Origin of the sequence: Legionella massiliensis, assembly GCF_000756815.1 — a bacterium.
In the GTDB taxonomy this organism is placed as follows: domain Bacteria; phylum Pseudomonadota; class Gammaproteobacteria; order Legionellales; family Legionellaceae; genus Tatlockia; species Tatlockia massiliensis.
The window spans coordinates 576,715-692,057 of the sequence record NZ_CCVW01000004.1 but is presented as its reverse complement, the minus strand read 5'-3'; the positions used below and the strand labels follow the sequence as shown (position 1 = coordinate 692,057).

Below are 115,343 nucleotides of genomic sequence, written 5' to 3'. Positions count from 1 at the left end.
CAAGGCAGAAACTTATCCTTGGGTATGGCTAGGCAAGGACGATATCCAAGTGAGTGAGCATGCAAAAGTTGAAGCTGAGTTCCGACTTCATCTTATTGCCAACGCCAAAGAAACCATTGATATTGTGACCTTTGATCAACGATTAGATCAGGATATAGGCTTGCCTCTGCTTCAAGCTTTAGAAGTCGCAGCTAAAAGAGGGATTCAGATCCGTTTTGCAGCTGCTTGGCTTTCTGGGCTGCTAAATGACATGAGTAGAAGTACAGAGCGCTACTTGAGGGGGCTTGCCGCGTGTTACCCCAATTTTAAATATATTGCTGTAGGTGGCCAGCCGATGTGGCGACAGGGATGGGGTGTTATAGACGGAATTCATCAGAAAATATTTTTAGTCGACAATAAAATATCCTTAGTGTCAGGTCGTGGTCATGCGGGAGAATATTTAGGCTGGCTAGATACTGCTTTCTTTTATAAGGGTGCTCTTGTTGATCAAACCCGCGAGGCCTTCGAGCAAATGTGGCAGACCGTTGGGCGAGAAAGTGTATTGCAATTCAAAAGTGGGCGTTCCTTGACTAATTCTGCAGCAGCAGAGTTGCCTAGACAGCGAGCTTTAGCCGCTAGTCCTTCTCTAAAACTATCCAAAGAGGAAAAGGAAGAGTTAGCTGAACTGAAGACCTGGGCTGAAGCTCCAGCCTCTAACAATCATGATTATCAAGCACGATCCATTTATTACAATTTCCTTGAGCAAATGAGAAGACAGGCAGACCACCAGGATCGTACACCGAAAAGTTTTAGCTATGAGGAGAGAGCTGAATTTCTTCAAGATCCTTATATTGAAGCCGTGCTTATGCTCCTTCCGCAAACAAAGCGCTTTCAAATGAATATTCTTGCTACGATTATGGATGAGCGCGTTGTTGAGGCAATTCTTAGAGAGCGGCAACGAGGTATGGAAATGGAGCTTATTACTAACGGACAAGAGGCTCACTCCATTTTCCCGACAGCACCTGGTTGGTTTGCGGGAATTCATATACTGGATGATCTACTACAAGCTGGCGTAGTAGGTCATGAGGTGAAACAAATGGGGCCTGACACTGGCATTTACCTACACCGAAAACTCCTTATTTTGGATGATCATGTGTTTTTCGGATCACATAATTTTACCAAGGCCGGCACGCTAACTACGGAAGAGTACAGCATTGAAATTCTAAGTCAGGACTTTGCTGACAAAATGAGGAAGCTTTCGCGCCATAGCATTGAAGTTAATACAGTGCCCTTTGACGCCAATGCGGTACATCAGGAACGTCTCATTACCCCAGCACGTCAATGGTTTGCGAGCTTTTTTGAAGTCCTTTATTTGAAGAAATCTAAGAAGAACTAGGGCTAAGGAACCCCTCATCCGCCCCATAGGTATCAACACAAATGTCCCTCCTTGTCCTCAACATTACGTCATCCAGAGCGTAGCGAAGGATCTCCTGAATGTGGCACTGTGCTAATCCCGGAGATCCTTCGCTACGCTCTGGATGACGTGCGTCTATTACTGTCACTTGTGTAGATACCTATGCATCCGCCCGAAGGGCGGATGAGGGGTATCGCTTTATGCGCATCATCAAATTTTACGAATAAAACATAAATATTATTAAAATAAAAATAAAATAAATTAAATATTGAATAAATAAAAATTAACAATATAATTAAATTCTCCTAATGAAGCCTTACTTAAGAGGATTAATCTATGAAACTGACAACTTGCCATGAAATCGAGAGGAATCGACGATTTCTCGCACCAGGCTTAGTTATCTTAACAGTCGTTTTTTCTTTAAGTGCAGTGAACTACAGCCATGCTACCCCCCCAAAGCTAAGGCCTAAAAATGAAGTTTCAGAAATTCTTCCTCAAGCTTTAGCCCCTGCCTTAGCTGCGGTTAAGGGGGCTAAGACTATTACAACAGACTGGTTAGTCGATAAGTATTTTGCCAATCTAGATTCTGCTTCAATTAGTTGGTTTGATAATAAAAATATCATTTACTCAGTGCCCTCCACCGATGGACGCTTAGACCGAGTCTTGGAAATACTAAATATTGAAACGAATGCAAAACAACGCTTAGGAACAGGAGCAAATCCTGTTGTTTCGCCTGATAAACAATGGATAGCCTTTGTTAGGGGAGAAAATGAAGCTAGACAATTATGGCTCATGGATCAACATGGCCAGAATCTTAAACAAATCTCGCATGTGAAAGACGGCTTATTTCCTTCTGATTTTTTTACTAAATATCTTTGGTCTTCGGATTCCAGGCAAATCGTCTTGTTGTATAAACAAAATTATAACGATGACGCCCCTGATAGCATTATACCACCAAGCAAAATTGAGTTAATTGATGTTGCAACAGCTCAAATCGCTTCTTTAGGTGATTTTAATAATCGAATTCTAGACTTTTCTTGGCTGCCTAATAGTCATGAAATACTCTTTACCCAAGAACGTTTTGGCTTTGAATACAACGATAGTATTGATTATGAATTGATCTCAGCCTTAAATATTGAAAATAAAAAAATACGAACTCTAGCCAAATTTAATGGATGGCAGCAAAGCCTTTCCCCTCAAGCCTCCCCTGATGGCAAGTTAATTGCTTTTTTATATGATCCAGAAAGCCCTCTCTTTGATGTTATCCAAAATATCGGCCTTATCAAAAATGATGGGGAGTCGAGTAATGACTCACCAAAAATAAAACGATTAACTCGCGACATGAAATTTCTTTCGCCAGCTTGGTCTCCAAATGGCGATAAGATTTATGTCACCAGGGCTTATGGTGCCTATAGACAAATTTATTCTGTAGAGGTAGAAACAGGAGAAATAAACCAGATTACCTCGGGTACAAATTCCATAGAAAGTTTTTCAATTTCACCGGATGGATCTCATCTGGCCTGGGTAGATGCCAACGCGCACGGAGAGCAAGCTATTCGTGTTGCATTAAGCAATGGCAAAAAAGTAAAAAATATACTCACAGTTTCTAAGGCACCGAGCGATTTTTCCCTATCGGAAGTACGTGAAATTCAGTGGAATAGCCTCGATTATCCTGTTCCTATGCGTGGTTTATTAGTAATGCCGCAGAATTACCAAAAAGGGCGGCGTTACCCCTTGATTGTTAATATTCATGGAGGAGGGCGTGGTGCTACTCTGCTTCTAAGATTTGGTGGTGGTTTGCTAAGTGCCACGCCGCTGGAATGGCAAGCAATGGCTGCAAAAGATTATGCCGTATTTATTCCGGAATTTCGTTCATCCGGCTCCTTTGGTTCACTTGCTATAACCCGGGATCATCTTAAAAATCATGAATTATTATTTGCTGATTTGCGGGATATCGATGCTGGGGTTGATTACTTGATTGAGCAAGGTATTGCAGATGAGAATCAATTGGCAGTTATTGGGCATAGTGCAGGGGCAAGGCGGGCAAATTTATTAACAGCAATTTCTCATAAATACCGCGCAATTGTTTCCATTGATGGTTGGGCAGATGATTATATCCCGGCAATTAATAATCCTACAGATACGCTCTTTTACCCAGAAATGGGTGGTTCTCCCTGGGATGTGCCAGAAAACTATTTGAAGGATTCAGCGCTCACTCATGCCAAAGGAGCAACTACACCGACATTATTTTTTATGGGAAACCCAAAACTAGGTGGAGTTGATCCTTATAACACTGTATCTGATTTATTCGGTTTACTAAGGCAAGAAGGGGTGGCAACAGAATATATTTATTATGCAGATGAGGGGCATGCCTTCACAAAACCTGAAAATAGAAAGGATTTTCTTGAGCGTACTATTAAATGGATAGATGGCTTTTTAGCTAAGTAATTTTCAGCCTCAACCCAATCATTGAGTGCGCGGATGAGGGGCTGCTGGTTCGGAGTTCTTTCCTAATGTTTGCCTCTCAGAGGCTAGGTTCCTGGCAATGACGGGAACGGTTTTATTTACTACTATTTTTTATCATGTCCGTCCATTCTGCAGGATTTACAAAGGTTGTTGTACGCGGTCCCATTCCATCCAGTTGTACTACTGTTTCACCACTTGCCCAAACATAGTGATGTACCTTAGCGGGTACAACCTGAAAGCCGCCTGCGGTTAAAGCTGTGGATTGCGACTTATCGACCTTATCTCCAGTACCCACATTAAAGGTCCCAGAAAGAACAGTTACCTCTTCATCGGTAGTGTGCCAATGAGCAGGAATAACAAAGCCATCAGGTAATTTAAATCGAATAGTATAGGGTTCTGCTTTGCTTAGATCGCCTTGAAGTAACACAATCTGAGCGCCTTTAGGGAAACCAGGGGCTGGATGAAATTGAACATCTGCCGCTTTTATTAATATGGGTTGAGTCGCACTTTGATTATCAGAAGCAGCCTGTGATTCTGCTGTAACAATGAAACTAGATATGAGAACCGCTAAATTGGCTAACTGACGCATAAAACCTCCTATTGTTAAAATTCTTCCTAAGCGACCTTAGTTAATTGTTAGCGGATCTTAAGTATCAAATCAATATTTTTTGACAGTGAGGTTTCCGCAAGCCTAGGGAAACTTCACAAGATTATTGACTTATTAGAATTGTGGCGCAGTTGTAAAAGAGTCAGCAGGGGCAAGTTTTTGCATGTCCAGATTTAAAAGCCGAGCTACACGCTCATAAAACGGCAGAGCTTCATTTTGGAACATAGAGAAAGTATTATCTTTAGCATTTTGAAGAACGGCATTAATGCTATTAACTAGATGCATATCATAGGTATCTGATTTTTGGGCTTGGTCAATCAGTTTGAGTATTTTACTAATCGGACCAGGAACTCTTATCTCTTCACCCTTAATTGTAACTACTGAACCCTGAGGAAAAGAAACCCTAAGTGATTTTGCTTCATATTCTATATATTCTTTCAAACCGACAACTATATTTTTTATGATGGGCTTAGATTTCGGCTCACAGATAGACCGTTTAATGCCTGTTAATTCTGTATGTTCGCCGATTGCGTATGTGCTTATAAAATCACATTCATTTGCTATAGCGTATTTTTTGTCTTCACTAAGATCTGTACCAAGACGAGATAGCCAGTCTTTTTTATTTGCAACAATAATAAACTTAGACTTTGGATTCTGTTCTTGTAGTATGGGGAGTATTTGCTTAATGTAATCAAATGAAGAGGGATCTAAAACGCTATAAACTAAAACATAGACATTCTGACCAGAACGACCTTCATTAGTGGTGTTCTTACTTATGCTCGAGACGCCGACTTGTACCTGCAAAGGAATTTGTTTCTGAGTAGCAGGATCTTGGCAAGTGAAATTAATGAGGCGAAAATCTCTTAAGCCAGTTGTTTTAGAAGGCATTTCTGGAGTAATTGGCTTAGCATTAGGATCTTGTTTTTTGCGCTTTAAATAGTCTTCTTCAGTTATCCTAACGTCCTCTGACTATGCAAGGCGTTGTACCAGAGTTCGTACCCCAACACCCTCTTGGCCTAGAAATCTCACACTTATTGCTCGCGTCTCAGTTTTGGTTAACATGATTTAGTCCTTCAAGAGTAATCTCAGGCTCATCATGACAAAACCAGCTTAAATGAAGATTAACTGGTTTGCGCATAATTGGCGTTTCCATATCCACTCTCTGGGGCATAGGTGTCAAGCTAAGGATAATCATCAATTTCTGGATAAAGATTTTCTAGTAATGTTGAACCTTCATATTCAGACTTTGCACAATTAAAGGCGCTTCACCATATGTTGCTTTACTAGTAATAAGTAAGGAAAAAGCAATATTAAGATGTAACTCAGGCACATCGTAATTTTGATCCACCCGCCAACAGGGCGACTCAAAACAACGCTCTTCAACTAAGGTTGGAGTAGTCAAGGGTCTAGGATGGATTGTAAGTTTGTAAGCCTTCATTATGTTGCTTTCATTAAGGAAAAAGTCATACATAGGTACCCAAGCAGCATGAGAGAAATATTTTGCAGCCTCTTTGTCTTCCTTGACTGTGGTCAGGTAACTGACTGATAGGGTATTCATTAATACTTTTTGGGCCCAATCCGCAACCTCATTATTAGTAAAGGCATAGGCTAAGGGGGATGCGGAAAGAGAGAGAATTATCATTAGGCGAAGTACTAATAGTTTAAACATGATTTCTATTCCTTTAGATATTGAAACCCTGAGAATATTAAATCTATTACTTACATAGTAGATTCAACCTCAAGAAATTTCCAAGAACCTCTAGCGACCACTACCATTAAGTTCATCCGCTCGGGCTGAGGAGGCTTTTAGGCCATATCGAACGTCATCCAGAGCGCAGCGAAGGATCTCCGGGATTAGCACGGTGCCACATTCAGGGGATCCTTCGCTGTGCTCTGGATGACGTAATGTTGAGACAAGGAGGGACGTTAATATAAGCTATTTATTTAACCCATTATGTAAACTTTGTGGCGCATGGTCGCTAGTTCTGCTTTTTGGAGCAAATATGCCTAGCACTGAGGAAAATTGCGAGGAAGGCGCTGTTTTGCCAAGATTTTCTTTTAAATCCTCAAAGCGAGTGGTTATTTTTGCTATTTTTTCTTTATCATCCGTTGCGGTTTTTTCCATCAAGGTACTGTAGGTCTGTTTAAGATTGTCATCTACATCCTGGATTTTTAATTGGTTATAACTGTAATGTCCCATTATTTGCCGACAAGAATTTATCACTTGTTGTTCCTGTTCGTCGTTTTCAGCCAAAATCATGGCGATACGCAGGCAGTAAAATGCAGAATGGGCTCCAGCAGGGTTAAACATGACCCTATTACCAGTCAGCGCTACCTTTGCTAGTTCAATGTATTGCTGATAATTCATGGTATCGAGATGACTTCTTATGAATTTTGCAGCACCAGCCTGATCGTATAAAGCACCTGTATAGCGATGAGCTACGTCTTTTAAGGCTTGATTTATGATCTTGGGTGCTTGAGCCTCTTTTATTGCCTTTGTATAGTTAAGGTGATCGCTATTCGCAACCCCATAATTCCTGGATACCTGTTGGGTGCTAAGATGAACAGGATTGCTATGTGTTTTGTTGTAGTTGGCGACAGCTAACTGGCAAGCTTCCAACTGTTCAGGAGAGTCATCAAAATAGAGGATGGATAAATTGGGATCACTAGCTGCGAATTGCTGAAGGAAGGCTTCCATTATCAGCGCCTTATTTGCAGTACCGGCAGGAAAGTCTGAGCCCCTTACAGTTAGCGTTTCGCCACCTTCGGGAGAGAGGCAAATACGATAGGGCTTGGGGATTAGTCCCTGCTTTAGAGCCTCCATTAACATCCCTCTGTTAGCAACGACTTCTTTCTGAGTCAAGGTATCTAGCAGAGTTAGTTGAGGTAAGCTGATATTTCGAGTTTGCCCAGAAGGTGTATCCAAACGGGCTTTCATAATGTTTTCTGCTCTAGTAAACGCTAGCAGGTTTAAGTAATAGTCGCAGATTGTTTCTGGATCGGAATTAAAGGTTTGTAAGTCTAAAGGCTCTTTGAGCACTTTCTGCATTAAAGGGGTATAAAGCTGTTTAAAGAGCGTGCCTACAGGTTGTAATTGTTGCTGGTTATCATAATTTCCCGCATCAGCCTGAGTAATGACGCCCTGAACATTGAAGCCTAGCCGTTGCATCTCTTGGATAATGGCATGACGACTCATGGGGAAAAGCTCTTGGCCACAGGTGTTGATATCCTCTAAACCCATATTAGTAAATAGATAGACATCCTTAACACCCTTTTCCAATAAGGAATTCAGCAAGGCATAATTCAGGTCATTACCGTTAAATAGCAAAGTATTATCAACATCTAATAACGCAATGGTAGTCATCTCAGTCTCCTGCTCGGATATGATTCCATTCTAAATACAATGTACTTAACAAATTATTAGTTGTTTATTCCAATCGGTTATGACCTATTCCGAAAAGGCATGAAGGAATTTAGAGGGGAGGCAAGTTAAATTGCCCAGGATTTTTCTGCACTATTTCTAAATAATTCCTCACAAAGAGCAATATGATCTGGGGTGGAATGTTCTTTCTCATAGCTGGCAAAATTATTTAATCCCTCTCCGCTAATACTATCGACAATTTCTTTTCTGCGGAGATAAGGTAATTGAAAAACATCTAAGGCAGTTAAGTCTTGTGCATTTTTAATAGTAGTGTCTGCACCACACTCCATTAAGACAGTCATCATCTCTAGATCCCTTCTGGCACAAGCAATATGTAATGCAGTTTGTTCTGCTGATGAATTTAAGAGCGATAATTTTAAGCTACCATTGATCTGATGACATAAATGCGTCGCTGTTTTTAGATTAACATCTGCTCCAGCTTGAATTAGGGTTTCCAGCAAGGAAAGAAAACTGGCAACCTGCCTGCCTTCAGAGTCCTTATCTCGATAGCCCTTAGCAACTGCCAGATGTAGAGGTGCCGTACCATAAGCCTTGGATAAAGCATTAATATTCAAATGACAAAGGTTAGTTTTATCTATGGCCAAAATTGTCTTAAGAAAGCGAATACACTCTCTGGAACAAGAATTGGAAATCATAAAATGCAGATAAGTATTTCCCCAGCTATTATTTTGCTCATTCAAATTGACTTCACTGTGTTCTAATAAGTTCTGTAAAAATTGATATTCAATCTCTGGAATAAAGTTGCCCCAAAAGGAAAAATTGCGCATTAGCAACATAAATAAGGATAAATTTTGATAACCTAAATCTGCAAAAATGGGATTGGCAGTATGAAACTCCGGCTCTTTAACAGATCTAAGAAACAGCAATAGCAGGCTGGGATATAATTGATTCTGCTTATCAAACCACAGAAAATTATCTAAGGGATCTTGGGGATTAATCTTATATTCAAAACAAATAAGAAAAAAATAACCAAATTTGTGAAGATCATTAGTTTCTTTTAGGAGAGGATTAGATAATATTTTAAGATGCATTTCTTGCAATTTTTCGATAAAAAAAGATTTCGAATGACTGCAATCTAAAGACAAATAATAGTTGACAAGATAGTCAATCAAGAATGAATCTTGTGACCAAATTGACGCACAAAATTCATTTAATAATCCTCTATTAACACAGGCTTCTTCTTTTTCCTTATTATTCGCAAATAATGTGAACATATTTTCCTCTAAAAGATATAAAGAGCTAGAGGCTAGATTGCTCTTGAGGTTGAAGCATTTAATTAATCCTATAAAAGCAGGACTAATAGAAAAGTTCAATTAATAACTTTCAGTTAAGACTATACTAGTTGGATTATATGGCCAAACAAATCAAAAAAGTGGAAACGCCGAATTTGCAACGCAGTGAAGCAATCTAGGGTTTAGAGCTCTGAACCCTAGATTGCTTAGTCACTACCTTCCTCGCAATGACTGGATGTACCTAAGAGCCTGATCGATTACGGTTAAGCAGGCAAGTTTTGTGAAAGATAAGCGCTTTCCTCAATGTTACTCTCTACACAAGCAACATTTAAACGTCTGAGATTACCAAATAGGGTTAAATCCTTAGATTTACTTAAAGACAAGGTAAAGCTTGTGAGTTGTTTATTGTCATTATTAAAGGTTAAACGAATTGTTGTTTGTTTTGTTTCTTTGTCCGCGGGGACTATTTCGACCTTGGATTCCGCAAGATCTTCCAACGCATATCCTTTAGCATCTAATAATTGACCTAGGCTGTGATAACTATTTAAAACAGTCGTTTCATTACTTAGAAACTGTTTGAGCTTTTCTCTGCTTATGTAAGCACTAGGATATCCAAATAGTTCAAAGGGCTGATAACCTTCCCCAATGCCAAGTTCTTTCCTAAGTCCAACAACATCCTTAAGCGGAATATTTCTAAGATTTCCAGTAATATCTTTATAAATTAATTTATTCTCATTATGTATAAAGAAAAAGGTATTGTTGGCCTTTTTATTAATAGCTGTATTTGCTACGACAATCTTACAATCATCCGTCTCTACTTGATAAGCAAGGATTGCAGCTTTAATTGGCTCTCCAGCGGGACTTGCAAGCGCATGCGCTATAGCAACAAAAGGCAAACAAACTAGCGCCATGGTTGCCCCAAAGGCAATGCGTGGTAGCTCGGTAAGCAAAAATATGCCGGTAAAAAATATTTTGAGAGGGGGGCTTTCTAACCATCGCACCAGAGAAATTAATAATTGATGCAGGATGAAAGGGATACCTAAGGTCAGGTAGTCATAAACACCGAAATGCACATATTTATAAGGTTCAGGGCTATTGGGTTTTCCTGGAAAGGGATAACCAGAAAATACTGTCAAAGCCGACAATAGTTTTTGCCAAAAAGTGGTTCTTTGTGCGTTAGCAAAGGGGTATCGTTTCGATTCAAGGAGGTTTTTGAGGGGATTAAAAATGCTCATGCTTGTTCCAGGAAATAAATAATACTAGGTTTTTTTATTTGACCATATTGATTTAAATTAAATCCACATGGGCAATTAAGATTCTTGGCGGATTTAATCAAATAAACCTATATAAATCCAATTAGTTATACTGATATGTCATATTTAATGTTTGAATAACCGATTTGTGATAGGTTAGGCAGAATCGCAATGAATAGGGCTTATCTAAAATGAACTCTTGGTTTAAGCAATTACTTTGTTCATCCTTATTATTTTCTACTGTTTCCTATGCCGCTCAATCCTTTACAGGGCTCATTGGGGTGAACTATCAACCCAATCATTACCCAACTAACCATGCCTTTAATTCCCACGACGTTTTTTTTGTAGGGAACAATCAAAATGGACCTTATACGAATGTTTATGCGGAATTAGCTCAGTTAAAAGCGGCGGGTTTTAATACAGTTCGCTCTTATCAAACAACAGATTATTCCTGGATTGCCCTAATTAATGATGCGCATGCCTTGGGTATGAACGTTGTCTATGAGGCTGCTATTCCACAAACTGGCAATGCCGCTAACATTAATGCGGCAACGGCTTTATTAACCAGTGTAATTAACAGTGTTGGTGCTGCAACTTTTAACAGCACTGTAACCTTGGTTTTAGCGGGTCATGAGAATTACTGTGGTACTTGTGGGCCTAATGGCAGCTCTAATATTGCCTATTTAACCCAGGCTGTGAGTGCCTTACAAGGCGTTGTTCCCGGGATTCCTGTTAGCTCAGCCTTAGTCAGTGGCAATTTGGTAACACCACCACCCACAATGGATATCACTACCTTAGTTAATCGGTACTCTCCATCGGCTCCCTTGGCCTTTGATCCCTATCCTTTTCAATGGGGAGTTCCTGTTGCGAATTCTGTTGAAACTGTTAGCCCTAGCTCAGCCATAAACTCCATCGGCTGGGATTATTATCAAGTGATGAAACAACCGTTCTATACACCACCACGCACAATTTTAATGGCAGAGTCAGGTTGGGCTTCAGCTGGTACAACCAATCCAGGCTATGTTTGCGGTAATAATTGCCAACCTTCGGTAGCCAATGAGGCATCTTATCTCTCAGCGCTCTACAATTTTGTTAGAAATCCAGCTAATAACAGTGGGTTACTTGTTTTTGAAGCCTATGATGAACCGGCAAAGGGCAATAGTTCAGATCAGGAAGATTACTATGGCGTGTTTGATCAAAACTGTAATTTAAAAGGGCCAAATAATACAAGCCTACTGCCTAACAGAGCCTATAATCCGGCGGCTACCTTAGGCTGCCAGGGTTTTTCATCTGGAGCACTTTTAACTATTGTTGGTTTTGCGCATCCCTACACCCTAATTATCAGCCAGAGAAATCCAGTGACTGGTGCTGATGCGACTATTACCGCCAATAGTAATGGCATGCCAGGTCCTTTGGCTGATGCAAAATGGCCACAGTATCTGGTATTACCCGGAGCAAAAATTACAATCAGGGGAAATCAATCTTGCACCTCTACTGTTGCAATTAATGGAGCCCAAAGAATTAGTTTTACTGGCAGCTGTAATTGTCCAAATGATAATTTGAATAACTGTTACTTCTGAGTAACTTAGCCCCTCATCCGCAGGGCGGATGAGGGTCGGAGCAGTAAATTTTGCTGCTCACTTTTGATAACCATATACACAGAGAGTGATTATGAAACACATTGGATTAGCTGTTTCTGCCTTTGGCCTATCGAGCCTTATTTCTTTAGCTAACGCCGGCGATATGGGCGCAGAGCCTCTTAATAAAACTGGATTATTCCTTGGTGTGGGTGGTGGTTATAACCAGATTGAAATCAAAACAAAAACCTTAGGCGTCCTTAATGCTCAAGACGGTTTTCCACCCTTAGGTTTGTACACTGGTGAGAGCAACTATTCGAAGACCAAAGAGGCTTTCGCACCTGAGGCAAAAATTGGTTATTTTAGCCACTTTGCTAATTCAAATTTATTATGGGGACTCGAATTTTTGTATCAATATTCTGGAGTCAAAATAAAAACAACTAGAGATAAGCTGGGTTCTGGCGCGGCTATCCAATTAGCTGATCCAACGCAGAATGTTACGGATTTTCTGAGCATGAACCCAGTAAAAACCAGAGTACATACTGAATTTATGCTGCCTGTATTTTTAGGGTATTCCCTGGCGAATAGTTTCCTTTATGCTGGTGTTGGACCTGCAGTTTTCCAGCTTAAGCGTACAGTTGGCCGGATTAATGATGAGTCCTCAGGACTTTTTATTGGTAACGCAGCTGGTTTTTCGAATTCAGAATGGATTTGGGGGGGAGCAGCCCGGGCAGGTATAGCTTATTACCTTAATCCTAGTTGGTTCCTCAATTTAAATTACAGTTATAGCTTCACAGGAAACACGCACCTTAATAACAGAAAACTCTTCACCCCAGCGATTAATACTGGTTTGAATTCAGGTTCAATTGCTTTTAATACCAGGCAACGTTTGAATGCGCAAACTATATCGCTTTCAATAAATAAAGTTTTTTCGCTTTAAGGGGGAGATTATCACGAGATGCTGTTTACCTAAATTTCCTTTGTACGGGACAAAACATAGAAATCCACTAACTAGCTCCGAATCCCCGCGGCTTGACCCATAGGTATCTACACAAATGTCCCTCCTTGTCTCAACATTACGTCATCCAGAGCGCAGCGAAGGATCTCCTGAATGTGGCGCCGTGCTAATCCCGGAGATCCTTCGCTGCGCTCTGGATGACGTGCGTCTATTACAGTCACTTGTGTAGATACCTATGGGGCAAGCCGCGGGGATTTGAATTTTCTCTGAGATGACAGATTTTTTGTCTCGTACAAAGCTAAATTTCGTCACCGGGCCATCCATTAATTTTTATATCCAGATGGTTTAACAATCCAATAACCTCAGGGAGGGAAAAGCTTGCTTTGCTTACTATATTAGATTGGGTATCGATACTGTAATTGATGGCGTTCGTGAAATCAGCCTGCTTTAAGTTAGTGTGCATGAATAAGCTATTGAGTAAGTCAGTAGATCAAATATAGGCATGAATCACTTTATTATTTATTTTAGACAACTTAGGATAATGATACTTTTAATCTTTAGAAGAAATCTATGAATAAAAAAATCGCCCTATTGATTCTTGGACTATCTACCTCAACGTGCCACACGCTGTGTATTAAGAAGAAATAATCATGGCAAAAATAATACGAAGTCTTCTGTTAGCCTTGGTTTCATATCAATCTGCACAAGCCGCTGATGCACTTAGGCCAATCAATCAAGAGATACTTCAGACCATTGTCAGCAAGACGGCGAAGGATTTTCTAGTTCCTGGTGCTTTTGTCTTGCTTCGCACACCACAAGGTGACTATGAGGTTGCCTATGGCACCACGGAGGAGGGAAAAACAAGCTCTCCAAATAAAAACACTCATTATCGTCTTGCCTCAAATACTAAAACAATGACGGCTGCTGTGATTCTGAAGCAGGCTCAGGAAGGAAAGCTTAACCTTGATGATCCGGTGTCTAAATTTATTCCTGAGGTGCCGAATGGTGACAAAATTACTATTAGAGATTTATTGAGGATGCGTAGTGGTCTTTACAATTACACGGAGTCACCTGAATTCTTAGCAATTCTCGATACAGAGCCAAACAAAGCGTGGACCCCAGAAGAGGTCTTGTCTTTTGCATTTAAGCAACCGCCTTATTTCAAAGCCAATGCAGCCTTCAATTATTGCAACACGAACTATGTTCTTCTTGGACTGATTGCTGAGAAGGTTGAACATAAGCCCTTAGCCGCAATCATGCAGGAGCGCTTGTTCAAGCCCTTGAACATGAGCAATACCTTGTTGCCAGCAGAAACATCTAATACGCTTCCAGAACCCTTTTCACATGGCTACCAATACGGTAGCGCAACTTTTGCCCTGCGCGATCAACCCTATCCACCGGAGATGCAAGCCGCCGCTAAGGCCGGTACCTTGAAACCCAGCGACTATACCTTTTTAAATCCTTCCTATGCGACAGCAGCAGGGGGCGCAATCTCTACAGCTCACGATCTTGCCATCTGGATTAAAGCTTTGGTCAGCGGCAAGGTGTTCAATGCTGATTTTCAAAAGCAATGGCTTAACAGCTTTATGCTTGAAAGCCCAGATAAACCGCAAGGACAAAGCTATGGCTTTGGCATGAATACGATCCAATTTGGCCCGAACAAACTCTATTATCATGGCGGCGAAATTCCCGGCTACAATACCTTTTTAGGCTATGATCCAGTCAACAAGGTCACCCTTATCATTTGGACAAACCTGAATATGTCAATTGATAATCAATTAACCGCAAACACTATCATGATGAGAATAGTGGAGCAGCTTTATGTGGTGCCGCCGTCACAGGCAAAGGGCGCTAGTGCTTAAGACTGTTCGAATACTCCTCTTGGCAGGCTCTTGTTTGATCGTTATTTGTTTCTATTGTACAATGTCGATGCATTTTATTGACAGTAAAGAGACAAACGCATGGGGCTAATGTTTGATGCAAGCTAAAAACGATAAATCATCTTTTAAAACAACCTTTTTTCAGAAAAAATTCAGCGATGAAGGTTTTGTTAAATTAGCAGAAAAATTTCATGGTAAGGAGTTGTTTGAGTTTATAGTAACCCATAGAGAAAAGCTAAAAACCATGTCCTCTGTAGAGCAAATTCAGAATTTGTTTATGCTTATTATAAGCACGCATTATCGGCTGGCTGTGGAAAATGGACTAAATTCCTGGGATTACGAGAGAAATCCCAAGACCAAAGAATTTGTTAAAGATGTAATGAGCATGTTTGCAGAGCAATTTAAAACTATTTTTAAATTGGAAGATTTAATAAATTTATCTTCAAGAATGAGCAGCTACTGCCCCGAGTGTTTTGTTGATGCGCTCGATATGGTTATTACTACTAGCGAACAACTAGCTGCTATATTGGATACAAAGGGGCTAGGGAAGGATTTTAAACTCCAGTTTGCCATTAAAATGAAGCATGTAATTAGCGATAGCGATCAACTCGTTTTTGTATTGGATAAATTAAATTGTAAAGTAGAAGATCTTTTTCATGAAGTTGAAGACTACTGGGCAAAAACCTGGGCATGGAAGTGTTATTTTGAGTTCATGACAGCTGCAACTGATGAACAAGCCTCTTCTCATTTTTTATTTACACACAATGTAGATGTTGCAACAAAGATTGGGTTGCTTATTTACGAAGTAATGGACCTGGAAGCGAATTCTATCTGGTCAGAAGAAACTGATGAGGAGAGTAGCAATAGTTTGTCATTGTGATAAATATCGGAATATGATTCGAATCCCGAAGCAGTGAATTTTAAATGAAACCTTGATTACGCTGCGCTGCATCAAGGCTACACTTATTTGACAAATCGTAGCCGTAATAGGTCACCCCCGTCCCGAATTCCCGCGGCTTGCCCCATAGGTATCTACACAAGTGTCTGTAATTGAACGCCCTGTCCCCCCAACGCCACGTCATCCTGAGCGCAGCGAAGGATCTCCGGGATTAGCACGGCGCCACATTCAGGAGATCCTTCGCTGCGCTCTGGATGACGTAGTGTTGAGACCAGGAGGGACATAACCTATTACAGTTTTTCTAACAAAATAATATCCGAACCGCGAATATGTGATGTTTTTTTTGCAGTTACGGACGTTTCCTGCAGTATTTTTTGTATATCAGAAAATAAATCAAAACCATGATGTTCTAATGGGCGTAATAAAAAATAAGCCTTACCCTTATTCGCAAGCGAATTCTCTAGCGCCAAAATATAATTCTGAAAAGAGCTATCCAAATAAAACCGGCAACGATTTTTAAAGTTGGACGGTGAAAGCATTCCATGGCCTTGTTGGAAATAGGGTGGATTAGAGATAATCAAATCATATTTGCCTTCCCATTTTTTCTCGTGCAACTCATCATAATTTAAAAGATGCCAGCGAAATTGCAATTCAGGTCGATTGATGTTCGCTAAGTTTTGATAAAAATAGTCCGTATAAATCTCCTGAATCTCAATAAAGTCAATCTGTCGAATTGCTTGAAGATACCAAGATAATTCCATCCCAATGATCCCACAGCCCGCGCAGAGATCTAATATTCGTAAGGAACCAAGATCAGGGTGAGATTTCAATTCGGCTGCAACAAATTCCGCAAGATGGACTGAGTCTAGACTGAAATGATATTCATCAGGTTGTTGGTAGTTATAAGTAAAATGCATCATGTTGAAACAGACTGATAAAATATTATGATAAACATATAAAGGGGATGCGACAAGTATATATACCCAAGTAAAATCATGCATCTTGAAGTTACTTGGGTATAGATAAAACCGTATCAAAGAACGACACGGCTCTACAGGGTGGATGATCCTATAATGAGCTGGTACTTGTCACAGACTGAATCGGCTCATTACGATTTCCAGTTAGTGCTAATAATTCGCAGTATGCATCGAAATTACTAGTGATGACCTCACTTAACCCACCATCATTCTTAATTACATTCATCGCTTGTATACAAACTTTGGTCCCTTATGAGCAACTTGGGCGTTTTATTTTTACTGATAACAGTAGCGGCAAAGAGCCGGAGCTCAGCAATCTGGAACCATTTATTGCTTTAATGCAAGAACAAATAGTGCTTCCCGAGCTTGGCCCACTAATTCTACGTGAATTAATTCCTGCACCTGACCGCGTTATTAATGAAAGCCTAGCTCAGGCTAAACAGAGTTTTTTTGCTAAAAATGAAAAGAAAGCGGTTGAAACAAGTAAGGAACATCTTGAAATCGCTAACAGCCAGTCTTCACCTACAGGCTGATTTTAGCAACAAAATCTATATCTTTGCCTAAACCCTCATCTAAGGAAAACCTTGATTACGCTGCGCTGCATCAAGGCTACGATTTGTCAAATAAGTGTAGCCTTGATGCAGCGCAGCGCTGAGGAATCCTGGCATTTTTTTAAACAGAAAGCATGTGCCATATAAGTTCTTTCTGTTCTTTTGTGTGTCATTCCCGCGTAGGCGGGAAACCATCGTGCAAACAAAGTGAGGAACCACTTTGAGAAATGGTTTCCCGCCTACGCGGGAACGACACACATATAAGTCAAAGTAACCGATTAATGCCCATATAGAGATTTAAACAACCATTTGATTGAAAAAATGTCAGGATCACTCAGCGCTGCGCTGCATCAAGGTTTTCCTTAGATAAGAGGTGGGGGGACGTAACCTATTACAATTGCAGTACCCGCTGAGGAGAAGGGAGTTTCCTCCTTTCCCGGCTCCGCAGTTATTGAACAGTTACAAATTTGCTTATCCACCATTTTTGCGAAGAGTTCGCATTTTTAGGTACAGGCTCTACAACAATTTTTTGTTCTAATGCCGGCTTAAAAGGACCATCAGCTGTTGCCCATTGATAGGTGATATCGAATTGATAGCTACCCTTAGACAAGGACGTTTTCTTGATTGAATAACCTGTAATCCATGGGCTGGAAGTGCCAGATACCCAATAAGGCCAGTCGCTTTTATGCTCATTTTTCAGCTGGTCAGAAAAAAGCATAAATTGCACGGCTCCATTACGCTCTTTATTTGCCTTCGCAAACATTTCCGCTACTCTGTCAGCCGTAGCAGGTGCAAAGGCTTTTTCCAGCATAGAAATTCGAGCAGCATCTGATTCTGTCTGTGAGACAGACTCAGATGCGATCGCAATAGAACTTAGTGAAAAAAACAGAAATAAACCCCGCAAAATTTTATTATTCATTTAGTCTTAATCCAGTTGAGAGAACCTTCATTAAGATAGATTATTAGGTATATGCTGAGCAAGTGTTATTAGCGGGGCAGCCCTTATCTAGCCAGCGGAGAAATCCTTCTAACATCATAGGTCAGCAACTTAAAATAGTCATAAGACATATAAAACTCACCATCATCACCTACGGAATCTCCCCAGGAGTTACGCAAAGTTAATAGGCCTTTGTGTTTGTTTCCATGATTATCAGACGCTTCTGCATTATCATCATAGCCAGTGATGACCAGTTCATGAGCGGAATCAGCGTTTCTTACACCCTGAGATATTTCAGGCGTTAAAACCCAGCTATCCTTGGCAAACCAGGTGTTATGTTTTCCTACAGCTCCAGCAAGACCCAGATCAGTACGTGGTAATAAAACCGCAAAAACCAATCTATCTTTAGCAAGAAGAGCTTGTTTAACTTCATTTAAAGTGCGCTCTGGATCTTTAGAATAATAAGCATTTGACCAGCTAGCAGTCTGGCCGAAAACCCATTCACTCATTCCCTGATAAGTTTCAGGCTCAATGAAGGAATTAAAATTAGGCATATAATAAGCGGGGTATTGTTTTAAGCCACCACACCCGTATTTTTTTTGCTTATCCTGATTAACAATCCCATATTGTTCGATTTGGCTTATTACTGTACGGGCATAACTACCATCCCAACCACTTATGCTATAGCCATGTTTTTCAAGATAAGAACCTAATTGCAGGCTGCAAACCTGGCTGATGTAATCGCCTTTATTAAGTACTGCATCCAAGGCAGCTGTTACAGCAAAGGTAACGCAGGTGCCATGCATTCCCTGATCCAAAACGGGAACCTTATTCATACCTAATTGAGTTTTTGCAGGTAAATTATCGGTGGATGCCTTTGCTAACAGAGCTTGGTTTTTATTAGTTAGAATATCTGCGGCACGTTTGGTTAATCGCTCTTTTGCTTCTTCAGACAATTGTACATGGAGTAATTGAATAGTTTTGTCATTGCTTGTTGCTCTAGCCGATGCATTAGACTCTTTCAAGCGATATTGAGTTGAACCAACAACCTCAACATCTTTAGCAAAACCAGCCTGAGTAGAGAGTAGAGTCAATAGTAAAGCACGCGAGAGTTGTTTGAATTGCACCATGTTTATCCCCTAAAAAGCAATGGCGCATTATTTTTCTATATGGAGAATTTGTCAACATCTAGTTAAAAAAATTATATGAATTTCCTTGCTATTTTCTGAATACAAGGAGTATCCTTGTGTTTTTTTTTATTTCTGGAACCTTTTAATTTTAATTTTTAATCAATTAGTTAAATAAAAAACGCAGTCCGTAATAGGGAAAATCAATGACAATAGTAGACATTTTTACAGATTTTGACGGCACAGTGACTGGAAGGGCGGGTAATGAAACAGTTTTTACTCCATTTTACCAATCTCTGCTACAAAACTATCAACCACTACCAAATTTTGTGCAAGATTACAAAGAAACTCCGATGAAAAATGCTGAGGAGCTGCTGCGCTTATTTGAAGAGAAATTTGGTCCCTATAACCCGTCCTTTAATTACGCCGAACAAACAGATGGCGATTTGCTAATGTCTCCCGCGGCAGTGACTTTCTTTCATGAATTATTGAGTTGTGACAGCCAGGTCAGAATAAACATAATCACCAAAAATCGCGTTGAATATATTGCAGCCTTATTTCGTTATCAGGGCTTTTCCGAAGAGGAAATAGCTAAATTAACTATAATGTGCTCTGGTGCGAAATATTTCGATGTTAGTCATTTATTACGCCAAGCGAGGCCAAGCCACATTTATGTCCTCGATGATAGTGTGACTGACTTTGAAGCTATGAAGCTCGCAGTCTTAGATAGCGGGGTAGCTGCTACGATGCATGGTTATCGACTTTCACCAGGACAATTTGACTGGGAGCAATATCTCAGCGATATACGACTTCTTTTGCCGCAAGAGGAGGAATTAGATGCCAAAACCTCTGCGCAACCAGAAGAAAAAATAGAGCCTAGAGAACCCTTTGATCCCAAGCATGAACCAAGATCTAATTTCAGTGCTATTAAAGTTGGCGGCTATAGCGGAGCTACAGGCTTTGTTTTGGGAGCAGTCCTAGGTATTTCCCTTGCTGCAACAGGCGTATTCGCTCCCTTTGGATTTGGTGTATTCGGTGTATTAGCTTTGGCCGCAGTTTTGGGTGGTGGTTCAGCTGTTTTATCAGCGGTTATTGGTTTTGCTGTTGCAAAAATAATGGAGGAAGAGACTATAGTTGACCAAGAATCAGGAAACCTTAGCTATGGCTCAATGCAACAGAGTCTTTCGTCTATCGTCGACAATTCTGATAATCCTGAAAATATAAAAAGACCAAAAGTTGGGCATTTCCCCGATATGTTAAAGCCTCCCAGGAAAACTGTTCATGACTCTCTCAATCAGCCTAGTGTTGATGGTGAACAACAGTATCAACTGTAGTGATAGAGGAGATTTCTTTGGAGATAAATACAACCCTTGCTAAGAAATTAGTCGCTACGCAATTTCCTCAATGGCAAACACTTACAGTTCAGCCTGTTAAACAAAGTGGTTGGGACAATCGTACCTTTCATTTGGGCGAAGAAATGACCATTCGTCTTCCCAGTGCTGAGGATTATGCGCCGCAAATAGTGAAGGAATTTCATTGGCTGCCAATTTTAGCAAAAGATCTAGCTTGCCAAATCACAACACCGTTGGCTCTGGGAAAACCCTGCGAGGATTATCCCTGGCATTGGTCTATTAACCGTTGGATTAAAGGGGAAACTATTTCTGTTAGTTCTGTGCAAGATCTGAATCAATTAGCTAAGGCGCTAGGTGGTTTTCTAGCAGACTTACAAAAGATAGACTCTACAGGCGGTCCAATCGCCGGTGCTCATAATTTCCATAGAGGAGGGGCGCTTTCTGTTTATGATGATGAAATGCGTCAGGCTCTTGCAAAAATTGAAAATCAAAAAGAACAAAGTCTTGTAAAACAGCTTTGGACTAAGGCAATTTCTTCGAGCTGGGAAACCAAGCCTGTTTGGGTTCACGGTGATATTGCTATAGGTAATCTATTAGTACAGGACGGAAAACTTTGCGCAGTCATTGATTTTGGCCAGCTAGCAATTGGGGATCCGGCCTGTGATTTAGCCATTGCCTGGAATCTGTTTAGTGACGAGAGTCGTCAGGTATTTCAAACTGCGCTTTCCTTAGATCGAGCAACCTGGGTTCGTGCTATGGGCTGGACACTTTGGAAAACACTCTGCTGGCCTGTTAAAGGCACAGATGTCCAAAGAATTACTCAAGATATTTTTGAGGATTATAAGACTAAGTATCTTTGAGAGGGGGGGCTGGTTCGAAGACGATATGTCCTCTCGCCCCTTGGGGAGAGAGTTAGAGAGAGGGGGAGGTGCGGCATAAAAATACTTAAGTTGACGCCATTGATAGGTCACGTCCCCCCACTTCTTATCTAAGGAAAACCTTGATTACGCTCAAGCCGCGGGAATTCGAGACGGGTCAAAAGCGGACTTTCTCCAGGATTTTTACATCCCACGTGAGCTATTACATTAAATCCCGCGGCATCGACCGCGGGATCTCTCAAAAATTAAGGTATGTTCATAGTTCGGGCGCAGCGCGCATTAATCCTACTAACATTGATAACATCCTGGGCGTTTTTAGGTATTTCGATCTGAGGGCTCCTTCCTGGTTCCGTAAAGGTCTCTAACCAAGCATTCATAGGATTTGTCGAGCTTTCTGTAGAACTCCAGTAGTAAGTGGTAGTAGTAGAGGGCGGGATTGGGGGATGTACAAGGTTACCAAAATTTTTATCTTGAACCAGATTGGAGTTAATATTCGCTATTTTCATCAAATTTTCACACTTAGCATTCTGTCTTGCACCACCTAATTGACAAATAGCAGGTAAGTACCATTCACCCACTGACGCACCACCATTTCTACTGGTATAACAACTTACCCCAGCACTATTAGTAACACCAGATGCAGTCTCAACCAGGAAAATTGTTTTTGTATTAGCAAAACCATCTAACTTATTCGTTGTACCTGTGACTATATTAAGAGCCCCCCAGGGTATATTAGTGAAATCGTCCTTATCAATCACTTGAGCCTGCATAACGCCAAGATCGTTTATCGCAACTTGCCAAACTAAATAATCCTGAATAGTAAAAGCCAGGGCTATTTTTGGATTCTGGACTATATTGTCACCAGTTACTATAAGGTCAGAGTCTGTGGCAACAGAGGCATCCGTTGAACTACGTGCAACATAGGGGATCGTTGAACTAAAGGTTACTGTGCAGGTCCCGCCCGGTGGAATCCTGTTGCAATCAAAGGGAACCGTCTCTTGCACTCCAGTCCATGCAGAAGGAAAGTGTATAAAAACGTCAAGGGCATCAGCAGTGCCAATATTTGTTATTGTAATATTTTGACTAGTTAGAGAACGATCACTTGTCACGGGGATGGTAGCTGTTGGCGTTACAGATAGTATAGTAGTGGCGATTGGTTGACAACTAACACCAACCGATACAGGGAATCCTGTCGATACGCCAGAACAATTAGATGTACAACTGCAGACCTCATCGGGACTTGATGATTGTACAGCTACTGTATAAGGATTGTTGTCAGGTACTAAGGATGAAAATACAAAACCAACGTTGCTTTGAGCTGCTTTGTTGGTTTTTGCTACGGCGGTGATAGGGCCATTATTATTCAAGGTAATACTTTCGCTATCATTAAGCGTTAAGGTTAGGGTACCTGTTAGATTGGTCACCGTTCCGCTTACTGGATATCCGTCATGAGCACAGATCACTGATACATTGGGGAAATCGCCATGCCCCATAGTTCCTTTACCATCATAGACATTGCAAGCCAAACCCGGCGGGTTGGATATTTGTACCTGATAGGGCGCACCTTCTGCAATTTTGCCTGGAAAGACGAAATTACCTGCTTCACTGAGGGTTAGTACTTGCCCATCACTATTCCTAACTAGTACGGGCCCTGTATTTACAGGAAGCGTAAGAAAACCACCTAAGCTAAAGGCATTGGTGTTGCAATCCACATCGACAACAATGTCTGCCGGAGTATTAACTACTCCTGAAGGTGTTTTCAAGGTACAGAATTGGTGGTCTGGTTGACTTGCTATAGATACCTGATAGGTGCTCCCCACAGGTAATTTACTAGTAAACGAGTAGCTGCCGTCAGTGTTTGATATAAAAGACTCTTTGCCATTGAGCAATAGAGTTAAATTGCCAGCTAAGCCCGTAATTGTTCCGCCAAGCGAGACCTCTGCAGGGGTTAGGGTAATATTTAAGGGCTGCGAGGGACCATAACACATTTGGGGATTTCCCATTTCACAGAACCTTGGGATTATTGCTAGATTAGAAGCCAATTGGCTGCCATCAATATTCAAAGTAAGCGTACAAGAGGAGTTTCGGGTGGGTAGGCAAAAGCTACCATTACATCTAGGGTCACAATCTGTGACAACCGGGGTGATGCCTGGAATAGTAGACTCCATCACCAAAGTATGAAACCGTGTAGATTGGTTAATAACCTGATATTGAATGACCGCTTTGTTATTAGCCGGAACACTGATTGTGGTACTAGTTAAGGGATTAAAAACCCAAACAGGAATTCCAGCCGCTTGAGATATTGAGATCGAGGTGTATGTGAGAAACCCTATAAGCATCTTCCATATAAATAGTCTTTTCTTCATTTTTTGCTGTCCTTAAGCTTTAAAAACTAAAGAAGCATACCTTGTTTTGATTATGAAAAACAACAATTGAAATCCCGCGGCATCGACCGCGGGATCAAACACGAGCTATGGTATACCCATAGTCCGAGCACAGCGTGCAAGCACTGGAATAATCTTTGACGCACTGATTTGAGGACTTGTTCCTGATACCTTAAAGGACTCGAACCAGGCCATATTTGTTGAGACCTCTGTAGAACTCCAGTAGAAAGTAGGGGGCTGACCAGGGGCAGCTACAAAGTTACCAAAATTTTTACCTTGAACCAGATTGGAGTTAATATTCGCTATTTTCATCAAATTTTCACACTTAGCATTCTGTCTAGCGCCACCTAATTGACAAATAGCAGGTAAATACCATTCACCCACTGACGCACCACCATTTCTACTGGTATAACAACTCACCCCAGCACTACTAGTAACACCAGCTGCAGTCTCAGCCAGGAAAATTGTTTTTGTATTAGCAAAACCATCTAACTTGCTTGTTGCGCCTGTAGCTAAACTAGCTGACCCCCAGGGTGTAAGAATGAAATCATCATTATCAATCACCTGAGCCTGCATAACACCAAGATCATTTATCGCAACTTGCCAAACCAAATAATCCTGAATAGTAAAAGCTAGGGCGATTGTTGGCGGCTGAACTATATTGTGACCCGACACAAGAATGCCGGAGCGGGCAACATAGGGGATCGTTGAACTAAAGGATACTGTACAGCTTCCATTTGGCGGAATTCGATTGCAATCAAAGGGAACCGTCTCTTCCACACCAGACCATTCAGAAGGAAAGTCTACAAAAACATCAAGGGCATCGGCAGTGCCAATATTTGTTATTGTGATACTTTGACTAAGTGAACGATCGCTTGTTACTGGGATGGTCGCTGTTGGAGCTACAGATAGCTGGGTTGTTGTGACCGGTTCACAAGCAATATTAACAGATACTGGAGCTCCTCCTGTCGATGTGCCAGAACAAATAGACGTACATACACATTCTTCATCAGCACTTGATGATTGCACAGTCACTGTATAAGGGTTGTCGTTTGGTATACGTTGAGAAAAGGCAAAGCTAACATCGTTTTGAGCTGAAGTAGTGATAGGGCCGTTACTATCTAAGGTAATACTTTCTTCACCATTAAGCGTTAAGGTTACGGTACCTGTTAGATTGGTCACCGTTCCACCTACTGAGTAACCGCTATGAGCACAAACAACTGATACATTAAGAACATCGCCATGCCCCATAGTTCCTTTGCCATTATACACCTCACAGATCAAACCCGAAGGGTTGGTTACATGCACCTCATAGGGCGCAGCTTCTGCGATTTTGTTTGGAAAGACAAAATTACCTGCGGCACTGAGACTTAGGACTTGGCCATCGTTATTGCTAAGAAGTACAGGGCCTGTGTTCGCAGGAAGCGTAAGAGAACCACCTAAGTCAAAGGAATAAGTGTTGCAGTTCACATCGACAACAATGTCTGCTGCAGTATTAACTACTCCTGAAGGTGTTTTCAAGGTACAGAATTGGTGGCCTGGTTGACTTGCTATAGATACCTGATAGGTGCTCCCCACAGGTAAACGATTCGCAAAGCTGTAGCTGCCATCCGTGTTTGTTATAAAAGGATCTTTGCCATTAAGTAATAAGGTTAAATTACCAGCTAACCCGGTGATCATTCCGCCAACTGAAACTTCTGCTGGGGTTAGGGTAATACTTAAGGGCTGCGAGGGACCATAGCACATTTGGGGATTTCCCATTTCACAGAACCTTGGGATTATTGCTAGATTAGAGGCCAATTGGCTGCCATCAATATTAAAAGTAAGCGTACAAGAGGAGTTTCGGGTGGGTAGGCAAAAGCTACCATTACATCTAGGGTCACAATCTGTGACAACCGGGGTGATGCCTGGAATAGTAGACTCCATCACCAAAGTATGAAACCGTGCAGACTGATTAATAACCTGATATTGAATGACCGCTTTGTCATTAGCTGGAACACTGACAGCGGTATTAGTTAGTGGGTTAAAGGTCCAAACAGGAATTCCAGCCTGGGATATTGAGATTGATGTATAAGCTAGAAGCCCTATAAGCATCTTCCACATAAACAGTCGTTTCTTCACTTTTTGCTGTCCTTAAGCTTTAAAAACTAATGAAGCATATCTTGTTTTAACCCTAATTAACAACCGATCTCATTGGATAAGCGAATGGCAATCATGAAAAAAATACTATTGAACAAAATAAAAGCGCTGCGTGAGATGCAAAAATTTTTTTTTGAGGTTTCTTAATGGCGCGTGAAAGATATATCAAAGATCATCAAGCTGACTTTGACTCTATGATAGAGGCAGCTGAATTAATGGCTCAAGATTGGATTAAACAAGGATTTAACCCTTGGGAAACTTGGGGGCTAGCTGATGTCCGAATGGCGAAAGATCAGCAACTTACTAGCTCTAACTCGTTGAACTAAGCTAAGCGGGGCCCATAATGACTCAGAGGAGTGATCTATTATTAACCCCACTAAGTCTGATTATTTTGATAATCAGACTTAGTGGGGTGGTAGCATTTGGGGTGTGACAATCATTAGAACAAAAAGGTTTTCTGAGCCAAATTGTCCATTACTCCGTAGCTCAATATGATTATTCATATTGAGGCAAGGTAATCGCATTTGAAACTGATTTTATTAAGGCAAGGGTTCTGTTCGAGCGTTCTTCTGCAATTTCCTTGGAAACTTCATCTTCTACCAGAAATGATTTACTCACCCAGACACCAAATTCTTGATTGGCATCCACGAAGGGACGTAGCAATGCATTATATCGAGTAAACGCTTGCATATAATTTCCATCCGCAGCTTTTAATTCTCCCGCCAGAATATATGCTCCAACGAAAGCCAAATTATTACCTTGGCCGGATAAGGGAGAAGGACAATAACCGGCATCGCCGATAAGCGCTATTCGACCTTTGGTCCAACTATTCATTTTTACTTGTGTAATAGCATCAAAATAAAAATCGTCACTTTCTGACATTCGATTTAAAATATTCTGTGTTTCCCAGCCAAAATCACGAAAAGTATCACACAGGAATTGTTTTTGCTCATGCTCATCACGGATGTCTTTTAGGATATGCTGAGAGAGAAACATAAATCCTGCTCTTGCTATTTCAGGATCATTATCGTTATTAATTGATACCAATTTATGATTAGCTTCACATTCCAGATCTATGTGTCTCAAGTTTAGGTAATTTGGGATGGTAAATGTACTAAGATAAGCACCAAGATGAATTAACTGATACTCATTTTTATCAAAAACCATACGCCTTGTAGCAGAGTGAATGCCATCTGCTGCAATTACTAAATCATAATGTTCAACCTGACCATCCTTGAAATTGACAGTGACATGATCAGAATTCTGCTGAATGCTAATAATGGATTGATTGAAATAACAAGGTATATCAGTAATTGTTTTCATCAAAATTTCAACCAAATCACCGCGGACAATTTCAACTTCGTCATCTTGCCTAAACCCGAATTTCTCACCATGTTCTTCATGTAGAACCTTACCTGAAGAATCTACAAAACGACCACATTCTATCCGCGTTCGCATACCACATATTTGATCATAGATGCCCATTTCTTTAGCAATATGAGTTGCTATGCCACGAACATCCAGTGCCTGACCACCTTTTCTAATAGAAGCATATTTTTCAATCAAAACAGGAGAAAAACCAAATCTTCTTAGCCAATAACAAATAGCAGGACCTGCTATACCAGCGCCAATCACGAGAATTTTGATGTTTTTATACATTGAGCATTACCTTATTTCATTTTATAAATGATTGAAAACGTTCCCAAGGAGATAATGTGGAGTTCACTGTATCGCCTATTTTAGAATCCTGTACTATGTTTTGAATCTCAACGAGCACTTCCCCATTTTCTATATAACCTAATCTTTCTAATACGCTTAGTGTACGACCACCACCGTTTTTCGCATGCTTTATAATTGTTGCTAAATTGACGTAATTAATATCAATACGTGAACGCCTAAAAAACGAAAAGCAACCCAATGCATCCGCGTTAACTTGTTTTATATACTCTTGTTTAAAACAGTTAATGTAATATTTTTCACTTTCATCTGAGTTTGTTCCTTCGCTGGGTGGAGTGTTATCTAATTGATACTTTTTATCCGATGAAAGGGTTTCCATTAGTTTGGATATTGGGCGATTTTCACGTAGATATAAGCGAAAGTAATCATTGACTTGCGCACGGGGGTAAAACTTACACAATTGTATTTTTAGCTGGAAAAGCAATTTGATCGCCGCTGTTTCGTTTATTGTTCTTCCATGTTCATCTTTTTTTATAGAATACTGATCTTCCCCAACAAGGGTATTTCTATATAACCAACCTTTTTTCGCGAGAGTAAATGAGTTAAGTTTTGAAACAATATTTACAAGTACTCTGTAATTTTTGAAGTCATTGGGATTTTTAAGCGGTAATTGGGGAGGAGCATTCTTTTTATGTGATTTACTAGTCCATAAAAATGGACATTCTCTTTTATTAGGATCAGTAAAAAATATATCTCCTTTATCTTCTATTTTAAGTCCCAATAACATGCTCACGTCAGTTTTCTTATTCTTTCGCATTCTATCTTCATAGAGCTTTTGATTTTTGGGTCTAAATTGAGCTTCTGAACTCCAATTGTAAAACACTACAAAGTTGCGATTATAAAATTTTTCCACCTTAGGAGTTAAACGATGAATGCGTGCCATATGTTTCGATTCAAAGGGATCGCATAATTCAATCGTACTATCAATGTCTAACTGTTTCTTAAGTTCAGAAAGAAACTGTTTACGCAGGACATTGTATTGCTTACACACATTATTATCATCATCTCGAAACAAACGAGGCTCTGAGATAATAATTGTTCCTGATGGATTTCTTTTTGCAAACTGCTTAAGCATGGGAGTGTAAAATTGTATCCAATCCTTCAAAAGTGATGGGGAGAAAGGTCTTTGCACCAATTGATTAACACAACATCCTTCCAACAAGAAAAGTGATTTTGTTTCTCTTCGTTCCCCAACCATTTTATGCTTAATTTTAAATTAATGTGAGCCATAATAACGCATAGTTTGCGGTATGAGCAATTAGGAGGCTTAGGGCTGATGAGCCTGTTTCCATTTCTTCAACTTGAGTTTTGGGTGGTCAGCTGAAGTTCACTCCGATCTGCCCCCCTCGCCCGCGTTAGTATTATGGTAATAAAAACAGATGGTTAACGCGGGAGCGGAGGCAGATCGGAGTGAATTCGGGCCTCATTGTCCAAAACTGATTTCATTACCCCTGGCCTAACCTATCAACAGAGTTTTTTACGTCCAAATAAGCCGTATCACGCAGAACATCGCCGTGCGCACTAATAAGATGTTTAAATTTAAGCTTTAGAAGAGAGTCAAAATCAGCTTTTTGCACCCCTGTGGCCTTAAGCCAAATTGGTGAAATTCTTGCCTTAGCGATTTCGCCGCTAGCTTGCGCTAGCTTTGCGGTGTCTTCACTAAAATACTCATCAACTGCTACCCAGTTTTTTATACTATCGCAGTTGATAATGATGCCCTCCTCCTCACTAAGATAAACAAAACCTTCAGCAGGTGATGCGTTTTTGAATATGAAAAATTGCCCATTTTTTATTGGTAAATAGGTGGAATTCTGCAATTGCTGTCTATTACCATTTTCTTTTTCCTGAGGATGTACAGCCCATAATTTTGCATGATAGCGATCCAGGTAAAAACTATCGTCCCGGCCATGAAAAGCACCGATGCTAAGAACATGCTTGACCTTCCCTAGTTGCTCTAACTCGCTTAATCCACTCTCATTAAGCCTTAGCGTATTAATCAGTGTTAATTCGCCATCATTTTCAATAATGGTCATGTTGCGGCTATGTTGAATTTCTAGTTGTTCAAAATGGGTAATATTGGTGCCTCGAACGACATAAATTCCTTCAAAAACCTTAGTAATTTGGCCATGCGGCCATACAGGGGAATAATTAGACATTTGTTAATACTCTTTCGATTAAATTTATTTTCCACCAAAACAACTATCAAGAGTCACTGCATCCTTTGCGGGTAGCCAATGGCCGTAATTTTCACCTCGCCACTGGCTTGTTTCCGCAAGCTTTATTTGCACAGTTTCATGGGTTATTTTATTGCGTTGAATCCATTCTGCACAACGTTTCTTAATATTTCGCCGGATAACACTGCGAAGAAAAAAATAATGCGCGGGGTTCAAGGCTTCATTTAAATTGTCATTCACATAGGGTTTGAGCAGGTTGTCCTTGTCGATATAGGGGGCAAATTCCCATTTATCACCCTTCAAAACAAGTATTGGTGGATAGCTCTTCCCGCCAATTTTTACTGTATGTGTTAAGTTCATATAAAATTTCCAGCCGGCATAGTTCGCTGATAAATCTGCATTGGAAAAAATACCGTTGATCATTGTGCCGTAAAGACCACTTTCTTGGTTTTGACCGCGTGAAATAATAGCTGCCCGTGCCTGGGCTGCAGATTTTCCTTGTGCTAAAAGCCACATGTAATTTTTGTAATACCCTCTTCCTTGCTGGAAAAAATGGCCGACTTTGTCAGTACCAAAATAGTGGCCATACATATTAATTGTGGGGGAAAGTAAAAACAGGGTTCCTGGAAATTGGGAAATAACCATCCAATAAACGGTCTTCCAAGGCCAAATGGCAGCATAGCGCATGGGCTGTAAATTTTGCGGAAATGAGCCTCGCTGTAACCAACGTTCAAAGGTTGATACTGGCAGCCCTATTCCGACTTCTTTATAAATTAATTCAATAAGATAAGCATCTCTGCGCCGCTCTGCCAATTGTGTGGCAGCGTGCCTGCTTGTTTGAGCTTTAGGTAGGAGAGCTTGGATTTCTCCATTTGTTTGATCCATAACCTTTTCAAGGATACCTGCTAGCTTATGGCTTGCAGTTGGTCCGATATCAACTAAGGGTGTCGGCGGAAGAGTAAATTGGTCTGTTTCTTCGGCTTTAGTCGTTTGGATTACCCCAAAGCTTAATAAAAGAATTGATGTGCAAATAATCTGTCTGAAAAAGACCATATACCCATGTCCTTTAAAAATTCAATTTAACCTGTGACAGTAAAATATGAAATCTAACTGCTGTCTATAGCAATACCTTAAAAATCTCCTTAAAATCCGTCCACTTGTACCCTTTTGTATAATCGAGCCACTTGCAAGACGGAGATAGCAGTATGAAAGAACAATTAATTGCATTAATCGTTCAACGTTTAAATGAAGCTAAAGAGCAATTAAAGCAAGACTTTAACCGTGAACATCCCATAAAGATCGCTCGTTATTTTGTTCTTGATAATCTCTTACCGACAGAACTTGCGGAAAGAATTCATGCTAGTTTTCCCAAACCGAGAAAAATGCATACAATAACAAATTGGGGAAAAATAAAGATAAAATACAGTCACTTAAGAGATGCTGCCCCCCTGCTCCAGGATATGAACGCGGCGATTCAAGACCCCAGAGTGGTTGCGGCTATTGAAGAAATTACTGCCGTTAAAAACCAAATTCCTGACCCTACCCGCTTTGCTGGCGGTATTAGCACCTTGGTAAAAGGTTATTACATCAATCCTCATTTGGATAATTCACACGATGTTCAATTCAAACGCTATTATCGAACAATGAATGTCCTTTTTTATGCATCACCTAACTGGAAACTAGAAAATGGGGGGAACTATGAACTGTGGGATGAGAGCGTAACTCATCGTATCGTGGAGCCTAGCCTATTCAATCGCTTGTTGGTTATGGAAACAAACAGCTCTTCCTGGCATGCGGTAAATCCTGTTTTATGTGAGTCGCCGAGATGTTGTATTTTCAATTATTATTTTTCAGAACGATGCCCTGAAGAGAAGGATTATTTTTTTGACGCCTCTTCCTTTAGAGCACGTCCAGAGCAGAAGTTTCGCCGCAAATATGAGGAATTGAAACAGAGGCTTTTAGGTAAATAGTTGAGGGGTTGCGCAAGAACCGGCCTCAGGGGAGAGGGGAAAATAAGGTTCCCTTCTCCTCGCTCGCGGGGAGAAGGTGCCCGAAGGGCGGATGAGGGGCTGCTGGTTTGAAGTTCTAGGCTGAACCTTGTCTCAGCGCTACGTCATCGAGAGCGCAGCGAAGGATCTCCGGGATGTGGCACAGTGTTAATCTCGGAGATCCTTCGCTGCGCTCTGGATGACGTTGCATTAGGGTGATAGAGCTGACCTATTACTTACACAATTGATTTCCTACGTAGATAATCAAGCAAATTTCTAGGCCGATAGCTTTTATCCAACAAAAATCGCTCCATTACACTTTCATGCAAGGACTCGCAGGTTAGTCTGTTTGGGCTGTCTATTTTTCGATAATAAGGTGAAATAAGTCGATACAAGCCGGTTCTGGAGTTTTGGCAGGCTTGCAAAAAATTGGGTTCTATTTTAAGGGGCGCTAATCCCAAACCGACATGCTTAGCTTTTTCAGCCATCCATGCCAAAGCTATATCGGATAACCCTGCTGGGATATAACCGCCACCAACATCACAATGAACGCCCGCAAACCAGACTTGTTCCATCTGTTGATGACTATCCTTCTCGGTCTTTTCCCATAAGGCTGGTTGAAAATAAAGTCGTTGCTCATCAATAGCAACAGCATGATAGGCATTTTCAACAATGCCGCTCAATTTATAATCATGAAAAGTGTTTTTTCTCATGGAGATTTTATTGAATAACAAGGGATTACCTAAAGCACCCACGGTGTCCCAAACCCCGATAAATTTAATAGGTGTGAGATTGGCAATCGCATAACTGCGGCGAAATAGCGTTGCTTCTATGGCGCGGGGATGCGAATCTGAGCTGCGTGAGTTATAAAGTGCAAAGGCCTGTTCAACCTTATCAATTGCATTTAAACGGAGAATTCCACAACAACGAATCATTCCTGCGAGTCTTCTTACTGTAAATGCGCCACGGCTAAAGCCAAAGAAGAATAATTCATCGTCAACCTCATAATTATGAATAAGATAACGATAGGCACTAAGCATATTGGCAGTTAAACCGTCGCCAGTTGCACCGTCTCTTATGCGCCTTAGCCAATTGCCCTGAGTCCCAATACCAGGCTCATAAAACATCATTTGTTTTATTCCAGCGCTCGTTTCTTCAACTACACCAGCTATTTTCGCTACGTTAGTTTGAGCGTGAAGGCCGTTAAGCAGCGCATCAGGCGTGTTCCAAGTCCCATCACAGCAGATTACAATACGCTTCATGCCCTGCCCCTTAGTGTTAACTATCTCTAATCTAACAAACAAAAAAGTATTTTTTCAATCTAGCATTTTGGTAACTTTCAACTTACATTAAGCACTATGGTTATTGATTTTTGTTTAGTTAGAGAAACAATAAATTAAAAAATAATCATATTTTTCATTCAGTTAATTAAGGAGTAATTAAATGACAAGCTCAGCTATGCGAGATCAGAAAAGTGATTGGTTATTAACACCAGAAAATTCAGCCCTCATCATCATTGATTATCAACCTGTACAAGTTAATACAATTGCCTCGATGGATCGCCAAACTTTGGTGAATAATATTGCTGGGGTTGCTAAAGCAGGGGTAACTTATGGTTTACCAATTATCCATTCCTCTGCGAATGTTTCAACGGGCCTGAATACGCCTCCAATTCATCAATTACGTGAAGTTTTGCATGAATATCCAACCTATGATCGTACTAGCATTAATGCTTGGGAAGATACAGAGTTTCGCCAGGCAGTTAAAAATACTAACCGCAAGAAACTTATCATGACAGCATTATGGACTGAGGCTTGTTTAGCTTTTCCAGCTCTTGATGCCCTACATGAAGGATTTGAGGTTTACGTTGTTGCAGATGCAGTGGGTGGGACTTCTGTCGAGGCTCATAATTTTGCTTTGCGACGCCTTGAGCAAGCTGGCGCCAAAATGATCTCTGTTGCCCAATTATTCTGTGAACTACAACGTGATTGGAACCGTAGTAAAACTGTCCCAGGTTTCATTAATCTATTTGTTGAAACTGGTGGTACTGCTGGGTTGCAGTTTTCCTATGAGCAAAAATAATTGTTCTTATTCTTATAATTGAGAGGGTTTCTCTCGTCATTAAGAATGCTGCGAAGCAATCCAAAGTTCAGATCTAAGGGATTGCTTCGTCACTGCCTTTCTCGCAATCAAGCGTTTATCTAGTTCCGAACAACAATGACCTATTGTATAGTTAGCACAAATTTAATCAGATATAGCTCATAATTTATGAAACATAAAATAGAATCTCTCTTACAAGAAGCCATCAACAAGCTCGCAATACAAGATCAATTAACCTTTCCTGCAATGTTAACGGTCAATATAGAGCGCCCTCGCGATTCGAGTCATGGTGATTTTTCCAGTAATTTAGCAATGGTGCTGGCAAAAATAGTGGGAATGTCTCCACGAGTTCTAGCAGAGCGTTTGATCGCCTGTATTCCTTCTGATGAGGATATTGCACAGATTAATATCGCCGGTCCTGGGTTTATCAATTTTACTTTAAGCCAGCAATGCCTTAGCTCGCAGCTTGAAGCTATATGGCAATCCCCTGCTTGTGGAGTACTTGCAAACCAACAAAGCCACACCGTTGTCGTTGATTACTCGTCGCCAAATTTGGCTAAAGAGATGCACGTAGGTCATCTGCGTTCGACAATTATTGGCGATGCTATCGTGCGAGCTTTGGAATTAAAGGGTTACAAGGTGATTCGCCAAAATCATGTCGGTGATTGGGGTACACAATTTGGTATGTTGCTCGCACATTTGGAGGATGAGGAAAACATCCATCCCGGCGAAGTTCAGTTAAATAATTTAGAAAGTTTCTATAAGGCAGCGAAAGGTCGCTTCGATACAGAACCTGGGTTTGCCGAGAGAGCGAGGCTTCAGGTTGTACTCTTACAATCTGGCGATCAGCACTGTCTTGAGTTATGGACTAAGTTTATTAAATTATCTTTGGCCCATTGCCAGGATGTTTATCAGCGTTTGGGCGTTTCGCTACAAACCTCAGACGTCAAGGCTGAGAGTGCTTACAATGATTTATTGCCAATGATTGTTGATTCCTTACGCCAACAAGGATTATTAGTAGAGCACGAAGGGGCTCAATGTGTCTTTCTTGATGAGTTTAAAGGAAAAGATAATGAGCTTCTCCCAGTCATCGTGCAAAAGAAAGATGGTGGCTTTTTGTATTCAAGTACAGACCTGGCAGCTATTCATTATCGACAAAGCCAGTTAAAGGCAGATCGCGCGCTTTATGTGGTCGATGCGCGGCAAGCCCTACACTTTCAACAAATATTCGCTTTAGCCTATAAGGCTGGTTTTGCCAAACCAACGATGCAATTGGAACATGTAAGTTTTGGCATGGTGCTGGATAAATCGGGTAAACCCTTTAAAAGCCGAGAAGGTGATGTAACCAAATTAGCTGATTTGCTTGATGAGTCAGAGCGACGCGCAAAAGACCTGATTAGCTCAAAGCAAACAGCTGATTTTTCACCAAAAGAATTGCAGGAAATGGCAAATATCCTGGGGATTTCATCAATAAAATACGCTGATTTATCAAAAAACAGGAGCAGCGATTACGTTTTTGATTGGGATACTATGTTAAGTTTTGATGGTAATACAGCCCCCTATCTTTTATACGCCTATACACGCATAAATAGCTTATTTCAAAAGGCTGGAATCGCTTCAGAAAAGTTAACAAAGCCAATAATATTACGAGATTTTCATGATCTTTCCCTAGCTAAACAATTAACAATATTTCCCGAAATAATTGACAATGTAGTTGCTAAGGCTTCACCGCATTTGCTCTGCACTTATCTCTATGAATTAGCTGGCTCTTTTTCTTCATTTTATGAGGCCTGTCCTATCTTAAATCAGGACGATATTTTACTTAAGGAAAGTAGACTGAAACTGGCGGGATTAACTGCAAAGATTTTAGAACTTGGTCTGTCTTTACTTGGAATAAAGACTTTAAAGCGAATGTAAATGTAATAGGTCACCCCCGTCATCCAAACATCACCCGTCATCTGAGGGATCTCCGGGATTAGCACTGTGCCACACCTCTCTACGTTCGACATGACGTACGTATTTGCAGGGGGGATGACCTATTACATGTAAATAAGGTGCCTGGGTGCCACTTCGCAGCATCCAGGCTACGGACTAATTATCTTTAAGAGCATTTTGCTGATTGTTCACCACTAAGGCATGGTGGTTGTTTATCAGTTGTTTCAGCTTTATCAGCAAAGAAGACATAAAAATTTTCAGCGTTCGCTGCATCTTTAGTATAGCTAATAAAATCCTCTAAAAATTTCACTCCATCACTTCGCGGAACCAAATCTTGGATTACGCAAATAGCGATGAACATCCTGGCTAATTCAGGTGTAATTTCACCTTTATTTTTAAATGAAAAATGCTCTTTTCCATCAATAGACATTTTTGTAGAAGGATAGCCCAACTGATTCAAATTTTTGTTGACAATTGATGCCTCAGGATAAATGAAATACTCTGTTTTAATGTAATATTCACCATTCTCATCCAAGCCACGTGTTTTTAAATAAGTTTGTTTTGGCGCAATAATAAGCTTTTCACCAGAAATATGAAAAGTTGCTTTTTTAGTTTCAAATTTAAATGCTGGCATAGGATTCCTCCAGTAAAATATTTCGTTTCTTGGAGGGATTCTACAATACGAATATTAACGAATTATTAACATATTTATTTAATTTTATATGATTAAAATATCAGAAATTCATTAAGCTAAACATCTTGAGACTAGATGTGCTATCTTTTGTTATTAACTCAATAGCAGCATAAGGATTTGCTTATGATTATTTCCTCTCCTTCTGATTATCGTCTAGCAGCAAAGCGCAGATTACCTCGTTTCTTATTCGACTATATTGACGGCGGTGCCTATGGTGAAAATACCTTGCAGGCGAATACAGCTGAGCTTGAACAAGTCAAATTACGTCAAAGGGTTTTACAATCTGTTGGCGAAGTTAATCTAACAACAGAATTATTTGGTCGTAAGCAAGACTTACCAATTATTTTAAGCCCTGTGGGTATAACAGGGATGTATGCTAGGCGTGGCGAAGTTCAGGCTGCCAAGGCAGCAGAAAAAAAAGGAATCCCATTTACACTCTCAACCCTGTCAATTTGCGCTTTAGAAGAAGTTGCTTCAGAAAGTGAGCAGCCAATTTGGTATCAACTTTATTTCCTCAAAGATCGTGGCTTTGTGCGAAATATGCTTGAAAGAGCCCAGGCCGCCGGAGTAACTACTTTGGTTATTACCGTTGATTTGCCCCTCCCAGGTGCGCGCTATCGTGATGCGCACTCTGGTTTGTCTGGACCTTGGTCACGCCAAAGACGTGCCTTACAAGCGATTTTTAAACCAAACTGGGCTTATGACGTTGCTCTAAAGGGACGGCCTTTAGAACTTGGTAATGTTTCGCGGTATTTAGGAAAGTCGACGGGTTTAGACGATTATATGAATTGGATTCTTAATAATTTCGATCCCTCACTGGGTTGGGCTGACCTCGAATGGGTCCGAGATTTTTGGAAAGGTTCGATAATTATTAAAGGGATCCTCGATCCCGAAGATGCGCGTGATGCCGTGAAATTTGGGGCAGATGGCCTTGTCGTTTCAAACCATGGCGGAAGGCAGCTTGATGGTGTTCTATCAACAGTCAAAGCCCTACCCGCAATTGCAGATGCAGTAGGTAATAATTTAATTGTCCTTGCAGATTCTGGCATACGCTCAGGGCTTGATGTGGTGCGCATGTTAGCCTTAGGAGCTAAGGGCGTTTTGCTTGGTCGAGCCGCGGCTTATGCCTTAGCAGCGGCAGGACAAGCTGGTGTTGAGAATCTACTGACAATTTTTGCGAGCGAAATGAGCATTGCTATGACTTTGACAGGGGTTAATTCCTTGGCACAAATTGATCGTACAATTCTTGCTTGAGAACATGTTCTGCTTGTTCAATTTTGTGTTGGAATACCCCTCATCCGCTCTTCGGGCACCTTCTCCCCTGAGGTGAGAAGAGAAAGATGCGGATGAGGAGCACTGGTTCGAGGTTCTCTAACATTGAGGACTTTCTTCAATCTGAAGAGTGAAAGGTTGCTGAATTTTCTCATAAAAACACCTTGAACTAGACGACATTTCACTATCCAATAATCGTACGAATTGAATGGAATCATCTAAGGCATCAAACGAGCTTGCCTTGCTTGCAATAGGAATTAATTCCAAGTTTCTTCTTGTTCCATTTGCAATCCAGCAAATGAGCATATTATTGGCTTGCATGAAATTATCGAGGTCGCTGTCCCAATCAACTACTTCTTCTAGCAGACTGACTTGATTAAGTGAATGAATTTTTAAACTGCGATTCAATTCCTTGGAAAAAACAGCCCACTCTAAATATGCACCATAAAAACTGCAATATTGTTGACGAACATGGGCAGGAAATTCTCGCTGAAATTGCCCGATTCGATCGAGCCTGTGCTGCTTCAGCTCATCATTTTCAATCTTGAAAATGTTAAATAGCGAATTAAAATCCTCAAGTTCGCGAATATATAATTCCAAACTATAATGCGTTTTCTGGTATTCAACACCTTTATATTCATAGATCAAGCCATTGATCATAACGTCTTTAATTTGGTTAATCATTTCAATACGCTGCTCATCATTCACAATGCAGTTCCACATCATATTCAACATGCTTGTATCTCTTGCCCACCAGGCGTATTGAAGGGCTGAGGCTTTAAAAAATTTGCGATTGGTATTATCAGAAAAATTTCCCTTACTAAACATCAAATCAGCACAGCGCGATAATACTGCTTTTGCTCTGTCCTGACTTCCATGAGCAACTTGATGTTGTAGATTGTGTATTCTACCTTCAGTCGATTGAGTAAATAGCGACGAGGAGCTAGCTGTAGATTTCAGCTTTTTACTTAGCTCTTTGTGTACAATTATTTCGCTGGATGACATTTGTTGTTCCTCAATGGTTTAATATTTGCCTAAAAGGTTACCATATTGGAACGGATGTCTTTGATATTAGTTTTTAATACTCACTATTAGCAAGCTACAAAATTTGTACAATTTGAATGGTTGGTCATCCTGAGTACCTCTCCCAAAGACGTACACGTCATGTCGAACGTAGAGAGACATCTCCTTATGTGTATTCAGGAGACCCGGGATGACGAGGTCTTTATCGATGTTTGCCCCAATGGGGCTGGGGCACTCAGGATGACGAAACGAAAATTAACTTTTATTTCTATGCTGCATTAAAGCAGAGAAAAACTCAGGCTTATTCAAGCCGATTGCAGCAAAAATCTGCGGTACCCTATCCCAGCTATTTTCTTGCTCAATACTTTGTACAACAAGTTCGAAGCCTTTATCTTTATCAGGAGGAAGCCCCCAGCCATTGATGTGACAGAGACCATGTAAACGCCTCGCCTCAATATGACCAAGCTTCTCAGCAGACTCCAAAAACACTATTGCCTCGGTGTACAGCTGGTTCATATTACGTTCATTACTAGCATTTGCAAAAAGCACCTCTTGCTGGACTTTATCGCGAAATTTAGCTTCTTCTAATAGCTGCTTACCTAGCTGGTATTGTGCATTGGAGTCTTCAAGATCCGCGGCTGCTCGCAGACAGGCTTCTTCCATTTCGGCTGCATAGGGATAATGTTTATGACCAATCAATCCTTTATAAATACCGCCAAGTTCATGATAGATTGCTATTTCCTTTGCAAGAACCTCATCACGTGGCTGGTTATGCACGCGGTTACCCTGCATGGCCTTTATTTTTTTTGTTAATCTCTTAATTTTTCGACGTTTAAAAAACATAGATACTCCTTTAAATAGATGGTGGAGCAACCAACCATTCAACCAAGGTAATTCCAACTATAACCAGAATGATTAGAAAGAAAATTTTTAGCCCGAAACTAATTGTTTCCTGGATGTCTCTTTGCATTTCCGCATGTTTTTCTGGGTTTTCTTCGGTGAGACCATACATTTGTTTTTCAATGTATTTGGATGCCCACTGCGAGATGAACCCAGAGATTACAGCTGGAATAATGAAGGTAAGAAAAACCATCCACGATGCACCAGAATCACCGAAATTATAATTTCCCTTATACCATTCCCTAAGGTTCGGAACTAATTCGGGAACATCATAACCCCAATTCCAAATGAGATAAGGAAAAATATAAAAACCAAATCCAGCTAAACTTAAACACAATAACAAAGAAATCAAACCAACAACAAAAAGCTTGCTATTCTGTTGGTAACGGTCCTGTTCCATATCTATCAACCCTGGAATTAAAGTATTGTGAAACAACTATAAACCATGCCAAATTATCATACTTTATAATTTGACTAGTATCGACATTAGTGAACATAGCAGAAGCCAGGTATCTTGCCAAGTAAGGAACCTTGCTTTTAGAATTTCTATTTAAAACAAAGGATGCAAAAATGAAACGATACGTTTTCATGGTTTCAGACGGAACAGGTATTACTGCCGAAAACTTAGGCAACAGCTTGATTACTCAATTCGAAAATATTGAATTTGAAAAACTAACCCTTCCCTACATCGATACTGTTGAGAAAGCAGAGGCAGTAGTTGAACGAATCAATATCTGTCATGACGAAGAAGGCGTAAAGCCTCTGATATTTATGACCCTAATTAATCAGGAGGTCGCTACTACTATCAATCAAGCTAAGGCTCATGTCTTTGATTTATTTAACACTTTTCTTGGCCCTCTTGAGGAAGAGCTACAAGTTAAATCTTCCTATACTGTAGGACGTACTCATGGAGTCGCTAATTTGCAGACCTATTCTCATCGCATCGAGGCAGTTGATTATGCTTTAGCACATGATGATGGCGTGAAAACACGGGGCTATGAGAAAGCAGATATCATTTTAATTGGTGTATCACGCTGTGGGAAAACGCCCAGTTGTTTATATATGGCGCTTCATTTTGGTGTACTTGCAGCCAATTACCCTTTCACTGACGATGATTTAACCTATTTTATCCTTCCAGAAGCTTTAAAACCTTATAAGAAGAAATTGTTTGGCCTGACAATTGATCCAGAGCGTTTACAACAAATAAGAACAGAGAGGCGCCCTAATTCTAAATATGCCTCCCTTGAGCAATGCCGCCTTGAAGTCTCTGAGGTTGAAGCCATGTATAAAAAAGAAAATATTCCCTATCTGAACTCCACTCGATTCTCTATTGAGGAAATTGCTACCAAGGTATTGGCAATTGCAGGGATTAAGCGAAAATTCTAATGGAGACATAATGGATAACGAGCTCAAATATCAAGAAGCACGACGAAATTTTAGTCAATGGAGTCAACAGATTAAAGATTCAATATTGACTGAAAAATCAAATTTGATGCACAGCTATCGATATTATTTTGCCAATGATCCAGCTTTCATCAATAAATTACAGGGTTTTGCTCATGTGGTTAGCTATCAGTTAGAGCCCTTAGTCCAAGAAAACAATCAAGACCCAAACCTCCCCAGGGTTGAACATTACAATGCTATAGGTGAGCGTGATGATCGGGTTATTCATCACCCTTCTTATATCGCTGCGGGGGATCTAATTTATGGTTCTGGGCTTATGCACTATCTGCTAGAACCAGGGCAGATGCTTAAGACGCTGAGCTTATTTTTGCTATCTTCCCATGCTGGAGAAGCAGGTCATAATTGCCCGATTGCCTGTTCTGCTGGCGTTATTCGCGTTTTAAAAAATCATTCAAACTTAGAGCAAACCCACTCTTATCTGGAAAAACTGACCCACCCCTCCTTTAGTGACAATTTTACTGGCGCACAATTTTTAACAGAAATCCAAGGCGGCTCAGATGTGGGGGCCAATGCAACCCTGGCTTATCAGGATAAGGATCAACAATGGCGAATCACTGGGGAAAAGTGGTTTTGTTCTAATGCAAATGCCGATCTGATTTTGGCTACCGCCCGTTATGATAAAAATAGCTCAGGTACCAAGGGGTTAGGCCTGTTTCTCATTACAAAGCGCTTAGCTGACGGTAGACCAAACTACTATAAGCTAAGACGTCTTAAACAGAAAATAGGTACACGCTCAATGGCGACTGCTGAAATCGATTTTGAGGGGGCAGTTGCTCAGCCCGTGGGGGAATTAGATCAGGGGATTCATTTAGCTTTGGGACATGTTTTGCATCTTTCAAGAATTTTTAATGCCTTTTCAGTCTTGGGTATGGCGCGACGGGCCCAGCAAGTTGCTTATTCTTATGCCCTAAACCGCTCTGCATTTCAGCAAAAGATTATTGATTATCCGTTGGTAAAGGAAACATTGGCACAAATAAAAGCAGAAAATACTGCAATGATGGCAAGTATCTTTTTTATGGCTGAGTGCCAGGATAAGCTCGATGTTATCCCCTATAAGGAACAAGCCCAAACACAGCAGCTCTTAATGCGAACCCTGGCAAATTTGAATAAATATTTCACTGCCAAGCGTACTGTAGAAAATATCCACCACTGCCTCGATATTTTGGCTGGAAACGGCACTATAGAAACCTTCTCATCCTTGCCGCGCTTATTACGAGACGCCATCGTTTGCGAGAATTGGGAAGGCACTCATTTCACCCTATGGATGCAAACACTAAGAGATATTGAAAAATTTCAAGTAGATACCTTATTTATTAACCATCTTGAACAAATGATGGCGAGAATTAGCGCAAGTTTTGCTGATAAGACCCTGTTTCAAGAGAATATTAATCAATTGAGCACGCAAATTAAGACTATGAAAGTCCAAAGTCCCGCATTGCAAACCTTAGCGATAAAGGGCGTTGTTGAACAAATGGCTGCTCTCCATGCCGCGCTCGCTTTGGCTATAGAAATGCAAGGGGCTGAACCATCAAAGTCTAAGGAGGCTGCATTAAGATTGTTTGCTAATCGTTATCTGCAAAAAGAGGTAGTTTCAGGTGAAGAGTATTTAGCCCTTCTGGATGCAATCGAATAGGTTGCTTCCGTCATGCAGCAACAAGCGCATCGCTATATAAACACCTTTGCTCTTTTCCCACTGATTGTGAAGCAAAAATAAAAATGAAATCTATACTATAGGATAGAGAAATATAGAAAATTCCCAAAAAGAAAGTATATGAACATTCAATTAGATCAAGTTTTAAAAAATATTGATGCATTCAAAAATATTGATGAGGATTCTCTACTCGAGCTAACAAAAAAGTTTGAATTTGTTTTTCTGGAAGAAGATGTAATCATCTTTAATCGTGGCGATCAGGCAGACTATATCTATATCTTAATAGAGGGAGATCTTCTTACTTATTTATTAGATAAAAATAATAAAATGCATGTTATTGGTCATATTAAACCTATAAAATTATTTGGCGAAATTGGCGTTTTATCAGGAAAATCCAGGACACTCACATGTAAAACCACTTCAAAAGCTACTCTTGCTAAATTACCGGCAAAAGATTTTAATGAGCTATGCAATAGTTATCCTGCTGTTATGCAAGAAATACTGAAAATAATTATCTCTAATTCACAAAATACTATAGATTATATTTCTGCAGAGTTCTCTTTAAATTGGCATGTTATTATCTCTTCAAATAAGCAAACTGATTTGAATGAATTTTCTAAAGTTATGCAAGCTAACATTTCTGCTAATTTAAAGACAAAATTAATTTGCTCAGATGATATTAATTTGATATTGCACGCAAGTGACACTGCAGCTAAAGAATATAATCACTTAATAGTGGTTACAAATTCAATTGATATTTTATTAAATAAAAACTGTTTTCATCATATAAAAAAAATTTATTTACTATCAGATAGTTCAATTCATGACAAAATTGATAAAAGGACCTTAGATGTTATAAAGAATTCTAAGTTTCCCTTGGAATTGATTTTATTACACTCAGATGATGTTAAGGAGCCAATTAATACTTGCCATTGGCTTAATCAAAATGATTTCTTGCTTCATCATCACATAAGGAAAAATAATAGTAGTGATTATAAGAAAACTCTTCGTTTCATATCAGGTAAAACAAATGCTCTTGTTTTAGGTGGCGGCGGTGCCAAAGGATGGTTTCATGTAGGACTTATTAAAGCATTAATTGAGAAAAACATTGAAATTGACATTATTAGCGGAGTAAGTGCAGGTGCAATTATTGGTGCTTGTTATGCGATCGATAAAGACATTGATAGTATTACTGAAAAATTGAGATATCTCTCCAGAATATTTTATCAACTAACTCAGTATAGAAATTTGGCATGGCCACTTATATCTATATTTAAATCTTCAAAAGCAATTGATGGTTTACAAGAGATATTCAAAGAAAAATATATTGAAGATCTTTGGGTTTCTTTTTTTTGTATAAGCGCTAACTTGTCTTTATATAAGGAGTCTATTCATTCCAAAGGAAGTTTAGTTTCTAGCCTAATGGCATCTAATTCACTACCAGGTATTTTGCCTCCTTATATTATTGATAAAAAATTGCATTTTGATGGCGGGATAATCAATAACCTGCCTATTGATATAATGCATAATTTAGTGGGATCTGAGAGCACTATAATTGCCTCAAGCCTTACCAATTTAAGCCCGGACAAGCACGAGTATGACTTTCCAAAAAACGTTAATTTTTTACATTTTATTAGAGAGAAAATAAGAAGAACTAAAACTAAAACCTCCTATCCTGATATGAAAGATATATTTCTACAATCTCTGTTGCTTAGCGCATCTTTGAAAGAAAAAAATAATAGTGAAAATGCAACGATTTTAATCAATCCAAGCCTAAGCGAGTTCAGCATATATCAGGTTAGTGAAAAGGACGAATTAGCATTATTAAACTATGGTTATTTAGAAGCTATAAAAGCATTAGAACCTTGACGATTGAGACTATTATGAACAGTTTGACAATACTAAATTTATATAATCAATTCATATTTTACTTGGGTCGTAAAAAGTTATTTGAAGATACTCCATACCCGGATCTAACTCTCACTTTTCCTGATACCAAATTATTTGAAGATAATTTTAATTTAATTCGTGATGAGTACCTCAACTATTTGCTTCTTAATAATAAGAAGCATTCTATGGTTGAACTCGGAATATTTGGGGGCAATTCAAAAACTAATTTACCTTGGAACAAAGACTGTACGATGAAAGAGGATGAAGTAGATGCTTCTCTAGATTGGTCCAGTGTATTTATCAAGTTAAATAATAATATTGTTCCAAGGAATGCCGAACACTTTCCGGTTCTGGCAGCTTTGGTGAGTCAAATGCCGTTTATCGTTAATGCTTTTTTCTCTCATTTGGGCCCCGGATCTGTAATTGCTCCGCATCGTGGTTATAGCAAAAGCTTTTTACGTTACCATTTAGGGATTCTTATACCTGATGGTCAGCAATGTTACTTAGAAGTTGATGGAATAAAGCATTATTGGGAACTTGGAAAGGGAGTTGTTTTTGACGATATGTTTGTTCATTCTGCGTACAATCATTCAACTCAGGATAGAGTAGTTCTTTACATTGATTTCCATAGACCCCTTCCTTTTCCCTACGGTTGGCTGATACGAAAGATAAGCAATCTCTTAATGAATAACTCATTTGTAAAGAAGCTTGAAAAGAAAGTTAATGAATAATACTTGCATTCGAAGGCTATATGCCCTTCTCCCCTTGGGGACACTGCCATTAAGTTAAGGGCATTTGTCATTCCCGCGAAGGCGGGAAACCATCTCTACATTGGCACTGTGCTTAGCTAGAAATAGTTTCCCGCCTTCGCGGGAATGACAAAACCTTCCTTAACTTAATGGCAGTGTCCCTTGGTGAGAGAGGACATCTAGCCTTCAAACCTGAGGTATTGCTTCTTAAGTTGACGCCATTGGCTGACCGATTACCTTAGTCCCTAACTTGCCAAAGCTCCATAAAATCAACAACTGTCATGGCTGCAAGAGAATTAGTATCATTCATCGCCTCTAATATTTTCTCAACTTGCTCTGGCTCGTAACGAGTAGCTAGATTGCGTTTAAATTTTTCGAGTAACACGGGAATACCCTCCTCGCGACGGCGACGATGACCAATAGGATATTCAACAGTGATTAAGTTGGATTGGCTACCATCCTTGAAGACTAATTTAATGCTATTGGCAATTGAGCGCCTTTCAGGATCGTGATAATCACGTGAAAATTGCAGATTTTCACTGACATACATTTTTTCACGTAGTTGATCGATGCGTGGGTCAGCCGCAATCTCATCCTCATAATGTTCTGCCCGCAGATCGCCATGCAATAGGCCAATAGCGACCATATATTGCAGGCAGTGATCTCTATCTGCAGGATTATGCAAAGCACCCTGCTTACTAATAATGCGAATTGCTGACTCATGGGTGATTAACTCGATACGAGCAATCTGATCAAAGCGTTCAGCTACTAAGGGATGTAAGGCAACTGCGCACTCTACTGCAGTTTGAGCGTGAAATTCGGCAGGATAGGATAATTTAAACAGCACGTTTTCCATGACATAACTACCATAGGGGCGCTGGAATTTGAATGCCTTGCCGCCAAAGAGTACATCATAAAATCCCCATTTTGGTGCAGATAAGGCACTGGGATAGCCCATTTCGCCTGCTGCAGCAATCAAGGCTAGCCGCACTGCTCGGGATGTCGCATCCCCTGCTGCCCAGGATTTACGTGAGCCAGCATTTGGTGCGTGTCGGTAGGTTCTCAGACTTTGTCCATCAACAAAAACCTGCGACAAGGTACGCAACATCTGATCTCTATCAGCGCCGAACAGCAAAGCAGCAACAGCAGCACTAGCAACCTTTACTAAAACAACATGATCTAAACCTACACGATTAAAACTATTTTCAAGCGCTAAACAGCCTTGAATTTCATGGGCTTTTATCATAGCGGTCAATACATCCTGCATGCTTATTGCTTCTTTGCCTTCTTGCAGATTTTGACGGCTGACATAATCGGCTACTGCGAGAATAGCCCCTAGATTATCAGAAGGATGTCCCCATTCAGCAGCTAGCCAAGTATCGTTGAAATCCAGCCATCTAATCATTGTTCCGATATTAAATGCGGCTTGAACAGGATCAAGTTCGTAGCTTGTACCCGGTACTCTCGCACCACCTGCTAAAGTAGCACCCGGAACTACAGGTCCTAGCAGTTTGGTACATTCAGGGAAATTGAGCGCTAACATTCCACAACCCAGGGTATCCATTAAGCAAAGTCTTGCTGTTTCATAAGCTGGTGCGCTAGTGATTTCAGTATTTAATACATAATCAACTATGCCGCTAATTACTGGGTCGTAATCAGGCTTAATATTGTCTTCTACATAGGAATGCATCTTAACCTCTCTCCGCAATAGGAATAAATTTTCTTGGTTCCGGCCCAGTATAGTCTGAAGTCGGCCTGATCAAGCGATTATCAGCACGTTGTTCGAAAACATGGGCAGACCAGCCAGTTACTCTGGACATAACAAAGATGGGGGTAAATAACGGTGTTGGGATACCACAATAGTGATAAGCCGAAGCACTGTAGAAATCGAGATTGGGAAATAATTTCTTCTCTCTTCTCATCACAGCTTCAACCCGCTCTGAAATATTAAACAAAACCAGTTCATTTCTGGACTCACCAAGCTTATGAGACCAAGCCTTGATAATATCTGAGCGAGGATCGCAATCCTTATAAACTCGATGTCCAAAGCCCATAATCTTTGCCTTTGCGGCTAACATATCCATCAGGCGATGTTCTGCTTCATCTGGGCTCTTAAACTGCTCAATTAATTCCATAGCAGCTTCATTAGCACCACCATGTAGTGGTCCGCGCAAAGTGCCTATCGCTGAGGTAATCGCTGAATAAAAATCAGATAAAGTTCCTGCTGTTACACGTGCAGCAAAGGTTGAGGCATTGAACTCATGCTCAGCATAAAGGATTAACGAGACATTCATCATGTCAGTTTCAAGCTTGCTTGGTTTCTTGCCATGCAACAGGGTAAGGAAATGGCCACCAACTGTTTGTTCATCACTTTCGCCACTAATTTCTTTACCTTGGAAATGGTAGGCGTACCAGTAACACAACATTCCGGGAAAGAGTGCGAGTAAGCGATCTGCAATTTTATATTGTTGACTAAACGACTCTTCAGGCTCCAAGGTTCCTAACATAGAACAGCCTGTCCGCAACACATCCATGGGATGCGTATTTTTAGGGATTAACTTCAATACGGTTTTTAAGGTTTCAGGTAAATGGCGCAAACTGACTAGCTTTGCCGTATATGTTGCTAGCTCAGCTTTTGTTGGCAAGCTCCCATAATGTAATAAATAGGCTACCTCTTCAAAGGTTGCATGCGCAGCCAAATCGTCAATAGAGTATCCGCGGTAGGTTAACCCCTTTCCCTCTTGCCCCACAGTTGCAATTGCTGACTCACCAGCAACTACTCCAGCCAAACCGCCTGTTGATTTATTGACCATCCTCTGCCTCCATTAATTGGTCTAGTTTCTTTTCATAATCGTTATAACCAAGTACTTCATATAATTCGTTACGGGTTTGCATCTTATCAAGCATATCCTGCTGTGTGCCTTCATTAATAATTGCCTGATAAACGTTGAATGCAGCCTTAGACATTGCCCGAAATGCGCTAAGTGGATATAAAACAAGCTGAACCCCTGCTCCAGCTAACTCAGCACGAGTAAATAATGGTGTTTTGCCGAATTCAGTAATATTTGCCAAAATTGGCACGTTGAGTTGTTTAGAGAAGGTTTCATATTCAGCGAGAGTCGTCATCGCCTCAGGAAAAATCATATCAGCACCAAGCTCAATGCAGAGCTGGGCGCGCTCAATTGCGGCATTCATGCCTTCAACGGCATAGGCATCTGTGCGTGCCATAATGACAAAATTTTCATCCTGACGAGCATCAACTGCAACCTTGATGCGATCGCCCATCTCTCGCATAGAAACAATTGCTTTATTGGGGCGATGGCCGCAACGCTTAGCTAAAACCTGATCTTCAATATGGATAGCTGCAACGCCTGTACGCTCCATGAGCTGCACGGTTCGCGCTATATTAAAGGCATGTCCCCAACCTGTATCAACATCAACCAAAAGTGGCAGTGAACACGCTTGAGTAATACGTCTGGCATCTTCTAAAACTTCGGCCAAACCAGTCATACCTAAATCAGGTAAGCCATAGGAAGCATTAGCAACTCCGGCGCCAGAAAGATAGATCGCCTGACAACCAACAGATTCAGCAAGCATTGCTGAATAGGCATTGATAGTACCTATAACTTGTAAAGGGGCGTTGTTTTTAACCAATGAGCGGAATTGCTTACCTGCAGAATAAGACATTGAAATTCACTCCTTGACCTGTGGAAAGTCTTTTTAACACGCTACCAGGCTGATAGCAACATGGAAGATAACGCAGAAAATGCTGGATAACTAGACAAGAGCTCTATTTTTCCCCAATCAAATCAATATTCTCGCATCTACGCGGATATATAATGCCATGCAAAGACAGAGCTGGGGAAGAGGTCTGAGGTTAAATTTGCCATGCTAGGGTAATAGAAACGGCATAAATAAGGGCAAGACTCTGTCTTCCTCTCAAAGAACAGCTCTTCAAAACGTGAGAAAAAAGTGTCATGAGGGATCGTGCTCGAATCACCCCTCATCCGCTCTTCGGGCACCCTCTCCCCGCGAACGGGGCGAAGAGATTCTTGTTTCTCCCTTCGTCCTTCTGGGGAGAAGGTGACCAAAGGGCGGATGAGGGGTTTCTGGCTCGAAGTTCTTTCCCGATATTTGCCCCAAAGGGACTGAGTTGCTCAGCGCGACTGGAGCAGCTCTAGGCAAAACAAAACCATCCATAACTGACGTTAACTAAGTGGAACTTCTTTCCACCAATTTGTTTTTGTCTCAGTAGCCCAATGCCCATCACGCATACGAGCAACAAAGGCTTCTGTTTTTTCGGGAGATGACATGTCGGAATCGAGTTTTATACACCAATCCCAATCACCAGTGGTAGACCACATTCTTTCGACGCCTTCCCACTTAGCAATCATGCTTAGGTCATCCCATGATTTATTCGTTTTCATAAAAATTACACTATTCCATGCGTTCATCTTGGCTATCCTTAGTTGGTAAGTTGAACAAAACGCCTAAAATTCAAACCAGGCACTCTCAGGATAGAACATGTTTGCAACTCCTGCCACATCCTTGGGAGCAAGATTTTTTCTAGCAAAACTAAACCTTTGATTTGTTAGGCTAAATAACGTCAATTCGGGATAAGAATCGTTTAAACTCTTATCCCGAATTGACGTTAAATAACAAGATGCCCTTTTAAGTACCATTTGCAATAACCAGAAATTAGCACTCTTTCGTCATGCACCTCACAATTAACCTCGCCCTTTCTAAACGAACCTTGTATTGCTCGAAGTGTTGTCTTAGCTAAGCGTTCAGCCCAAAAAGGCGCTAAGACACAATGTGCTGAGCCTGTCACTGGATCCTCAAAAATATTATGTTTTGGATAAAAACAACGGGAGTAAAAATCAGCCTCTGTAGCTGGCGATGTTAAAATCAGGCCTCGTTTTGGTAACTTCAATAAGCCTTTAAGATCAACCTGCGCTTGTAATACCTGGCTTTCATTGGCAAACAAGGCTAGATAATCAAGCTCACTTTCAAAGATAGCAAGGGTAGGTTTATCTATGAGTGCCGTAATGGCTTCAGGTGTTTTACTCGCGGAATAGGAAAGTCGTGGTAAGTCCAAAATATAGCGCTCTCCCTTTTTTTTTACCGAGAGCGGACCACTCAAGCTTGAAAACGTCAGGGCATCGCCCTTGAATTTTTCTAATTCATAGAGCGCAAAACCAGCAGCAAGGGTTGCATGACCACATAAGCTGATTTCACCATTAGGTGTAAACCAGCGAATATGAAATCCTTGTTGCTCGTCTTCTATGACAAAAGCTGTTTCCGAGAGATTATTCTCAGCAGCTATAGCCTGCATTAACTCATCATTGAGCCATTCAGTTAATAGACATACTGCTGCGGGATTACCGTAAAAGACCTTATCAGTGAAAGCATCTATCTGAAAAATTTCAATGCTATCCACAGTCAACCTCTTTAAGTGAGAATAGTTGGCGAAGATTAGCGATCTCAAAGCAGATATGCAAGCCTTTTAGGAGTACATTAGGCCATCATTGCGTGAAGGTATTCTCTTTGAATCAATCTGTAAGTGTAGTGAAATCCGGGAGCAGTGATCTGACTTCCCGGATTCCGCTTCGCTCTGAGTGATCCTGACATTTTTTTAATCAAAGTATCATTTAGATACCTATGTGAACATTAATTCAGTTACTTTGACTTATATGTGTGTCATTCCCGCGTAGGCGGGAAACCATCGTGCAAACAAAGTGAGGAACCACTTTGAGAAATGGTTTCCCGCCTACGCGGGAATGACACACAAAAGAACAGAAAGAACTTATATGGCACATGCTTTCTGTTTAAAAAAATGCCAGGGTTCCTCAGCGCTTCGCTCCATCCAGGCTACTTTCAATCCATGTAGCAAGGTAAGTTTATTAATGCTTATGTATTTGCCCTGGATGGGATTCCTTAAGAACAAACATAGCAATAACCAAGCTGAGAAAGTAGCAACAAGGCATAACAAATAAAGCCTTATTGTAGCTGGCAACTGAATAGACGGGCACGTCATTCATTATTTTCCAACCAGTACTGTTATGTAAGATCACTCCAACGATAGGCTGAAAAATTGCACCGCCTAAAAGAACAGAGAGGTTATTAAATCCTGATGCAGTACCGACTAATTCTGGAGGATTATTATCTTTAACCACCGCAAAGCTTACTGTCTGGCCGCCAGCGCCAAAACCGAGCAAGAATAGCACGAGATACATCCAAATTAGTGGAACATTGGGTACATATAAGAGAATCAAGGTAGCTACCAGGCCAAAAACCGAGCTAATGCTTAGGGCTAGACGTCGGCTAGAACAACGATCACTTAGCCATCCCAGCAAAGGACTACCAACACCAATTCCAAGCCAAATCATAGAGCACATGCCAGAAGCTAAAATGACGCTAACCTGATACTTTTGCTGTAGATATGGAACACCCCAAAGAGCAGCAAAGACCGCGATAGGAGTCCAAATGGTGAATGCATAGGCGCCAATTACCCAGGTATAGGCACGATGGCAAACACTTAATAGACGGTGCCATTCTTCTTTAAAGTGCCGCTGCGGATTGCTTTGCACCTTTTGATGAGGATAATCACGTATAACAAACCAGATCAATGCAGCGAGCGCTAAGCCTACTGCAGACAGAATAAAACTAGCATTACGCCATCCGACTTGATTAATTAAAGCAGCGAGCGGCACTTCTCCGAACATAGCGCCGACTGAACTCATTAATTGGGCAATACCAGCGAGAAAAGCAAATTGTTGAGGGGGAAACCAGCGTGAGACTAATACTAAAACCCCAATAAACGAAAAGGCTGAAGCAATCCCAATAAGAAAGCGTCCCAAAGCAGCTGTAAATAGGCTATTCGTTGAAGCGAAAAAAAACGAGCCAACTGCACATAAAATCAATGCATAGGTCATTAGTTTACGTGGACCATAACGGTCAAACAATAACCCTGCAGGCAATTGCATAGGCGCATAGGCATAGAAATAAAAGGCAGAAACAATTCCAAATCCTGCAGCTGATACCTGAAAGGTTTTCATCATAGATTCAGCCATAACACTCGGCGCGACCTGGAGGACGAACTCATATAAATAAAAGGTGGCTGACAATAAAAAAACAACATATGCGCTTAATTTACTAGGCTGCTGGTGGTTATTCGATGTGTCCAAGTGAGTATCTTAGTTGGTGAGAAATGCAGAACATTACACCTTAAGCGAATTTCCTTTGTCAATGCTTGGTTTAGGGTGCAAATGAATATTTTTTCTTTGTAGGGGAAGAGACAAAACTTATAAATCTTTTTAACCATTGCGAATTCTCGCGGCTTGACCCATAGGTATCTAGATTACACTGCGCTGCATCAAGGCTACGTTTGATTTTTTTTGGGGCGATGTCGCGGAAAGGAAAAAAGCTCTATACCTTAACCCCAGGATAAATTGCACCCAGCACAGTAGGACGTTTTGAACCAGTGATTCGACTTAGATCCAAAGCAGAGTTTGTTAAGGTCTTCTCTGCAAGCCAGGCAAACATCAACGCTTCGATAAAGTCAGGGTTGATATTGATGCTTTCTGTGCTTGCGACCTTTAATTCAGGTAGTAAACCGGCCAAAGCGTTTAGTAAAGTAGAGTTATGAGCACCACCACCACAAAGCAAAACCTGCTTCGGTGCTTTTTCTTCCACTTTGATGCCATCGGCAATTGCCCTGGCAGTCAACATCAACAAAGTTGTCTGAACATCATTAGTACTATAATCATTGTCTAAATAGCGCCCTAACCATTCCAGCGAGAAATATTCCTTGCCGATACTTTTAGGCTGCTTACGTTGAAAATAAGGGTCTGCTAATAAATTTTCTAACAAGGGTTTAATAATCTTGCCTGAGGCAGCCCAATTTCCATTCTTATCATAGGGTTGGTCAAGGTGTTTCTGAGTCCAGGCATCCATCAGGCAATTACCTGGCCCGAGGTCATAGCCTGTAACCCTTAGCTCATCTGCCAGATAAGTTAAGTTGGAAATCCCTCCAATATTGACAACAGCAAGCGGGAAATCCTGATCCTTGAAAAGAGCCTGATGATAAATCGGAGCAAAGGGTGCGCCCTGCCCGCCTACAACTAAATCGCGAGTTCTAAAATCTGCAACGACAGTGATCCCTGTTAATTCAGCAATGGTATGGGCGCAACCTAATTGCAGCGTGTAAGGAATTTCGGCTGTTGCATCGTGGCAAAGAGTCTGTCCATGGCTGCCAATCGCCTGAATAGTACTGGCTGATATCTGCGCTTTGACTAGTAGCTCCTGGGCTGCTGCCGCGAATTCTCTGCCTAAAATGGTATTAAGTTGGCTATAGGCCTTCAAACTACAAAGCTTGCCTGATAAGACGGCACTAAGATAGTTTTTTGCTGTGGGGCTATAGGGTCGAGTAATTCCGGCTATAAAATAATTAGTCGAAAGATCAATGAGGGCTGCATCAATACCATCCATGCTGGTTCCAGACATTAATCCTATGAATAGTTTCTTTTGGTTATTAGTATCCATCTTGCTCATAAATTTTCTTGTTTTAAAATTAAATTAGCATACACTATCGCACTTCACTGTATAAACATTTTGCAACAAACGTAAGTGTGGGTATTTATGCTGAATAAAGCAACACCTTTTTGGTTTCTGGGTCTTTTGTCGGCATTTTCTTTGTTAACCTTCGACTTATATCAGCCTGCCCTACCCGCAATAACGCAGTATTTTAATACAACACATGCTCTAGGGCAGTTGACCCTTAGTTTATTTTTCCTTGTTTTTGGCATGTCCCAGCTGATATGGGGGCCATGGATAGATCATTTCGGTAGGAGAACAAGTCTCGCCGTAAGTCTAATCATTTATGTTTTTGCTACGCTAGGTTGTATTTTTGCGACCAACATTCAAATGCTAATTGTAGCTAGAGTCACTCAGGGCTTTGCCGTTTGCTGTTCTAACGTTGTAGCCTTTTCATCATCGCGTGATTATGAAGACAGCACAGAGCGGGCGCGAGTTATATCTAATATTTCAATGATTGTCTCTGTTTCGCCAATTTTTGCACCGCTTATTGGTTCATTAATTTTTACCAACTATGACTGGCAGGCAACTTTCCTGCTAATGATAGTAATTGCTATCCTGCTTTTTTTCGCCTCGAAATATAAATTAAGTGAATCACCCTTTTGGCAAAAATCTGATGAAGGTTTTTTACTTCGCACCTCATTAGACAATTATAAAAAAATCTTAGGACATGGTCGTTTGTGGCTCGGGATCCTTATTGTTACTTCTTCATATAGTTGCATCATGTTGGTTATTGTCAATGCGGCTTATTTAGTGATTGAGAAGCTGAAATACTCCCCATTTATGTTTTCTATCATATTTGCCTGTAATGGTTGCATGCTTATTGTGGGTAATTATCTGGGTATTAAATTACGTGATAAACGGTCCTTAGGCTGGAATATCCATTTTGGTAGTTTATTAATGCTTTTTGGCTCTTTGCTTATGCTGATTTTATTTTTTCTTAAGGGCTTAGGTACGCTGAGTTTAGCGCCAATTTTACTGATCAGTCTTGGTGTTAGTATCACAAATCCACCAACTTTTTCTATTGCTCTTGCGGATTATGAGCATCAAGCGGCTACAGCGACAGCAATTATTAATACCGTTAGAATGACGGTGGCTGCAATTATCGCTGGGGGTATTGGTGTTATTATTGTTTATGATCTCAATTTATTAGCGATTAGCCTGCTGACCTGCTCACTAATTTGCTGGTTTGCTTCTATGTTTATTACTGAAGGGGCTAAGGTTGTTGAGGAACATCGCGTGGGCGTTTAACCCACGCTGCTTTCGGCTTACATTATTGAACAGTCTGCTGCATCACCCTGTTCTACATCTTGCAAATTGTCTTGGTCATTATTAACCCTATGTACAGCATTTGCTTGTTGTTGTATTTGATTAAATAGTCCATAGAAATTTTTTGATACATGAGCAAGATTATCCGCTCCTTGATTAACCAAATGTCCCATAACTTGGCCTTGTAGATCGTTAGGTAATTTATCTAACATTGGCGAAATTTCACAGTCAAAGCTTTTCTCATAAAGTGAAGGCATCATTTGCGAAACAACTGAATCAAATAACTCTTGGGGATTTTCACCTTCTGGTTGAATTACACCAACAAAACGATCCGCGAGTTCAGGATATTTAGAAGAAGCCAGCTTTTGACGAACTGCATTCGCATTAATAGGTTCATCACAGACAACATAAAGTAATTTCCCTGCCATTTGCTCATCGAGTGCGTATTTTATAAATCGATTAAGGTCAAAACCATAGTCCATGGAAACCAAGGCTATTTGTGCCCCCCCTTCCTGTCCGTTCGCTGTAAAGGAGCGGGCATAGGTGTTTTGTATCCCCTCATATTTATCTCTTAATCGCTTTACTTGAGAGGTACCTGCGCCAGGTTCTACTCTACTAAAGAGCATAATCGGTGCTGAATTATGCTTCCCTATTTGTACCCCACCTTCGGTAGCATATCCCATGATATCCATAGCAGCCGCTGTGGCTTCTAATCTTTTTCCAGCTGTACCTTCACCAACGAGCAAAAGTTTCATTTTGGAATCTGGACCAGCTAAGTTCATTGCCTGATGAGCCCAAACAACCGCTTCGCCTTTTTCCTTACTAATCCGATTCAGACGATTTGCTTCAACATAGTCTTCATGACTATTGTAGCCACTCTCTTTCCATAAATCGGGGGTTGCTAAAAGCTTCGAAAAGGTTTGAGAAACATAGAGTAGATTCGTCAGATTTTGTGGCTCTGATAAATCTATTTCAGAAATAATTTTTAGGAAAAGCTCTGGTGGAATATTTTCTAATTGGTTCCCCGCAGGTAAATTTGCAATAGAGGTTATGAACCATTTAATTTCATTTACAATTCGCTCTAAACCATCAAGGTCATCTCTTTCACGTTCAACTCTACTTTTCATAACCTTTCCTTTTAAAAATGAGGGCAATATACAAATTACTTAGCAAGTTTCTTAAGTGTTTCGTCTATCGCTTTGTTTGTTGGACCTCAAGAAACATAATATCAATGGGCAATTAAACAACGGTTAGTTTCTGTACGTATTTTGTGCAGGTGTGCTAAATTTTATTTAGAGAACTAGGGTTTTATTAGGGGAAATTATGAATTCAGAACAAATCAAAATTGATTCAAAAAAAGGCATATTCCAGTCGGGTAAAATCGTTTGTCCCATGGTTGGATTTGGTTCTGATAGGCGTTTAGGGCAGGAATGCACTGATCTAATTCTTGAAGCTGCTGATCTTGGCTACCGCATTATTGATTCAGCAACGGCTTATAAAAATCTCGATGCTATTGCTAAGGCCTTAAAACAATTAGATCGTTCTGAATTTTATTTAATTTCAAAAGTTTGGCATGACATGCTAGAGCCTGAAAATCTGTCTAAGGATCTTGATTCGACTTTAAAAATCCTTGGTACGGATTATCTTGATGCTTACTTGATTCATTGGCCAAATCGAAGCATTGCTATCGATAAAACACTTGCAGAGATGGATAAGCTAAGGAAGCAGAATAAAGTCCGTCATATTGGAATCTGCAACGTTACTGTTAATCATTTAACGAAGCTTTTAGAGGTCGGCATAGCAATTTCCTGGGTGCAGGTTCAAATGAATCCCAATTTTTTTGATAAACCACTTTATGAGCTTTGCCAACAACATTCTATAGCCTTTCAAGCATGGTGGCCTTTAGCTTTTGGTAGTATTCAATCGGATCAGCAACTTATCCAGATTGGCCAGAAATATAATAAGTCTGCTAGCCAGGTTGCCCTAAGATGGATTGTCGAAAATGGCTGTATTCCCTTACCAGGAAGTAAAAACAGGACACATATGCAAGAAAATTTATCAATTATGGATTTCTCTCTTAGCCAAGACGATCTGCAGGCGATTAATCACCGAGCAATTCCAGGTAATCGATTTAGACTTCGTCTGGATTATGGTTTAGGTTTTGAGGATGAGTTTGATCTAAGTTATGAGCAATGTTGGGATCTTAAGCGCAGTTAGTTCTTTTTATTGTCTATAATTAGAGGAGTCCATTTAAAAGGAAGTAAATGATGAAAGAGAAAGACGGTGCCGCCCAGCCTCGTACTCGTGATGAATGTTTAGCTGCAATTAATGCCCATACCTTTCTTGCAAACCGTTCATTAATGTTGCGAGATCAGTCTGAATACGTGGAACAAATTCAAAATCTGGCCCAAGCCTGTGCAGAAATCATTAACCAACATCATATGCAACCAGTGCAATTAACAGCGCTTATCGAAGGAAAAATTGCTGCTACTCAAGGGCAACATTTGCAAGCGGTGCTCGCAGAAATTCGCAGTTGCCAAATGCAAAGACGTGCGCTAGATAATAATGCCTTTTTTAATCCAGCTGCACATGATGCCTTGAATAGGAAAATTGACGGCTTAAATGCCTCCAGGAATACCTCCATTGCAGAAATTCAGCGAGGAATAGTCACTGATACCTTTGTTAGAGCGCATCAAGGGCATCAAGCTAATATTCCAGCTAACTTTATATACAATTACGAGCCACCTAATCCTGAGCAACCTGATATTGGTCGGCCTGGTTAAATATTTAGAGAATTTATTTTTGAATATAAATTATTTGCAATGAACTACAGTTGTTCATAATGCCTTAAGTTTGGTTTTGTAAGATCTCTATAACTAGAATAGTAATGGTGAATTCTTATGGTATATATAATTGGGGTAGATGATCTTGGTTCTATCCTGAGGCTAGCTATCTATCCTGCTCTCAAAGCCAATGAAAAAGAAGTCCTGATTCAAATAGAAAACGAAGCAGGTGAATCAATTGCAAGCGCTGAAATAGATCTTTCAAAACCAAATTTATCTCTTGATATATTGACTCTTAGCAATGAATTTAAAGAGGCAAATAAAGAAAATATTAACCTCATCATTACTCAAAAAGAAACCTTACTTAAAGACATCGAATCTGAGTTAGCTCAAATTGATAATCAGCATCAAAATCTTAGGAGTTCTCTAAGATCTTGTATTGAACAGCTAAAAAAATATAAGGACTTGTTTACTCAATATCCCATCCAAGCTAGTGGACTACATGATTTCTTGAGAGAAAATCCGCATTATGATGCTGTATTTGTCTCTATGCTGAGTGTGGTTTCCCAATATCCAGATCTGCAAGAACCTCTATCCCTACTCTTTGCCGCAAAAAGCAATGATAAGAGTATCTTTGCTTACCTAAGCGAAACTAAAAATGCTTTGCTCTTAAAATTTCTTATTGAAGCACTTCCTAATTTCGAACCAATCCATCAAGCTTGGGAATCTTATAAGGTACAACGTGATCATGCTGATGAGGAGTCTCATCTTGCTACTGACAGGCATTTTAACGCTAAACGACATGATGAGTATGCACTGATAATTAATGATAAAGCTCGTTTAAGATCTCTCATTAAAAATACCTTGGCCGCTTATTTTGTACATTCTCCGGAAAAACTGATTGCAAACGAGTCCTTAGATAATGCCCTCAATATCCTTCTTAGAAGTACTAATAATCGCACTGAACTTTTTGATCTAGCACGGCAGGTAAATAATAGTCAGCGCAAAGAAGAAAATATAAATGCGCTTATATCAATAGTTATGTCCATAATTAATAACCCTGATTTATATCTGAAATTAAGGGATAGCAAAATTCAGCCTCATCTCGATCTCAGCGCCAGGAATTTGCAATTTTCTAGATTAGAGCGCGTTAGAATGCGTGAAACTAATTTCAGCCAAGCAGATCTTAGCCAGTCTGCCATAAAAAATTCTACTTTCTTTAACTCGAATTTTAGCGGGGCTAATCTAAATCAAGCTGATTTACAAGATTCTGAGTTTAACTATTGTAATTTTGCAAAAGCTGATTTAACCGGGGCTAATTTAACTGGTGTATCTTTGGAGCAGGTCAACTGGGCAGGTGTAAAGCTTTCGAATGAGACTATCCTCGATTGGAACCTTTATGGTACAGATATTTTATTAGCAAATTTGAAAGCAATTGGTAATAACAATGAACTTTCTTTACCACAGAAAAAAGCTGCTGCCAAAGAATGGGTTGATTTTATTACGCAAAAAATATCTTCAAATAAGTCTATGCTAAAGCTTGTTGATATTATTGATAAAAAGCATAGTGACTACGCTTATCTTCGTGAGGAACAAGCGTTCTGGCGCTTTAATAGCCACGGTAATACCACTACCTGGCATACTGTCCTCGGGTATATAAAAGACAAGATGGATAAGAATGTGTCGACCTGTGGAGAGGAAAACTATTCTGCGGATGAATACCAAACCTTTCTTAGAATAATGAGCGAGCATCGAGGACGAGGTTTAGGCTCAGTGACTCATGCAAGCTTATATGAGCAAAGATCTAGTGCTGAAGAGGCTGAACTAATTCATATTACTAAGAGACCAATGTAGCCTGAATGCCGCGAAGCGAAATCCAAGAAGTCGGAACGCTGCTCTTTGCAGCCCGTCACCCTAAGATAGCACGTCATCCTGAACATAGTGAGGGATCTCCGGGATTAGCACTGTGCTACACATCAGGAGATGTCTCTCTACGTTCGACATGACGGGTTGGGAGACGTGACCTATTACCGCTTCGTTGCATCCAGGCTAGGGGCTCTGCCGCATTCAAGAGTCGGGTTATGCCAACCTTAAATTTTATTCTGCCTAAAACAACGGTAAAAATTCTCCGTGGTTTGTTGTGCAAGCTCTTCATAGCTAACTTGACGTAACTCACTTAAGGCTAGGGCTACATATTTGACTAATGCAGGATGATTCTGTTTCCCACGATAAGGAACTGGCGCCAAATAGGGAGAATCCGTTTCAATCAGTAAACGATCCTTAGGGATTTTCTTGGCAACCTCATGTAAGGCTGTTGCATTTTTAAAGGATACAATCCCAGACAAGGAAATATAAAAATTCATATCTAGCGCACGTTTGGCGATATCCCAGTCTTCAGAAAAACAGTGCATGACCCCACCGATATCCTCAGACCTTTCTTCTTTCATTAACAACAAGGTATCTTCAGCAGCTTGTCTTGTATGAATAATCAGCGGCTTTTTGGAGGCAAGCGATGCATGAATATGTGCACGAAACCGCTCTTTCTGCTGTTCTCGTGCGGTTGTCGTTTCTGTACGATAATAATCAAGCCCGGTCTCACCAATGGCAATACACGCGGGATGCTTGGCTAAATCCACAAGCAGCTCTGCACTTGGCTCTGCAGCGATTTCTGAGTTGGGGTGTAAACCAACAGAGATACTGATATCAGAGTAGGTCTCGGCAATTTGGCAGAGTGTGGCATAGTCGTCTAACTCAACACAGACACAAAGAAAATGCTCCACACCATTGTCCCGCGCTTGGTTAATCACTTGCTTTAAGTCATTATCAAAGTCGGTCAGGTCAATAAAATTAAGATGGCAATGTGAATCTACAAGCATAGGCTGTACCCCAATAAAAGATTTTCTAAGACCAGCTGCTTATTTAAGTTTATATTTTGCTGTAGCTTTTTACTAATTTCATTAATTTGATCAAGCTGTTTGAATAAGTGTACTGGTTGGAAATATTTTGCTAAATCAGAGAGCTGTTCTGTCCATTGTTGCTTACAAACCTGCCCCCTCAGTTTGTAGTCGATAAGCTGGCTATTCAGTAGATAAAGTAACCATATTAAAGCGCTAAACTCGTAGTCTAACCATTTGTTAGCTAAGCTAAAAATAGTGGTTTTATTGCTAACAAGTTCTGTTAAACCGCTAATAATCTGGGGTAACTGAGTAAAAAGCTCTCCTCTTGCTGAATCTGCCGAAGAATTCTCAGCCAGGGCTAAATAATCATTATCGATATTAGCGGATACAAACCGCCATTGTTGGCAACGACTAATAATTGTTGCAGGAATAGTACTCAGCTGTTCAGCAATTAACAGAAAGTGTACCCCTTCTGGAGGCTCTTCAAGGAGCTTTAACAAGGCATTGGCAGCTGCGATATTCATCTTTTCTGCAGGATAAAGAATGATAATGCGCTTATCACCAAGTTGGGGTGAGCGAAAAACCAAGCTTTGTAAATCACGAATTTGATCGATTTTGATTAGATTGGCAGAACCTGTTTTATCAGGCTCTATACAATTAACATCGGGATGTTCTCTGGTATTGGTTAGACGGCAGGATTTACAAGCCCCACAAGGTTTTTGTTGTTCATTACAAAGTATTGTAGAGGCCATAGCATAAGCAAGACTAATAAGTCCTACTGATTCTGGACCAACTAATAATAAGGCATGGTGCAAGCGCTGATTGGCATGAATTGTTTGAAAACGTTGCCATAACTGCTCGTATAACGGACTTGCTTCAGGAGATTTCATAATGATTGAAAAATCTTTTCAGTTGGCTAAGTATGGATTCTTGCACTGTTTCAAGGGTCTGGCTAGCATCGATTAGAGCTACATTGTCCATTTTTTGAATCATTTCATGATATCCACAGTAGACTTGATTAAAAAAAGAAAGAGCTTCCTCCTCGATTCTATCCTTTTCGCCCCGTTTTACCACACGTTCAAAACCTTGTTCAGGACTAATGTCTAAATAGATAATCAGATCAGGTTTTAAGGAGTTAAGGCAAAATTTCGATAGCTCGGAAATCATTTCCGTACCCAACCCCCTACCCCAACCTTGATAGGCAAAGGTCGATAACTCAAAGCGGTCAGCCAGAATCCAGGCTCCTCTTGCCAGTGCTGGTCGTATAACTTGCTCAACTAATTGAACCCTTGCTGCATAAAGTAGTAATAACTCACAACGACTATCAAGGATTTCTCCATTCACCTTAGCCTTGATCAGCTGGCGTACAGTCTCGCCAATACGTGTCCCGCCGGGTTCTCTGGTTAAAATAATTTCAGGAACAAAGGATGATAAATATTCTTTTATTGTTTCGATTGCTGTTGATTTACCCGCGCCTTCAAGCCCTTCAACGACGATAAAACGTCCCTTCTCCCTCATAATGGCCTCTTGTTTTGATATCGTGCAATAGCTGCTTTTTGTTCGTCATAGGTAGTTGAAAATTGATGTGAACCATCACCTTTCGCTACAAAATAGAGATAATTACTAATCTGTGGATGCGCCGCAGCGTCAATAGCCTCCTTGCCAACCATCGCTATTGGGGTTGGTGGTAAGCCACGATTAACATAAGTGTTATAGGGTGAGCTAACGCTCATATCCTGATGGCTTAATTTGCCTGTATAGTTTTGCCCCAGTGCATAAATAACCGTTGGATCCATTTGTAAGGGCATATTTTTCTTTAAGCGATTAATTATAACACCGGATATGATTTTCCTTTCCTCTGGCAAGGCAGCTTCCTTTTCCAAAATAGATGCGGCAACTAGCATTTCATAGGACGATTTATAGGGCAAGCCGGGGCTACGATTTTGCCAGCTTTGCTCCAGATACTCTTGGAGTTTTTGATTAGCCAGTCTCAACAAGGGTTTAGCTTCTGAACCAGCATCATAGTTATAGGTGTCGGCGAGCAACAATCCTTCTGCATTAGAATGGTTAGCGCTAATAGACTGCCAGTCATTATTGTTATATTTCAAATACTGAGCATTTTGTAGATTTGTAATAACCTGGTTAAGGTTGGTGCCCTCTATAATCCGAAAAGAGCGGACCATAACCTTCCCTGCCTCTACTTGGAAGAGTAGCTGCTGGGCGGTCTCACCTGGTTTAATTTCATAGATTCCAGCTTTTAACCGCTGTGTTAGCCCTTGAAAACGAATCAAGGTTAAGAATAGTCGGCTAGATTTGATTAAGTGCTTCGATTGAAGCATCTGTACAAAGGACGCTGCTGTGGTATTTCTATCGACAACAATGGTGATTGGCGTTGTTATCTCAATCACCATTGGTTTGGATATAATTCTGTAAATCTCGTAGCCGATTAAAGCAAGTCCCATCACTCCAAATAATAAACTATAGAGCAAAACTGACTTAAGTCGACGACCTGCCATCTACACTCGCTTAAATAACAAACTTCCATTAGTACCGCCAAAACCAAGCGAATTCGATAATGCATAATCAATTCGTCTCTTTTGTGGTTCATGCGGAACATAATTTAAGTCACATCCTTCGTCAGGATTGTCCAAATTAATTGTTGGAGGAGCAATCTGATCTTTAATTGCAAGTACGCTGAATATAGCTTCAACTGCACCTGCGGCTCCAAGTAAGTGACCTGTCATTGATTTGGTAGAACTCATCGCTAATTCATAAGCATGTTCTTTAAACACTCGTTTAACTGCTTTGGTCTCATTCATATCGTTGAGGTAAGTAGAGGTACCATGTGCATTAATATAGTCAACCTGGCTCGGCTCAATTCCCGCATCGTCAATTGCAGCCTTCATTGACCGTGAAGCACCATCTGCATCCTCATCAGGAGCAGTGATATGATAAGCATCACCAGACATACCAAAGCCAACTAATTCAGCATAAATTTTTGCACCACGAGCCTTGGCATGTTCGTACTCTTCAAGCACTAAGATACCAGCGCCCTCTCCCATCACAAAGCCATCGCGGTCTTTGTCCCAGGGGCGAGATGCTTTTTCAGGTTCATCATTGCGTTTAGATAAGGACCGTACTGCGGAAAATCCTGCAAGACAGAGAGGAGTCGTAGTCATTTCAGAACCACCACAAACCATAACGTCTGCATCACCATAGGCAATCATTCTTCCGGCAAGACCAATATTATGAGTTCCTGTGGTACAAGCTGTTACAACAGAGATATTTGGCCCTTTCAAATTGTGTTTTATGGAAATCTGTCCAGCCACCATATTGATAATGCCGGCGGGGATAAAAAATGGTGATACCTTACGAGGACCACCAGCTACTAATTTATCTTGATTGGCAGTAATTGTTTGAATTCCTCCAATTCCGGCACCTACAGCAACACCTGTGCGGGTAGAAAGTTTCTCATCAATAACCAATCCGGAATCAGCTATTGCTTCTTCAGCAGCAGCCATTCCATATTGTGTGAAGGGATCCATCTTACGAGCTTCTTTAAGCGGCACGTAGTCTTCAATGTTAAAATTTTTAACTTTTGCCCAGATTTTAGTCGAATAATCAGTGGTATCAAAATCTTCAACCATTCCTACACCACTTTTACCAGCTAAAATATTTTGCCAGCTCTGTTCCACATTTAGACCAACTGGGGAAACCATCCCCATGCCAGTAACAACAACACGCCGCTTAGTCAATGCAAGCTCCTCGAAGTTATCAAGCTTCTTCTTTGTTAAGATTTGATTCGATGTAATCGATTGCTTCTTGAATTGTAGTAATTTTTTCAGCCTTTTCATCTGGAATTTCAGTTTCAAACTCTTCTTCCAAAGCCATTACCAATTCAACAGTATCTAGTGAGTCTGCACCCAAGTCATCTACAAAGGATGCATCATTTTTCAACTCATCTTCTTTAACACCCAACTGTTCAACAACAATTTTGCGAACTCGTTCTTCAACTGTACTCATAACTTGAATTTCCTCTTAGGTTAAAAAATCTCACGCAGGCTAGTTTATTGAATTATTCAAAGAACGCAAGCCCATTTAATCCATGTACATACCACCATTCACATGAATGGTTTCCCCTGTAATATAATTTGCACTGTCAGAGGCCAAAAAGGCAACTGTTTCAGCAATATCTTCAGTACTACCTAATCGCTTCATAGGAATACGTCGAAGCATTTCTTCCTTTACCATATCAGGTAGCGAGCTTGTCATATCTGTATCAATAAATCCAGGAGCTACAACATTGACAGTAATTCCACGACTTGCTATTTCTTGAGCAAGAGATTTACTAAACCCGACAACCCCTGCTTTCGCAGCAGTATAGTTAGTCTGACCAGAATTACCACTAGACCCTACTACTGAACCTACGCTAATTATCCGTCCCCAGCGAGCCCTAAACATTGGTTTAATGCAAGCCTTAGTTAATCTAAATATAGCATTTAAATTAGTCTCTATAACTTTATACCACTCTTCATCATCCATTCTTAGTAGCAAATTGTCGCAAGTTATACCTGCGTTATTAACGAGAATAGAGGGTAGTTTTCCTCGATCAGAGAGGTCAGTCATCAAGTTTTCAACAGCTTCCTTGGACGTTACATCTAAAACAATGCCTTCACCACTAACTTGTTCTTCATTAAATGAAGCGCTAATGGACTCAGCACCTTGTGTTGAGGTTGCTGTACCAATAACATAGGCACCTTTTTTGGCGAGGTTTAAAGCAATAGCCTTGCCAATTCCTCTACTTGCTCCAGTAACTAAAACTATCTTATCTTGTAAGTTTGTCATCAAAAGATCCTTATTAATTCTATACTTCACTAACGGACATTTGCTCTAATACTTGGTCTAAACTAGCTGTATCATTAACGCTAGATGTACTCAAGTCGCGCTCAATCCGTTTTATTAATCCACTTAATACCTTGCCAGGCCCACATTCAATTACAGAGCTGATACCGTTTTTCTTCATGAGCTGAATAGTTTCAACCCAGCGAACGGGTAAGAAAAGTTGTTCTTTGAGCAGGATACGCATTTGATCTGCTGTCTTGTAAATGCTTAGGTCGACATTTGAGATGACTGCTGTTGTTGGCACTTTAAAGTTTGCTTTAGCAAGGTCTTCTTCAAAAGCTTGAGCAGCATCTTTTAGTAATGGGCAGTGGCATGGAACACTCACTGGAATAATTTTAGCTAAACGAGCACCGGCTTCGTCAGCAATTTTGACTGCTTGTTCAACAGCGCTTGTATGGCCTGCAATAACGATCTGGCCAATGGCATTATAGTTTGCAGGTGTAACTCTGGAATTTGCTGAACTTGCCTGCATACAAATATCTTCTACTTGCTCATCAGTCATACCAACGATTGCAGCCATTGCTCCTTGTCCTAAAGGAACAGTTTTCTGCATAAGATGTCCACGTTTGGCAACTAATTCAGCAGCATCAGATAGGCTAATTGCTTCTGCACAGACAAGTGCTGCATATTCGCCTAAACTGTGGCCAGCCATCATTTTTGCAGGACCAGTCCCCAATTTTTTTAATAGGCTATAAATAGCAACATCAGCAGTAAGCATTGCAACCTGTGTATGCTCTGTCTGATTTAACTTAGACTCAGGCCCTTCTTGCACCAATTGCCACAAGTCATAGCCAACTCGGTCAGAAACAAGCGAAAAATGGTCGGTTATTAAAGAATAACGCTCTGCAAGGCCTGCCAGCATACCTACAAACTGGGAACCTTGACCGGGGAATACAAAAGATAAATTAGTCATGTCTATCTACACTCCAACAAACTTAATACCGCACTACCATAGCGCCCCAAGTCATTCCGCCACCGAAAGACTCTATTAACAATAAATCACCTCGTTTAATTCGGTGCTCGCGAATAGAGTAATCTAATGCCAAAGGTATTGAAGCTGCCGAGGTATTACCCTGTTTCTCTATTGTGACAATAACTTGAGACATAGGTAGATTTAATTTTTTTGCTATACCTTGGATAATTCGAATATTTGCTTGATGAGGAACTAACCAATTAATATCTGATTTCTGTAAATGGCAGAGTTGTAGAACTTCATCAACAAGATCGCCCATGATATTAACAGCCAGCTTGAAAACCTCATGACCACTCATACCAATAAAGGCTTTTTTTGTGTCAGTTGCAAAATTAGGATAGGTAAGCAACGCATTATCGTCATGTAAGGCATGAACAGTACTAGCAAGAATACCTGGTGTATCACTGGCACTTAAAACAAGCGCACCAGCACCATCACCAAATAACACGCAGGTTGAACGATCAGTCCAATCTAAAGCCCGCGACATGGATTCGCTACCTATCACCAAAACATGCTTTGCAGTACCGGAGGTTATATATTGCTTCGCAACATCCATTGCATAGACAAAACCACTGCATGCTGCGCCAACATCAAAAGCTGGGATAGGACGGGTTATCTTAAGTGCTTTTTGTACGTGACAAGCCATGCTTGGGAAAAAATGATTGGGTGTGCAAGTAGCAACCAATATCAAATCAAGTTCTTCAGCGTCAATATTTGAAGCTTCAATAGCTTTGATTGCAGCTTGGCATGCCATATATGAAGTGGTTTCATGCTCAGATGCTATATGCCTACTGGCTATACCTGTTCTTGATAAAATCCATTCATGGCTAGTTTCAAGAGTAGATTCCAAATCCTGGTTAGATACTGATTTCTCAGGTAAATAACTGCCAGTTCCATTTATAACGGCATTTTTCATAATAACAAGCCTTGATTTATAAAATCGGTTATTTGATCTCTTACCAAATCGATCACATTATTCCTAACTTGCAGCATGGCTTGTTCAATTGCATTTTGAAATGCAAGTTCTGTCGCCCCACCATGACTTTTAATAACAACACCATTTAAGCCCAATAAGGTAGCGCCATTATAACGGGCGGGATCCATGCGCTTTTTAAGATGCCCTAAAGCAGGCATAGCAACAAACCCAGCCAATTTTGCAAAGGCATTCCTGGTAAAAGACTCTTTTAATCCCGAAAGCATTAATTTTGCAAGGCCTTCACTTGCTTTTAAGGCAACATTACCAACAAAACCATCGCAAACGACAAGATCAACTTCACCTGAGTAGAAATGATCGCCCTCAACATAGCCTACATAGTTCATAAGATTGCACTCTGCAAGCATGTGTGCGGTGCGTTTGACCTGATCATTGCCTTTTATTTCCTCTACCCCGATATTAAGTACAGCTATCCTGGGTTTATCTTTTTTATCAACAGCTTGGATCAATGCCGATCCCATAACAGCAAACTGGAACAGATGCTCGGCACAAGAATCAACATTAGCGCCAAGATCAATAACACGAGTTCTACCTTGTAAAGTAGGTAACTCCGCAATAATCGCTGGGCGGTCAATTCCTGGTAGGGTTTTCAATACAAAACGAGCTGTAGCCATGAGAGCACCAGTATTACCAGCACTCACACAGGCTTGAGCCCGCCCTTCTTTGACAAGGTTAATTGCCACACGCATGGAAGAATCTTTTTTGTTGCGCATCGCATGCGATGGCAACTCATCCATAGTGACAATCTCCGAGGCATGAACGACGGTAAATTGATTATTACTAGAAGCGCCTAGTTTTTTAAGATACGAGGTCACCTGACTCTGATCACCAACTAACAACAACTTCAAATCAGGGTTGTGTCGAGCTGCACGGACACAAGCAGGAATCACAACGTTTAAACCATGATCCCCACCCATCGCATCAATTGCAATGGTGATGTTTTTCAAGCGAATTACTCTTGTTCTTCGTAAACATTATCAGTATCTATCACTTTACGACCACGATAGTAACCATCTTCTGTGATGTGATGACGGCGATGAGTCTCACCTGTAGTTGCATCAACTGATAAAGTTGGTTTGGTTAAAGCATCGTGGGAACGACGCATATCACGTCGTGAACGTGATTTCTTATTTTGTTGTACGGCCATTGTATTACTCCTAAACAATTTGCATTTGTTGGGGCGGAATATTACCGATTTTTTCTCGGTAATCCAAGTCTTAGAGAATATTTTATGATTTTATTCTGTTTCTACGTGTATAAATTTATCGATTTCATGATCACAATCACTCATATTAGAGTGAAATGCAGGGGCATAAAGATGTAAATCATCGGTTAGCAATTCCTGCAAATCAACCTGATATGTAGCAACCAGGCACTCATGTTCACTCATCATCCTTTCAGCGGTTTCCTCTGAATCGCAGATTGCTAACTCGGTCTGGTTTTTATAATGATGAGTAAATTCACCAAGACAGCGTTGGCAAGTCAGAGGTAGGAAGGAGTCAATTTGCAGTGTAATCAAGTAGTAATCCTTAAATGCTTTCACCTTATACTGACAATTTACTGAGCAAGGAGAGCTTACATAAACAGGTAACCGCTCACTAAGCTCAACTGTAACACTTGATGGCTCAGCCATTGTTGCGCTGCTTTTTAGATTTATTAACATAATATTTATAGCCTTTATTAAATCTCCGTTACCGCGTTCGCAATAGGTCTCTTAGGTTCCGTCATCCAGAGCGAAGCGAAGGATCTCTTGAATATGGCACGGTGTCAATCTTGCTCGCTCTTTGTTTGGGTGACGCAGCTAACCTATTACCTAATAATAACAAAATGAGATTTCAAAATATTCTATTATAACGTAAAATAGCTTTTTTTTTATACATTTTTATATTTTATGAAAGCTAAAGTGATTATTGGCATGTCAGGTGGGGTTGATTCTTCTGTTGCAGCCTGGCTTCTTCGTGAAGAAGGCTATCAGGTTGAAGGTTTGTTCATGAAGAATTGGGAACAGGATGATTCGGATGGTTATTGTGCTGCAGCCAACGATCTTGCTGATGCTCAAGCGGTGTGTAATAAACTTCGAATCCCTCTGCACACTATCAATTTTTCACAGGAATACTGGGATCGGGTATTTAGTTATTTTCTCCATGAATATGAAAAAGGACGCACACCCAATCCTGATGTACTATGTAATAAGGAAATCAAATTTAACGCTTTTTTAAATCATGCTATGAGCCTGGGAGCTGATTATATTGCCACGGGCCATTATGCCAAGGTTCGTAATGGCGAATTGCTTAAAGCGAAGGATAGAGAAAAAGACCAAACATATTTTCTACATGCCGTTGAGCCGACTGCTTTATCCAAAACACTTTTTCCAATTGGCGATTATCAAAAGGCACAAATTAGAGAATTTGCCAAAGAGCTTGGCTTAATTACTCATGATAAAAAAGACTCTACAGGTATCTGCTTTATTGGCGAGAAGCGCTTTAAGTCCTTTCTAAAAGAGTTTATTCTTGCCAAGCCCGGCGAAATTAAAACGAGTACTGGTGACCCTATAGGTCAGCATGATGGTCTTATGTATTATACCTATGGGCAGCGTCAAGGCCTGGGTATCGGTGGACGACATGATTCCAGTGAAGACCCTTGGTATGTCGTTGATAAAGACATTGAGAATAATGTCTTGGTAGTTGCCCAGGGGAATCAGCATCCCATGCTCTATTCGCAGGGGCTTATTTGCGGGCCGATTCATTGGTTGGTTGATAATCATGACAATTTACCTCTGACCTGTTTTGCCAAAACAAGATATCGCCAGCCAGAGCAAGCTTGTGTAGTATCTCCTGAAAGCAACGGGCAACATTATGTTATGTTTTCTAATCTGCAACGTGCGGTAACACCAGGACAATATATTGTGTTCTATGATAAGAATCTCTGCCTTGGTGGTGCAACAATAGAACAAATTATTCGCTAGAATAATAGTAAAGACGATTAATTATATTTTGGAGTTCCTATGAGTGCAGTTAATGCATCCCCTATTGCTGAGGGTATTTACTTTTCAGTTAGCGCAGCTGATAAAGTTGCCTCTTTGATTGCTGAAGAAGAAAATCCCCTCTTAAACTTACGTGTCTTTGTCACTGGCGGCGGCTGTTCTGGCTTCCAATACGGTTTTACCTTTGATGATAAAATTCAGGACGATGATACCGTTATTGAACAAGCTTGTTCGAATGGCGAATCTACGGTCAAGCTCTTAGTTGATTCCATGAGCTATCAATATCTGAATGATGCCGAAATTGATTATGTTGAAAACATTCAGGGTGCGCAGTTTGTTATCCGTAACCCTAACGCCAAAACAACCTGTGGTTGTGGTTCATCGTTTAGTATGGGTGACGATGATGAAGAGATGAATGATGACGAAACAATTGATGAATAACATCTAAGCCCTTCTTTTTGCAAAGAAGGGCTTAGACTCACCATTTGTTTGCAATAAATGCATAGTTCAGTTGATTTGCCAATTTATTAGGCATTTCTTGTAGTTTCTTGATTAAAAAAATAATTCCCAAAGTGAAAAATAGAGCCGCGGCTATGAGCCTATAATGACGAATCTCAAGCTCTAATAAAGCCCAAAGCGCCAATTGCAATAGTTACTCAAACAACCTGCGAAACAGCATGCCCCATACCCGCTATAAAACCGCTCATAGCGCCATGACGCATATTGCTACAAGAATGCTCGCAAAAGAACAACAGGTATAAAGAAGTCCTGTGATATAGCCAATTAAAAATATAGAGGTCATAAATAGAAAATAGTTATTGTATAAAAAAATATTCTAGATGGTCTGTTTGCTCTATTAGTCGCTTATTAAGAAAGAATTATTCTTTTTTACCTTTTTAGCTGCTCTTTTCTCAATAAGTGTCTTTAGTGGTTTTTTTTTCATGGTTTTTTTAGTATTCATATTTTTGCTCACTCTTTAGTTCCCCAATGTTAATCTTTATTAACGAAATAATTCTGACTCGTTAATAGGTATACCCCTAAAGTTAAAGAATAGATATAGACCGGAATTAATAAATGATAAACCCTAAATTCTGACACAAAAGAATCTTGGCCGACCCTTCTATTAGCCTTCTCTACGTACCGCGCTTTATGCGCGGTATCCAGGAGATCTTGCTATGAGAGATGGGCACTTTTTTGGTTTTGTGTCGCTACGCGACACCCTTGTATCCCCTCACCCTACGCGCGGTGGAGAGGGGAACCCTTGGCACATGACCTGGAGCTCATCGGTCATTTTTTGTATAGCTTTCTAAGTGCCATTGGGCTTTACAGCTCTGCCTACATCCCGTCATCTACACTCTATCAATAAGGTTTTACAATCACCGTTGTGCCAATTTGCATAAAGTTTTGGTTTAACCAACGTGCTGCATCTGGTTGAACTCTTATACAGCCATGACTAGCATTGTAATTAGGCATTTCATAGGACCCATGTACAGCATAGTTTTTAGCAAAAAACATGCAGTACGGCATTTTTGCCCCACCTCTCCCAACGGGATATCGGCTTGAACGGCAACCAGCCCCGCCCTTAGAGTAAACACGGTAAGTTCCGGTAGGTGTCTTGCATGAGCGTCCTATATCCCTGCAATATCGACTACCACCAATAGCTTTTCCTGACTTAATAACCTTGCCGTTTGATAAAGCAGTCCAAGTTAAATTTCGCGGATTAAAAACAAAGGTATTCGATGCGAGGGTTAGATAAGGTTGATCAGAAATTAAACTTTCAGCCAGAGCCACTGAATTAAAACCAGCAAATAAAAAACTGCTAGCCAATAAGTAGAAATACAACAGTTTGCGAGAGTTGCGTGCTTCCATGATTCGTCCCGAAAAGAGTTATTCTCGCCTTTAACTATAGGATAAAATTTGAACATTTCCAGTTTTTTGGGTTCTAACTGAAACTCATGCTACCATTTTTAACTTGTTAAATTAATATAGGGAATTAACATGAGTATCATTGCAAAGCGACTCCTCGAATCATGGTTTTATGATGTCTGGGTTTTATCTTCCGTAGAAAATATGGGGCGCTATTATGCAAGTTCTGTGAAAGGAGAATTCAATGGTGAAGCTTTTTCTCGAGAGGACTTAGAAAAACACTGTGCTTGGGGGAAAGACAACGAAAAAATCACTCATTTCGCTTTTATTGATGTTGTATCAGAAGATAATAAGATCGCATTTTGTATCCAATTTCAATTCACCGACAAAGCGAATAACACTAAGAAAGCTGAAAATATAGGTATCATGCATCTTGATCAAGAAGGAAAGATTCATTCAATCAGAGTAAAATCCAGCGAACAATTCTCACGCTAAATTTCTAAATTAAGGGATATATGATCACAATTACTACAGACCAACAAATTGAAGACTTCACACGCGGGTGTTGTTTTTTTGCAACGGGAGGTGGTGGCGATCCATTGTTTGGGCAAAAGATGTTACGTGAAGCACTAGATGCTGGTAAACCAATTCATATTATTGATGCAAGAGAACTACCTGATGACTCCTGGACAATATGCCCTTACTTAATGGGGCCAGCACCAGGCCCTGAATCAGAGGAGGTAAAACAGGAAAGAAAAGATTATGGCCTTTTACAAGAAATAATTTCAAATATGCCTACAGCTGCCTCGCAGCTCCTGCTTGAGCAAGAAAAAATTAGTCTAAGTGCGGTTATTCCACTTGAATTAGGTGCTGCAGCGACATCCAGCGCAGTAGCCACAGCGGCTTGGCTTGGTGTGCCCACAATTGACGGAGATTATGCAGGCCGAGCCTTACCCGAAGTCGCTCAGATTTTACCTGCTATTCATAATGTAAATTTATTACCTATCGCTAGTTGTGACCACTATGGCAATCAAGTAATTATAAAAAAAACAACTGGTTTACAGATGACAGAACGACTAGGGAAGATCATGGCTACTGCATCTTTGGGTTTGGTAGGTCAAGCAACCTTATTAAAGCCACTGAAGCAAATGAAATCGGTTATGTTATTTAATACCCTATCAAAAGCATTATCTGTTGGTATAGCTTTGAGAGAAGCACGGGAAGCGAAAGATAACTCTCTTCAATCGATAACAGAATTAACTCAAGCTAAAATCTTATTTACTGGTCAAGTTACTGAACGTGAAGCAGAGGTAAAAGATGGATATTACGTAGGCCATGTAACTATCGATGGAATTGATAGTTTTAAAAATAATAAATTCAAGATATGGGTTAAAAATGAAAACATCTTATCTTGGCTAAATGATGAACCTTGTATTGCCTGTCCCGACCTAATTACGATGATTGATAAGTCAACATTTGAACCAGTCATTATTGGTAAACTAAATAAAGGCACGAATGTAATCGTTTTTGGTATACAAGCTCCAGAAATTTTCCGAAGCCCAGACGCTTTGCAACTGCTGAGTCCTAAGCATTTTGGCTTTGATTTTAAAGCCAAAATGCTATCTGACCTATGATATCGTCGTAAAGTAGAGAAAAAAATCATCCTCATCCACCCTACGAGCTGCGTTAGGGTGACAAGGCTGGTCCATTACCAAATTATTTAATTTTCCCAGTGGTCTATCCCTGATTTTTTTATTAAAAATTGAATAAATTCCTGATGTTTAGCCAGTTCATCAGTGTCAGCAGCGATTACAGGAGAAGCACTCACCAAGACCTCTGACTTTTCAGCTATCGCAACCTTAATATTATCCTGTTGTTCACCATGATCATCGAAGAGGTTAGCTTGGCCACCGGTCATAGCCAAATAGACTGAGGCCAAAATCTCAGCGTCAAGCAAAGCGCCATGGAGGGTACGATTTGAATTATCGATTTCGTAGCGTTTACATAAGGCATCTAAGCTATTGCGTTGGCCAGGATGTTTTTCTCGAGCAAGCACCAGGGTATCGCAGACTGTACTTAGATCCTTGATTTGGAGCTTAGAATTCGCATGCTTTAGCTCAGAATTAAGAAAGCCAACGTCGAATACTGCGTTGTGAATAATGAGTTCAGCTCCTTTAATAAAGGCAATAAAATCGCGAACAACATCTTTAAACAAGGGCTTATCTTGTAAAAATTCGGTACTGATGCCATGAACCCGGAATGCCCCCTCATCCACTTCACGTTGGGGATTTAGATAGACATGAAAATGGTTTTTAGTGATTTTTCTTTCAATAAGCTCAACGCAGCCAATTTCAATCACTCTGTGGCCTAATTCGGGACCAATACCTGTCGTTTCTGTATCAAGAACCACTTGTCGCATAAGAAAATCCTAGGAGTTTAATAACTCGTCTATCGCTTGGTTTGCTAATTGATCAGCCAGTTCGTTTTCGGGATGACCGGCGTGACCTTTTACCCAATGCCAATTAATTTTGTGCTTGCTTGCCAATTGGTCAAGAAGCTGCCAAAGATCGGCATTTTTGACAGGCTCCTTTTTGGAGTTACGCCAGCCCTTCTTCTTCCATTGTACTAACCATTCAGTCATCCCTAGGCGTAAATACTGCGAATCAGTGTATAAATCGACTTCTGACGATCGGGTTAGTGCTAGCAGTGCTTGAATTGCCGCAGTTAGTTCCATTCTATTGTTTGTAGTGTGCGCTTCGCTACCATAAAGCGTTTTCTCGTGCCCTTTATAGCGTAATAATGCGCCCCAACCGCCAGGTCCGGGATTACCTTTGCAAGCACCATCGGTATAAATTTCAATGCTCATATCTAACGCTGTATCAGCTAATTAACGAGGGCGATAGCATACACCTTGCAAGGTTAATTAGAAACTGAATATTCTGCTCATCTTTACTCTAGGGAATCCCCGCACCCTAAATGCACGTCATCCAGAGCGCAGCGAAGGATCTCCGGGATTAGCACTGTGCCACATTCAGGAGATCCTTCGCTGCGCTCTGGATGACGTAATGCTAAGACAAGGGGGGACACTTGTGCTGATGCCTATGGGTCAAGCCGCGGGAAATCGTGCATTTTTAGGATTACTCATAAAAGAAAATCCTCTTCAATGATCTTCTGTTTAACGATCGCAATATCAGGCGCAAAATAGCGGTCTTGAGTATAAGGCTCAACCACAGTGCGAACCTTTTTATAAATCTTATCTAACTTAGGTGAACTAATTAGAGGTTTATGAAATTCCAATCCTTGGCAGGCCGCTAAGAGTTCTATGGCTAGAATAGTCGCCGTATTATCGATCATCGCATACAATCGTCTTGCGGCATTTGTTGCCATAGAAACATGGTCCTCTTGGTTTGCCGAGGTAGGTAAACTATCCACTGAATGCGGATGGGCTAAGGCTTTGTTATCTGAGGCGCAGGACGCTGCAGTAACATGAGCTATCATAAAGCCAGAGTTTAAACCACCCTCTTGCACCAAAAACGCAGGTAATCCACTAAAGTTTTTATCGATTAATAAGGCGATTCGGCGCTCAGCGTTTGCGCCAATTTCAGCTAAGGCTATAGCTAAATTATCTGCTGCCATTGCAATCATCTCTCCATGAAAATTGCCACCTGACAAGATGTCTTCTTGCTCGACAAAAACTAAGGGATTATCGGTGATTGAATTAGCTTCTACTTGTAAGGTTTCACCAATAAAACGCATTTGATGAAGGACTGCTCCCATTATTTGCGGCTGACATCGCAAGGAATAGGGATCTTGCACCCGAGAACAATCGCGGTGCGACTCTCGTATCGGGCTTTGAGCTAGCAATTCTCTATACATAGCAGCAACATCGCGTTGGGCTTGATGTCCGCGAGTAAAATGGATGCGATCATCAAAGGGTGCATCGCTACCGCAGGCTGCATCAACCGATAAACTGCCTGCCAATATAGCTGCTTCAAATAAGGCCTCTGCCTTAAAAAAAGCCTGAATACAAAGAGCAGCGGAGACCTGCAGACCATTTAGCATTGCCAAGCCTTCTTTGGGTCCTAACTCTAAGGGCTTAAGACCTGCTATCTTTAAACCTTCTTCTGAGGAGATGATTCGTCCCTGGTAACTCACCTCACCCTCACCAAGTAAAGGAAGTGTGAGATGTGCCAAAGGTACTAAGTCGCCAGAGGCTCCTACTGAACCTTTGGCTGGGATGCAAGGATAAATTCCCTTGTTATATAGGAGGAGTAAGGCATCAATTAACTCCATCCTTACTCCAGAATAACCTTGAGACAAGCTATTGATTTTAAGTAATAAAATTAAAGAAACATCTTCATCTGAAAGTAAGGGACCTGTACCGCAGGCATGAGAAAGAACTATGTTGCGCTGTAATTGCTTCAAATGGTCTGCTGAGATAGTTTGATTCGCTAATGAACCAAAACCGGTATTAATTCCATAAACAGTCCTTTTCTCGTCAATGACCTTAGTAACCACTGCACAAGAGGCATGGATCAATTCCTGAGAGGACTCATGCAGAACACAATTTTTCTTTTCTTTAAGAATTAGTTTAATTGTTTCCAGTGTTAATTGGCCTGGGATGATAGTAAATAAATCAGCCATGTGTTGGACCTCCAATTGACTCCATGGGTAGCCATAAATCGTTTTCTCTCGCACATTGTCGTGCAAGCTCATAGCCTGCATCGGCGTGGCGCATAACGCCTGTAGCTGGGTCATTATGCAAAACTCGACTAATACGAGCAGCAGCCTTTTCTGTGCCATCTGCAACAATGACAACACCGGCATGTTGTGAAAAGCCCATTCCTACGCCGCCACCATGGTGGATGCTGACCCAGGTAGCACCGCCGGCACAATTTAACAAGGCGTTTAATAAAGGCCAGTCAGATACAGCATCAGACCCATCAATCATCGCTTCAGTCTCTCGATTTGGACTTGCAACAGAACCCGAGTCGAGATGATCACGACCGATAACTATAGGCGCCTTAAGTTCCTTATTCTTAACCATTTCATTGAAAGCTAGCGCTAATCGAACTCGATCTTTTAAGCCAACCCAGCAAATTCTGGCTGGCAATCCTTGAAAAGCAATTTTCTCGGCGGCCATATCTAACCAACGATGTAAATGTTGATCTTCCGGTATCAGGCTTTTCACCATTCGGTCAGTTGCGTAAATATCTTCAGGATCGCCGGATAAAGCAACCCAGCGGAAAGGTCCAATACCCTCACAGAATAAAGGACGAATATAAGCGGGCACAAAGCCAGGTATAGTAAAGGCATCTTTTACACCCTCTTCATAAGCCATTTGGCGAATATTATTACCATAATCAAATACAGGAATACCCCGTTCCCGAAAGGCTAGCATGGCTTTAACTTGTTCTGCCATTGACGCCTTCGCAGCCGCCACAACCCTTTCTGGCGCCGTCATACGTAATTCTGTGGCTTGGTCCAAAGACCAACCGCGGGGTAAATAGCCATTTAAGGGATCGTGAGCACTAGTCTGATCGGTTACCAATGAAGGTTTAATTCCTCGTCTTATCAATTCAGGATAAATATCAGCTGCATTAGCTAAAAGCCCTACTGACAGCGGTTTTCTCTGCTCACAGGACTCTTTTATCCAGGCTAAGGCTTGATCGAGATCTTCAGTTGATTTATCTAAATACCGGGTTTTAATACGCTTTTGAATACGTGTGGGATCACATTCGATTGCCAGTACGCTAGCACCTGCCATTATTGCAGCCAGAGGCTGTGCTCCACCCATACCACCCAGTCCGGCTGTAAGCACCCAATGACCTGACAAATCACCGGAAAAATGTTGTTTAGCACAAGAGATAAAGGTTTCATAAGTCCCTTGCACAATTCCCTGAGAACCAATATATATCCAGCTTCCAGCAGTCATTTGACCGTACATCATTAAGCCTTTTTTATCGAGCTCGTTGAAATGTTCCCAGGTAGCCCATTTAGGTACCAAATTGGAGTTGGCTATCAACACTCTTGGGGCATCTTCGTGGGTTTTAAATACGCCGACAGGCTTTCCTGATTGGATAAGTAGGGTTTGATCGGCATTAAGGTTTTTTAGGACCTCAACAATCTTATCAAAAGAGGCCCAATTTCGGGCTGCTCGCCCTAATCCGCCATAGACAACTAGAGATTCAGGATTTTCTGCAACCTCTGGATCGAGGTTATTACATAACATTCGCAAAGCGGCTTCGCAAAGCCAGTTCTTTGCTTCTAAGTGGGTTCCACGATTTGCTTTAATAATTTTTTGATTGTTCATTATCGCTCCATGCCTGCAAATGTTGCAGGCTATCATACACAGATGAGGAGCTTCTTAATATATTGTTTTTTTATTTTCGCATCACGGTACTAGGTTCATGTAGGTCGTCTGAAGATTGGTTGTTAGCATTTCTCTTTTCTATCTCAGTTTGAAATTTACCTTGAAAGTTGGCATATCGATCGGCTTGCTTCCCTGGAGCATCTCCAGTGAAGAGACTTTTTAAATACTCCCAAAAAGCTCTAGCTGATGACAAAGATGCAGAAGAATAGGCGAGACTTTTTACTTCTCTTAGGCGCTCCGTTGCTGGTTTACTTGAGTCCTCAGCTAATTTATTAATTTTTTCAGCAACCTTCCCTACAGCATAATCCTCAGCATATTTAGGATTTTCTTTCATAAACTTTTCACATTTTCTCTGTATATCACGGATTTCAGCTGCTGCTTTCATTTGAGTACAGCGTTCTCTTGTAGTTTCTATCAATAGCTCTCTTATCTCAGCTAAAGTTACCTGTTTCTTAGGATTATCAGCATCTTTTACTAAGCTTTTGTAAAAACCAATTAAGGCTGCTGCTCTTGCATCATTTGCACCGCCAAGATTCTTCACTTGCTCATCAAAGCGATCGCTAACTTGTTTTACAACCTCATCAACATCTGTTTTTTTCCAATAATCTAAAAGATATTTTTTTACTTCATCGTCTTGTAGTAGGTAGGAAACATAGTCTTTACCAAACTGCCCGCTATTTTGATACAGCTCGGAAGTATGTAAGGGGTCAAAATCTGTCCTTGCATGTGCAAAACGACCAAGTGCGCCAAAGTCAATGCGTGAAATTTTTGTTATCTTATCTCCTTCAGTTACTACCATGAACTGGCCAATATGAAGGCTTTCATCACCATTTAACTGACTCATATAAATGGCAGCTGCCAATTGCTTTTTAACCTCAGGGGTCATACGCCCGATAGTTTCTTTAATTTTATTTGCATTCCGTGATTCCTCGCTGAAAAGAGTCTTAGGGTCACGTTTTCGGCCAAATACAACCTTATCAAAGGCTGCTATTTCTCGACCATTGGCTTGATCTTCAGCACTTAACATAAATCTGGGTTGAATTGATACGGTTTGACCATCAACTAGCCCAATACTGGCTTGAAGAATTTGCGTGCCGACTTGTTCACCCGGAAGATAAGCCACAACCATACTTTCAGCGAAACAGGTACCAGGATCATCTTCCTTTATTAAGACTTGCCTGTTTTTATCGCCGCCTGGTGCATAAAAGCCAGCAGCACCTGCTTGTCCACGTCCGGGTAAAGGCCCTTCATAGACATATTCTTGGTTATTTAGCATTAATAAATCACTAGGCATCTCTAAACTCAACTAAGACTAAGTGGTTCCACATCTCTAACTATAGAATAATTGTTTAATTATTGCGCAAAACCGGCTTTAAATTTCTTTCTAGTGATATAGATGTCAATGAGATTGCCTTTAAAATCTAACTGATTCTTTAAGCAACCTATAAAACACAAAAGCAGTATGCTATTCTGCGTCGATGTGCCTTTTCCAAAAAGGATTGCTTATTGTGCAAACAGAGCAAAAAAATTCACTACATCATCCCCCCTCGCTGAAAGTTTTTTTTGCAACTGAAATGTGGGAACGCTACGGTTTTTATGTCGTACAATCACTGCTTGCTTTATATCTTGCTCTTCATTTTAAATGGCTGGATAAACGAGTTTATGCTCTTGTTGGTTCCTTTACTGCCCTAACCTATCTTTCTCCTGTAATTGGCGGCTGGATTGCTGACCATCTTCTAGGACAAAAAAGAACTATTTTAGCTGGTGCCACTTTTTTGTTTTTTAGCTATCTATCACTAACATCGATTACCTCGGATCTTGGTCTTTCTGCGGCTTTGGCGGGTATTGCTGTAGGAACAGGCCTATTAAAACCTAATATTTCATCACTTTTAGGTAATGAATATCCAATGGGCTCGGCAAAACGCGAAAGCGGATTTACGATTTTTTATATGGGAATTACGACCGGTATTATTCTTGGCACAACACTGCCAAGCATACTCAACGAACACTTTGGCTGGTCTGTTTCCTTCTTAAGCGCTGCTTTCGGTATGATTATCGCTTTTTTTGTTTTTTCTTTTGGTGCATATCATTACAAAATTGCGGACTATCATCCCTATGAATTTCAGTTGAGCAAATTTGTAAAAACCTTTGTATTACTGTTTATTCTCTGGCTTAGCTCTTTTTACATACTTAATTATCCAATTTTTGCAAACTCAGCTTTTAGCGCTGTTGTGTTTTTATCTTTAACCTATTTAATTTATACGATTAAGCGAGAGCCACCAGAACAGGCTAGACAAACATTAGTCATTGGTTTGCTATGCATTATCTCAGTTATGTTCTGGGCTTTTTATTTTCAGATGTTTATGTCCTTAACGCTGTTTATTTCCAGGGTGGTTGAGCCCAAATTATTTGGCATTAACTTCCCACCTCCTTACTACGTGGGTATACAAAGCTTTGGAATGATTATTTTTGGTTATTTACTATCACGAAAAAAGCAAGAGTTAACCCTGTCCCAAAGTGGGATAAGAACTGGCAATAAATTTTTGTTGGCTATGATCTTCATGACTCTAGCTTATTTGCTTATTACCCTGGTTTCTAACGGTAGTGAGAACTCAGACAATTTACTTTCTCCACTACACTTTATTGCCCCCTATTTGATGATATCCATTGCCGAACTCCTATTATCACCAGTTGGTCTTTCAGCAATAACAGTTCTTGCTAGCAGGAAAAAAGTCAGCACCATGATGGGGATATTTTTCGTTTCTCTGGGTATTGGTGGATTTTTATCGGGCAAACTTGCCGGATTAACAGCTGTGAAAGCTGGTGAGTTGTCAATTATTGAACTTAAGGCACACTATAGCCAGACCTTTTCCACACTCCTATATATTTTAATGGTCGCAACAATTATCTGTGCGGTATTGAACTATTTTATTAAAGGGCTGTTGTTGAAGAGTGCGAGAAGAGCATCGTCATCTTGAGGCCACGCCCCTCGTCTGCCCTTCAGGCACCTTTTTCCTTGAGGGGAAGAGGGAAAAATAGGGGCTCCTCTCTTTTCTCTTTTGCCAAACAAAATAGGAAACTCTTTGAGACTTTGTTTAATTACTGTTATCATCCACCCCTTTTGAATAAGGCTTTATTGCAATCCTATGTCTGAGCAACAATCGTTTTTAAAGAAACTTCATAAGGCGCTTGATGATATTCAGGCAATTGATATTGTAGTTATTGATGTCAGAGATCAAACCTCTGTAACTGATTATATGATCGTATGCAGCGGCCGCTCATCGCGTCATGTAAAAGCAATTGCGGAGACCGTGGTTGAGCAAATGAAAGCGGCAGGATTACCCGCTCTTAGCCTTAATGGCCTTGAGGGTGGTGATTGGGCTTTAATTGATTTCGGTGATTTCGTATTACATGTCATGCAACCTGATAGCCGTGCTTTTTATAATTTAGAAGGGCTTTGGCATCATAACCCTGCTAACAGTTAAAATCGCTTATGTTGAAAATTACTCTGGTATGCTGTGGTAATAAAATGCCTACTTGGGTCAATGAGGCTGTGGCGGAGTTTTCTAAGCGCTTGCAAGAGTACGCGAGCTTCAATTTAATTGAAATTCCACTTGCCAAACGTGGCAAATCTACGGATTTAACCCGAATCATGGAAAAGGAAGCAGCCGCTATGATGGCGGCAATCCCCAATAGTGCTCGTATCATTGCCTTAGATATCGGTGGCGATTCCTTTAGTAGCGAAAAATTAGCGACTAAGCTGGAGCAATTGCAGCAAATTACAAGCCATCTCTGCTTTTTAATTGGTGGCCCAGAAGGCTTGGCACCAGTGGTGGTTGCCCGCGCACATGAGCGATGGTCTTTGTCAAAACTGACTCTTCCCCACCCCTTGGTTCGCATTGTCTTATTAGAAACGCTTTATCGCGCGTGGTCAATTATCAACAACCACCCTTATCACAAATAAGGTTTTAGGCTAAGATGAGTGCTGCGCTGTTGCCACTAGATTTGATAATACAAGAAGATGCGATTTAAAAATTCCGTAAAAAATGATTGGGCAGAATCTCGATTACACTGTATTCGTTTAAATCTGCTTATTGTGCTGATAATTATCTTGTCATCTCTGCTCATTTTTCGTTTAGCTTATTTGCAAATTTCTCAGTTCAAGCGTTACCAAACCTTATCCCTTAAAAATCAGATGAGCATCATTCCCATCGCACCACCAAGGGGAATTATCCTTGACCGAAATGGAGTAATCTTGGCTGACAATATTCCAGTCTATGTGCTGGAAATTATCCCTGAGCGTGTTAAAAACATGCAACAGACTATCAAAAAACTACAGACCCTGTTGCCATCCATTAGTGATGAAGATATTGAAAACTTTAATAAAGCCCGAAAGCAAAATCGCTCCTTCGTGCCTATCCCCTTCAAACTTAAACTGACCCAAGAAGAAGTAGCTATTTTTGCCTCCAACCAATATCAATTTCCAGGTGTCAGTATCAAAGCCAGGCTTATGCGCTACTATCCCCTTGGTGAGGTAGCTGCTCATTTCCTTGGTTATGTAGGCCGTATTAATATCCAAGAATTACGTCAGGTTGACCCTACCAATTACCAAGCAACAAATTTTATTGGTAAGTCAGGCGTTGAAAAGTTTTATGAAAATATTTTGCATGGTGGTGTTGGTTATCAGCAGGTTGAGACGGATGTTAGTGGCAGAACTTTAAGAGTTATGTCTAAACAAAATCCTCTCTCAGGTGAAAAGCTATACCTCACCGTCGATGTGCGCCTGCAACAGGCAGCTTATCAGGCACTCAAAGAGAAACGAGGTGCTGTTGTCGCAATGAGTACCCAAGGTGGTGAAATCCTTGCAATGGTTAGTTCGCCTAGCTTTGATCCCAATGCCTTTGTTAATGGCATCAGCTCCAACGAATACAATAAATTAGCCACAGCACGCGATCGTCCTTTATACAACCGTGCAGTAAGAGGTCTTTACCCGCCAGCCTCAACCATCAAACCCTTTATGGGGCTTGCTGGACTTGAGAAAGGAGTCGTTGATACGCATTTTAGTATCTATGATCCGGGTTGGTTCAGATTACCTGGTGTTAGTCATCCTTATCGCGATTGGAAAAAATACGGACATGGTCATATCAATTTAAAGCGAGCGATCACAGTTTCCTGTGATACCTATTTTTATCATCTCGGCCATAAAATGGGTATTGGCGCCATGGAAGATGTCTTAAGTCAGTTTGGTTTTGGCCAGTTGACGCATGTTGATCTAAACGAGGAAGCACCAGGCTTATTACCCAACAAACATTGGAAAAGACAGGCCAAAGGCTTACCCTGGTATCCAGGTGACACGGTTATTACCTCAATTGGTCAGGGGTTTATGCTTGTATCCCCCTTACAGTTAGCCAATGCTACTGCTTCATTAAGCATGAAAGGGAAACGTTTCAGACCTCATTTTCTACAAAAATCAATTCAAAACGACACTGGCGAAATACATGAGTTTCAGGTTCTTGAAGAATATCCTATGCGTCTTAAGGATGATAACTATTGGACAATCATTGCTGAGGCAATGCGCGAAGTAATTACCAATAATGAAGGAACTGGTTATCGTTTTGGTCGAACAGCTCCTTATACTGTTGCTGCCAAAACCGGTACTGCTCAGGTCTTTGGTGGTAAACATTATGAAAAAGTCCGTAAAGCACGCCCTGAGGATATCCCCGAGTACCTCCGCGATCACTCCTTAATTATTGCTTTTGCGCCTGTTGAAAACCCTGAAATCGCCGTCGCAGTTATGGTTGAAAATGATTTTGCAGCATCCAACGTAGCCCGCAAAGTAATGGATGCCTATTTTGAACTCAAAAAAAGTGAATCAAAATAATGAAAGCTCATTCCGCACGCCCCGTATATCGCCTGACTGTTAAATCAATTCATATCGATTTGCCCCTCTTTGGCCTACTTTTAGCCTTAGTAGCACTTGGCATGCTGATTCTTTATAGTGCATCCAATCAAAATATGTCGATGGTTTTTCGCCAGTCTATGCGCCTGGTATTCGCTTTGGCCATTATGATGGTCTTTGCCATGATACCGCCGCATAAATACAAGATCTGGACACCCTGGCTTTATGGTATTGGCTTAGCTCTGCTCATTGCGGTGATGTTGATGGGCAAAATTGGTAAGGGAGCTCAACGTTGGCTTGATCTTGGACTCTTTCGCTTTCAACCTTCTGAAATTATGAAGTTAGCCATCCCTATGATGTCGGCTTGGTATTTTGATCGCCAACCCTTTCCGATCACCTTTAAATCACTCATCGTTGCCTCATTAATGATTTTTGTGCCCGCGCTGTTAATTGCTAAACAACCGGATCTGGGAACAGCAATTATGGTTGTTGCCTCTGGTTTTAGCGTGATCTTTCTAGCGGGAATTCGCATGCGTATTCTTGTTATAGTAGGGCTTGCAGCTGCCCTGGCAGCCCCCCTACTTTGGCATGTCATGCACGACTATCAAAAACAACGCATCTACACTTTACTCAACCCAGAACAAGATCCCCTAGGTTCTGGCTATCATATTATTCAATCAAAAATTGCTATTGGCTCCGGCGGAGCCTTTGGCAAGGGTTGGCTTGAAGGGAGCCAATCCCACCTCAATTTTTTACCTGAGCATGCTACTGATTTTATTTTTGCAGTCAGTGGAGAAGAGTTTGGCTTTGTCGGTTGCGCTATTCTCATCGCCTTGGTTATTTTAATTTCCTTACGTGGCCTGCATATCGCGAGACATGCGCAAACTAGTTTTACCCGCTTACTGGCAGCAAGTTTGGCCATGACCTTTTTCCTATCTGCCTTCGTGAATATTGGTATGGTTATGGGGGTTTTGCCGGTCGTTGGTGTTCCCCTACCCCTGGTTAGTTATGGGGGGACTGCGATGGTTACCTTTCTTGCCAGTTTCGGCATATTAATGTCGATTAGCTCTCATCGTATTTTATTTAATAGCATGTCTTATCACCATTAACGAATCATAGAAGGCTTAATAGGCGGGCTGGTTCAAAACAAGAGCAACGAGATTCACGCAACAATGCCTACTCGCAATGACAGTATTACCCTCTTTGTATCCATATTCAGCATATGTTTAGGTTTTCTCCGCAAACCTTTTTTGTGATAGTCACAATTAAAAATCAACGCTGATCTTTAAGGTTCAGTTAAATTGACTCAGATATCATTCTTAGTTCCTTACGCCGTGTATGGGACAAAAAAATCAATGCAAACAAGCCACGAGAATTCGGAATAATACAACCTCTAAATAAACAATCCAGGAAAAAAAATGTTAGATCGAGAGCTTTTTAGAAAATTAAAACTACACCTTGCAAATATCGCCAAGGCTAAATCGTTGTGTAGTGCTGAGGAATGGTCTAGAAATTACGAACCTACCAATAAAATTTTTGACGCTTTAATTGCCAGTTGTACAACAGAAGAAGATTATGAGCTATTAAATAGTTTTTTCGATAACGGTCGTACTTTGTTTCATATGGCAGCAGAGAATGGAAACACTCATATTATGAGAGGCTTGTTATCTTGTAATGCGGATCCCAATCTTCGCGATAAACGGAGACATAGTACGGCCTTGCATCTAGCTGTTGAGCAAGGAAATAAGGAGGTCGTTTCATTTTTATTGGAAATACCTACTATTGATGCTACAGCTAAAGATGAATCTGGTGTCCATATTATTAGTTTGGCAGCCATTTTCCCTTCTTCACTTGAGATTTTAAAATTATTGTTAAATTTTATAGACTCCGGGTCAGATTTAAGTGCCCCTCTAACTGGGCAAGTGCTTTGCAATAACTTGGAAGCTGTCCAACTTATCGTTTCTAGAATTGTTTCAGATACAACTATGACTTTAGAACAAAAGGCTTTTATGCTGGAAAAATCTATAGCCTGTTTTATAGGAAGAACTCAACAAGAAATTAAAACCATCATTGTAGAAGCATGGCTGCAACTACAAAGCTTGAGATCAGATCGTAATTCTTCAAGAGACGCTTATTTATTTGCTTTACCTACTAAGGCAGTGTTACCTGCTATGAGTGAGGTAAACACTTCGGAACAAGCTGCAACGAGCAGCAACTCACCCATAAAGAAACAAAACCCCCAATTACCCTCTGTTTTTCTAGATGCTACTGGTTACCCATTACTTAATACCCGCATAATGCCCGATGGTACTACTATCAGAGGCTCAGGAAAGACACAAAAATATGCGAGTCAGCATAGTGGATATGACGAAGAGGGCATTCCCTATGTCAGAAACCTCCCTTTTGAAGAAATGATGAAAATATACTTGGAGCGAATGGATCTCTATTGTCAGGATCCAGATCCGGTGAAATTTGCTCAGTGGCTTCAAGAGTTTTTAGAATATAACGTGATTGATGGTATCACTTATGAACCGCTTGCAAGAATCGATGAACATGGAAAATTGAAGCTAACACCTCATACCTTGTTATTAGATGAACGACAATTAAGAACACAAACGCCCTTAGTAATAGCAAAGAGTACAAACCGTCAAAGTAAAAATGTTTTGATAAAAAACTCTGCTGCTCGCTTTACCCCAGAGAACTTTGCCTTTTCCCAGGCTATTAGCTGTATCGCTAATATTCCTGCTATCTATAAAAAAGCTCAGCTAATGGAAAAGCCAGAATTTGCTAAATTAGATGCCCTTGATTATAAGTACTATCTTGATCGCTTTCTTGAAATTGAAGAAAACTATCATGTTCTGGCCAGAATAATAAGTACGCATCCTTTAATGCAAGCTGCACAAACCGAAGAACAGATACAGCAAGCTGAAGTAACAATTAAAAACAATTTTTCTAAGGATAAAGCATTATCAGAGAAGGACAAAACTTTTCTGACGCATTGTCAAAAGGAATTTAGCTCATGGGATGAAACACGAGCAGAAGCTATAAAAAATATGTCTAGATTACATGCGAAATACTCTTCTTTGGGCCAGATATCACAAAGTGATGTTTTTGAGACACTGAGCGAAGAAGACCATATTGAATATGCTGCTCAGAAGAGAGGGCTGGCATTTAGCAGACATGATTTAGCGTCTGTTGGCATTGGTGCTGCGTCCTCCTCTTCCTCTTCCTTCTCGGCACCATTATGGCAGCAAGCCTCAACGTTCAGCCCGGTGAATCTTTCAAAAAATATAAAAACTCTTATGAAAGACCACCCTAAGCCTCAAAGCTCTTCCAGACCCAGCTCTTCTTCATCAACAGGATTTGCTCCAGACTTTGATTTCCAGTTTACAGTAATGCTAGTCGGCAATTCCGGGTCAGGAAAAACCAGCCTAAAACGACGCTTTACTGAGAAAACTTATGAAGATCGTTACATCCCTAATCCCACACCAGATTATAAAATGAAAACTGTAGTTATGGGGGGGTACACTTCACGATTACAAGTCTGGGATGCTCCCGGAGATCGAAGTCTTGTTACACGATCTATCGAAGCATTTCGACAGCCAAAACCACAGTTAGGGATTATATGTTTTGACTTAACTGACAGATCGTCATGCCTCACTCTTTACAAGTATGTAAGAGAATTCACTGAGCTTAATTGCCCCTTCATAATCATAGGAACCAAAGTTGATCAACTTACAGGAAATCCTAATGAGGTAACCTTTGATGAATTTAGGGAGTTTTGTAAGGAAGCTAATTGCCCTGGTATTTGCACGAGCGCAAAAGAGGATTTGAACGTTGAACTAGCGTTTAATATAGCTACAGCAAGCCTGTTAGACAAACATAGACCCAGCTGGCTTGATAGTCCTGGTGAAATAATACTACCACCACCAACTAGACTGTCTAAAGCTGGCTTCTTCTCAAAATTGTTGCGCAGCTTAAGAGGGAGTGATTACCATCCTAATCAAGATATTAAGCAGCCTAACACTCCTTAAAACTAAAACCAAAGGGGGCAGAGCCCGCTCAGCCCTCTTTGATTCTTATAAAAGAGCCGCCACAGGCGCATAACTTCGACGATGAATTGCGCAAGGACCAATTTCTTTCAGCGCGTTACGATGCTGCAAAGTTGGATAGCCTTTATGTAAAGCAAAGCCATAACCTGGATAGAGCAGATCCATTTTTTCCATCTCTTCATCACGAAGTATCTTGGCTAAAATGGATGCTGCCCCAATGTTATTGTGTAGACTATCCCCTTTTATAAAGGCTTTGCAGGGCATTAGGACTGCGGGAAGGTGTATACCATCAACCCATACTTCATCGGGTCGAATGGCCAGAGCCTCTACTGCCCGTTTCATAGCTAATAGGGTTGCTTGATGGATATTTAAACGATCAATTTCCTCAACCTCCGCCCGGCCATAGGCAAAACAAAGGGCTTCGCCCTTAATTATTGCTTCCAATTTCTTACGTTTTGCCGCTGTTAGCAGTTTTGAATCAGTCACTCCCTCAATGGGATGACGCAATATTACAGCAGCTGTAATTACCGGCCCCGCTAAGGGACCACGGCCAACCTCATCGACTCCAGCAATGTGTATTTCCATGTATTTGAGCTCCTACAATTTTGCCTCGAAAAGTTAGAAAAACACCGAAATCCCGCGGCTTGAGCACGGGATCGGTCAACTCTTGTACCATTGCTAGACCCCGCGGTCGCCGCCGCGGGGATTCGAATATTATCCCGTTACAAAGCAAGAAGCGGCCATCATACCCATTTAAAATTGATTTATCATCAAGAAAGTGAGATCATGCGCACAAATTATCGTCAGTTTTTATCCTATGAGTATTTTAAAGTGCGCAGTTATCGGGGTTGGTTATTTAGGACGCTTTCATGCGCAAAAATACCAGATGTTACCTAATAATGCTGAATTGATAGCAGTCTGTGATGTCAACGCAGAGGCTTGTGAAACAGTATCAAGAGAACTCAAAGTTCCTGCCTATTTTAATTACAAAGATTTATTCGGTAAGGTTGATGCTGTGAGTATTGCAGCAACCACCCAAAAGCACTATGAAATTGCCAAAGACTGTATTGAACAAGGCATTCATGTTCTCATCGAAAAACCCATTACAGAGACAGTTGCCCAGGCTGATGAATTGATTGCCTTAGCTCAAAAACATCAGGTTAAGCTTCAGGTAGGCCATTTAGAGCGTTTCAATTCCGCCCGTTTAGCCTTAGATGAATATCTTGAGCATCCCTTATTTATTGAATCCAATCGATTAGCCCCCTTCAATCCACGTGGGACTGATGTAAATGTTATTCTTGATTTAATGATTCATGATATTGACCTTATCCATACCATAGTGAATTGCCCGATAGTTAGCATTGATGCACAAGGCGCTCCAGTGTTGTCACAATCCATCGATATTGCCAATGCCCGAATTACCTTCGAAAATCATTGTGTGGCAAACGTAACCGCTAGCCGCGTAAGCTTTAAAAGTGAGCGTAAGACACGAATTTTTCAGCCGAATTCCTACATTTCTATTGACTATCAAAACAAGCAATTTGCTGTCTTCCAGAAAGGTGAGGGTGAAATGTTTCCCGGCATCCCAGAAATCACCCGTCACCAATCGGTTTTTGAAAAAGGTGATGCTTTATTTGAAGAAATTAAAGCCTTCATAGAATGTATTCAGCAAAACTCCACTCCGCTGGTTACTGGCGGAGAAGGTCGAGATGCTTTGGAAACTGCGGCTAAGATTACTTCTTTAATCCATAGCAATCTTGATACACGAAATGCAAGCGACAACTAAACGGCTTGTTATTATTGCGGGTGAAGAATCAGGCGATATCCACGCGGCTTCGTTTGTACGCAAACTTAGTGCTGAGAATAAGGCATTGCAGTTTAGTGGCATTGGCGGCAGGCATATGCAAGAAGCCGGTGTTGAGCTTATCAGTGATCTAGCTAAGTTTGGTGTTACGGGTCTTACCGAAGTACTCAGGCATGCTCGTGTTATACGCCAGGCTTTTAAGTCAATCAAAGCCTATCTCGAACAAAATAAGCCCGATTTGCTTATTCTTGTTGATTATCCTGGTTTTAATTTGCGGCTTGCAAAATTTGCTAAACAGCTTGGTATTCGTATTTTATATTACATAAGTCCACAGATTTGGGCTTGGAAAGCCAATCGCATTGAAACTATTCGTGCCTGTGTAGACAGAATGGCCGTAATTCTTCCCTTTGAAAAAACGATTTACCAAAATGCCAAGGTTCCAGTGTCCTTTGTGGGGCATCCGCTTGTCGATAAAATAAACTATTGCACAGACCTTGCTAGCGCTCGCCATCATTTATCCTTACCGACAGACAAGCGCCTGATTGCCATGTTGCCAGGTAGTCGAATAAACGAAATCGAAAGACATATGCCAGTGCTGCTTGCAACAGCTGAGAAGCTGAATCAAGAGTTGGATAACTTACATTTCGTTATTCCAATAGCAGGAACTTTAGAACCCTCGCTGGTTAAAGGCTATTTTGCTAAATCTGCGGTAAGTATTAGTTTTATATCAGGTCAGGCTACTGATGTAGCAGCATGCAGTGACTGTGTGGTCGTCGCATCGGGTACAGCCTCTTTAGAATGTGCCTTATTGGAAAAGCCTATGTGCATCATCTACAAGGGCTCAACCTTGAGTTATATTGCCGCAATGAAATTTATCAAAGTGAAATATTTGGGTCTATGCAATCTCTTACAAAATGAGATGGTTGTTCCCGAACTTTTACAATATGACTGCAACGTTGATGAACTAACACGTTCACTGAGAGAACTTTTAACAGAACATGAAACTATTCATCGCATGCAAACCCGCCTAAAAAAGCTTAAGAACTCCCTTTCTGCAGAGCAAGCTGATTGCTCGATTCATGAACTTATCCTGCAAGAATTAGAGTAATAGGTCCCCCACTCCGTCATTGCGAGCAAAGCGAAGCAATCCAAAGTGCCGTGCTTCGAACCCTGGATTGCTTCGCTTTGTTCGCAATGACGGCTGCTTTTTTTATACACGCACTCACAATGACGATGTGGGGATGACCTATTACAAATTAGGGCCATAACAGGGCTTCATATAAACAAATCAATTACCACTTGATCTTCTAGAATAATATTAAAACAAAAGATCGTATATCTGGTGTTCAGATGAAATTCAATATACCCTCTTAATTGTGGAAGCAAATTGCACAATTATTAACAAGAATATTAAATGTTTGATATTATTAACTCCCCTGTTGATGAAGATGAAATATGTAAGGCAATTCAAGCTAAATACGATCTAGCTCCCAGCTCGCACATTCTAGCCCCTTCCTTTTAGCAGTCAGGAGCCTAATATATACCCAAGTAAAATCAAGAAATTACTTGGGTATATTTAGTGAGCGCTACTGATCTTAGTGCTCATTATTTCACTAACCTGCTGTTTTTATCTTAAAGATTGTAGATTATCAATTTACCTTCATGTACAATTAATTTTGCTTTCGCTTGAAAGTATTTGGATGAATGTTTTAACTAAAATAAGGAAGTTATGATGAATGTCATTGATACACAAGCATCTGTGCAAATCACAAAACAAGATCAAGGCTTACAGGATTTGGTTTACGGCTTGGTAACCCGATTCCTTGCAGACAACAAAGGAAAATCCATCGACGATCTCTATGACATGATTCTTTCTGAAGTTGAACCCCCTCTCTTGCAAGCTGTTATGGAGAAGAAACGTGGTAATCAACTGCAAGCTGCTAGAATGCTTGGAATAAGCCGCGGCACTATCAGAAAAAAATTACAGCGCTATTTTGGAACAAAATACTTTCGTTTAACTGACGAATAATCTTATCTAGCAATTACTACTTAGTATCCCCGCTTAATGCGGGGTTTTTTTTGCTTTGGCAAGGCTCCCTCATCCGCTCCATAGTTATCTACACAAGCGAAATCTGAGGGCAGCGTAATCAAGGTTTTCTTTAGATAAGAATAATCATCAATTAAGCTTTGTAGGTTGAATAACTGCTCCTGCCTAAGATCCTTATCTGTAAGGCTTTTAGACACTTATGTAGATACCTATGCATCCGCCCTCGGACACCATGCAGCACTTGCCTTATCACCGCTAGCTCTGGGTTTTGGAGAAGGCTCCCAAATGCAGCAACCCTTGGCTATTGCGATTATCTAAGGCTTAATCGTTGCCGTACATACTGTGCTGATTATCATGCCTGTGGTTTATTTGTGGTTAAAAAGCAATTAAATAGATTGCATATTGGACAATTCATCATATTTACTTAATAAAGTTTGTATATACTTTACACAAAATTAAGTGGAGTAAATCATGCATCTAGTTATTTATTTTTGTGGCACAGGCAATCCAGGAAATAGTTTCCCGGGACAATATGATTATGTACCTAATGACGGTAATGTACGTACGGTTTTTGTTAAGGGATGTGAGCAGCCAGAAGTATGTAATAGTGGGCTATTTCCCGATTTAAAAGGCTTCGCCGGCCGCTTTACTCAACAACTAGTTGGTAAAGACAAAAAAATTGCAACAACTGAAGATAAAGAATTGGAAAGCATTGGTATTAGACTTGATCGCACTGATATTCAAGGAGTGGGTGATGAGGAAATTGAAAGCATCACCTTATGCGGGTACAGCCGTGGTGCGGTAACTTGTTTTGAGGTAGCTAAAGAATTAAATAAAATTGCTCCAACAATCCCTGTGGATATCGTAGCTGATCAGCCTGTTCCTGGAAATTTTTATTCAGGCCCTGGATCAAATGTTGCTAGTATTTCTGATTGCAGCAATTTAAACAATTTAAGAAATGTTAGTATTATTCTTGGAGCCTATACCGGTGCAAAAACAAGTGTCAATCTCAGTGTAAAATTAGAGATGCCTGAGGATCTTACACAATATCAGAACAGCTATCTTTTAGTGAATAATGCGCTTTATTATGTTGGAGCTGATGCTAAAGCCCAACCCCTAGAGTTTAATAGACAATATAACACGACAGAAATTTTAGAGTTTTTAAAAATTAATCCAGAAATAGAAGGAAAACATTCTGTTCCTACTTTAGCGATGAACTATTTAACAACACATTATGCACTTGAGGCACAACATGAAAGTACGGATCCTATACATCGCGGATTTTTTTCACAAGTAGTACCTAAATTACCAAGAACCGCTCATCGTGACTTGATTGTTATTCCTCGTGAAAGTCATCACCAGAATCCACATAATACCCCAGATGGTGGAGAGCATATGCATATGCAAGTTGCTAAGTATCTTCATAAGCAGGCTTTGGTAAATGAAGAAGACGTTCAAAGAAAAACAGAAGAGGCTCGTGCTGTTTATACTCAGCATCAACATATTGCAGCAAAACAGTTCCCCGCGATTTCTCAGTTACAAAGTTTTTTTGGTTTAGAAAAAGAAAAAGCTTATCGTTATGTTGATAAGCTACATCCTAACGGACATCTACGACGAGGCATGACCTGGAATAGAGGAGAGACGTTAATTAATTGGTGGTCTAAACAAGATGAAAAAGCGTCATATTTTTCAAGTCAATTAACCAAAGATTTGATAAAAACAATCGAGATTACAGAAAGTAATAATGTAGAGCAATTAAAAACACTTTTCCAAGAGGCTGATAGTTGGCTGATTGCCAAAGAAAATGTTTCTACCTCGCGATATTACCAAGTAGAAAGCTTGCGAAATAATATTTATGATCAATTAGTTAACACTCTACACGTTGATAAAGTAGAGTTATATCAACTCAATTATCAGAATATGCATAGAATGGGATACTTCCAAAAGCATTGGACAGAAGGAAGTTCTCATGCCTCCTGGTTTAAAACCGATGAAACTCGTGCACTTGATCGAGCATTTGAGGAACATGCGAAAGCAGAGCCCTCAGAAGAGAGTGATAGAGCTCTATTGCAAGCTTTAGAAACTTGGATTGAAGCCAAAAAAGGAACACAAAGCAAGCGTTATGATTTAGTGGTTGAAATAACTGAGCATTTACAAGATGTAATTGACCAGAGTTATACACAAACTCATCAAGAGCAACAAACTTTATAGGGAGGTAAGAGCCCTCTGCGCTCAGGATCTGAGGTATCACCACGAATTTGTAACTTAAAAAATAGTTATTTATTAAATCATTATGCTCTTTCTTATGTCGTTCCCGCGTAGGCGGGAATCCAAAGGCCATCACTCTGTTTGGGAGATAAATTCCTGCCTGCGCAGGAATGACAGAAAAATAGATCAACTTAAAGTCGAAGAAGGTGACGTCATTTTGGTTAAAAATTGGATAGACTCGGGAGAGATACTGCAGACCTGATCCAGTTAATTAAAGAATTTGATGCTTTGGGAGTATCAATTCGATTCCTTGATGATGGAATTAGTACGGAAGGGACTATGAGGAAAATGGTAGTAACCATCTTGGCAGCAGTTGTACAAGCCGAGAGGCAACGCATTCTCGAGCGAACCAATGAAGGTCGAACAGAAGCAAAGCTAAAAGGGGGAAATTTTGGTCGTAAACGTGAGAGAAAATTATTTCGCTTTAATTGAGTTGCATCGAATGCTTAAAAAGAACAGATGAACAATACAGAGATACTCCTGTTTGGAAACAGTTTTACGAGTTGGCAGCATAACCTCGCCTAGCCTCAATTATCCAAAAAATTTTCGACAAAGCCACACAACATCCTTAAAATTTTGCTTCTGATTAAATTTTAAGGATGTTGTTTAACTAGTGCAAAAATGGCCAACTACTGAAGGTTGAAATTAATGATAATATTGATCAACTGTATTAACGTAATCTTGAGCGAAGTTAGGCCAGTGCTCCTTATCGAAGCCAGGAGCATTTTTTAAGCGTTCTTTATCAATATTTAGTATGTAACTTCCATCATTTAATTCATAGGCAAATAAATTCCAAGGTATTGCAAAAAACTTATTTCCAAAACCTAAAACACCACCAAAATCCAAAACCAAGTAACTGACTTTCCCGCTGCTTTTATTAACAACAACTTCGTTAATTTCACCCAGATTTTCTCCAGCCGCATTTTTTACTTTGGTTCCAGTTATTTCGCTTGCCTTTACAATGTTTGATATATTCACTTTCAACTCCTTGTATCATATCCATAATATCGTTATGCGTGAGAGACCGAATCAGGTTGAAATAAAGCGCATTAGAAAAATGCGCTTTATTTCAATCTGATTAACGATGATCAGTTTTTTTAGGTTGGTTCATTGGTTGTTTTTGCTGACCTTGTGAATGCTGATCTGATTTGGATTGCCCCAAACCTTTTTTATCTTGATCTTTGTTAAAAGATTGGCCTTGAGGCGGTCTGTTTCTTGTGTTTTCCATGACAAGTCTCCTTTTCTATTAGACACCTAAACGATTAGTACTATTTTCAAATAAATTCAAGCAACGCTCTCAATAAAGCAGCTGAATCGGTGCAAAAAGAAATCGCTTCCCATCGTGAAATTGTTGAAGGAAAAATAAGATTAAAGAACAAGTTGGTTGAATTTTCTCCATCCAATGCTGTTCATGTCGTTTGGAACGAAAATATTTGTTTCAACTTGTAACAGCCCCCTGCTTTTAAATGCTTACCAACGAAAATACCTTGCTCTTGACCTATAAACAGAAATTAATGCTCGTTTGGGGCAAAAAATTGGGAGCCAGGTATTCTTTTGTGAATAAATTCATCATCAGTTTACCTAATGGGCTTAAAAGCAATTTCTAAATACGTACTATATTTAAACAGTTAGTTGTTTTTTATCATTCACTGATCTAAAACGTCGATTATCTAAGCTTTTCTTTTATCTTGGTTGTACATGTCATAACAAAGGGATTTTTGACTTAATTAGGGAGGAAATATGTTAAGCACAATACTCATAATACTTTTAATCCTGATTCTTATTGGCGGTCTTCCTAGATGGAACCACAGTAAAAATTGGGGCTATGGCCCAAGTGGATTAATTGGAACAATACTTATTGTATTAATTATTTTGATTTTACTTGGACGTGTATAGTGATTTGTCTTTAGTCGAATTAACGGCACCAGAAGGAGAAAGTCATGTTTTACATTATTGCATGGTTATTGGGAGTGCCAGTTAGTATTTTGGTATTAATCTGGTTATTGTCTCATCTATAAAAGGACTTTATTATGAACAATCAATGTGATGCAACCCATTTAGGGGAAAATATAATACCAGGTCGACGTATATGTTGGTCTGCTATTTTCGCAGGTGCTTTTACTGGATTAGGCCTAGGATTTTTATTACAACTTTATGGCATTGCAATTGGCTTAAGCGCTTATAGTTCATCATCCTCTGGTGGGGCAGTAATTGCCATTGGAGGCTTTCTAGGGATGCTGGTAGGTATTATTGCTTCTATGATTGCGGCTGGTTTTGTCGCAGGCCATTTAGGGAGGTCCTGCTATAGTCATTGCCACGATGGTGTTATTTATGGCTTTTTAACTTGGAGTTTGGCATTGGTGTTAAGCGCTATTCTGTTGTTTCCTTTAACTTATTACACCTCTGCTTACACTAAAGCCTTATCACCTACAGTTGAGGTCACTAATACTTTACCTCATTCTATTGCTATAAAGTCTGATGCCAACTCTACGCAAGGAACTATGAAAACTTATCCTAATATTAAAACCACGCCAACGGCATTGACAGGCAGTTCTTGGATACTCTTTCTTCTTTTTTTTATCGGAGCAATATCTTCTTGTGTAGGTGCTTGTTGGGGAGCGTCCTGTAAGCAGGAGTGTCCAGCAAAGTCAGATAAAACTCCTTCATCACCCACACTGCGCTAATATACAACCAGGGAGCGCCCGCTCCCTGGTTGCGTTCTTGAATTACATACTGAAATAATAATCCGGGTTGATCTTGGATAGCTAATTGTTGTAACAACTTTAATATTTGCAAACTCAACATCATAAACTATGCTTAAAGAGATTATTTATCAAGGAGGATAAAATGAATCAAGATATCTTTGAAGGAAAATGGGAAGAAATCAAAGGGAAAATGAAAAAGACTTGGGGTAAATTAACTGACGATGATTTTAAAATCATTGAAGGAACCCATCAAGAAATTTATGGAAAACTCCAAAAGCATTATGGATATTCAAAAGAGGAGGCTGAAAAAGCGGTCAAAGATTTTCAAGACAAAATTAAACACTAATCGTTACTAAAGACTAAGGAGTGGTCATGAAGAAATTAATTGTAATTTTTTTGCTCTTAGGCTCATCTGTTGGCTTTACTGCATCAGTAACCGACTTAAGTGCCAAATGGATTTGTACGACTAATGCCAGCACTAGCGACGCCGCAGCAGATAAAGCCGCTGATGATAAAATGGCAAATACTCAAGGTTCTGCAGCACAGTCATTCGCATTTGCAGCCCAAAACTGTCGTGATTGCACTAAAATTACTTGTGAAGCAAAAGACTAGAGCTGCTAGCCTCTAAGACGAGGGCACCGTCAAGTTAACTCTTTCCTTACGTTATAAAAAGTTAACTTGACGGTGCCTAATTTTGCTTTAAAGCTGTCGACATCCAACTAATTGACTCCTGGTTGTGATGACTGCAACGGTTAATCGATTGTAAACACCGAAATGGCAATACCAATTATGAGTAGCCATTTATTGATTGCTTATCAGGATCTACCAGCTCTTACACTAGAGGCCGCTGACGTAGCTGGCGCCCTCACTTCATTGGAAATAGCATGATTTCTAGTAAGCTCTAAATAAGCCGATTTTGCTTCAGCCGGCGCTACATGCCTATCAGCACGAGCCTGTGCATGAGTATGCATCCTATTATAAAGTTGCTTTATTAGGGATAAAACGGTGTCCTGTGCACTAACTTGCGCGCTGGGTTTAAAAAAACTAAAACTAATACCAAAAAGACTACTCGATTGCGACTTCGGCGGCCTCGCGATTTCAACCTTATTGTTAACTATGCTTAGGTATAAATCATTAAGCTGCCCCATAGCTGCTAAAGGATCCCTACTTAGTTGTCCCATCAGTTGAGCTGTAAAGGCTGTTGGATCATTTACTATTGTGTTTTTAAGAAACTCCTCTAGTGCCACCGTATTGGTCTGTGCACCTGCCTGCATCAGCTTGGCGCTTAACTGGCAATAATTGTATTCTAAAGCCCAGTCTAATATCGTCCGTCCATTGCTATCTTTGGCATTCAAGTCAACCTTTGCATTGATAACAATTTCACTCAGTTGAATAGCCTCAGTCTCTGACAATGAGCGCACAGATCTACCGCTAAGAGCAAAATGAAATGGGTTTTGGCCATCGGAATTTCGTTGATGAAGCATTCCCGGGTTTCTTTGTATAAGATCGTTTATCAGGCTTAAATCATTAGAGAACATCGCGTAATGTAAAACATTTTTTCCTTTGTCATCCAGATGATCGATACCTCTTGCTTCTCTGTCTAATAACATTCGCCCGACACCAAAATCAAAATTAGCTAAGACTCTAAAAATAGGAGGTATGTTGTTCTTACATGGCCTGTTGGCAAGATCACTATCAGCTTCTAGCAATATTGCTGCCAGGGAGTTTCGGTTGGCTGCGAATCCAAAACAAAGATAGTCGATACATGAGCCATATACCGAACTTATTAAGGTTGTACTCGCCCCTTTTTCCAGCAGATACCTTACCATGTCTGCATTACCTTGCTGTAGCGCTCTCATTAGGCCAGTAGCACCACCCTTGTCAATTACAATATTTACATCTATTCCATTATTCAAGAATTTTTCCACAATACTTATGTTTGCAAGCATAATCGCGCTTTCAAAGGCCTTTACATCTTTAAGAATACTGGGCACTGTTTCAACAATTCTTTCGAAGGCTTCATGGTCTTTGCGTTGCACGATTTCCCTTATAAGCTCCTCGCTGATAGCAGCTTCCGGGGTTAATAAGTCGTAAAAGGTCTCTAATTTATTAGCCTTGTATGCCAAAGTCAGGGCAGAGTTGCCATTTATATCTAATTCATTCATTTGGATTTGTTTGGTGTTTGCTAAAATCGCTGCAATTCTTGGATCATTAGACTCGGCGGCATAGTGCAGAGGTGTTTTTCCTTGGTAGTCTTTGCTATTTAGAATAGAGACAGCATCTTCTCGCAGCGAGACAGCATGTAAGACTTTCTTGAACAGTTCTATATCGCCACTCTCGGCGGCGTAATGAAGAACTGTCTTTGCACTGTAGTCTTGAACGGATAAATCAACATGATGATCATAAATTAGTCGCTCAAGCATCGATGAATTGCGCATCATAATAGCCAAATGCAGGGGTGTTTTACCCACATAAACAGGAGGAGCTCCTTGCTCTATACGCAGATTTATCTGTTCTGGATTCTCAGTTATCAGTTGCTCTAGCTCACCTGCCTCATGACGATATATCGCTGCATGATGAAGCGGGTGACTTTCCTGAAAAGATGAGCTGACAAGCGTCTGAGCCTCAGTTAGTTGGCCTGGAGTCGCCGGGGCAATATCCTGCTGAATTAATCGGAGAGAGGGGCTATTCAAGTTAGCTATGTATTGCTCTCTGTCTGCTGTGCTTGAACGATAGCCATATAAAGAAATATCCCCTTCTTTAGAGTTGATAATTGTAAGTGTATTAGACATGCCCTCTTTGATAACCTCAACAAGCTCCTCAGCGCTATATAAATCAAAGACATTAGGCTCGTAAAAAGTTGCCGGCGGTAAACCATGTTGCATGAGCAAGATATTTAACAAATTATTTGCAAAGGTTCTGCCATTAGCATCCATAAAAGGGTGAAGTACTTCGTATTGACGAATATGTTTGGCAATTACAAAAATTTTCTCGTCTATAGTTTGAGCGGCTTTAATTTCTCGGTTATAAGATTCGGTAATTGCCTCTAAATAAGCTTCCTCATTCTGCCTTGGGGCATGAAAGCCAACACTAGCTATATTAAAACCGCGCTTATGCATCTCTTTGTAGGTTTCTGCGGCAATTTCAGAAATTCGATCGGCCGGGATATTCATTATGTATCTGTCGGGAATTGGTCCCGGATTGCTTGGCGTTCGCTCTATAAAGTTAAATGCAGCCCTTCCCTCAGCAAGAAACCCAAGACCTAAGAATTCTTCTATACCCTTAATGGATGCACGTTCTGTCGGAACAGCAAAATACACAACCTGTCCAGCCCGCACCTCCCCAGGTGCAATCTCTTCTAAGCCTTTTACGTTCCGGCTACACTTTCTATGAATACTTTTTATAAAATCAACTGTTAATTCAAAATCGTCTTCAACGTCCAGAGCACTGGAACATAAGCTCTCTAAGGCTGCATTTATGGAACCAGCTTCTCTTGATTCATAGCCTCGCCAGCCCTCTTGTTTTGCCCAAAAACTCCCATCGACAAATAACCTCCAGAGTTCTTCTTTTGGGTAAGATTTAAGGAAGGATAAACCTGGTAATTGCGGCATGGCACAATCTCTAAATTTGACCATCTAGTGAAATTATAGAGCACATGGCTTATTATTTGATTTTATCGCAAGGGTATTTAAAATAGATCTGAGGGGTTTTGAGGTAATAGCTTAGGAGAATATGCTGTCATTGCAATGAAGCAATCCAGAGTTCGGAGCAATGACAGCTATCGGAGATTTTTAGGCTTCCAACAACAACTTATTAACACGGTTAACAAAATCAGCGGGGTTATCCAATTGTCCGCCTTCTGCCAAGACCGCTTGTTCAAACAGCATAACGACCCATTCACCAAAGCGACCATCATCGGTAATACCATGCAGGCGCTTGATCAATGCATGCTCAGGATTAATCTCAAATACAGGCTTAGTCAGTGGCACTTGTTGTCCAGCAGATTGCAGAATACGTTGCATCTCAAGTCCCATATCATCTTCAGCGGCAACAATGCAGGCTGGTGAGCTAGTTAAGCGGTGAGTAAATTGCACCTCTTTAATCTTTTCACCAAGAACATCTTTAATCTGCTTAAGCATTGGCTCCAGCGTTTTTTCTTCCTCTTTGGTTTGAGGCTCTTCGTCGCCAAGATCAATCTTACCTTTAGAAATGGATTGCAGCTTTTTGCCTTCAAACTCACTCAGATAACCAACTAACCATTCATCAATTCGATCGCTAAGCAATAACACTTCGATACCTTTTTTCCTGAATATTTCAAGATGAGGGCTATTTTTAGCTGCGTTATAGCTTGAGGCAGTAATGTAATAGATCTTATCCTGCCCCTCTTTCATGCGAGAGATATAGTCAGCTAGTGAAACAGTCTGCTTTTCAGAATCACTTAAAGAAGTCGCAAAACGTAGCAATTTGGCAATAGTTTCCTTATTGGCAAAATCCTCAACTGGCCCCTCTTTGAGTACCAAACCGAATTCAGTCCAGAACTGTTGATAGGCTTCAACATCCTGGGTGCTCAGCTTTTCTAGCATGGTTAGAATGCGTTTTGTGCAAGCAGTTCTGATAGCATCGACTAGTTTATTGTCCTGAAGAATTTCACGCGATACGTTCAATGGCAGATCGCTGGCATCCACTATCCCTTTTACAAAACGCAGATAACGCGGTAAAAACTGTACGGCATCATCCATAATAAACACGCGCTTAACATAGAGCTTGAGGCCATGCTTGGTCTCTTGCTGCCACATATCGAAAGGAGCGTGTGATGGAATATAAAGTAAGCTAATATAGTCTTGTTTACCCTCAACATGATTATGTGACCAAATTAGCGGATCTTGATAATCATGAGAAATATGTTTGTACAACTCTTTGTATTCTTCGTCACTTATCTCTGATTTTTGCAAAGTCCAAAGGGCTGTAGCTTTGTTGACCGTTTCAAACTCATTAGACTCCTTATCATCCTCTGCCTTTTTCTTCATTTCGATAGGCCAGCAGATATGATCAGAGTATTTGCTAATCACTTGACGAAGACGCCAATCATTTAAAAACTCTTCTTCATCTTTCTTCAAATGTAAGATAACTTCGGTACCACGTTCAGCTCTATTTTCTTGGGCGATAGTAAATTCACCATCACCAGTAGATTCCCAAACAATCCCTTGATCAGCACTTAGCCCAGCACGACGGCTCTTAAGTGTTACTTTGTCAGCAACAATAAAGGAAGAATAAAAACCGACACCAAACTGCCCGATCAAATGAGAGTCTTTGGCTGATTCGCCAGTCATGTGGCTTAGAAATTCTTTAGTTCCAGATTTAGCAATAGTTCCTAGGTTTTCAACTGCTTCATCCCAACTTAAACCGATACCATTATCTTTGATAGTAAGCGTTTTGAGTTTTTCATTATATTCAACAGTGATATGAAGATTTGAATCCCCCTCATATAGGGATGCATTAGCCAGGGCTAAAAAGCGAAGTTTATCCAAGGCATCAGAGGCGTTAGAAATCAGCTCTCGTAGGAATATTTCCTTGTTGGAGTAAAGCGAATGAACAACGAGGTGCAGCATTTGTTTAACTTCAGTTTGAAATCCCATGGTTTGTTGCTTTGCCGACATTTATAAGTCCCCCTTAGGCAATAAATTCAAAATAAGCTACTTAACGTAGTGTTTGGGTCACTGCCATTAAGTTAAGGAAGGTTTTGTCATTCCCGCGAAGACGGGAAACTATTTCTAGCTAAGCACAGTGCTAATGTAGAGATGGTTTCCCGCCTTCGCGGGAATGACAACTGCCCTTAACTTAATGGCGGTGAGTAATTGAGTATATGCGGTTCCCAATAACAAATTTCAAGGCTAGTCCAAATTTAAATCCTGTTTCCGGCTGATTTGCTCGATATTACGCACGATATTCTTAGAAATAGTCGTCAACGGCAAATCATTATCATCCTTACCAAAGGGTTCCTCTAACTCTTCAGACAAGATTTCTAAGCCCAGCAGGATATAAATAATCATCAGCATCATTGGGATGACTAAAAAGCCAAAGGTCTCAATCCAGCCAAAGGGAAACATCAGGGCGTAGAAGAGTAAAGCTTGTTTAACAAAGAAGGCAAAAGCAGGTGGCACATGGGTATTATTAATTCGCTCACAACCACCAAGCATATCAATTAAATTAACCAGATGGCTATCCAGTACCATGTATTGCTCGAAACGAAGTTTTTCTTCGTCTCGCAATTGATTAATAATCGCATACATTGGCTTAACGATTAAAAGCACGGGATGTTGCGTGCCCTGCTCTTTGATGTGCAAACGCTCTAATATTGCACTGATTGCCTTGCTCTCGCCCCGCAGGCTGGCTTTGATCATTATGGGTAACTCTTTTAATAAAAGAAAAAAAACGGGCTGTTGTTCCAAACCGATAAAGGTTTCAAACTTTAATCCCAGGTTGCGGCAATTATTAACGATGGAACCCCATAAAATACGCCCCTCCCACCACCTGGCAAAGCTTGTATTAACCCTAAAGCTGATAACGATTGTTAAAATAAAGCTGAAAATTAAATGGAATTGCCCAAGATTATAGCGAGTTGCATGTGGGAAAAAATAGGCTACCACAATCTCATAAGCAGCTAAGATGATCATGATTGGCATTAATTTGCGGAATACTTTTTCCTTATAAAACAAGAACAAATGCGGAACCCAAGTCAACAGGTTATGAGACCTCATTTTCATAAACACTCCAAAGCTTCAATTTTTAGACTAAGTCTTCGTAATATAACGTCAGCCATTGAAAAAAACGACTAAACAATTCGCTATTTAGCAGATCCCTATATAAAAAGCCCTATAACTTCCCAATATACGTAGTCAGTCTAACGCTTTTTAATCCTAAGGTATTAAAATTGTTTGAATTTCATTTTGAGCTTGTTGGAAACATTACAACACAAGATGATTTTTTAACCTTAAGAATAGGATATTAGAATGCCTCAAGAGATAAGTGTTTTAGTTCTAGGTCACATACCGTCATTGAGAACGCAGTGAAGCAATCCAAGGTTCAGAGCTTCGCGCCCTGGTTTGCTAGTCGCTTTGAGCCCTATCTCTTGTTATAAACTTTCTGTTATGCTTAGTTCCGAAATAATTTTACTAAAACAGGGAAAGTCAAAATGAAAAAATTATGTCTTATGTTCATTGCTACATTCATGCTCTATAACCCCTCCGTTTTCGCCTCTGCCTTTTATAACTGCAAAAGTAAATACGCCTTATGTACTACAGCAGCCTGTAAGCCTGTTCCAGGGAAAAAAGATTTAGTTTCCTGTAACTGTAGCGTTCATGACGGCTATTCTGTTGGCGCATCACGATGTAAGGGAGCCAAACAAACTAAAGAAGGTGAAGTGGTTTATTCACGCTATTATCCAATCAAACAATATGTTAGATGCTCAAATAGCAGGCCTTGGGCATGGTGTCTTGATAAGCCTTGTATTGTTGATAAAAAAGACCCAACAAAGGCATCCTGTGCTTGTACAATTGCCAAAAACATGGGTGACTACGTCATTGTTGCCAAACAATATAGCCCCAAAGTTTGTACTACCGGCATAATTTCATCGGCTACTGTACAACAAAGCCAGCAAATTACTGACTTCTTAAAAACTCAGAAAACGCTGCAACCCTTTCCAATTAAGGTATTAAATAAAAACTAAGCCATGGCTAATGACTATAAATGGCTAAAATGGATCTCGGAAATCCAAGCAATCGCCCAGGCAGGCCTCAGCTATACCACGAATGAATATGATATAGAGAGGTATGTGCGACTTAGGGCGATTGCTGCCGAGATTGCTGCTGATCATGCTGAAAATACAGTGGAAGAAATCCTCGAACGCTTTACCTTGGAAAAGGGTTATACAACCCCCAAGGTTGATGTCCGCGCGTTTATTCTCCATAAAGAAAAGGTCTTGCTTGTAAAAGAAAGAACTGACGGTTTATGGTCTCTTCCTGGCGGATGGGCTGATGTCAATGAGTCCCCTTCTGAAACCATTATAAGAGAAACAAAGGAGGAAACAGGTTTTGATGTTTCCGCCACCAAGTTACTCGCATTTTGGGATATCCTTAAGCATGATCATCCTTTGCAGTGGCCACATATCTATAAATGCGTTTTTCATTGCCAAATTATTGCTGGGGATGCAAAGGAAAATTTAGAAATTTCTGAGATTGATTTTTTCGATATCCATGATTTACCCCCTTTATCACTCAATCGCATTACTGAAAAACAAATTCAGCGGCTTTATGAACTAGTATCTAAGCCGCAAGATACTGAATTTGATTAAGATTTAATTTATTCCGAATCTCTACGGCTTGACCCAAGGGTTTTAGTCAGAAAGAAAGTAGCCTGGATGCAGCGAACAAGGCTTCGAGACGGCCTAAAGGCCTCCTCAGCCCGAACGGCTTTGATAACGTATAGAGAAATAGACAAACATGGCTCAGGAGAAACTATCATGGGTAAATTGCATGAAAAAATCGCAATCATTACTGGCGGCACTTCGGGGATAGGACTGGCAACAGCAAAACTCTTCGTCAATGAAGGGGCTTATGTTTTCATTACGGGACGACGCCAGAAAGAACTCGATGATGCCGTGAACGCTATCGGTAAAAACGTTTCTGGCTTTCAGGGAGATGTTACCAAGCTTGCTGATCTTGATAGCTTTTACAATACCGTCAAGGCAAAAGGAAAAATTGATATTATTGTTGCTAACGCGGGTGCCGCAGAATTTGCTTCTTTGGAAGATATCACAGAGGAGCATTTTGACACATTATTCAATACTAACGTCAAGGGTTTACTATTTACTGTGCAAAAGGCTTTACCGCTACTTAATGATAATAGTTCCATTATTCTCATAGGTTCTGTAGCAGGCGTTAAAGGAAGCCCAGGCTCAAGTGTTTATGGGGCAACTAAGGCAGCTGTACGCTCCTTCGCCCGCACATGGACCACTGACCTCAAAAATAGAGGTATTCGTGTCAATACCATCAGTCCCGGGCCAATCAATACACCAATCTTAAAAAACATACCTGCCGATGCTATTGATAGGCTTGTTTCTACCATTCCGATGGGGCGTATGGGGAACTCTGATGAAGTCGCCAATGCGGCCCTTTTTCTAGCCTCGGATGACTCAAGTTTTGTTACTGGTATCGAATTATTTGTTGATGGCGGTCGAGCACAAATTTAATAAGTATGGATTCGATATCGATAATCGGGAAAGGGCAATCTGGGTTGATAACTCTTTCCCTTGGCCAGCCACTTAATTATAAAATCGAGACCTCTGCACCAATAAACTGATGAGTATTGCGCATCAAACTCATTGCCTCTCTTGCTTTAATCTTCTTTAAAACCTTTGAAATCTTTAAGAGGATTAGTAGGCTCAATTTGTAAGCGACAAAAATTAGCTAAAATAGCTACCGCAAAATACATTGCTACCGTAACCCCGAAAGACACAATGTCTTTTGTATTTAATCGCTTATTTAATTCTTCAAAAGTTTCATCAGATAATGAAAATTTCTTCTGAAGCTCGTCAACAGCTTGGCAAATAAGATTTCCTTCTTCATCTAGTGAGGTGACTGGAACTTCATGAATAATCGCTTGTATTTCTTTCTCAGTAACGCCGTTTTTTAGAGCAATAAAATGATGTTGATGCAATTCATATTCTGCCTTCGTAACTGATATTTATTGTTGCCTGCTGCTGGATATGCTGTAAAACCCCAGATAAAATGAAATGATAATAGGGGTATTCGCAACGGATTAAAAAAATGGAACAAGTTTATCAGGGTGAAGATCAGAAAAAATATCATTTCCTTTTTATGCTTTCTGCGAAACAAGCAGTTTTTAAAAAAGAAAATGGCCAAGATAGCATGATTTTAAACAATATTGATGAAAAATTACTGTTTATGACTGCACGGCCAGGTCGAACTCGCGCTTTTATGTCTGCTAATAAATTTCTTACTAACTGGCAAGCTAATAATACGATTTATTTAGAGCACCAGCCACGTATTGCATTGATTGATTCAGATATGAATGTAACTAGCGGTGGAATAGCTGAAGCACAAGAGATTACCTTAAAAAATCCTTCTCTGAATGAAAAAAATAATTGGGAATTTGACGTCGTACTACCCTCTCAGAGCTCTTTATCAGATATCCATCATAACATAACACTCATGATAGACTGGCCTGCATCGATGCCTTGCGTGCCTACTATTAAGATACAACTGCCCTCATTAATTAATGATTTCGGCATAAGGAAGTAGGATATGTCAGAAAACAAAGTTGTTTCAAAAGAAGAAAGCTTACATTTGCTTTGCATGTTATGGGCAAATGAAGCTTATATCACATCTGAGGATAATCAATTTTTTCTACAATTGGTAAAAATGGATAGAAAGGTTTTGTACTCTACATCTCGTCCCATAAAAGTTAGTGGGTTTATTGATGTAAAAAAAGTAATTCCTATCTGGGCAAACAACAATCAGGATTTTTTAAATGAACCGCCTGAAATCGCATTAGCCTATACCAAAATGAAATCTAATTCTGATGGCATCTCGCATGCTATTCCAGTTGATCTTTCAAATCCGGGAGCTATTATAGATAGTTCATGCAAGTTCTCTTTAAGTTTTAAGGATGAAATTATTCCTCCGGGAAAATATGAGGACGTTACATTGTTTATTGATTGGTTACCAACGTTATATTGTCCAAAGCCTATTAACCTTCTATTGCCTGAGTATTTTTCTTAAAGGGTAATTATGAAATTTAATGATTTTGCAATTATTTTTTGCTGCTGGTCTAGATCCGAAAATTCATCGCGCTGTCATAAAAACTATTGACTGCAAATCCAGTCCAGCCAAATCTCACTGCCATTAAGTTAAAGAAGGTTTTGTCATTCCCGCGTAGGTGGGAAACTATTTCTAGCTAAGCACAGTGCCAATGTAGAGATGGTTTCCCGCCTGCGCGGGAATGACAAATACTCTTAACTTAAAAGTAGTGGCCCCGGGGTCTATACAGTTTTCACCAGCGCCAGCTCCCACAGTCACGCCGCGTTAATTCGAGTTTTTTCTGGAATTACACACTGTTGTCCCGTACAAAAAATTACGCTAAGTTAGCTTAGGCTCCTTAAGGTTCCCTTAATATTTGCTGAGTAGAATTTGCTCCTTCTATCACTATATTGAGTTTATTATGGAATCTGTAACCGAAATAAGAGCAACATTAACGGAACACAAAGTTATTCAGGAAATGATTGAAACTGAGAGAACCTTTAATACTTCTTTAGCGTTTTTATCTGATATCTTATCTAAAGATGAATTAGTTAAAGATATTGGTGTTTTACTTCAATTTAGAACCATTGTTGAACAGCTTCAGGACATATCTGATAAGCTTTTGGCAAACGTTATTGATGCAATGAGCATTAAGGATGATCCATCAACCCGTAATAAGCTAAAAGAGCAAAGGACAGGATTATTAAAACTATTCTTCCAGCTTTACCCGACCTGTACCAATCTCTATACAGAATATGCTCAATTGGCAGGGGCAAATAAAGAGCTCTTCCAAGAGATTGATAAATATACCTCCCGCAATAACACTAACCGCTTAGACTTACAGGGATTTTTAATTCAGCCTGTTCAACGTGGACCACGCTATGCAATGCTGATTGCTGCGGCAATCTCTTATAATGCTAAATTGCTTGATAATGATGAAGCGAAATTGTCTGAAGAAAAGGTTTTAGATCTCACGAAGCTTTTAGAGGTAGTACAAGCTCAGCTAATCGATGCGAATACCAAGACAGCTAAGCTGGATGTAAAACCTTTTGAATTAAGTGATATACCAGGAATGATTATAAATTATTTTCAAGAGCCCGCAGTCACAACTGTTTCCGAGCAGCCTGTAACTCGAGGATACCGTATTGGTGATGGCTCTCGTGCAGTCTATAGCTGGTTGCAAAACAGAAGGGCTACACAAGCCTTCTCTTTACCTACGATAGCTGAAGAGACTGATTTAGTGTCTGATAAGCTTGAAGAGGACTGCACTGGGGATTCACAAGAACCCGAAGCCGCACCCGAGGTAGCACCAGTTCACCCTTCTAGCGCACAGCCTTCAGCTACTCAGGGATACAGTCTTTCTAGTACATTCTATAGCATGTGGCCAAGCAGAGGAGTTGCTGCACAGCCTGCTTCCTTAACTACGATCGCTGAGGATACTAATTCAGAGGCTGCAGATCCAGATGCAGGTATACTTGGAGATTTTGTGATTCTGCCTGAAAGTAAGCAATTCTCTTAGTAACTTCGAATTAGAACTTCTCAGGGCATAGGAGTCAAGCTAAGTTTTCGATGCCTACGTACCGCGGCTTGTCCGCGGTATCCAGGAGTTCAGAGTGACGAATTAGCATAGAGCTGGATGCCGCGGACCCGCGGCACGTAGGTAAGTGGTGCTTATAATGAACAATAATCCTTAGCTTGACATCTAGTAAGCCCTTTCAAAGAGAAAGTACCTGTAGGGCGGATGTGGGTTCTAACCAGGCACAAACTACTACTCGCTCTTTCGCCCTAATCCAATATAGTAACTACTATCCGATTGAGCTTTGAATTCCTTCTCACCAGGTTGCCAAAAAACCCCAGAATATTTCTCTGTTTTAGCGAGAAGATCACTAATCGTTTTTAGAAAATGTTCCCCCTCTGAGGATTCAAAAGGATTCTTTAATAGGGATTTTTTTTCGTAACGCTTCTTTAAAAGTGCCTTATTATCTACTGTTAGTAACTCTTTAAATTGGCCTATTTCTAGCTCAGGATGTTCTGAATTTAGGTGGACCAGCATTCTATCGATTAAATTCAGCTTTTTTATTATCAAATGAAGCTTGGGATGACTTTCAGAAGAGTGCTTTTCCCAGCGATATTTCTCTTGATTTGCCGCAGAAGACCAATAAAGAGAAACTCCTGTATTGGCGGTTTTAAATAGTTTTTCCAAATTCAAGGTATCATGAATAACATAATCATTAACTACATCCTTCGGCATCTTAAACAAATTACCTTGCAATGAAGCAATTAAATCCTGTCTATGTTGTTCACAGATTTTTGTTAGCTTTTGTATTTTATTTGTTAGGGGCACGATCGAATCTCTTAGGTTTTAAGCAATTTGTTTTTGAATTAGTGCAATAACCTGTTTATTTGCCTCTGGAAATTCATAGCTATTTAATTCATCAACAGGGATCCAGCGAAGATCACTCTGAGATTCGCGGCAGTAAGCTTCCCCCTGAAACCTATCTACTCTAAAGATCAATAAATCAACTGTCTTAGTAACATAGTCATGGAAAATAGTAGTTAAAAAGCAATAATCAAGGATATCGAGACCAACCTCTTCTTTAATTTCCCTGATTAAGGCTGCCGCTGGAAGCTCTCCTTCTTCTAGTTTACCGCCAGGAAATTCCCACATACCGCCATGAGAGGCATGTTCAGGCCTGCGAGTAATTAATACTCGCTGGCTATCGTCAAAAATAACAGCAACGGCTACCTTCATGCCAAAGAGCCATGGCAGTTTTTGAATTTCTTACCAGAACCACAAGGACAGGGATCATTGCGGCCAATTTTTCGCTCTGCTCGTCTAAAAGTGATATCTGCAGGCGCATTATTTTCCTCGGTAAGCTGTTCCTCTTCATGAAGATATTGCATCTTCATGACTTGCTCTGCTCGTCGTTGCTCTTCTACTGCATTTGCATCCGCCTCAGTTTGTACCTGAACTGCAGTGATGATGCGAATCACATCATATTTGAGCTGATCGAGCATCGATTTAAATAAGGAAAAGGCTTCTCGCTTGTATTCCTGCTTTGGATCTTTTTGTGCATAGCCACGTAAATGGATGCCCTGACGCAAATAGTCCATTGAGGCTAAATGTTCGCGCCAATGGTTATCCATAGTTTGTAAGATCACTGATTTTTCAAACTGACAAAGTACTTCTCTACCAGCTACGCTTTCTTTTTCCCGATAGCGTGCCAAGCTCATGTCAAAGATCTTGTCTCTAATTTGCTCAGGTTGAATACTATGATCATCATCAACCCACTGCACAACATCCGCTTTAACTTGGAAATCCTCAGACATGGTCTGAGATAAGCCAGCCAGATCCCATTGATCTTCTAAACTTTGTGGCGGAATGAAGCTATCGACTAATTCATAAATGACCTCTTCACGCATTCCATCGATGACTTCCTTTGGATCAGCCATAGCCATGATTGCAGCGCGTTGGGAATAGATTACTTTTCGCTGTTCGTTGGCAACATTATCATATTCAAGCAATTGCTTACGTACATCAAAATGATGACCTTCCAGTTTCCTTTGAGCATTTTCAATTGCCCTTGTCACCAGGGGATGTTCAATGGGCTCACCAGGTTTCATGCCTAGACGGCGCATCATTGTTGCTACCTTTTCTGATGCAAAAATTCGCATTAGATTATCATCTAAAGATAGGTAGAAACGGCTAGAACCATCATCACCCTGACGGCCAGCACGACCGCGCAACTGGTTATCAATACGGCGAGATTCATGTCGCTCTGAACCAATAATTCTCAAGCCACCAGCAGCAAGCACAGCATCATGACGAAGCTGCCAATCCTTCTTAACTGCTTCACGCTCTGCCTCGCTAGTGCCTTCAGGCAAAGCAGCTAATTCAGCGGATAAGCTTCCGCCTAAAACGATATCTGTACCACGACCTGCCATATTTGTTGCAATAGTTACAACGCCTGGTCGTCCAGCCTCAGCGATAATCTGCGCTTCCTTCTCGTGGAATTTAGCATTTAAAACTTGATGCTTTAGACCAGCTTTCTTCAGTAAGTGGCTTACTAATTCAGACGCCTCAATAGATGCCGTACCTACCAATACTGGCTGCTTACTAGCAACACATTGTTTTATGTCTTCAATAATGGCTTGATACTTATCTTCTTGCGTTAAATAGACCAGATCAGCCTGATCTTTACGGCGCATTGACTTGTTGGTTGGAATAACAACCACTTCAAGGTTATAGATTTGCTGAAATTCATAGGCTTCAGTATCAGCAGTACCCGTCATTCCTGAGAGTTTGTTGTAAATTCTGAAATAATTCTGGAAGGTAATTGAAGCAAGGGTCTGGTTTTCTTGTTGAATAGCAACCCCTTCTTTCGCTTCAATAGCTTGATGCAAGCCCTCAGACCAGCGTCTGCCAGACATTGTACGTCCAGTATGCTCATCAACGATCACTACCTGATTGTCTTTAACAATATAATCAATATCACGATGGAACATCGCATGAGCTTTAAGCGCCGCAGTAACATGATGCATTAGCATGATGTTAGAGGCGTGATACAGACTTTCACCTGGATCAATTAAGTTTTCTTTGATTAAAAGCTCTTCGATATGTTGATGGCCAAGCTCAGTCAGATGAGCCTGCTTTTGCTTCTCATCAATAGTGTAATCCCCTTGATCACCCTCTTCTTCTTGCTTGATGAGATGGGGAATTAGTTTATTGACTTGGACATAGAGATCGGAGCTTCCTTCAGCTGCACCAGAAATAATCAAAGGTGTCCTGGCTTCATCAATTAAAATAGAATCGACCTCGTCAACGATAGCAAAATTTAAATGACGCTGAACCTTGTCTTCAATACTAAAAGCCATATTGTCGCGCAGATAGTCGAAACCAAATTCGTTATTTGTACCGTAAACAATATCTGCTCTATAAGCTGCCTGCTTATCGCCATGTGGCATATCAGGGAAAATAACGCCAACGGTCAAGCCCAAAAATTCAAAAATGGGCTGCATCCAGTGGCTATCACGTTTGGCAAGGTAATCGTTAACGGTAACAACATGAACACCGAGACCAGAAATAGTATTTAGATAAGCAGGCAGAGTAGCAACCAGGGTTTTACCTTCTCCAGTACGCATTTCAGCAATATTGCCTTCATGCAAAACCATACCGCCTATTAATTGGACATCAAAATGTCTAAGTCCCAAAGTACGGACAGAAACTTCTCGAACAACAGCAAAGGCTTCTGCAAGCATTTCATCTAAAGTTTCACCATCTGCAAATCTTGCCTTGAACTGTCCAGTTTTAGCAGCAAGCTCCTCATCGCTCAGCGCCTGCATTTGCGGCTCAAAAGCATTAATGGCCATTACTGTTTTTTCCATGCGTCGCAGTGTACGTTCATTGCGACTACCAAACATTTTTTTCATTAACGTATTCAGCATAGCCCTTGATAATCCTCTTGAGAATTTCAGCTTCAAAGCCGCTTAATTTACTAGAATTTTGATGAAAATGCCACGTAAACCATACATGGCCTGTTATTTTTCTTTGTGGGGGCGGATGAGGGGTTTCTCCAACCCTAATAACTCAACTCCCTTTCCACCAACTGCTCAATACTTAACTCCAATCCCGCAATACTCTTAGACTGCTGGATTTGCATAAGTTGCTCTTTCCAACTTTTAGCTCCAGGCAAGCCATGAGCCATATTAAAAATGGGTTTCAACAACAAACTGAGCGCAACACCTTGTTTAAACTGCTGATGAGCATAAGCGCAGTAATCATCTAAGACTGCCTGTCGTGAAGGAATTGCAACATGCGGGTAAAAATAATGGTGAATGGCAGCCAAAGCATAAGGATTTTGACAGGCTAAACGCCCTAGCATCACACCATCAACTTGAGACATATGTTCTTTTATTTCGTCAATTGTCGTTATATTGCCATTGATAGTAATAGGTAATTCCGGATACTCTTTTTTAATTCTATAGACATAATCATAATGCAGAGGCGGGATTGTTCTATTTTGCTTTGGATTTAAACCATGCAACCAAGCTTTACGGGCATGAACAATAAGCTTATCGCAGCCCGCAGCAATTATTTGCTGGGCAAAGGCTGAAAAAAACTCATAACTATCTTCTGCATCTATACCAATACGAGTTTTTGCGGTTACAGGTATAGAAACTGCGGCCTTCAAGGCCTTTATGCAATTGGCAACATGGGCTGGTTCAGCCATTAAACAAGCACCAAAGCGGCCTGCCTGGACCTTGTCACTTGGGCAGCCTAGGTTCAAATTGACTTCGGCAAAGCCTTTTTCTTCAGCAATCTTGGCGCAGCGAACCAAGCCCTCTAGCTCTGCACCACCTAATTGGAGTGCTAAGGGATACTCCATCGGAGCAAAACCAAGTGCGCGTTGCGGTTTATGGCTAATTGCACCAACAGTTTGCATTTCTGTATATAAAAGTGCATTAGGGGCTATAAGACGCATAAGCAC

The 115,343-nt window shown here is 40.5% G+C and carries 105 protein-coding genes (2 of these 105 only partly in view); 47 read left to right on the top strand and 58 right to left on the bottom strand.

The window, feature by feature from the left end; genetic code table 11:
* Nucleotides 1-1,375, top strand: partial view of a phospholipase D-like domain-containing protein gene (locus tag BN1094_RS17705; RefSeq protein WP_141650514.1) — the 3' portion only. The gene continues 167 nt to the left of window position 1, outside the view; the window shows 1,375 of its 1,542 coding nt (coding positions 168-1,542); its start codon lies beyond the left edge, outside the window; its stop codon occupies nucleotides 1,373-1,375.
* A 354-nt stretch (nucleotides 1,376-1,729) separates the two neighbouring features.
* The gene (locus BN1094_RS17700; protein WP_044012535.1) at nucleotides 1,730-3,841 is read left to right on the top strand and encodes a S9 family peptidase; all 2,112 of its coding nucleotides are present in this window, start codon (nucleotides 1,730-1,732) and stop codon (nucleotides 3,839-3,841) included.
* Nucleotides 3,842-3,953: 112 nt separating this feature from the next.
* Here BN1094_RS17700 and BN1094_RS17695 read toward each other — a convergent pair whose 3' ends face one another.
* The 6 genes from BN1094_RS17695 to BN1094_RS17670 all read right to left on the bottom strand — a co-directional run bounded on the left by BN1094_RS17695 (nucleotide 3,954) and on the right by BN1094_RS17670 (nucleotide 10,375).
* Nucleotides 3,954-4,448: a cupin domain-containing protein gene (locus BN1094_RS17695; protein WP_052403366.1), complete on the bottom strand. Its 495-nt coding sequence runs from the start codon at nucleotides 4,446-4,448 to the stop codon at nucleotides 3,954-3,956.
* Between the two features lie 132 nt (nucleotides 4,449-4,580).
* Nucleotides 4,581-5,354, bottom strand: coding sequence for a P-loop NTPase family protein (locus tag BN1094_RS17690; protein ID WP_044012534.1), 774 nt, complete (start codon nucleotides 5,352-5,354; stop codon nucleotides 4,581-4,583).
* 328 nt (nucleotides 5,355-5,682) lie between these two features.
* Complete coding sequence (locus BN1094_RS17685) at nucleotides 5,683-6,135, bottom strand: hypothetical protein (protein ID WP_044012533.1); 453 nt, start codon at nucleotides 6,133-6,135, stop codon at nucleotides 5,683-5,685.
* Between the two features lie 267 nt (nucleotides 6,136-6,402).
* Entirely contained in the window at nucleotides 6,403-7,830 is a 1,428-nt protein-coding gene (locus BN1094_RS17680) for a hypothetical protein (RefSeq protein WP_044012532.1), read from the bottom strand.
* A 125-nt stretch (nucleotides 7,831-7,955) separates the two neighbouring features.
* A complete protein-coding gene (locus BN1094_RS17675) occupies nucleotides 7,956-9,122 on the bottom strand; it encodes an ankyrin repeat domain-containing protein (protein WP_044012531.1) in 1,167 nt (388 codons plus the stop codon).
* Between the two features lie 281 nt (nucleotides 9,123-9,403).
* On the bottom strand, nucleotides 9,404-10,375 hold the full coding sequence (locus BN1094_RS17670; protein WP_044012530.1) for a hypothetical protein: 972 nt from the start codon (nucleotides 10,373-10,375) through the stop codon (nucleotides 9,404-9,406).
* Nucleotides 10,376-10,584: 209 nt separating this feature from the next.
* Between BN1094_RS17670 and BN1094_RS17665 the strand changes: the two genes are divergently transcribed.
* From BN1094_RS17665 to BN1094_RS17650, 4 genes are all read left to right on the top strand, one after another.
* Nucleotides 10,585-11,973, top strand: a complete 1,389-nt coding sequence (locus BN1094_RS17665) for a glycoside hydrolase family 17 protein (protein ID WP_044012529.1) — start codon at nucleotides 10,585-10,587, stop codon at nucleotides 11,971-11,973.
* Between the two features lie 91 nt (nucleotides 11,974-12,064).
* Complete coding sequence (locus BN1094_RS17660) at nucleotides 12,065-12,910, top strand: outer membrane protein (protein WP_044012528.1); 846 nt, start codon at nucleotides 12,065-12,067, stop codon at nucleotides 12,908-12,910.
* A gap of 668 nt (nucleotides 12,911-13,578) precedes the next feature.
* Nucleotides 13,579-14,790: a serine hydrolase domain-containing protein gene (locus BN1094_RS17655; protein WP_044012527.1), complete on the top strand. Its 1,212-nt coding sequence runs from the start codon at nucleotides 13,579-13,581 to the stop codon at nucleotides 14,788-14,790.
* A gap of 112 nt (nucleotides 14,791-14,902) precedes the next feature.
* Nucleotides 14,903-15,688 carry a hypothetical protein gene (locus BN1094_RS17650; protein WP_141650513.1) on the top strand — a complete coding sequence of 262 codons (786 nt, stop codon included), beginning with the start codon at nucleotides 14,903-14,905 and terminating at the stop codon, nucleotides 15,686-15,688.
* Between the two features lie 308 nt (nucleotides 15,689-15,996).
* Here BN1094_RS17650 and BN1094_RS17645 read toward each other — a convergent pair whose 3' ends face one another.
* On the bottom strand, nucleotides 15,997-16,623 hold the full coding sequence (locus BN1094_RS17645; RefSeq protein ID WP_044012615.1) for a methyltransferase: 627 nt from the start codon (nucleotides 16,621-16,623) through the stop codon (nucleotides 15,997-15,999).
* Nucleotides 16,624-16,865: 242 nt separating this feature from the next.
* On the opposite strand from BN1094_RS17645, the gene BN1094_RS17640 reads away from it, so the two are divergent.
* Nucleotides 16,866-17,216 (top strand): hypothetical protein, encoded by a 351-nt coding sequence (locus BN1094_RS17640; RefSeq protein ID WP_141650512.1) that lies wholly within the window; start codon nucleotides 16,866-16,868, stop codon nucleotides 17,214-17,216.
* A 466-nt stretch (nucleotides 17,217-17,682) separates the two neighbouring features.
* Here the strand turns inward: BN1094_RS17640 and BN1094_RS17635 are convergent, their stop codons facing one another.
* Nucleotides 17,683-18,153 (bottom strand): hypothetical protein, encoded by a 471-nt coding sequence (locus BN1094_RS17635; RefSeq protein ID WP_044012524.1) that lies wholly within the window; start codon nucleotides 18,151-18,153, stop codon nucleotides 17,683-17,685.
* A gap of 83 nt (nucleotides 18,154-18,236) precedes the next feature.
* Nucleotides 18,237-19,301, bottom strand: a complete 1,065-nt coding sequence (locus BN1094_RS17630; protein WP_176695321.1) for a C1 family peptidase — start codon at nucleotides 19,299-19,301, stop codon at nucleotides 18,237-18,239.
* Between the two features lie 203 nt (nucleotides 19,302-19,504).
* On the opposite strand from BN1094_RS17630, the gene BN1094_RS17625 reads away from it, so the two are divergent.
* Both BN1094_RS17625 and BN1094_RS17620 read left to right on the top strand, forming a co-directional pair.
* Nucleotides 19,505-20,632: an HAD family hydrolase gene (locus tag BN1094_RS17625; protein WP_052403365.1), complete on the top strand. Its 1,128-nt coding sequence runs from the start codon at nucleotides 19,505-19,507 to the stop codon at nucleotides 20,630-20,632.
* Between the two features lie 17 nt (nucleotides 20,633-20,649).
* The gene (locus tag BN1094_RS17620; RefSeq protein WP_245614392.1) at nucleotides 20,650-21,510 is read left to right on the top strand and encodes an aminoglycoside phosphotransferase family protein; all 861 of its coding nucleotides are present in this window, start codon (nucleotides 20,650-20,652) and stop codon (nucleotides 21,508-21,510) included.
* A 263-nt stretch (nucleotides 21,511-21,773) separates the two neighbouring features.
* On the opposite strand, the gene BN1094_RS17615 is transcribed toward BN1094_RS17620, so the two are convergent.
* Nucleotides 21,774-23,894, bottom strand: coding sequence for a hypothetical protein (locus tag BN1094_RS17615; RefSeq protein ID WP_044012522.1), 2,121 nt, complete (start codon nucleotides 23,892-23,894; stop codon nucleotides 21,774-21,776).
* A 105-nt stretch (nucleotides 23,895-23,999) separates the two neighbouring features.
* Entirely contained in the window at nucleotides 24,000-26,033 is a 2,034-nt protein-coding gene (locus BN1094_RS17610) for a hypothetical protein (protein ID WP_141650511.1), read from the bottom strand.
* A gap of 164 nt (nucleotides 26,034-26,197) precedes the next feature.
* Here BN1094_RS17610 and BN1094_RS17605 point away from each other — a divergent pair, with 164 nt between their 5' ends.
* Nucleotides 26,198-26,377, top strand: a complete 180-nt coding sequence (locus tag BN1094_RS17605) for a hypothetical protein (RefSeq protein ID WP_044012520.1) — start codon at nucleotides 26,198-26,200, stop codon at nucleotides 26,375-26,377.
* A gap of 169 nt (nucleotides 26,378-26,546) precedes the next feature.
* Here BN1094_RS17605 and BN1094_RS17600 read toward each other — a convergent pair whose 3' ends face one another.
* From BN1094_RS17600 to BN1094_RS17585, 4 genes are all read right to left on the bottom strand, one after another.
* Nucleotides 26,547-27,710, bottom strand: a complete 1,164-nt coding sequence (locus BN1094_RS17600) for a tetracycline destructase (RefSeq protein ID WP_044012519.1) — start codon at nucleotides 27,708-27,710, stop codon at nucleotides 26,547-26,549.
* Between the two features lie 16 nt (nucleotides 27,711-27,726).
* The gene (locus BN1094_RS17595) at nucleotides 27,727-28,986 is read right to left on the bottom strand and encodes a hypothetical protein (protein WP_141650510.1); all 1,260 of its coding nucleotides are present in this window, start codon (nucleotides 28,984-28,986) and stop codon (nucleotides 27,727-27,729) included.
* 247 nt (nucleotides 28,987-29,233) lie between these two features.
* Nucleotides 29,234-29,944 (bottom strand): hypothetical protein, encoded by a 711-nt coding sequence (locus BN1094_RS17590; protein ID WP_044012517.1) that lies wholly within the window; start codon nucleotides 29,942-29,944, stop codon nucleotides 29,234-29,236.
* A gap of 24 nt (nucleotides 29,945-29,968) precedes the next feature.
* Entirely contained in the window at nucleotides 29,969-31,015 is a 1,047-nt protein-coding gene (locus tag BN1094_RS17585; RefSeq protein WP_044012516.1) for a hypothetical protein, read from the bottom strand.
* A 152-nt stretch (nucleotides 31,016-31,167) separates the two neighbouring features.
* On the opposite strand from BN1094_RS17585, the gene BN1094_RS17580 reads away from it, so the two are divergent.
* The gene (locus tag BN1094_RS17580) at nucleotides 31,168-31,932 is read left to right on the top strand and encodes a 2OG-Fe(II) oxygenase (RefSeq protein WP_044012515.1); all 765 of its coding nucleotides are present in this window, start codon (nucleotides 31,168-31,170) and stop codon (nucleotides 31,930-31,932) included.
* A gap of 254 nt (nucleotides 31,933-32,186) precedes the next feature.
* Here the strand turns inward: BN1094_RS17580 and BN1094_RS17575 are convergent, their stop codons facing one another.
* Nucleotides 32,187-33,212 carry a DUF2235 domain-containing protein gene (locus BN1094_RS17575; RefSeq protein ID WP_044012514.1) on the bottom strand — a complete coding sequence of 342 codons (1,026 nt, stop codon included), beginning with the start codon at nucleotides 33,210-33,212 and terminating at the stop codon, nucleotides 32,187-32,189.
* 181 nt (nucleotides 33,213-33,393) lie between these two features.
* Here BN1094_RS17575 and BN1094_RS17570 point away from each other — a divergent pair, with 181 nt between their 5' ends.
* A complete protein-coding gene (locus BN1094_RS17570; RefSeq protein ID WP_044012513.1) occupies nucleotides 33,394-34,032 on the top strand; it encodes a hydrolase in 639 nt (212 codons plus the stop codon).
* Nucleotides 34,033-34,218: 186 nt separating this feature from the next.
* The gene (gene argS / locus BN1094_RS17565) at nucleotides 34,219-35,967 is read left to right on the top strand and encodes an arginine--tRNA ligase (protein ID WP_044012512.1); all 1,749 of its coding nucleotides are present in this window, start codon (nucleotides 34,219-34,221) and stop codon (nucleotides 35,965-35,967) included.
* A 184-nt stretch (nucleotides 35,968-36,151) separates the two neighbouring features.
* Here the strand turns inward: argS and BN1094_RS17560 are convergent, their stop codons facing one another.
* Nucleotides 36,152-36,619 (bottom strand): hypothetical protein, encoded by a 468-nt coding sequence (locus BN1094_RS17560; protein WP_044012511.1) that lies wholly within the window; start codon nucleotides 36,617-36,619, stop codon nucleotides 36,152-36,154.
* Between the two features lie 183 nt (nucleotides 36,620-36,802).
* Here BN1094_RS17560 and lldD point away from each other — a divergent pair, with 183 nt between their 5' ends.
* Nucleotides 36,803-37,933 carry an FMN-dependent L-lactate dehydrogenase LldD gene (lldD, locus tag BN1094_RS17555; protein ID WP_044012510.1) on the top strand — a complete coding sequence of 377 codons (1,131 nt, stop codon included), beginning with the start codon at nucleotides 36,803-36,805 and terminating at the stop codon, nucleotides 37,931-37,933.
* A gap of 117 nt (nucleotides 37,934-38,050) precedes the next feature.
* Here lldD and BN1094_RS17550 read toward each other — a convergent pair whose 3' ends face one another.
* The 3 genes from BN1094_RS17550 to BN1094_RS17540 all read right to left on the bottom strand — a co-directional run bounded on the left by BN1094_RS17550 (nucleotide 38,051) and on the right by BN1094_RS17540 (nucleotide 40,274).
* The gene (locus tag BN1094_RS17550) at nucleotides 38,051-38,956 is read right to left on the bottom strand and encodes a hypothetical protein (RefSeq protein WP_044012509.1); all 906 of its coding nucleotides are present in this window, start codon (nucleotides 38,954-38,956) and stop codon (nucleotides 38,051-38,053) included.
* A gap of 273 nt (nucleotides 38,957-39,229) precedes the next feature.
* On the bottom strand, nucleotides 39,230-39,817 hold the full coding sequence (locus BN1094_RS17545) for an SEL1-like repeat protein (RefSeq protein WP_044012508.1): 588 nt from the start codon (nucleotides 39,815-39,817) through the stop codon (nucleotides 39,230-39,232).
* Between the two features lie 10 nt (nucleotides 39,818-39,827).
* Complete coding sequence (locus tag BN1094_RS17540; RefSeq protein WP_044012507.1) at nucleotides 39,828-40,274, bottom strand: hypothetical protein; 447 nt, start codon at nucleotides 40,272-40,274, stop codon at nucleotides 39,828-39,830.
* Nucleotides 40,275-40,444: 170 nt separating this feature from the next.
* Here BN1094_RS17540 and ppsR point away from each other — a divergent pair, with 170 nt between their 5' ends.
* From ppsR to BN1094_RS19030, 4 genes are all read left to right on the top strand, one after another.
* Entirely contained in the window at nucleotides 40,445-41,260 is an 816-nt protein-coding gene (ppsR, locus tag BN1094_RS17535) for a posphoenolpyruvate synthetase regulatory kinase/phosphorylase PpsR (protein ID WP_044012506.1), read from the top strand.
* A 10-nt stretch (nucleotides 41,261-41,270) separates the two neighbouring features.
* Nucleotides 41,271-42,971 (top strand): acyl-CoA dehydrogenase family protein, encoded by a 1,701-nt coding sequence (locus BN1094_RS17530; RefSeq protein WP_044012505.1) that lies wholly within the window; start codon nucleotides 41,271-41,273, stop codon nucleotides 42,969-42,971.
* 138 nt (nucleotides 42,972-43,109) lie between these two features.
* On the top strand, nucleotides 43,110-44,858 hold the full coding sequence (locus BN1094_RS17525; protein ID WP_044012504.1) for a patatin-like phospholipase family protein: 1,749 nt from the start codon (nucleotides 43,110-43,112) through the stop codon (nucleotides 44,856-44,858).
* A gap of 14 nt (nucleotides 44,859-44,872) precedes the next feature.
* Nucleotides 44,873-45,610 carry an aspartyl/asparaginyl beta-hydroxylase domain-containing protein gene (locus BN1094_RS19030; RefSeq protein ID WP_052403364.1) on the top strand — a complete coding sequence of 246 codons (738 nt, stop codon included), beginning with the start codon at nucleotides 44,873-44,875 and terminating at the stop codon, nucleotides 45,608-45,610.
* A 256-nt stretch (nucleotides 45,611-45,866) separates the two neighbouring features.
* Here BN1094_RS19030 and BN1094_RS17515 read toward each other — a convergent pair whose 3' ends face one another.
* The 7 genes from BN1094_RS17515 to BN1094_RS17485 form a co-directional block, all read right to left on the bottom strand.
* Entirely contained in the window at nucleotides 45,867-47,318 is a 1,452-nt protein-coding gene (locus BN1094_RS17515; RefSeq protein ID WP_044012503.1) for a bifunctional 2-methylcitrate dehydratase/aconitate hydratase, read from the bottom strand.
* A gap of 1 nt (nucleotide 47,319) precedes the next feature.
* Nucleotides 47,320-48,441, bottom strand: a complete 1,122-nt coding sequence (gene prpC, locus BN1094_RS17510) for a bifunctional 2-methylcitrate synthase/citrate synthase (RefSeq protein ID WP_044012502.1) — start codon at nucleotides 48,439-48,441, stop codon at nucleotides 47,320-47,322.
* On the bottom strand, nucleotides 48,431-49,315 hold the full coding sequence (gene prpB, locus BN1094_RS17505; protein ID WP_044012501.1) for a methylisocitrate lyase: 885 nt from the start codon (nucleotides 49,313-49,315) through the stop codon (nucleotides 48,431-48,433). Before prpB ends, prpC begins: the two co-directional genes overlap by 11 nt.
* Before the next feature lie 521 nt (nucleotides 49,316-49,836).
* Entirely contained in the window at nucleotides 49,837-50,082 is a 246-nt protein-coding gene (locus BN1094_RS17500; protein WP_044012500.1) for a hypothetical protein, read from the bottom strand.
* A gap of 197 nt (nucleotides 50,083-50,279) precedes the next feature.
* On the bottom strand, nucleotides 50,280-51,068 hold the full coding sequence (locus BN1094_RS17495; RefSeq protein WP_044012499.1) for a PhzF family phenazine biosynthesis protein: 789 nt from the start codon (nucleotides 51,066-51,068) through the stop codon (nucleotides 50,280-50,282).
* 463 nt (nucleotides 51,069-51,531) lie between these two features.
* Nucleotides 51,532-52,815 carry an MFS transporter gene (locus BN1094_RS17490; protein ID WP_044012498.1) on the bottom strand — a complete coding sequence of 428 codons (1,284 nt, stop codon included), beginning with the start codon at nucleotides 52,813-52,815 and terminating at the stop codon, nucleotides 51,532-51,534.
* A gap of 241 nt (nucleotides 52,816-53,056) precedes the next feature.
* Nucleotides 53,057-54,172 carry an anhydro-N-acetylmuramic acid kinase gene (locus BN1094_RS17485; protein ID WP_044012497.1) on the bottom strand — a complete coding sequence of 372 codons (1,116 nt, stop codon included), beginning with the start codon at nucleotides 54,170-54,172 and terminating at the stop codon, nucleotides 53,057-53,059.
* A 96-nt stretch (nucleotides 54,173-54,268) separates the two neighbouring features.
* On the opposite strand from BN1094_RS17485, the gene BN1094_RS17480 reads away from it, so the two are divergent.
* Nucleotides 54,269-55,474 (top strand): multidrug effflux MFS transporter, encoded by a 1,206-nt coding sequence (locus BN1094_RS17480; RefSeq protein ID WP_044012496.1) that lies wholly within the window; start codon nucleotides 54,269-54,271, stop codon nucleotides 55,472-55,474.
* 17 nt (nucleotides 55,475-55,491) lie between these two features.
* On the opposite strand, the gene BN1094_RS17475 is transcribed toward BN1094_RS17480, so the two are convergent.
* Nucleotides 55,492-56,619, bottom strand: coding sequence for an F-box protein (locus tag BN1094_RS17475; RefSeq protein ID WP_044012495.1), 1,128 nt, complete (start codon nucleotides 56,617-56,619; stop codon nucleotides 55,492-55,494).
* A gap of 196 nt (nucleotides 56,620-56,815) precedes the next feature.
* On the opposite strand from BN1094_RS17475, the gene BN1094_RS17470 reads away from it, so the two are divergent.
* The 3 genes from BN1094_RS17470 to BN1094_RS17460 all read left to right on the top strand — a co-directional run bounded on the left by BN1094_RS17470 (nucleotide 56,816) and on the right by BN1094_RS17460 (nucleotide 60,129).
* Nucleotides 56,816-57,709 carry an aldo/keto reductase family protein gene (locus BN1094_RS17470; protein ID WP_052403363.1) on the top strand — a complete coding sequence of 298 codons (894 nt, stop codon included), beginning with the start codon at nucleotides 56,816-56,818 and terminating at the stop codon, nucleotides 57,707-57,709.
* 47 nt (nucleotides 57,710-57,756) lie between these two features.
* Nucleotides 57,757-58,275 (top strand): hypothetical protein, encoded by a 519-nt coding sequence (locus BN1094_RS17465; RefSeq protein WP_141650509.1) that lies wholly within the window; start codon nucleotides 57,757-57,759, stop codon nucleotides 58,273-58,275.
* A gap of 117 nt (nucleotides 58,276-58,392) precedes the next feature.
* Nucleotides 58,393-60,129, top strand: a complete 1,737-nt coding sequence (locus BN1094_RS17460; protein ID WP_044012493.1) for a pentapeptide repeat-containing protein — start codon at nucleotides 58,393-58,395, stop codon at nucleotides 60,127-60,129.
* 236 nt (nucleotides 60,130-60,365) lie between these two features.
* On the opposite strand, the gene BN1094_RS17455 is transcribed toward BN1094_RS17460, so the two are convergent.
* From BN1094_RS17455 to BN1094_RS17400, 12 genes are all read right to left on the bottom strand, one after another.
* Complete coding sequence (locus BN1094_RS17455; protein ID WP_044012492.1) at nucleotides 60,366-61,151, bottom strand: TatD family hydrolase; 786 nt, start codon at nucleotides 61,149-61,151, stop codon at nucleotides 60,366-60,368.
* Nucleotides 61,142-62,062, bottom strand: coding sequence for a DNA polymerase III subunit delta' (holB, locus tag BN1094_RS19025; protein ID WP_052403362.1), 921 nt, complete (start codon nucleotides 62,060-62,062; stop codon nucleotides 61,142-61,144). The genes BN1094_RS17455 and holB overlap by 10 nt, the downstream gene beginning before the upstream one ends.
* Nucleotides 62,049-62,690 (bottom strand): dTMP kinase, encoded by a 642-nt coding sequence (gene tmk / locus BN1094_RS17445; RefSeq protein ID WP_044012491.1) that lies wholly within the window; start codon nucleotides 62,688-62,690, stop codon nucleotides 62,049-62,051. The genes holB and tmk overlap by 14 nt, the downstream gene beginning before the upstream one ends.
* The gene (gene mltG / locus BN1094_RS17440) at nucleotides 62,687-63,688 is read right to left on the bottom strand and encodes an endolytic transglycosylase MltG (protein ID WP_044012490.1); all 1,002 of its coding nucleotides are present in this window, start codon (nucleotides 63,686-63,688) and stop codon (nucleotides 62,687-62,689) included. The genes tmk and mltG overlap by 4 nt, the downstream gene beginning before the upstream one ends.
* A complete protein-coding gene (fabF, locus tag BN1094_RS17435; RefSeq protein WP_044012489.1) occupies nucleotides 63,689-64,927 on the bottom strand; it encodes a beta-ketoacyl-ACP synthase II in 1,239 nt (412 codons plus the stop codon).
* Between the two features lie 19 nt (nucleotides 64,928-64,946).
* Nucleotides 64,947-65,195: an acyl carrier protein gene (acpP, locus tag BN1094_RS17430; RefSeq protein WP_044012488.1), complete on the bottom strand. Its 249-nt coding sequence runs from the start codon at nucleotides 65,193-65,195 to the stop codon at nucleotides 64,947-64,949.
* Nucleotides 65,196-65,270: 75 nt separating this feature from the next.
* The gene (fabG, locus tag BN1094_RS17425) at nucleotides 65,271-66,017 is read right to left on the bottom strand and encodes a 3-oxoacyl-ACP reductase FabG (RefSeq protein ID WP_044012487.1); all 747 of its coding nucleotides are present in this window, start codon (nucleotides 66,015-66,017) and stop codon (nucleotides 65,271-65,273) included.
* Nucleotides 66,018-66,036: 19 nt separating this feature from the next.
* Nucleotides 66,037-66,987 (bottom strand): ACP S-malonyltransferase, encoded by a 951-nt coding sequence (gene fabD / locus BN1094_RS17420; RefSeq protein ID WP_044012486.1) that lies wholly within the window; start codon nucleotides 66,985-66,987, stop codon nucleotides 66,037-66,039.
* A gap of 22 nt (nucleotides 66,988-67,009) precedes the next feature.
* Complete coding sequence (locus tag BN1094_RS17415; protein ID WP_044012485.1) at nucleotides 67,010-67,963, bottom strand: beta-ketoacyl-ACP synthase III; 954 nt, start codon at nucleotides 67,961-67,963, stop codon at nucleotides 67,010-67,012.
* On the bottom strand, nucleotides 67,960-68,988 hold the full coding sequence (gene plsX / locus BN1094_RS17410) for a phosphate acyltransferase PlsX (protein WP_044012484.1): 1,029 nt from the start codon (nucleotides 68,986-68,988) through the stop codon (nucleotides 67,960-67,962). Before plsX ends, BN1094_RS17415 begins: the two co-directional genes overlap by 4 nt.
* A 5-nt stretch (nucleotides 68,989-68,993) precedes the next feature.
* Complete coding sequence (rpmF, locus tag BN1094_RS17405) at nucleotides 68,994-69,188, bottom strand: 50S ribosomal protein L32 (protein WP_044012483.1); 195 nt, start codon at nucleotides 69,186-69,188, stop codon at nucleotides 68,994-68,996.
* 90 nt (nucleotides 69,189-69,278) lie between these two features.
* Entirely contained in the window at nucleotides 69,279-69,704 is a 426-nt protein-coding gene (locus BN1094_RS17400) for a DUF177 domain-containing protein (RefSeq protein ID WP_052403361.1), read from the bottom strand.
* Between the two features lie 228 nt (nucleotides 69,705-69,932).
* Here BN1094_RS17400 and mnmA point away from each other — a divergent pair, with 228 nt between their 5' ends.
* The gene (gene mnmA / locus BN1094_RS17395) at nucleotides 69,933-71,006 is read left to right on the top strand and encodes a tRNA 2-thiouridine(34) synthase MnmA (RefSeq protein ID WP_044012482.1); all 1,074 of its coding nucleotides are present in this window, start codon (nucleotides 69,933-69,935) and stop codon (nucleotides 71,004-71,006) included.
* Nucleotides 71,007-71,045: 39 nt separating this feature from the next.
* Nucleotides 71,046-71,465 carry an iron-sulfur cluster insertion protein ErpA gene (gene erpA / locus BN1094_RS17390; protein WP_044012481.1) on the top strand — a complete coding sequence of 140 codons (420 nt, stop codon included), beginning with the start codon at nucleotides 71,046-71,048 and terminating at the stop codon, nucleotides 71,463-71,465.
* A 918-nt stretch (nucleotides 71,466-72,383) separates the two neighbouring features.
* On the opposite strand, the gene BN1094_RS17385 is transcribed toward erpA, so the two are convergent.
* The gene (locus BN1094_RS17385; RefSeq protein WP_052403360.1) at nucleotides 72,384-72,893 is read right to left on the bottom strand and encodes a L,D-transpeptidase; all 510 of its coding nucleotides are present in this window, start codon (nucleotides 72,891-72,893) and stop codon (nucleotides 72,384-72,386) included.
* 129 nt (nucleotides 72,894-73,022) lie between these two features.
* Between BN1094_RS17385 and BN1094_RS17380 the strand changes: the two genes are divergently transcribed.
* Nucleotides 73,023-73,385, top strand: a complete 363-nt coding sequence (locus tag BN1094_RS17380) for a hypothetical protein (protein WP_044012480.1) — start codon at nucleotides 73,023-73,025, stop codon at nucleotides 73,383-73,385.
* A 20-nt stretch (nucleotides 73,386-73,405) separates the two neighbouring features.
* Complete coding sequence (locus BN1094_RS17375) at nucleotides 73,406-74,524, top strand: S-methyl thiohydantoin desulfurase family protein (protein ID WP_044012479.1); 1,119 nt, start codon at nucleotides 73,406-73,408, stop codon at nucleotides 74,522-74,524.
* A gap of 86 nt (nucleotides 74,525-74,610) precedes the next feature.
* Here BN1094_RS17375 and dnaQ read toward each other — a convergent pair whose 3' ends face one another.
* The 5 genes from dnaQ to BN1094_RS17350 all read right to left on the bottom strand — a co-directional run bounded on the left by dnaQ (nucleotide 74,611) and on the right by BN1094_RS17350 (nucleotide 80,557).
* Nucleotides 74,611-75,309, bottom strand: coding sequence for a DNA polymerase III subunit epsilon (gene dnaQ, locus BN1094_RS17370; protein WP_044012477.1), 699 nt, complete (start codon nucleotides 75,307-75,309; stop codon nucleotides 74,611-74,613).
* A gap of 9 nt (nucleotides 75,310-75,318) precedes the next feature.
* Nucleotides 75,319-75,756: a ribonuclease HI gene (gene rnhA / locus BN1094_RS17365; RefSeq protein ID WP_044012474.1), complete on the bottom strand. Its 438-nt coding sequence runs from the start codon at nucleotides 75,754-75,756 to the stop codon at nucleotides 75,319-75,321.
* Between the two features lie 275 nt (nucleotides 75,757-76,031).
* The gene (gene hutH, locus BN1094_RS17360) at nucleotides 76,032-77,534 is read right to left on the bottom strand and encodes a histidine ammonia-lyase (RefSeq protein ID WP_044012472.1); all 1,503 of its coding nucleotides are present in this window, start codon (nucleotides 77,532-77,534) and stop codon (nucleotides 76,032-76,034) included.
* A complete protein-coding gene (gene hutU, locus BN1094_RS17355) occupies nucleotides 77,527-79,203 on the bottom strand; it encodes a urocanate hydratase (protein ID WP_044012470.1) in 1,677 nt (558 codons plus the stop codon). Before hutU ends, hutH begins: the two co-directional genes overlap by 8 nt.
* Nucleotides 79,204-79,273: 70 nt before the next feature.
* Nucleotides 79,274-80,557, bottom strand: a complete 1,284-nt coding sequence (locus tag BN1094_RS17350) for a hypothetical protein (RefSeq protein ID WP_044012467.1) — start codon at nucleotides 80,555-80,557, stop codon at nucleotides 79,274-79,276.
* Between the two features lie 214 nt (nucleotides 80,558-80,771).
* On the opposite strand from BN1094_RS17350, the gene BN1094_RS17345 reads away from it, so the two are divergent.
* From BN1094_RS17345 to BN1094_RS17320, 6 genes are all read left to right on the top strand, one after another.
* Entirely contained in the window at nucleotides 80,772-82,241 is a 1,470-nt protein-coding gene (locus BN1094_RS17345) for a peptide MFS transporter (RefSeq protein WP_281175083.1), read from the top strand.
* Between the two features lie 168 nt (nucleotides 82,242-82,409).
* Nucleotides 82,410-82,748, top strand: a complete 339-nt coding sequence (gene rsfS, locus BN1094_RS17340; protein ID WP_044012463.1) for a ribosome silencing factor — start codon at nucleotides 82,410-82,412, stop codon at nucleotides 82,746-82,748.
* 8 nt (nucleotides 82,749-82,756) lie between these two features.
* The gene (gene rlmH, locus BN1094_RS17335) at nucleotides 82,757-83,227 is read left to right on the top strand and encodes a 23S rRNA (pseudouridine(1915)-N(3))-methyltransferase RlmH (protein WP_044012461.1); all 471 of its coding nucleotides are present in this window, start codon (nucleotides 82,757-82,759) and stop codon (nucleotides 83,225-83,227) included.
* Between the two features lie 57 nt (nucleotides 83,228-83,284).
* Nucleotides 83,285-85,144 (top strand): penicillin-binding protein 2, encoded by a 1,860-nt coding sequence (gene mrdA, locus BN1094_RS17330; RefSeq protein WP_044012458.1) that lies wholly within the window; start codon nucleotides 83,285-83,287, stop codon nucleotides 85,142-85,144.
* Nucleotides 85,144-86,271 (top strand): rod shape-determining protein RodA, encoded by a 1,128-nt coding sequence (gene rodA, locus BN1094_RS17325; RefSeq protein WP_044012456.1) that lies wholly within the window; start codon nucleotides 85,144-85,146, stop codon nucleotides 86,269-86,271. The genes mrdA and rodA overlap by 1 nt, the downstream gene beginning before the upstream one ends.
* A gap of 309 nt (nucleotides 86,272-86,580) precedes the next feature.
* Complete coding sequence (locus BN1094_RS17320; RefSeq protein WP_044012454.1) at nucleotides 86,581-89,196, top strand: ankyrin repeat domain-containing protein; 2,616 nt, start codon at nucleotides 86,581-86,583, stop codon at nucleotides 89,194-89,196.
* 45 nt (nucleotides 89,197-89,241) lie between these two features.
* Here the strand turns inward: BN1094_RS17320 and rnhB are convergent, their stop codons facing one another.
* The gene (gene rnhB / locus BN1094_RS17315) at nucleotides 89,242-89,799 is read right to left on the bottom strand and encodes a ribonuclease HII (RefSeq protein ID WP_099909040.1); all 558 of its coding nucleotides are present in this window, start codon (nucleotides 89,797-89,799) and stop codon (nucleotides 89,242-89,244) included.
* Between the two features lie 232 nt (nucleotides 89,800-90,031).
* Between rnhB and BN1094_RS17310 the strand changes: the two genes are divergently transcribed.
* The 3 genes from BN1094_RS17310 (at nucleotide 90,032) to BN1094_RS17300 (ending at nucleotide 93,047) form a co-directional block, all read left to right on the top strand.
* Nucleotides 90,032-91,000 carry a Gfo/Idh/MocA family protein gene (locus BN1094_RS17310; RefSeq protein ID WP_044012451.1) on the top strand — a complete coding sequence of 323 codons (969 nt, stop codon included), beginning with the start codon at nucleotides 90,032-90,034 and terminating at the stop codon, nucleotides 90,998-91,000.
* Nucleotides 90,984-92,126 carry a lipid-A-disaccharide synthase gene (gene lpxB, locus BN1094_RS17305; protein ID WP_044012449.1) on the top strand — a complete coding sequence of 381 codons (1,143 nt, stop codon included), beginning with the start codon at nucleotides 90,984-90,986 and terminating at the stop codon, nucleotides 92,124-92,126. Before BN1094_RS17310 ends, lpxB begins: the two co-directional genes overlap by 17 nt.
* A gap of 624 nt (nucleotides 92,127-92,750) precedes the next feature.
* A complete protein-coding gene (locus BN1094_RS17300; RefSeq protein ID WP_044012447.1) occupies nucleotides 92,751-93,047 on the top strand; it encodes a helix-turn-helix domain-containing protein in 297 nt (98 codons plus the stop codon).
* A gap of 20 nt (nucleotides 93,048-93,067) precedes the next feature.
* On the opposite strand, the gene BN1094_RS17295 is transcribed toward BN1094_RS17300, so the two are convergent.
* Nucleotides 93,068-93,262, bottom strand: coding sequence for a hypothetical protein (locus tag BN1094_RS17295; RefSeq protein WP_044012444.1), 195 nt, complete (start codon nucleotides 93,260-93,262; stop codon nucleotides 93,068-93,070).
* Between the two features lie 274 nt (nucleotides 93,263-93,536).
* Here BN1094_RS17295 and BN1094_RS17290 point away from each other — a divergent pair, with 274 nt between their 5' ends.
* Nucleotides 93,537-95,276 carry a hypothetical protein gene (locus BN1094_RS17290; protein ID WP_044012442.1) on the top strand — a complete coding sequence of 580 codons (1,740 nt, stop codon included), beginning with the start codon at nucleotides 93,537-93,539 and terminating at the stop codon, nucleotides 95,274-95,276.
* A gap of 225 nt (nucleotides 95,277-95,501) precedes the next feature.
* Complete coding sequence (locus BN1094_RS17285) at nucleotides 95,502-95,765, top strand: recombinase family protein (protein ID WP_425411922.1); 264 nt, start codon at nucleotides 95,502-95,504, stop codon at nucleotides 95,763-95,765.
* A 213-nt stretch (nucleotides 95,766-95,978) separates the two neighbouring features.
* Here the strand turns inward: BN1094_RS17285 and BN1094_RS17280 are convergent, their stop codons facing one another.
* The gene (locus BN1094_RS17280; RefSeq protein ID WP_044012441.1) at nucleotides 95,979-96,311 is read right to left on the bottom strand and encodes a PRC-barrel domain-containing protein; all 333 of its coding nucleotides are present in this window, start codon (nucleotides 96,309-96,311) and stop codon (nucleotides 95,979-95,981) included.
* 100 nt (nucleotides 96,312-96,411) lie between these two features.
* The gene (locus BN1094_RS19935; protein WP_176695320.1) at nucleotides 96,412-96,561 is read right to left on the bottom strand and encodes a hypothetical protein; all 150 of its coding nucleotides are present in this window, start codon (nucleotides 96,559-96,561) and stop codon (nucleotides 96,412-96,414) included.
* 512 nt (nucleotides 96,562-97,073) lie between these two features.
* Here BN1094_RS19935 and BN1094_RS19390 point away from each other — a divergent pair.
* The 4 genes from BN1094_RS19390 to BN1094_RS17260 all read left to right on the top strand — a co-directional run bounded on the left by BN1094_RS19390 (nucleotide 97,074) and on the right by BN1094_RS17260 (nucleotide 98,650).
* On the top strand, nucleotides 97,074-97,229 hold the full coding sequence (locus BN1094_RS19390) for a DUF3309 family protein (RefSeq protein WP_044012438.1): 156 nt from the start codon (nucleotides 97,074-97,076) through the stop codon (nucleotides 97,227-97,229).
* Between the two features lie 134 nt (nucleotides 97,230-97,363).
* Nucleotides 97,364-98,017, top strand: coding sequence for a hypothetical protein (locus BN1094_RS17270; protein WP_044012436.1), 654 nt, complete (start codon nucleotides 97,364-97,366; stop codon nucleotides 98,015-98,017).
* Between the two features lie 163 nt (nucleotides 98,018-98,180).
* On the top strand, nucleotides 98,181-98,384 hold the full coding sequence (locus BN1094_RS17265) for a CsbD family protein (protein WP_044012434.1): 204 nt from the start codon (nucleotides 98,181-98,183) through the stop codon (nucleotides 98,382-98,384).
* 26 nt (nucleotides 98,385-98,410) lie between these two features.
* A complete protein-coding gene (locus tag BN1094_RS17260) occupies nucleotides 98,411-98,650 on the top strand; it encodes a hypothetical protein (RefSeq protein ID WP_044012432.1) in 240 nt (79 codons plus the stop codon).
* A 203-nt stretch (nucleotides 98,651-98,853) separates the two neighbouring features.
* On the opposite strand, the gene ankX is transcribed toward BN1094_RS17260, so the two are convergent.
* The 3 genes from ankX to BN1094_RS17245 form a co-directional block, all read right to left on the bottom strand.
* Nucleotides 98,854-101,649: a Dot/Icm T4SS effector AnkN/AnkX/LegA8 gene (ankX, locus tag BN1094_RS17255; protein WP_052403359.1), complete on the bottom strand. Its 2,796-nt coding sequence runs from the start codon at nucleotides 101,647-101,649 to the stop codon at nucleotides 98,854-98,856.
* 180 nt (nucleotides 101,650-101,829) lie between these two features.
* Entirely contained in the window at nucleotides 101,830-103,695 is a 1,866-nt protein-coding gene (htpG, locus tag BN1094_RS17250; RefSeq protein WP_044012430.1) for a molecular chaperone HtpG, read from the bottom strand.
* Nucleotides 103,696-103,929: 234 nt separating this feature from the next.
* Nucleotides 103,930-104,802 carry a bestrophin family protein gene (locus BN1094_RS17245; RefSeq protein ID WP_044012428.1) on the bottom strand — a complete coding sequence of 291 codons (873 nt, stop codon included), beginning with the start codon at nucleotides 104,800-104,802 and terminating at the stop codon, nucleotides 103,930-103,932.
* Between the two features lie 428 nt (nucleotides 104,803-105,230).
* Between BN1094_RS17245 and BN1094_RS17240 the strand changes: the two genes are divergently transcribed.
* The 3 genes from BN1094_RS17240 to BN1094_RS17230 all read left to right on the top strand — a co-directional run bounded on the left by BN1094_RS17240 (nucleotide 105,231) and on the right by BN1094_RS17230 (nucleotide 107,285).
* Nucleotides 105,231-105,764, top strand: a complete 534-nt coding sequence (locus BN1094_RS17240; RefSeq protein WP_044012426.1) for a hypothetical protein — start codon at nucleotides 105,231-105,233, stop codon at nucleotides 105,762-105,764.
* 3 nt (nucleotides 105,765-105,767) lie between these two features.
* Entirely contained in the window at nucleotides 105,768-106,388 is a 621-nt protein-coding gene (locus BN1094_RS17235) for an NUDIX hydrolase (protein WP_044012424.1), read from the top strand.
* Between the two features lie 168 nt (nucleotides 106,389-106,556).
* Complete coding sequence (locus BN1094_RS17230; RefSeq protein ID WP_044012422.1) at nucleotides 106,557-107,285, top strand: SDR family NAD(P)-dependent oxidoreductase; 729 nt, start codon at nucleotides 106,557-106,559, stop codon at nucleotides 107,283-107,285.
* Between the two features lie 146 nt (nucleotides 107,286-107,431).
* On the opposite strand, the gene BN1094_RS19020 is transcribed toward BN1094_RS17230, so the two are convergent.
* Nucleotides 107,432-107,752: a carboxymuconolactone decarboxylase family protein gene (locus tag BN1094_RS19020; RefSeq protein WP_052403358.1), complete on the bottom strand. Its 321-nt coding sequence runs from the start codon at nucleotides 107,750-107,752 to the stop codon at nucleotides 107,432-107,434.
* A 110-nt stretch (nucleotides 107,753-107,862) separates the two neighbouring features.
* Between BN1094_RS19020 and BN1094_RS17220 the strand changes: the two genes are divergently transcribed.
* The 3 genes from BN1094_RS17220 to BN1094_RS17210 all read left to right on the top strand — a co-directional run bounded on the left by BN1094_RS17220 (nucleotide 107,863) and on the right by BN1094_RS17210 (nucleotide 110,374).
* Entirely contained in the window at nucleotides 107,863-108,357 is a 495-nt protein-coding gene (locus tag BN1094_RS17220; protein ID WP_044012419.1) for a hypothetical protein, read from the top strand.
* A 3-nt stretch (nucleotides 108,358-108,360) separates the two neighbouring features.
* Nucleotides 108,361-108,837, top strand: a complete 477-nt coding sequence (locus BN1094_RS17215) for a hypothetical protein (protein WP_044012417.1) — start codon at nucleotides 108,361-108,363, stop codon at nucleotides 108,835-108,837.
* A 439-nt stretch (nucleotides 108,838-109,276) separates the two neighbouring features.
* The gene (locus BN1094_RS17210; protein WP_044012415.1) at nucleotides 109,277-110,374 is read left to right on the top strand and encodes a RhoGEF domain-containing protein; all 1,098 of its coding nucleotides are present in this window, start codon (nucleotides 109,277-109,279) and stop codon (nucleotides 110,372-110,374) included.
* A 249-nt stretch (nucleotides 110,375-110,623) separates the two neighbouring features.
* Here BN1094_RS17210 and BN1094_RS17205 read toward each other — a convergent pair whose 3' ends face one another.
* The 4 genes from BN1094_RS17205 to dusA form a co-directional block, all read right to left on the bottom strand.
* On the bottom strand, nucleotides 110,624-111,199 hold the full coding sequence (locus BN1094_RS17205; protein ID WP_044012413.1) for a hypothetical protein: 576 nt from the start codon (nucleotides 111,197-111,199) through the stop codon (nucleotides 110,624-110,626).
* Nucleotides 111,200-111,217: 18 nt separating this feature from the next.
* On the bottom strand, nucleotides 111,218-111,607 hold the full coding sequence (mutT, locus tag BN1094_RS17200) for an 8-oxo-dGTP diphosphatase MutT (protein ID WP_044012411.1): 390 nt from the start codon (nucleotides 111,605-111,607) through the stop codon (nucleotides 111,218-111,220).
* A complete protein-coding gene (gene secA / locus BN1094_RS17195; RefSeq protein ID WP_044012409.1) occupies nucleotides 111,604-114,300 on the bottom strand; it encodes a preprotein translocase subunit SecA in 2,697 nt (898 codons plus the stop codon). Before secA ends, mutT begins: the two co-directional genes overlap by 4 nt.
* A 134-nt stretch (nucleotides 114,301-114,434) precedes the next feature.
* Nucleotides 114,435-115,343, bottom strand: the 3' portion of a protein-coding gene (gene dusA / locus BN1094_RS17190) for a tRNA dihydrouridine(20/20a) synthase DusA (RefSeq protein WP_281175082.1). The gene runs 90 nt beyond the window's last position; only the last 909 of its 999 coding nucleotides appear in the window; its start codon lies off the right edge, out of view; the stop codon is at nucleotides 114,435-114,437.

Excerpts from the sequence above, each read along its gene's own strand:
- BN1094_RS17700 (WP_044012535.1), top strand. The coding sequence starts at position 1,730 with ATGAAACTGACAACTTGCCATGAAATCGAGAGGAATCGACGATTTCTC.
- BN1094_RS17695 (WP_052403366.1), bottom strand. The coding sequence starts at position 4,448 with ATGCGTCAGTTAGCCAATTTAGCGGTTCTCATATCTAGTTTCATTGTT.
- BN1094_RS17690 (WP_044012534.1), bottom strand. The coding sequence starts at position 5,354 with ATGCCTTCTAAAACAACTGGCTTAAGAGATTTTCGCCTCATTAATTTC.
- BN1094_RS17685 (WP_044012533.1), bottom strand. The coding sequence starts at position 6,135 with ATGTTTAAACTATTAGTACTTCGCCTAATGATAATTCTCTCTCTTTCC.
- BN1094_RS17680 (WP_044012532.1), bottom strand. The coding sequence starts at position 7,830 with ATGACTACCATTGCGTTATTAGATGTTGATAATACTTTGCTATTTAAC.
- BN1094_RS17675 (WP_044012531.1), bottom strand. The coding sequence starts at position 9,122 with ATGTTCACATTATTTGCGAATAATAAGGAAAAAGAAGAAGCCTGTGTT.
- BN1094_RS17670 (WP_044012530.1), bottom strand. The coding sequence starts at position 10,375 with ATGAGCATTTTTAATCCCCTCAAAAACCTCCTTGAATCGAAACGATAC.
- BN1094_RS17665 (WP_044012529.1), top strand. The coding sequence starts at position 10,585 with ATGAACTCTTGGTTTAAGCAATTACTTTGTTCATCCTTATTATTTTCT.
- BN1094_RS17660 (WP_044012528.1), top strand. The coding sequence starts at position 12,065 with ATGAAACACATTGGATTAGCTGTTTCTGCCTTTGGCCTATCGAGCCTT.
- BN1094_RS17655 (WP_044012527.1), top strand. The coding sequence starts at position 13,579 with ATGGCAAAAATAATACGAAGTCTTCTGTTAGCCTTGGTTTCATATCAA.
- BN1094_RS17645 (WP_044012615.1), bottom strand. The coding sequence starts at position 16,623 with ATGCATTTTACTTATAACTACCAACAACCTGATGAATATCATTTCAGT.
- BN1094_RS17635 (WP_044012524.1), bottom strand. The coding sequence starts at position 18,153 with ATGAATAATAAAATTTTGCGGGGTTTATTTCTGTTTTTTTCACTAAGT.
- BN1094_RS17630 (WP_176695321.1), bottom strand. The coding sequence starts at position 19,301 with ATGGTGCAATTCAAACAACTCTCGCGTGCTTTACTATTGACTCTACTC.
- BN1094_RS17625 (WP_052403365.1), top strand. The coding sequence starts at position 19,505 with ATGACAATAGTAGACATTTTTACAGATTTTGACGGCACAGTGACTGGA.
- BN1094_RS17615 (WP_044012522.1), bottom strand. The coding sequence starts at position 23,894 with ATGAAGAAAAGACTATTTATATGGAAGATGCTTATAGGGTTTCTCACA.
- BN1094_RS17605 (WP_044012520.1), top strand. The coding sequence starts at position 26,198 with ATGGCGCGTGAAAGATATATCAAAGATCATCAAGCTGACTTTGACTCT.
- BN1094_RS17600 (WP_044012519.1), bottom strand. The coding sequence starts at position 27,710 with ATGTATAAAAACATCAAAATTCTCGTGATTGGCGCTGGTATAGCAGGT.
- BN1094_RS17595 (WP_141650510.1), bottom strand. The coding sequence starts at position 28,986 with ATGGTTGGGGAACGAAGAGAAACAAAATCACTTTTCTTGTTGGAAGGA.
- BN1094_RS17590 (WP_044012517.1), bottom strand. The coding sequence starts at position 29,944 with ATGTCTAATTATTCCCCTGTATGGCCGCATGGCCAAATTACTAAGGTT.
- BN1094_RS17585 (WP_044012516.1), bottom strand. The coding sequence starts at position 31,015 with ATGGTCTTTTTCAGACAGATTATTTGCACATCAATTCTTTTATTAAGC.
- BN1094_RS17580 (WP_044012515.1), top strand. The coding sequence starts at position 31,168 with ATGAAAGAACAATTAATTGCATTAATCGTTCAACGTTTAAATGAAGCT.
- BN1094_RS17575 (WP_044012514.1), bottom strand. The coding sequence starts at position 33,212 with ATGAAGCGTATTGTAATCTGCTGTGATGGGACTTGGAACACGCCTGAT.
- BN1094_RS17570 (WP_044012513.1), top strand. The coding sequence starts at position 33,394 with ATGACAAGCTCAGCTATGCGAGATCAGAAAAGTGATTGGTTATTAACA.
- argS (WP_044012512.1), top strand. The coding sequence starts at position 34,219 with ATGAAACATAAAATAGAATCTCTCTTACAAGAAGCCATCAACAAGCTC.
- BN1094_RS17560 (WP_044012511.1), bottom strand. The coding sequence starts at position 36,619 with ATGCCAGCATTTAAATTTGAAACTAAAAAAGCAACTTTTCATATTTCT.
- lldD (WP_044012510.1), top strand. The coding sequence starts at position 36,803 with ATGATTATTTCCTCTCCTTCTGATTATCGTCTAGCAGCAAAGCGCAGA.
- BN1094_RS17550 (WP_044012509.1), bottom strand. The coding sequence starts at position 38,956 with ATGTCATCCAGCGAAATAATTGTACACAAAGAGCTAAGTAAAAAGCTG.
- BN1094_RS17545 (WP_044012508.1), bottom strand. The coding sequence starts at position 39,817 with ATGTTTTTTAAACGTCGAAAAATTAAGAGATTAACAAAAAAAATAAAG.
- BN1094_RS17540 (WP_044012507.1), bottom strand. The coding sequence starts at position 40,274 with ATGGAACAGGACCGTTACCAACAGAATAGCAAGCTTTTTGTTGTTGGT.
- ppsR (WP_044012506.1), top strand. The coding sequence starts at position 40,445 with ATGAAACGATACGTTTTCATGGTTTCAGACGGAACAGGTATTACTGCC.
- BN1094_RS17530 (WP_044012505.1), top strand. The coding sequence starts at position 41,271 with ATGGATAACGAGCTCAAATATCAAGAAGCACGACGAAATTTTAGTCAA.
- BN1094_RS17525 (WP_044012504.1), top strand. The coding sequence starts at position 43,110 with ATGAACATTCAATTAGATCAAGTTTTAAAAAATATTGATGCATTCAAA.
- BN1094_RS19030 (WP_052403364.1), top strand. The coding sequence starts at position 44,873 with ATGAACAGTTTGACAATACTAAATTTATATAATCAATTCATATTTTAC.
- BN1094_RS17515 (WP_044012503.1), bottom strand. The coding sequence starts at position 47,318 with ATGCATTCCTATGTAGAAGACAATATTAAGCCTGATTACGACCCAGTA.
- prpC (WP_044012502.1), bottom strand. The coding sequence starts at position 48,441 with ATGGTCAATAAATCAACAGGCGGTTTGGCTGGAGTAGTTGCTGGTGAG.
- prpB (WP_044012501.1), bottom strand. The coding sequence starts at position 49,315 with ATGTCTTATTCTGCAGGTAAGCAATTCCGCTCATTGGTTAAAAACAAC.
- BN1094_RS17500 (WP_044012500.1), bottom strand. The coding sequence starts at position 50,082 with ATGAACGCATGGAATAGTGTAATTTTTATGAAAACGAATAAATCATGG.
- BN1094_RS17485 (WP_044012497.1), bottom strand. The coding sequence starts at position 54,172 with ATGGATACTAATAACCAAAAGAAACTATTCATAGGATTAATGTCTGGA.
- BN1094_RS17480 (WP_044012496.1), top strand. The coding sequence starts at position 54,269 with ATGCTGAATAAAGCAACACCTTTTTGGTTTCTGGGTCTTTTGTCGGCA.
- BN1094_RS17475 (WP_044012495.1), bottom strand. The coding sequence starts at position 56,619 with ATGAAAAGTAGAGTTGAACGTGAAAGAGATGACCTTGATGGTTTAGAG.
- BN1094_RS17470 (WP_052403363.1), top strand. The coding sequence starts at position 56,816 with ATGAATTCAGAACAAATCAAAATTGATTCAAAAAAAGGCATATTCCAG.
- BN1094_RS17465 (WP_141650509.1), top strand. The coding sequence starts at position 57,757 with ATGATGAAAGAGAAAGACGGTGCCGCCCAGCCTCGTACTCGTGATGAA.
- BN1094_RS17460 (WP_044012493.1), top strand. The coding sequence starts at position 58,393 with ATGGTATATATAATTGGGGTAGATGATCTTGGTTCTATCCTGAGGCTA.
- BN1094_RS17455 (WP_044012492.1), bottom strand. The coding sequence starts at position 61,151 with ATGCTTGTAGATTCACATTGCCATCTTAATTTTATTGACCTGACCGAC.
- holB (WP_052403362.1), bottom strand. The coding sequence starts at position 62,062 with ATGAAATCTCCTGAAGCAAGTCCGTTATACGAGCAGTTATGGCAACGT.
- tmk (WP_044012491.1), bottom strand. The coding sequence starts at position 62,690 with ATGAGGGAGAAGGGACGTTTTATCGTCGTTGAAGGGCTTGAAGGCGCG.
- mltG (WP_044012490.1), bottom strand. The coding sequence starts at position 63,688 with ATGGCAGGTCGTCGACTTAAGTCAGTTTTGCTCTATAGTTTATTATTT.
- acpP (WP_044012488.1), bottom strand. The coding sequence starts at position 65,195 with ATGAGTACAGTTGAAGAACGAGTTCGCAAAATTGTTGTTGAACAGTTG.
- fabG (WP_044012487.1), bottom strand. The coding sequence starts at position 66,017 with ATGACAAACTTACAAGATAAGATAGTTTTAGTTACTGGAGCAAGTAGA.
- fabD (WP_044012486.1), bottom strand. The coding sequence starts at position 66,987 with ATGACTAATTTATCTTTTGTATTCCCCGGTCAAGGTTCCCAGTTTGTA.
- BN1094_RS17415 (WP_044012485.1), bottom strand. The coding sequence starts at position 67,963 with ATGAAAAATGCCGTTATAAATGGAACTGGCAGTTATTTACCTGAGAAA.
- rpmF (WP_044012483.1), bottom strand. The coding sequence starts at position 69,188 with ATGGCCGTACAACAAAATAAGAAATCACGTTCACGACGTGATATGCGT.
- BN1094_RS17400 (WP_052403361.1), bottom strand. The coding sequence starts at position 69,704 with ATGTTAATAAATCTAAAAAGCAGCGCAACAATGGCTGAGCCATCAAGT.
- mnmA (WP_044012482.1), top strand. The coding sequence starts at position 69,933 with ATGAAAGCTAAAGTGATTATTGGCATGTCAGGTGGGGTTGATTCTTCT.
- erpA (WP_044012481.1), top strand. The coding sequence starts at position 71,046 with ATGAGTGCAGTTAATGCATCCCCTATTGCTGAGGGTATTTACTTTTCA.
- BN1094_RS17385 (WP_052403360.1), bottom strand. The coding sequence starts at position 72,893 with ATGGAAGCACGCAACTCTCGCAAACTGTTGTATTTCTACTTATTGGCT.
- BN1094_RS17380 (WP_044012480.1), top strand. The coding sequence starts at position 73,023 with ATGAGTATCATTGCAAAGCGACTCCTCGAATCATGGTTTTATGATGTC.
- BN1094_RS17375 (WP_044012479.1), top strand. The coding sequence starts at position 73,406 with ATGATCACAATTACTACAGACCAACAAATTGAAGACTTCACACGCGGG.
- dnaQ (WP_044012477.1), bottom strand. The coding sequence starts at position 75,309 with ATGCGACAAGTGGTTCTTGATACAGAAACGACAGGTATTGGTCCCGAA.
- rnhA (WP_044012474.1), bottom strand. The coding sequence starts at position 75,756 with ATGAGCATTGAAATTTATACCGATGGTGCTTGCAAAGGTAATCCCGGA.
- hutH (WP_044012472.1), bottom strand. The coding sequence starts at position 77,534 with ATGGCTGATTTATTTACTATCATCCCAGGCCAATTAACACTGGAAACA.
- hutU (WP_044012470.1), bottom strand. The coding sequence starts at position 79,203 with ATGAACAATCAAAAAATTATTAAAGCAAATCGTGGAACCCACTTAGAA.
- BN1094_RS17350 (WP_044012467.1), bottom strand. The coding sequence starts at position 80,557 with ATGCCTAGTGATTTATTAATGCTAAATAACCAAGAATATGTCTATGAA.
- rsfS (WP_044012463.1), top strand. The coding sequence starts at position 82,410 with ATGTCTGAGCAACAATCGTTTTTAAAGAAACTTCATAAGGCGCTTGAT.
- rlmH (WP_044012461.1), top strand. The coding sequence starts at position 82,757 with ATGTTGAAAATTACTCTGGTATGCTGTGGTAATAAAATGCCTACTTGG.
- mrdA (WP_044012458.1), top strand. The coding sequence starts at position 83,285 with ATGCGATTTAAAAATTCCGTAAAAAATGATTGGGCAGAATCTCGATTA.
- rodA (WP_044012456.1), top strand. The coding sequence starts at position 85,144 with ATGAAAGCTCATTCCGCACGCCCCGTATATCGCCTGACTGTTAAATCA.
- BN1094_RS17320 (WP_044012454.1), top strand. The coding sequence starts at position 86,581 with ATGTTAGATCGAGAGCTTTTTAGAAAATTAAAACTACACCTTGCAAAT.
- rnhB (WP_099909040.1), bottom strand. The coding sequence starts at position 89,799 with ATGGAAATACACATTGCTGGAGTCGATGAGGTTGGCCGTGGTCCCTTA.
- BN1094_RS17310 (WP_044012451.1), top strand. The coding sequence starts at position 90,032 with ATGAGTATTTTAAAGTGCGCAGTTATCGGGGTTGGTTATTTAGGACGC.
- lpxB (WP_044012449.1), top strand. The coding sequence starts at position 90,984 with ATGCAAGCGACAACTAAACGGCTTGTTATTATTGCGGGTGAAGAATCA.
- BN1094_RS17300 (WP_044012447.1), top strand. The coding sequence starts at position 92,751 with ATGAATGTCATTGATACACAAGCATCTGTGCAAATCACAAAACAAGAT.
- BN1094_RS17290 (WP_044012442.1), top strand. The coding sequence starts at position 93,537 with ATGCATCTAGTTATTTATTTTTGTGGCACAGGCAATCCAGGAAATAGT.
- BN1094_RS19935 (WP_176695320.1), bottom strand. The coding sequence starts at position 96,561 with ATGGAAAACACAAGAAACAGACCGCCTCAAGGCCAATCTTTTAACAAA.
- BN1094_RS19390 (WP_044012438.1), top strand. The coding sequence starts at position 97,074 with ATGTTAAGCACAATACTCATAATACTTTTAATCCTGATTCTTATTGGC.
- BN1094_RS17270 (WP_044012436.1), top strand. The coding sequence starts at position 97,364 with ATGAACAATCAATGTGATGCAACCCATTTAGGGGAAAATATAATACCA.
- BN1094_RS17265 (WP_044012434.1), top strand. The coding sequence starts at position 98,181 with ATGAATCAAGATATCTTTGAAGGAAAATGGGAAGAAATCAAAGGGAAA.
- BN1094_RS17260 (WP_044012432.1), top strand. The coding sequence starts at position 98,411 with ATGAAGAAATTAATTGTAATTTTTTTGCTCTTAGGCTCATCTGTTGGC.
- ankX (WP_052403359.1), bottom strand. The coding sequence starts at position 101,649 with ATGCCGCAATTACCAGGTTTATCCTTCCTTAAATCTTACCCAAAAGAA.
- htpG (WP_044012430.1), bottom strand. The coding sequence starts at position 103,695 with ATGTCGGCAAAGCAACAAACCATGGGATTTCAAACTGAAGTTAAACAA.
- BN1094_RS17245 (WP_044012428.1), bottom strand. The coding sequence starts at position 104,802 with ATGAAAATGAGGTCTCATAACCTGTTGACTTGGGTTCCGCATTTGTTC.
- BN1094_RS17240 (WP_044012426.1), top strand. The coding sequence starts at position 105,231 with ATGAAAAAATTATGTCTTATGTTCATTGCTACATTCATGCTCTATAAC.
- BN1094_RS17235 (WP_044012424.1), top strand. The coding sequence starts at position 105,768 with ATGGCTAATGACTATAAATGGCTAAAATGGATCTCGGAAATCCAAGCA.
- BN1094_RS17230 (WP_044012422.1), top strand. The coding sequence starts at position 106,557 with ATGGGTAAATTGCATGAAAAAATCGCAATCATTACTGGCGGCACTTCG.
- BN1094_RS17220 (WP_044012419.1), top strand. The coding sequence starts at position 107,863 with ATGGAACAAGTTTATCAGGGTGAAGATCAGAAAAAATATCATTTCCTT.
- BN1094_RS17215 (WP_044012417.1), top strand. The coding sequence starts at position 108,361 with ATGTCAGAAAACAAAGTTGTTTCAAAAGAAGAAAGCTTACATTTGCTT.
- BN1094_RS17210 (WP_044012415.1), top strand. The coding sequence starts at position 109,277 with ATGGAATCTGTAACCGAAATAAGAGCAACATTAACGGAACACAAAGTT.
- mutT (WP_044012411.1), bottom strand. The coding sequence starts at position 111,607 with ATGAAGGTAGCCGTTGCTGTTATTTTTGACGATAGCCAGCGAGTATTA.
- secA (WP_044012409.1), bottom strand. The coding sequence starts at position 114,300 with ATGCTGAATACGTTAATGAAAAAAATGTTTGGTAGTCGCAATGAACGT.